98 protein-coding genes, 1 tRNA gene, 1 pseudogene and 1 riboswitch (1 of these 101 running past the window's edge) are annotated in these 114,918 nt (G+C 68.1%); of the genes and pseudogenes, 77 read left to right on the top strand and 23 right to left on the bottom strand.

The window, feature by feature from the left end:
• The 3 genes in view from tatA to tatC are tightly spaced (at most 15 nt apart) and all read left to right on the top strand, a layout consistent with a single transcriptional unit that may run on beyond the window.
• Nucleotides 1-190: the 3' portion of a Sec-independent protein translocase subunit TatA gene (gene tatA / locus VER16_RS07805; protein ID WP_324806908.1), read on the top strand. The gene continues 38 nt to the left of window position 1, outside the view; the window shows 190 of its 228 coding nt (coding positions 39-228); its start codon lies beyond the left edge, outside the window; its stop codon occupies nt 188-190.
• Nucleotides 191-205: 15 nt separating this feature from the next.
• Entirely contained in the window at nt 206-682 is a 477-nt protein-coding gene (gene tatB / locus VER16_RS07800; protein WP_324806906.1) for a Sec-independent protein translocase protein TatB, read from the top strand.
• Nucleotides 679-1,428, top strand: a complete 750-nt coding sequence (gene tatC / locus VER16_RS07795; RefSeq protein WP_108770512.1) for a twin-arginine translocase subunit TatC — start codon at nt 679-681, stop codon at nt 1,426-1,428. Before tatB ends, tatC begins: the two co-directional genes overlap by 4 nt.
• A gap of 74 nt (nt 1,429-1,502) precedes the next feature.
• Here the strand turns inward: tatC and VER16_RS07790 are convergent, their stop codons facing one another.
• The 3 genes from VER16_RS07790 to VER16_RS07780 are packed head-to-tail and all read right to left on the bottom strand — an operon-like array spanning nt 1,503 to nt 5,012.
• Nucleotides 1,503-2,414 carry a BPSS1780 family membrane protein gene (locus tag VER16_RS07790; RefSeq protein ID WP_324806903.1) on the bottom strand — a complete coding sequence of 304 codons (912 nt, stop codon included), beginning with the start codon at nt 2,412-2,414 and terminating at the stop codon, nt 1,503-1,505.
• A gap of 50 nt (nt 2,415-2,464) precedes the next feature.
• Nucleotides 2,465-3,211 (bottom strand): glutamine amidotransferase, encoded by a 747-nt coding sequence (locus VER16_RS07785; protein ID WP_324806901.1) that lies wholly within the window; start codon nt 3,209-3,211, stop codon nt 2,465-2,467.
• Nucleotides 3,183-5,012 carry a GspE/PulE family protein gene (locus tag VER16_RS07780; RefSeq protein ID WP_324806899.1) on the bottom strand — a complete coding sequence of 610 codons (1,830 nt, stop codon included), beginning with the start codon at nt 5,010-5,012 and terminating at the stop codon, nt 3,183-3,185. Before VER16_RS07780 ends, VER16_RS07785 begins: the two co-directional genes overlap by 29 nt.
• Nucleotides 5,013-5,095: 83 nt before the next feature.
• Here VER16_RS07780 and glyQ point away from each other — a divergent pair, with 83 nt between their 5' ends.
• The 4 genes from glyQ to VER16_RS07760 all read left to right on the top strand — a co-directional run bounded on the left by glyQ (nt 5,096) and on the right by VER16_RS07760 (nt 13,996).
• Entirely contained in the window at nt 5,096-6,007 is a 912-nt protein-coding gene (glyQ, locus tag VER16_RS07775) for a glycine--tRNA ligase subunit alpha (RefSeq protein WP_108754631.1), read from the top strand.
• Between the two features lie 82 nt (nt 6,008-6,089).
• Nucleotides 6,090-8,165 carry a glycine--tRNA ligase subunit beta gene (gene glyS / locus VER16_RS07770; protein WP_324806897.1) on the top strand — a complete coding sequence of 692 codons (2,076 nt, stop codon included), beginning with the start codon at nt 6,090-6,092 and terminating at the stop codon, nt 8,163-8,165.
• A 177-nt stretch (nt 8,166-8,342) separates the two neighbouring features.
• Nucleotides 8,343-10,139 (top strand): autotransporter assembly complex family protein, encoded by a 1,797-nt coding sequence (locus VER16_RS07765; protein ID WP_324806896.1) that lies wholly within the window; start codon nt 8,343-8,345, stop codon nt 10,137-10,139.
• Complete coding sequence (locus tag VER16_RS07760) at nt 10,136-13,996, top strand: translocation/assembly module TamB domain-containing protein (protein WP_324806894.1); 3,861 nt, start codon at nt 10,136-10,138, stop codon at nt 13,994-13,996. The genes VER16_RS07765 and VER16_RS07760 overlap by 4 nt, the downstream gene beginning before the upstream one ends.
• A gap of 135 nt (nt 13,997-14,131) precedes the next feature.
• Here VER16_RS07760 and VER16_RS07755 read toward each other — a convergent pair whose 3' ends face one another.
• The 3 genes from VER16_RS07755 to VER16_RS07745 are packed head-to-tail and all read right to left on the bottom strand — an operon-like array spanning nt 14,132 to nt 18,500.
• On the bottom strand, nt 14,132-15,454 hold the full coding sequence (locus VER16_RS07755) for a hypothetical protein (RefSeq protein WP_324806892.1): 1,323 nt from the start codon (nt 15,452-15,454) through the stop codon (nt 14,132-14,134).
• Nucleotides 15,451-16,815, bottom strand: coding sequence for a hypothetical protein (locus tag VER16_RS07750; protein WP_324806890.1), 1,365 nt, complete (start codon nt 16,813-16,815; stop codon nt 15,451-15,453). Before VER16_RS07750 ends, VER16_RS07755 begins: the two co-directional genes overlap by 4 nt.
• Complete coding sequence (locus tag VER16_RS07745; protein ID WP_324806888.1) at nt 16,812-18,500, bottom strand: molecular chaperone HscC; 1,689 nt, start codon at nt 18,498-18,500, stop codon at nt 16,812-16,814. Before VER16_RS07745 ends, VER16_RS07750 begins: the two co-directional genes overlap by 4 nt.
• Nucleotides 18,501-18,644: 144 nt before the next feature.
• Between VER16_RS07745 and VER16_RS07740 the strand changes: the two genes are divergently transcribed.
• Both VER16_RS07740 and VER16_RS07735 read left to right on the top strand, forming a co-directional pair.
• Nucleotides 18,645-20,792: a S46 family peptidase gene (locus VER16_RS07740; protein ID WP_324806886.1), complete on the top strand. Its 2,148-nt coding sequence runs from the start codon at nt 18,645-18,647 to the stop codon at nt 20,790-20,792.
• A 135-nt stretch (nt 20,793-20,927) separates the two neighbouring features.
• A complete protein-coding gene (locus VER16_RS07735; protein WP_324806884.1) occupies nt 20,928-24,374 on the top strand; it encodes a PAS domain-containing hybrid sensor histidine kinase/response regulator in 3,447 nt (1,148 codons plus the stop codon).
• A 47-nt stretch (nt 24,375-24,421) separates the two neighbouring features.
• Here the strand turns inward: VER16_RS07735 and mntP are convergent, their stop codons facing one another.
• The 3 genes from mntP to acs form a co-directional block, all read right to left on the bottom strand.
• Entirely contained in the window at nt 24,422-24,997 is a 576-nt protein-coding gene (gene mntP, locus VER16_RS07730) for a manganese efflux pump MntP (RefSeq protein WP_324806882.1), read from the bottom strand.
• Between the two features lie 14 nt (nt 24,998-25,011).
• Nucleotides 25,012-25,176: riboswitch (yybP-ykoY riboswitch) on the bottom strand.
• Between the two features lie 224 nt (nt 25,177-25,400).
• The gene (locus VER16_RS07725) at nt 25,401-26,066 is read right to left on the bottom strand and encodes a response regulator transcription factor (protein ID WP_006477308.1); all 666 of its coding nucleotides are present in this window, start codon (nt 26,064-26,066) and stop codon (nt 25,401-25,403) included.
• 121 nt (nt 26,067-26,187) lie between these two features.
• Nucleotides 26,188-28,131 (bottom strand): acetate--CoA ligase, encoded by a 1,944-nt coding sequence (gene acs, locus VER16_RS07720; protein ID WP_324806879.1) that lies wholly within the window; start codon nt 28,129-28,131, stop codon nt 26,188-26,190.
• A 244-nt stretch (nt 28,132-28,375) separates the two neighbouring features.
• Here acs and VER16_RS07715 point away from each other — a divergent pair, with 244 nt between their 5' ends.
• Both VER16_RS07715 and VER16_RS07710 read left to right on the top strand, forming a co-directional pair.
• On the top strand, nt 28,376-29,803 hold the full coding sequence (locus tag VER16_RS07715) for a DcaP family trimeric outer membrane transporter (protein WP_324806877.1): 1,428 nt from the start codon (nt 28,376-28,378) through the stop codon (nt 29,801-29,803).
• A 129-nt stretch (nt 29,804-29,932) separates the two neighbouring features.
• Nucleotides 29,933-31,597, top strand: a complete 1,665-nt coding sequence (locus VER16_RS07710; protein ID WP_324806875.1) for an MFS transporter — start codon at nt 29,933-29,935, stop codon at nt 31,595-31,597.
• Between the two features lie 79 nt (nt 31,598-31,676).
• On the opposite strand, the gene VER16_RS07705 is transcribed toward VER16_RS07710, so the two are convergent.
• On the bottom strand, nt 31,677-32,312 hold the full coding sequence (locus VER16_RS07705) for a hypothetical protein (protein WP_324806873.1): 636 nt from the start codon (nt 32,310-32,312) through the stop codon (nt 31,677-31,679).
• Between the two features lie 498 nt (nt 32,313-32,810).
• Between VER16_RS07705 and VER16_RS07700 the strand changes: the two genes are divergently transcribed.
• Together VER16_RS07700 and xth are read left to right on the top strand one after the other, a co-directional pair.
• Complete coding sequence (locus tag VER16_RS07700) at nt 32,811-34,220, top strand: coniferyl aldehyde dehydrogenase (RefSeq protein WP_324806871.1); 1,410 nt, start codon at nt 32,811-32,813, stop codon at nt 34,218-34,220.
• 147 nt (nt 34,221-34,367) lie between these two features.
• A complete protein-coding gene (gene xth, locus VER16_RS07695; RefSeq protein WP_324806869.1) occupies nt 34,368-35,135 on the top strand; it encodes an exodeoxyribonuclease III in 768 nt (255 codons plus the stop codon).
• 73 nt (nt 35,136-35,208) lie between these two features.
• Here the strand turns inward: xth and VER16_RS07690 are convergent, their stop codons facing one another.
• Nucleotides 35,209-35,460, bottom strand: a complete 252-nt coding sequence (locus VER16_RS07690; RefSeq protein WP_308157862.1) for a GlsB/YeaQ/YmgE family stress response membrane protein — start codon at nt 35,458-35,460, stop codon at nt 35,209-35,211.
• Nucleotides 35,461-35,550: 90 nt separating this feature from the next.
• Here VER16_RS07690 and VER16_RS07685 point away from each other — a divergent pair, with 90 nt between their 5' ends.
• The 14 genes and pseudogenes from VER16_RS07685 (at nt 35,551) to VER16_RS07620 (ending at nt 50,457) form a co-directional block, all read left to right on the top strand.
• Entirely contained in the window at nt 35,551-36,150 is a 600-nt protein-coding gene (locus tag VER16_RS07685; protein WP_324806865.1) for a 4'-phosphopantetheinyl transferase family protein, read from the top strand.
• A 53-nt stretch (nt 36,151-36,203) separates the two neighbouring features.
• Nucleotides 36,204-36,842: a 16S rRNA (guanine(527)-N(7))-methyltransferase RsmG gene (gene rsmG, locus VER16_RS07680; RefSeq protein ID WP_324806864.1), complete on the top strand. Its 639-nt coding sequence runs from the start codon at nt 36,204-36,206 to the stop codon at nt 36,840-36,842.
• A 112-nt stretch (nt 36,843-36,954) separates the two neighbouring features.
• Nucleotides 36,955-37,752: a ParA family protein gene (locus VER16_RS07675; RefSeq protein ID WP_324806862.1), complete on the top strand. Its 798-nt coding sequence runs from the start codon at nt 36,955-36,957 to the stop codon at nt 37,750-37,752.
• The gene (locus tag VER16_RS07670) at nt 37,752-38,672 is read left to right on the top strand and encodes a ParB/RepB/Spo0J family partition protein (RefSeq protein WP_324806860.1); all 921 of its coding nucleotides are present in this window, start codon (nt 37,752-37,754) and stop codon (nt 38,670-38,672) included. Before VER16_RS07675 ends, VER16_RS07670 begins: the two co-directional genes overlap by 1 nt.
• A gap of 85 nt (nt 38,673-38,757) precedes the next feature.
• On the top strand, nt 38,758-39,492 hold the full coding sequence (locus VER16_RS07665) for a suppressor of fused domain protein (RefSeq protein ID WP_324806858.1): 735 nt from the start codon (nt 38,758-38,760) through the stop codon (nt 39,490-39,492).
• A gap of 36 nt (nt 39,493-39,528) precedes the next feature.
• On the top strand, nt 39,529-40,494 hold the full coding sequence (locus VER16_RS07660) for an NAD-dependent epimerase/dehydratase family protein (RefSeq protein WP_324806857.1): 966 nt from the start codon (nt 39,529-39,531) through the stop codon (nt 40,492-40,494).
• Between the two features lie 90 nt (nt 40,495-40,584).
• The gene (locus VER16_RS07655) at nt 40,585-41,307 is read left to right on the top strand and encodes a glycosyltransferase family 2 protein (RefSeq protein ID WP_324806856.1); all 723 of its coding nucleotides are present in this window, start codon (nt 40,585-40,587) and stop codon (nt 41,305-41,307) included.
• Entirely contained in the window at nt 41,307-41,654 is a 348-nt protein-coding gene (locus VER16_RS07650; protein ID WP_324806854.1) for a lipid-A-disaccharide synthase N-terminal domain-containing protein, read from the top strand. Before VER16_RS07655 ends, VER16_RS07650 begins: the two co-directional genes overlap by 1 nt.
• A 248-nt stretch (nt 41,655-41,902) precedes the next feature.
• The gene (locus tag VER16_RS07645) at nt 41,903-43,672 is read left to right on the top strand and encodes a DUF885 domain-containing protein (RefSeq protein ID WP_324806852.1); all 1,770 of its coding nucleotides are present in this window, start codon (nt 41,903-41,905) and stop codon (nt 43,670-43,672) included.
• A 132-nt stretch (nt 43,673-43,804) separates the two neighbouring features.
• Complete coding sequence (locus VER16_RS07640; RefSeq protein ID WP_324806850.1) at nt 43,805-44,170, top strand: hypothetical protein; 366 nt, start codon at nt 43,805-43,807, stop codon at nt 44,168-44,170.
• A gap of 60 nt (nt 44,171-44,230) precedes the next feature.
• A complete protein-coding gene (locus VER16_RS07635) occupies nt 44,231-45,502 on the top strand; it encodes a TolC family protein (protein WP_324806848.1) in 1,272 nt (423 codons plus the stop codon).
• A complete protein-coding gene (locus tag VER16_RS07630; protein WP_324806846.1) occupies nt 45,499-46,467 on the top strand; it encodes an efflux RND transporter periplasmic adaptor subunit in 969 nt (322 codons plus the stop codon). Before VER16_RS07635 ends, VER16_RS07630 begins: the two co-directional genes overlap by 4 nt.
• Nucleotides 46,468-46,486: 19 nt before the next feature.
• Nucleotides 46,487-49,697 (top strand): annotated as a pseudogene (locus tag VER16_RS07625) (efflux RND transporter permease subunit); the annotation flags it as partial.
• Between the two features lie 73 nt (nt 49,698-49,770).
• A complete protein-coding gene (locus VER16_RS07620; protein WP_324806844.1) occupies nt 49,771-50,457 on the top strand; it encodes a hypothetical protein in 687 nt (228 codons plus the stop codon).
• A gap of 81 nt (nt 50,458-50,538) precedes the next feature.
• Here VER16_RS07620 and VER16_RS07615 read toward each other — a convergent pair whose 3' ends face one another.
• Nucleotides 50,539-50,928 carry a RidA family protein gene (locus VER16_RS07615; RefSeq protein ID WP_324806842.1) on the bottom strand — a complete coding sequence of 130 codons (390 nt, stop codon included), beginning with the start codon at nt 50,926-50,928 and terminating at the stop codon, nt 50,539-50,541.
• Between the two features lie 108 nt (nt 50,929-51,036).
• Here VER16_RS07615 and VER16_RS07610 point away from each other — a divergent pair, with 108 nt between their 5' ends.
• Nucleotides 51,037-51,930 carry a LysR family transcriptional regulator gene (locus VER16_RS07610; protein WP_324806840.1) on the top strand — a complete coding sequence of 298 codons (894 nt, stop codon included), beginning with the start codon at nt 51,037-51,039 and terminating at the stop codon, nt 51,928-51,930.
• 185 nt (nt 51,931-52,115) lie between these two features.
• Nucleotides 52,116-52,625: a DNA polymerase III subunit epsilon gene (gene dnaQ, locus VER16_RS07605; RefSeq protein ID WP_324806838.1), complete on the top strand. Its 510-nt coding sequence runs from the start codon at nt 52,116-52,118 to the stop codon at nt 52,623-52,625.
• Nucleotides 52,626-52,663: 38 nt separating this feature from the next.
• On the opposite strand, the gene VER16_RS07600 is transcribed toward dnaQ, so the two are convergent.
• Nucleotides 52,664-53,878, bottom strand: a complete 1,215-nt coding sequence (locus tag VER16_RS07600) for a glycosyltransferase (RefSeq protein ID WP_324806836.1) — start codon at nt 53,876-53,878, stop codon at nt 52,664-52,666.
• 115 nt (nt 53,879-53,993) lie between these two features.
• On the opposite strand from VER16_RS07600, the gene VER16_RS07595 reads away from it, so the two are divergent.
• Both VER16_RS07595 and VER16_RS07590 read left to right on the top strand, forming a co-directional pair.
• Nucleotides 53,994-54,713, top strand: coding sequence for an IclR family transcriptional regulator (locus VER16_RS07595; RefSeq protein WP_079224290.1), 720 nt, complete (start codon nt 53,994-53,996; stop codon nt 54,711-54,713).
• A gap of 107 nt (nt 54,714-54,820) precedes the next feature.
• A complete protein-coding gene (locus VER16_RS07590) occupies nt 54,821-56,110 on the top strand; it encodes an MFS transporter (protein WP_324806833.1) in 1,290 nt (429 codons plus the stop codon).
• A gap of 54 nt (nt 56,111-56,164) precedes the next feature.
• Here the strand turns inward: VER16_RS07590 and VER16_RS07585 are convergent, their stop codons facing one another.
• Both VER16_RS07585 and VER16_RS07580 read right to left on the bottom strand, forming a co-directional pair.
• A complete protein-coding gene (locus VER16_RS07585; protein WP_324806830.1) occupies nt 56,165-57,334 on the bottom strand; it encodes a mandelate racemase/muconate lactonizing enzyme family protein in 1,170 nt (389 codons plus the stop codon).
• Nucleotides 57,331-58,263, bottom strand: a complete 933-nt coding sequence (locus VER16_RS07580; protein ID WP_324806828.1) for a dihydrodipicolinate synthase family protein — start codon at nt 58,261-58,263, stop codon at nt 57,331-57,333. Before VER16_RS07580 ends, VER16_RS07585 begins: the two co-directional genes overlap by 4 nt.
• A 295-nt stretch (nt 58,264-58,558) precedes the next feature.
• Here VER16_RS07580 and VER16_RS07575 point away from each other — a divergent pair, with 295 nt between their 5' ends.
• From VER16_RS07575 to VER16_RS07525, 11 genes are all read left to right on the top strand, one after another.
• On the top strand, nt 58,559-61,231 hold the full coding sequence (locus tag VER16_RS07575; protein WP_324806826.1) for a TonB-dependent receptor: 2,673 nt from the start codon (nt 58,559-58,561) through the stop codon (nt 61,229-61,231).
• 2 nt (nt 61,232-61,233) lie between these two features.
• On the top strand, nt 61,234-61,980 hold the full coding sequence (locus VER16_RS07570) for an SDR family NAD(P)-dependent oxidoreductase (protein WP_324806824.1): 747 nt from the start codon (nt 61,234-61,236) through the stop codon (nt 61,978-61,980).
• Entirely contained in the window at nt 61,977-62,909 is a 933-nt protein-coding gene (locus VER16_RS07565) for a 2-dehydro-3-deoxygalactonokinase (protein ID WP_324806822.1), read from the top strand. Before VER16_RS07570 ends, VER16_RS07565 begins: the two co-directional genes overlap by 4 nt.
• Nucleotides 62,906-64,357 (top strand): 2-dehydro-3-deoxy-6-phosphogalactonate aldolase, encoded by a 1,452-nt coding sequence (locus VER16_RS07560; protein ID WP_324806820.1) that lies wholly within the window; start codon nt 62,906-62,908, stop codon nt 64,355-64,357. Before VER16_RS07565 ends, VER16_RS07560 begins: the two co-directional genes overlap by 4 nt.
• Nucleotides 64,358-64,571: 214 nt before the next feature.
• Nucleotides 64,572-64,808, top strand: a complete 237-nt coding sequence (rpmB, locus tag VER16_RS07555) for a 50S ribosomal protein L28 (protein ID WP_005411638.1) — start codon at nt 64,572-64,574, stop codon at nt 64,806-64,808.
• Nucleotides 64,809-64,818: 10 nt separating this feature from the next.
• Complete coding sequence (gene rpmG / locus VER16_RS07550; RefSeq protein ID WP_170272460.1) at nt 64,819-64,986, top strand: 50S ribosomal protein L33; 168 nt, start codon at nt 64,819-64,821, stop codon at nt 64,984-64,986.
• A 293-nt stretch (nt 64,987-65,279) separates the two neighbouring features.
• Complete coding sequence (cls, locus tag VER16_RS07545; RefSeq protein ID WP_324806817.1) at nt 65,280-66,698, top strand: cardiolipin synthase; 1,419 nt, start codon at nt 65,280-65,282, stop codon at nt 66,696-66,698.
• Between the two features lie 58 nt (nt 66,699-66,756).
• Nucleotides 66,757-68,178 (top strand): FAD/NAD(P)-binding protein, encoded by a 1,422-nt coding sequence (locus VER16_RS07540; RefSeq protein WP_324806815.1) that lies wholly within the window; start codon nt 66,757-66,759, stop codon nt 68,176-68,178.
• 9 nt (nt 68,179-68,187) lie between these two features.
• Nucleotides 68,188-70,380, top strand: a complete 2,193-nt coding sequence (uvrD, locus tag VER16_RS07535; RefSeq protein ID WP_108770473.1) for a DNA helicase II — start codon at nt 68,188-68,190, stop codon at nt 70,378-70,380.
• A gap of 108 nt (nt 70,381-70,488) precedes the next feature.
• The gene (locus VER16_RS07530) at nt 70,489-70,815 is read left to right on the top strand and encodes a low molecular weight protein tyrosine phosphatase family protein (RefSeq protein WP_324806813.1); all 327 of its coding nucleotides are present in this window, start codon (nt 70,489-70,491) and stop codon (nt 70,813-70,815) included.
• A gap of 107 nt (nt 70,816-70,922) precedes the next feature.
• Complete coding sequence (locus tag VER16_RS07525) at nt 70,923-71,477, top strand: hypothetical protein (RefSeq protein WP_324806812.1); 555 nt, start codon at nt 70,923-70,925, stop codon at nt 71,475-71,477.
• Nucleotides 71,478-71,600: 123 nt separating this feature from the next.
• On the opposite strand, the gene VER16_RS07520 is transcribed toward VER16_RS07525, so the two are convergent.
• On the bottom strand, nt 71,601-71,747 hold the full coding sequence (locus tag VER16_RS07520; protein WP_324806810.1) for a hypothetical protein: 147 nt from the start codon (nt 71,745-71,747) through the stop codon (nt 71,601-71,603).
• Nucleotides 71,748-71,821: 74 nt separating this feature from the next.
• Nucleotides 71,822-73,417, bottom strand: a complete 1,596-nt coding sequence (rtcR, locus tag VER16_RS07515; RefSeq protein WP_324806808.1) for an RNA repair transcriptional activator RtcR — start codon at nt 73,415-73,417, stop codon at nt 71,822-71,824.
• Nucleotides 73,418-73,604: 187 nt separating this feature from the next.
• Between rtcR and VER16_RS07510 the strand changes: the two genes are divergently transcribed.
• The 5 genes from VER16_RS07510 (at nt 73,605) to VER16_RS07490 (ending at nt 78,550) form a co-directional block, all read left to right on the top strand.
• On the top strand, nt 73,605-75,152 hold the full coding sequence (locus VER16_RS07510; protein ID WP_324806806.1) for an RNA-binding protein: 1,548 nt from the start codon (nt 73,605-73,607) through the stop codon (nt 75,150-75,152).
• Between the two features lie 291 nt (nt 75,153-75,443).
• A tRNA-OTHER gene (locus tag VER16_RS07505) sits at nt 75,444-75,584 on the top strand.
• A gap of 84 nt (nt 75,585-75,668) precedes the next feature.
• The gene (locus VER16_RS07500; protein WP_324806805.1) at nt 75,669-76,895 is read left to right on the top strand and encodes an RtcB family protein; all 1,227 of its coding nucleotides are present in this window, start codon (nt 75,669-75,671) and stop codon (nt 76,893-76,895) included.
• Between the two features lie 57 nt (nt 76,896-76,952).
• Nucleotides 76,953-77,969 carry an RNA 3'-terminal phosphate cyclase gene (gene rtcA, locus VER16_RS07495; protein ID WP_324806803.1) on the top strand — a complete coding sequence of 339 codons (1,017 nt, stop codon included), beginning with the start codon at nt 76,953-76,955 and terminating at the stop codon, nt 77,967-77,969.
• A gap of 134 nt (nt 77,970-78,103) precedes the next feature.
• Complete coding sequence (locus tag VER16_RS07490; protein WP_324806801.1) at nt 78,104-78,550, top strand: universal stress protein; 447 nt, start codon at nt 78,104-78,106, stop codon at nt 78,548-78,550.
• A 129-nt stretch (nt 78,551-78,679) separates the two neighbouring features.
• On the opposite strand, the gene VER16_RS07485 is transcribed toward VER16_RS07490, so the two are convergent.
• Nucleotides 78,680-78,964 (bottom strand): DUF2782 domain-containing protein, encoded by a 285-nt coding sequence (locus VER16_RS07485; RefSeq protein ID WP_108751337.1) that lies wholly within the window; start codon nt 78,962-78,964, stop codon nt 78,680-78,682.
• An 86-nt stretch (nt 78,965-79,050) separates the two neighbouring features.
• On the opposite strand from VER16_RS07485, the gene polA reads away from it, so the two are divergent.
• On the top strand, nt 79,051-81,825 hold the full coding sequence (polA, locus tag VER16_RS07480; RefSeq protein ID WP_324806798.1) for a DNA polymerase I: 2,775 nt from the start codon (nt 79,051-79,053) through the stop codon (nt 81,823-81,825).
• Between the two features lie 314 nt (nt 81,826-82,139).
• Nucleotides 82,140-82,625, top strand: coding sequence for a DUF421 domain-containing protein (locus tag VER16_RS07475; RefSeq protein WP_324806796.1), 486 nt, complete (start codon nt 82,140-82,142; stop codon nt 82,623-82,625).
• A gap of 79 nt (nt 82,626-82,704) precedes the next feature.
• Here the strand turns inward: VER16_RS07475 and hemF are convergent, their stop codons facing one another.
• The 4 genes from hemF to VER16_RS07455 all read right to left on the bottom strand — a co-directional run bounded on the left by hemF (nt 82,705) and on the right by VER16_RS07455 (nt 87,051).
• On the bottom strand, nt 82,705-83,601 hold the full coding sequence (gene hemF / locus VER16_RS07470; RefSeq protein WP_324806794.1) for an oxygen-dependent coproporphyrinogen oxidase: 897 nt from the start codon (nt 83,599-83,601) through the stop codon (nt 82,705-82,707).
• A 61-nt stretch (nt 83,602-83,662) separates the two neighbouring features.
• Complete coding sequence (locus VER16_RS07465; RefSeq protein ID WP_324806792.1) at nt 83,663-84,238, bottom strand: hypothetical protein; 576 nt, start codon at nt 84,236-84,238, stop codon at nt 83,663-83,665.
• Nucleotides 84,239-84,268: 30 nt separating this feature from the next.
• Nucleotides 84,269-84,688, bottom strand: a complete 420-nt coding sequence (locus tag VER16_RS07460) for an NUDIX domain-containing protein (protein ID WP_324806791.1) — start codon at nt 84,686-84,688, stop codon at nt 84,269-84,271.
• On the bottom strand, nt 84,685-87,051 hold the full coding sequence (locus tag VER16_RS07455) for a S9 family peptidase (RefSeq protein WP_324806789.1): 2,367 nt from the start codon (nt 87,049-87,051) through the stop codon (nt 84,685-84,687). The genes VER16_RS07460 and VER16_RS07455 overlap by 4 nt, the downstream gene beginning before the upstream one ends.
• Before the next feature lie 150 nt (nt 87,052-87,201).
• Here VER16_RS07455 and VER16_RS07450 point away from each other — a divergent pair, with 150 nt between their 5' ends.
• The 28 genes from VER16_RS07450 (at nt 87,202) to VER16_RS07315 (ending at nt 113,015) form a co-directional block, all read left to right on the top strand.
• Nucleotides 87,202-87,645, top strand: a complete 444-nt coding sequence (locus VER16_RS07450; RefSeq protein ID WP_324806787.1) for a hypothetical protein — start codon at nt 87,202-87,204, stop codon at nt 87,643-87,645.
• A 79-nt stretch (nt 87,646-87,724) separates the two neighbouring features.
• Complete coding sequence (locus VER16_RS07445) at nt 87,725-88,054, top strand: hypothetical protein (protein WP_116863536.1); 330 nt, start codon at nt 87,725-87,727, stop codon at nt 88,052-88,054.
• Nucleotides 88,055-88,091: 37 nt separating this feature from the next.
• Nucleotides 88,092-88,730: a sigma-70 family RNA polymerase sigma factor gene (locus tag VER16_RS07440; protein WP_324806783.1), complete on the top strand. Its 639-nt coding sequence runs from the start codon at nt 88,092-88,094 to the stop codon at nt 88,728-88,730.
• Nucleotides 88,727-88,942 carry a hypothetical protein gene (locus VER16_RS07435; protein ID WP_324806781.1) on the top strand — a complete coding sequence of 72 codons (216 nt, stop codon included), beginning with the start codon at nt 88,727-88,729 and terminating at the stop codon, nt 88,940-88,942. Before VER16_RS07440 ends, VER16_RS07435 begins: the two co-directional genes overlap by 4 nt.
• Before the next feature lie 225 nt (nt 88,943-89,167).
• Complete coding sequence (locus VER16_RS07430; protein WP_324806779.1) at nt 89,168-90,565, top strand: cytochrome ubiquinol oxidase subunit I; 1,398 nt, start codon at nt 89,168-89,170, stop codon at nt 90,563-90,565.
• 1 nt (nt 90,566) lies between these two features.
• A complete protein-coding gene (gene cydB, locus VER16_RS07425; RefSeq protein ID WP_324806777.1) occupies nt 90,567-91,580 on the top strand; it encodes a cytochrome d ubiquinol oxidase subunit II in 1,014 nt (337 codons plus the stop codon).
• 219 nt (nt 91,581-91,799) lie between these two features.
• Nucleotides 91,800-92,543 carry a beta-ketoacyl synthase chain length factor gene (locus VER16_RS07420; protein WP_324806775.1) on the top strand — a complete coding sequence of 248 codons (744 nt, stop codon included), beginning with the start codon at nt 91,800-91,802 and terminating at the stop codon, nt 92,541-92,543.
• Nucleotides 92,536-93,333, top strand: coding sequence for a lysophospholipid acyltransferase family protein (locus tag VER16_RS07415; protein ID WP_108770453.1), 798 nt, complete (start codon nt 92,536-92,538; stop codon nt 93,331-93,333). Before VER16_RS07420 ends, VER16_RS07415 begins: the two co-directional genes overlap by 8 nt.
• Nucleotides 93,320-93,577 carry a phosphopantetheine-binding protein gene (locus VER16_RS07410; protein WP_005411610.1) on the top strand — a complete coding sequence of 86 codons (258 nt, stop codon included), beginning with the start codon at nt 93,320-93,322 and terminating at the stop codon, nt 93,575-93,577. The genes VER16_RS07415 and VER16_RS07410 overlap by 14 nt, the downstream gene beginning before the upstream one ends.
• A gap of 16 nt (nt 93,578-93,593) precedes the next feature.
• Nucleotides 93,594-93,851 carry an acyl carrier protein gene (locus tag VER16_RS07405; protein ID WP_025878014.1) on the top strand — a complete coding sequence of 86 codons (258 nt, stop codon included), beginning with the start codon at nt 93,594-93,596 and terminating at the stop codon, nt 93,849-93,851.
• A gap of 22 nt (nt 93,852-93,873) precedes the next feature.
• Nucleotides 93,874-94,425, top strand: a complete 552-nt coding sequence (locus VER16_RS07400; protein WP_324806770.1) for a hypothetical protein — start codon at nt 93,874-93,876, stop codon at nt 94,423-94,425.
• The gene (locus tag VER16_RS07395) at nt 94,418-96,100 is read left to right on the top strand and encodes an AMP-binding protein (protein ID WP_324806768.1); all 1,683 of its coding nucleotides are present in this window, start codon (nt 94,418-94,420) and stop codon (nt 96,098-96,100) included. The genes VER16_RS07400 and VER16_RS07395 overlap by 8 nt, the downstream gene beginning before the upstream one ends.
• Complete coding sequence (locus VER16_RS07390; RefSeq protein ID WP_324806766.1) at nt 96,090-96,860, top strand: glycosyltransferase family 2 protein; 771 nt, start codon at nt 96,090-96,092, stop codon at nt 96,858-96,860. Before VER16_RS07395 ends, VER16_RS07390 begins: the two co-directional genes overlap by 11 nt.
• A gap of 1 nt (nt 96,861) precedes the next feature.
• The gene (locus VER16_RS07385) at nt 96,862-97,803 is read left to right on the top strand and encodes an acyltransferase (RefSeq protein WP_324806765.1); all 942 of its coding nucleotides are present in this window, start codon (nt 96,862-96,864) and stop codon (nt 97,801-97,803) included.
• Nucleotides 97,793-99,343 (top strand): aromatic amino acid ammonia-lyase, encoded by a 1,551-nt coding sequence (locus VER16_RS07380; RefSeq protein WP_324806764.1) that lies wholly within the window; start codon nt 97,793-97,795, stop codon nt 99,341-99,343. The genes VER16_RS07385 and VER16_RS07380 overlap by 11 nt, the downstream gene beginning before the upstream one ends.
• Nucleotides 99,330-99,761 carry an acyl-CoA thioesterase gene (locus VER16_RS07375; protein WP_324806762.1) on the top strand — a complete coding sequence of 144 codons (432 nt, stop codon included), beginning with the start codon at nt 99,330-99,332 and terminating at the stop codon, nt 99,759-99,761. The genes VER16_RS07380 and VER16_RS07375 overlap by 14 nt, the downstream gene beginning before the upstream one ends.
• On the top strand, nt 99,758-100,387 hold the full coding sequence (locus tag VER16_RS07370; RefSeq protein ID WP_324806760.1) for an outer membrane lipoprotein carrier protein LolA: 630 nt from the start codon (nt 99,758-99,760) through the stop codon (nt 100,385-100,387). Before VER16_RS07375 ends, VER16_RS07370 begins: the two co-directional genes overlap by 4 nt.
• Nucleotide 100,388: 1 nt before the next feature.
• Complete coding sequence (locus tag VER16_RS07365; protein ID WP_324806758.1) at nt 100,389-102,743, top strand: MMPL family transporter; 2,355 nt, start codon at nt 100,389-100,391, stop codon at nt 102,741-102,743.
• 56 nt (nt 102,744-102,799) lie between these two features.
• The gene (locus VER16_RS07360) at nt 102,800-104,068 is read left to right on the top strand and encodes an NAD(P)/FAD-dependent oxidoreductase (protein ID WP_324806757.1); all 1,269 of its coding nucleotides are present in this window, start codon (nt 102,800-102,802) and stop codon (nt 104,066-104,068) included.
• Nucleotides 104,056-104,613: a DUF3261 domain-containing protein gene (locus VER16_RS07355; protein ID WP_324806755.1), complete on the top strand. Its 558-nt coding sequence runs from the start codon at nt 104,056-104,058 to the stop codon at nt 104,611-104,613. Before VER16_RS07360 ends, VER16_RS07355 begins: the two co-directional genes overlap by 13 nt.
• Nucleotides 104,610-105,800: a beta-ketoacyl-ACP synthase gene (locus VER16_RS07350; RefSeq protein ID WP_324806753.1), complete on the top strand. Its 1,191-nt coding sequence runs from the start codon at nt 104,610-104,612 to the stop codon at nt 105,798-105,800. Before VER16_RS07355 ends, VER16_RS07350 begins: the two co-directional genes overlap by 4 nt.
• Nucleotides 105,797-106,255 (top strand): hotdog family protein, encoded by a 459-nt coding sequence (locus VER16_RS07345; RefSeq protein WP_324806751.1) that lies wholly within the window; start codon nt 105,797-105,799, stop codon nt 106,253-106,255. The genes VER16_RS07350 and VER16_RS07345 overlap by 4 nt, the downstream gene beginning before the upstream one ends.
• Complete coding sequence (locus VER16_RS07340; protein ID WP_324806749.1) at nt 106,252-106,983, top strand: 3-ketoacyl-ACP reductase FabG2; 732 nt, start codon at nt 106,252-106,254, stop codon at nt 106,981-106,983. The genes VER16_RS07345 and VER16_RS07340 overlap by 4 nt, the downstream gene beginning before the upstream one ends.
• Entirely contained in the window at nt 106,983-108,221 is a 1,239-nt protein-coding gene (locus VER16_RS07335) for a beta-ketoacyl-ACP synthase (protein WP_324806747.1), read from the top strand. Before VER16_RS07340 ends, VER16_RS07335 begins: the two co-directional genes overlap by 1 nt.
• Before the next feature lie 53 nt (nt 108,222-108,274).
• On the top strand, nt 108,275-108,715 hold the full coding sequence (locus tag VER16_RS07330; protein ID WP_324806745.1) for an excinuclease ATPase subunit: 441 nt from the start codon (nt 108,275-108,277) through the stop codon (nt 108,713-108,715).
• Between the two features lie 55 nt (nt 108,716-108,770).
• Complete coding sequence (locus tag VER16_RS07325) at nt 108,771-109,271, top strand: hypothetical protein (RefSeq protein WP_324806744.1); 501 nt, start codon at nt 108,771-108,773, stop codon at nt 109,269-109,271.
• A gap of 152 nt (nt 109,272-109,423) precedes the next feature.
• Nucleotides 109,424-109,684: a YcgL domain-containing protein gene (locus VER16_RS07320; protein ID WP_324806742.1), complete on the top strand. Its 261-nt coding sequence runs from the start codon at nt 109,424-109,426 to the stop codon at nt 109,682-109,684.
• On the top strand, nt 109,677-113,015 hold the full coding sequence (locus VER16_RS07315; protein ID WP_324806739.1) for an ankyrin repeat domain-containing protein: 3,339 nt from the start codon (nt 109,677-109,679) through the stop codon (nt 113,013-113,015). The genes VER16_RS07320 and VER16_RS07315 overlap by 8 nt, the downstream gene beginning before the upstream one ends.
• Nucleotides 113,016-113,102: 87 nt before the next feature.
• Here the strand turns inward: VER16_RS07315 and VER16_RS07310 are convergent, their stop codons facing one another.
• A complete protein-coding gene (locus tag VER16_RS07310) occupies nt 113,103-114,878 on the bottom strand; it encodes a monovalent cation:proton antiporter-2 (CPA2) family protein (protein ID WP_324806737.1) in 1,776 nt (591 codons plus the stop codon).
• Nucleotides 114,879-114,918 lie beyond the last annotated feature (40 nt).

Here is a 114,918-nt window from a genome sequence, read left to right as displayed (position 1 = left end):
GGCCGTGGTTCTGCTGGTGTTCGGCACCAAGCGGCTGACCAGTGGCGCCAAGGATCTCGGCTCGGCGGTCAAGGAGTTCAAGAAGGGCATGCGCGACGATGACACGCCGTCGGCGCAGCTGGGCGACGAGTCGCGCAGCCAGGACGCCTCGCGCACCGCGCAGGACGAGCACGACCGCAACGCGCGTTGATCCGGAGCGGTTGCGGTGTTTGATATTGGTTTCAGCGAGCTGCTGGTGATCGCGGTGGTCGCGCTGGTGGTGCTCGGTCCCGAGCGCCTGCCGAAGGCGGCCCGCTTTGCCGGCCTGTGGGTGCGACGCGCCCGCAACCAGTGGGATTCGGTGAAGCAGGAACTGGAGCGCGAACTGCAGGCCGAGGACATCAAGCGGCAGATGCAGGACGTGCGGCAGAGCATGCAGGACACCGAAAACCAGCTGCGCGCCAGTGGTGAAGCCGTGCGCCGCGAGGCGGCGCAGGCGCAGCAGCAGGGCGATGCCCTGGCGCAGGAAGTGCGCGCGCCGGCCCCGGCGCAGGTGCCGCCGCATCTGGCCGATGATGTCCCGGCGCCCGCGGCGGAGCAGGAGGTCGCTTCAACACCCCATGCCCCTGCGCAACCGGCCACCCCCGCGCCTGCCGATACCCCCGTGGCCGATGCGCCCGTGCCACCGGAGCGCCAGCCATGAGTGACCATGATTTCGGTGAAAGTTCGCTGGTCGAGCATCTGGTCGAACTGCGCGCGCGCCTGATCCGCGGGCTGCTCGGCTTCGGCGTGGTGCTGCTGGGCCTGCTGCCGTTCACCCAGAAGCTCTACAACGCGCTGGCCGAACCGCTGGTGTCGCAGCTGCCGAACGGGCAGACGATGATTGCCACCAATCCGGCCGGCGCCTTCTTCGCGCCGCTGAAGCTGACCTGCTTCGTGGCCCTGTTCGTGGCCGTGCCGTGGCTGCTGTACCAGCTGTGGGCGTTCGTCGCCCCGGGCCTGTACGCGCGCGAGAAACGCCTGGCGGTGCCGCTGCTGGTGTCGTCGGTACTGCTGTTCTACACCGGCTGCGCGTTCGCCTACTTCCTGGTGCTGCCGGCGGTGTTCCACTTCCTCACCACCTTCAGCCCGGAAGTGATCGCGATCACCCCGGACGCGAATGCCTACCTGGATTTCGTGCTGGCCATTTTCTTTGCCTTCGGCGGCAGTTTCGAACTGCCGGTGGCGATGGTGATCCTGGTGCTGCTGGGCTGGGTCACGCCGCAGCAGTTCAAGGAAGGTCGCGGTTACGCAGTGGTCGGCATCTTCGTGCTGGCGGCGGTGCTGACCCCGCCGGACGTGGTATCGCAGCTGATGCTGGCCATTCCGATGTGCCTGCTGTACGAGCTGGGCATCCACGCCGCACGCTGGCTGGTGCCGTCTGCAGCGGTGAAGAAGCCCGCTGCCTGATACGGGAACGCCGGGCATGGCCCGGCGTTCTTCATTGATCCGTTTCATCCACGCATGGCGTGGATCTACCCAGGTCAGGCGTGGAAGACGTCGTTCTGCGGCGGGGTGGACGGCACCGGCGGGGTGGCGCGGTTGCCACGGTGAACGAACATCTGCTTCCAGGCGGCGTAGACCGCGCCGACGTACAGCGGCATCACCACCGTGGTCAGCACCAGCTGGGCGATGAACGCCGCCGCCAGCGGGCCACCGATCAGCATCGCGATCTGGATGACGATGACGAACAGGATGTAACCGCAGAACGCGGCGATCAGGCCCAGCACCGCGAACACGACCATCGCCACGATGTTCTCGATGCAGCCCTGCAGGCTCAGGCGCAGCGCATGCATGCCGCTCTGCTTGTCGAACACCACCAGTGCCGGCTGGGTGAACATCGCCAGCGACAGGCCGACGGCGGTGACGAACACCAGCAGCAGCCACAGCGCAATGCGCTTGGCCGGCAGGTTGGCCACCAGGTTGGCCGCATCATCCGGACTGATCTGCTGGCCGCTGCGGCTGATCTGCTCCATCCGGGTCATGACCTCGCTGAAGGCGGCAAAGCCTTCGCGGCCGATCATCAGGTACAGCAGCACGCCCAGCAGCAATACGGCCAGCACCTGGATGGCCAGCGGCACCAGCAGGTGGCTGACGCGGTGATCGCGGATCGGCTGCAGCAGGTGCGAGGCCAGACCGGGGCGGCCTTCGTCGATCTCGCCCATGGCGTAGAGCATGCCGCCGAACATCACCGGCGAAATGGCCAGGGTCATCAACTGCACGGCCAGGCCGGCAGCACCGGGGATCAGGGTCGACAGCAGGGTGACCACCCAACTGACCACCAGCCAGGTGAGGCCGATCCGGGCCAGCTGCAGCGGTGCGCGCCGGTACAGCGAGAACGTATCCAGCAACCACTGGGCGCCCGCCGAAGCCGGCAGCTTGCGAATCTCTTTCATGGACATCCGGGAAGGGACAGAAGGGGCCGGGCGGCTGCCCGTGCCGCCGATTATCCCTGTTTTGCGACCGGCTGGGCTGAAGACTGACGGGCCTGGCGGACGAAGCGCCGCAACAGCTGGCGGGCCAGGGGCGCGGCGCTGACCGCGCGTTCGATGCTGCGTGCGCAGCCGCCGTGGCGGCCGATGCAGTCGGCACGGGCACGGATGTAGCCGCGCATGTGGTGGGTGGCGAACTCGGGATGGAACTGCACGCCCCAGGCCTGGTGGCCCCAGCGGAAGGCATGGCAGCCATCCAGCGGTGAGCGCGCCAGCACAGCGGCACCCTCAGGCGCACGCAGCACGGTCTGCAGGTGGGTGGCGTGCGCCGGGAAATGGCTGGGTAGGCCGCTGAACAACGGATCCTCGGCGGCGGCCGGGTCCAGTTCCAGCTCGATCGTGCCCGACTCGCGACCGGCCGGGTTGTAAGCCACTTCACCGCCCAGCGCATGGGCCAGCAGCTGGTGGCCGTAGCAGATGCCGAACACCGGCACGCCGTCATGCGCGGTCGCGCGCAGCCACGCCGCGCTGCGCTCGCTCCATTCGGCGTGGTCGGTGACGTAGGCGGCCGAGCCGGTCACCAGTACGCCGGCGAAGCCGCGGGCGTCAGGCAGGTGATCGCCGTGCTCGACGTCGACCACCACCGTCTCGTGTTCTTCCAGCCCGGCGGCGACGCGGATCCAGTGCGGAAAACGGCCGTAGCGCCGCAGCGAGGGCACCGGGCGGCCGGTTTCAAGGATCAGGAACGGTGCTGGATTCATCCGGGGGCGGCAGGACTGACAGGACTTCCTCGATTGTAGTCAGCCCCTGCGCCACCTTTTCAAGCCCCGCCTGGCGCAGGGTTCGCAGGCCTTCAGCCTGTGCGGCACGGCCGAAAGCGGCCAGATCCATGTCCGCGCGGATCAGCCTGCGCAGCCGCGAACCCAATGGCAGCAGCTCATACAGGCCGATGCGGCCGAGGAAACCGGTGCGCCGGCACTCCAGGCAACCGACCGGCCGACAGGGCGTGGCGGCATCTGGATATGCAGCATGGCTATCAGCCAGCACCGCCCAATCGGACGCGCCAAGGGTGTGCGGCTGCTTGCAGTGCGGGCACAGGGTACGCACCAGGCGCTGGGCCAGGATGCCGTTGATGGTGCTGGCCAGCAGGTAGTGCGGCACGCCGATGTCGAGCAGGCGGGTGATGGCCGAGGCCGCATCGTTGGTGTGCAGGGTGGACAGCACCAGGTGGCCGGTCAGTGACGCCTGCACCGCCATCTGCGCGGTCTCCAGGTCGCGGATCTCGCCGATCATGATGATGTCCGGGTCCTGCCGCAGCAGGGTGCGCACGCCGCTGGCGAAGTCCAGGTCGATGTTGGCCTGCACCTGCATCTGGTTGAACTCCGGCGAGATCATCTCGATCGGGTCTTCCACCGTGCACACGTTCACATCCGGAGTGGCCAGCCGCTTCAGGGTGGAATACAGGGTGGTGGTCTTGCCCGAACCGGTCGGGCCGGTGACCAGCACGATGCCGTGCGGGCGCTCGACCAGCGCGTTCCAGCCGGCCGCTTCCTGCGGGCTGAAGCCGAGCTGGTCGATGCTCTTGAAGGCCGCATCGGGGTCGAAGATGCGCATCACGCACTTCTCGCCGAAGGCGGTGGGCATGGTCGACAGGCGCATTTCGACCTCGCGCCCGCCTGGCGAGCGGGTCTTGATGCGGCCATCCTGCGGGCGGCGGCGCTCGGCCAGGTCCATGCGCCCCAGCACCTTGATGCGGCTGACCACGGCGGTCATCACCGCCGGTGGCACCTCGAACACCTTGTGCAGCACGCCGTCGATGCGGAAGCGCATGCGCCCCATCTCGCGGCGCGGTTCCAGATGGATGTCCGAAGCGCGCTGTTCATAGGCGTACTGCAGCAGCCAGTCGACGATGTGGACGATGTGCTGGTCGTCGGCATTGACGTCACCGGCGCGGCCCAGCTCGACCAGCTGTTCGAAGCTGGGCAGGGTGGCGTTGGCTTCACCGCGCACGTCGCCGCGGGCCCCGCGCACCGAGCGGGTGACCCCGAAGAACTCCATGGTGTAGCGGTGCAGGTCCAGCGGGTTGACCATCGCCAGCTCGATCTGGCGCCGGGTCAGGTGCTGCAGGTCGCGGCGCCATTCCTGCGCCAGCGGCTCGCTGGTGGCCACCAGCACGCGTTCGGCATCAACGGCCAACGGCAGGAAACGGTGGCGGCGGGCATAGGCGTGCGAGGCCACGGCGGTGACCGAGGCGACGTCGACGCGGGTCGGGTCGATGCGCAGGTAGCGGCAGCCGGTGCGCCGGGCCAGCCATTCGGTCAGCCGTTCCAGGCTCAGCTCGCCGCCCTCGCTGGCGGCCAGCTTGAGGTTGGACAGCAGCACCAGCGGGTGCACTTCGCTGGCGTTGCGCGCGCCCTGTGCGGAAAAGCGCACGCGGTCGCGGTCACGTTCGGCGATCAGGCCATCGGCCAGTGCGGCAGCGGCCACCTGCTCGAACTGCAGGCGCCCTGGTGGCAACGGGGCGGGTGCCCCGGGCGTGCCTGCCGGCAGCCGGTGTTCCATCTGCCTGCTCCTCCCGGGTACGGAATGCCCCGCAGGTCGGCCGTTATACTAGCGCACCCCTCTGCCGGCCAAGAATCGTCCGCATGTCCGCGACCCCGACCGTTCCGATCACCTTCCAGGGCCTGATCCAGACCCTGAACCAGTTCTGGGCCCAGCAGGGCTGCGTGCTCATCCAGCCGCTCGACCTGGAGGTGGGCGCCGGTACGTTCCACCCGGCCACCTTCCTGCGCGCGATCGGCCCGGAAGGCTGGAACGCGGCCTACGTGCAGCCGTCGCGCCGCCCGACCGACGGCCGCTACGGCGAGAACCCGAACCGCCTGCAGCGCTACTACCAGTACCAGGTGGCGATGAAGCCGGCGCCGGACAACATCCAGCAGCTGTACCTGGATTCGCTGAAGGCGCTGGGCATCGACCCGCTGGTGCACGACCTGCGTTTCGTCGAGGACAACTGGGAATCGCCGACCCTGGGCGCCTGGGGCCTGGGCTGGGAAGTCTGGCTCAACGGCATGGAGGTGACCCAGTTCACCTACTTCCAGCAGGCCGGTGGCCTGGAATGCCGCCCGGTGCTGGGCGAGATCACCTACGGTCTCGAGCGCCTGTGCATGTACCTGCAGAACTGCGACAACGTCTATGACCTGGTCTGGACCTATGGCCCGGACGGCCAGCCGGTGACCTACGGCGACGTGTACCACCAGAACGAGGTGGAGCAGAGCACCTACAACTTCGAACACGCCGACGTGGAAGAACTGTTCCACCGCTTCGACGCGTGCGAGCGCGAGGCGCAGAAGCTGGTGGAAGTGAATCTGCCGCTGCCGGCCTACGAACAGGTGATGAAGGCCAGCCATACCTTCAACCTGCTCGATGCGCGCCGCGCGATCAGCGTGACCGAACGCCAGCGCTACATCCTGCGCGTGCGCGCGCTGGCCCAGGCGGTGGCCAAGGCCTATTACGAGCAGCGCGAGAAGCTGGGCTTCCCGGGCGCGAAGAAGGCCTGACGGCCTCGCTGCTTTTCATCACCCCATTGCCCCGGGGCGCCGGCCGCGTCGCGCGCTGCGCCCCCACCACAGGATTGAAACGATGAGCCAACTGTCCCCCCTGCTGATCGAACTGGGCACCGAGGAGTTGCCGGTCAAGGCGCTGCCGGGCCTGGCCCAGGCCTTCTTCGATGGCGTTGTCGACGGCCTGCGCAAGCGCGGCGTCGAACTGGAACTGGGCGATGCGCGCCCGCTGTCGACCCCGCGCCGCCTGGCCGTGCTGCTGCCCGGCGTGGGCCTGGAACAGCCGGAACAGCGCAGTGAAGTGCTGGGCCCGTACCTGAACATCGCGCTGGATGCCGAGGGCCAGCCGACCAAGGCCCTGCAGGGCTTCGCCGCCAAGGCCGGGATCGACTGGACCGCGCTGGAGAAGACCAGCGACAACAAGGGTGAACGCTTCGTGCACCGTGCGGTGAGCCCGGGTGCGCGCACCGCCGCGCTGCTGCCCGAGATCCTGCGCGAGGCCATCGCCGCGATGCCGATTCCCAAGCCGATGCGCTGGGGCGACCACGACTGGGGCTTTGCCCGCCCGGCGCACTGGCTGGTGCTGCTGCACGGTGCCGACGTGGTCGAGGCCGAGCTGTTCGGCCTGAAGGCCGACCGCATGAGCCGTGGCCACCGCTTCCACCATGACAAGACCGTGTGGCTGAGCCAGCCGCAGGATTACGTCGAATCGCTGCGCGCGGCCAAGGTGCTGGTCGATCCGGCCGAGCGCCGCGCGCGCATCGTTGCCGAGGTCGAGGCCGCTGCTGGCCAGGCCGGTGGCAGCGCCCGCATCACCGAAGACAACCTGGAGCAGGTGGTGAACCTGGTCGAGTGGCCGTCGGCCGTGCTGTGCAGCTTCGAGCGCGCGTTCCTGGCCGTGCCGCAGGAAGCGCTGATCGAGACGATGGAGATCAACCAGAAGTTCTTCCCGGTGCTGGATGACAGCGGCAAGCTGACCGAGAAATTCATCGGCATCGCCAACATCGAATCGAAGGATGTGGCCGAAGTGGCCAAGGGCTACGAGCGCGTGATCCGCCCGCGCTTCGCCGATGCCAAGTTCTTCTTCGATGAAGACCTGAAGCAGGGCCTGGAATCGATGGGCGACGGCCTGAAGACGGTGACGTACCAGGCCAAGCTGGGCAGCGTGGCCGACAAGGTGGCACGCGTGGTGGCCCTGGCCGAGGTGATCGCGCCGCAGGTCGGTGCCGACCCGGTGCTGGCCAAGCGTGCCGCGCAGCTGGCCAAGAACGACCTGCAGTCGCGCATGGTCAATGAATTCCCGGAACTGCAGGGCATCGCCGGCCGCCACTACGCGGTGGCCGGTGGCGAATCGCCGGAGGTGGCGCTGGCCATCGACGAGGCCTACCAGCCGCGCTTCGGTGGCGATGACATCGCGCTGTCGCCGCTGGGCAAGGTGCTGGCCATTGCCGAGCGCGTGGACACCCTGGCCGGCGGTTTCGCCGCGGGCCTGAAGCCGACCGGCAACAAGGATCCGTTCGCCCTGCGCCGCAACGCGCTGGGCCTGGCCCGCACGATCATCGAGAGCGGCTTCGAGCTGGATCTGCGCGCGCTGCTGGCCAGTGCCAACGCCGGCCTGGCCGCGCGCAACGTGCAGGCCGAGGTCGGCGAGCTGTACGACTTCATCCTCGACCGCCTGAAGGGCTACTACGCCGACAAGGGCGTGCCGGCCACGCACTTCAACGCGGTGGCGGAGCTGAAGCCGGCCTCGCTCTATGACTTCGACCGCCGCCTTGACGCAATCGGCACGTTTGCCGCGCTGCCGGAAGCTGAAGCGCTGGCTGCGGCCAACAAGCGCATCCGCAACATCCTGCGCAAGGCCGAGGCCGACATCCCGGGCCAGATCGATGCGTCGCTGCTGCAGGAAGACGCCGAGCGCGCGCTGGCCGAAGCCGTTACTGCGGCCATCGACGACACCGGCGCCAGCCTGCACCAGAAGGATTACGTGGCCGTGCTGGCGCGCCTGGCCCGCCTGCGTCCGCAGGTCGATGCGTTCTTCGATGGCGTGATGGTCAATGCCGAAGACCCGGCGCTGCGTGGCAACCGCCTGGCGCTGCTGACGATGCTGGGCGAGCGCCTGGGCAAAGTCGCGGCGATCGAGCATCTGTCGAGCTGACGGGGGACGGCCCCCCATCCACGCATGGCGTGGATCTACTGGAACAGGTAGCGCCGGGCCATGCCCGGCGTTGTCGTTTTCGTGCCGATGACGCGCACAAAGCGGCGTATTTTGACTGCCACTTAACAACCGATCCCCATTCGCGCGCTGCATTTCGCATCGTCACGCGTGGTCGGTATGCTGTGCCGCATGCAGCCAAAGAAATACGCCCTCCCGCTGATGGTCCTGACCCTGGCCACCACCTCCGTGGTCCATGCGCGCGGCACCATCGACAAGGTGGACATCAAGGGACTGGACAAGGGCGACGACGCCGCGATCATCGAGAACATCCAGGAATCGCTGTCGCTGTACGACACCATCGGCAAGGAACAGGGCGAGTCGCGGCTGGAATACCTGCTGTCGCAGGCCGAGCGGCAGACCCGCGAGGCGCTGGAGCCGTTCGGTTACTACAATCCGGTGATCACCGTGGAAGCGCCCCGCCAGGACGAGCGCGTGCAGGTGCATATCCGGGTGGAGAAGGGCGAACCGGTGCGGGTGCGCCGCGAGCACATCGACATCACCGGCCCGGCAATGTACGACCAGTACCTGCAGGACGATATCGCTGCGTTCAAGCCGCGCAAGGGCCAGCGCTTCGAGCACACGCAGTACGAAGCCAGCAAGATCACCATCACCCGACGCCTGGCCGAGCGTGGTTACTTCGATGCTGACTACACCCAGCGCCAGGTGCAGATCACCCGCGCGGAAAACGCGGCCGACATCGACCTGACCTGGGACAGCGGCCGCCGCTACAACATGGGCCCGGTGACCTTCGAGCAGGATTACTTCGTCGACAAGCTGTTCGACCCGCTGGTGTACTGGGAACAGGGCAGCTATTTCCACGAAGGCAAGCTGGACCGCCTGCGCGAATCGCTGACCAAGCTCGACTACTTCAGTGTGATCGACATCCAGCCGCGGCCGGACCAGGCCGACGAGAACGGCGAAGTGCCGGTGGACGTGAAGCTGACCCGGGCCAAGCGCACCATCTACACCTCGGGCCTGAGCTACGGCAGCGAGAGCGGCGCGGGTGTGCGCGGCGGTATCGAGCGGCGCTACGTGAACAGCCGCGGCCACAAGATGAACACCCAGCTGGACTATGCGCAGAAGCGCAAGAGCCTGACCAGCACCTACCGCGTGCCGGCGTTCAAGTGGCTGGACGGCTGGTACGGCTTCACCGCCAGTGCCTACGACGAACAGACCGATTACATCGACCTGCGCAACTTCAAGCTGATCGCCAGCCGCAGCGGGCAGATCAACGAGCACTGGACCGCCATCGCCTCGATGAACGCGCTGCGCGAGCGCTGGCGCTATGCCTCGGGCACCGAGTTCACCAACGCGGTCTACAACACCTCGACCCTGGTCTACCCGCAGCTGGTGGCCGACTACGTCAACGTCGACGATCCGCTGTTCCCGCGCAGCGGCGTCAGCGGCACCGCCACCCTGCGCGGCGGCATCGAGGGCGCCGGTTCGGATACCAGCTTCGTGCAGGCCAATGCCGTGCTGCGCTGGTACATCCCGGTGGGACAGAGCGACCGCCTTATCCTGCGCGGTGAAGGTGGCACCACGTGGACCAGTGACCTGGTGGCGATGCCGCCGAGCCTGCGCTACTTCGCCGGTGGTGACCGCAGCATCCGCGGCTATGCCTTCCGTGAAGTGGGCCCGCGCACACCGGCCCCGGACAAGTACGCGCTGGGTGCGAAGAACCTGGTGGTCGGTTCGGCCGAGTACGAGCATTACTTCAATGGCGGCCCGTGGGGCGCGGCGGTGTTCGTGGACACCGGCAGCGCGTTCGACAACACCATCGACCTGCACACCGGCGTGGGCTTCGGCGTGCGCTGGAAATCGCCGGTGGGCCCGGTGCGCGTGGATATCGCGCACGGCCTGAACAACCCGGATTCGCAGTTCCAGCTGTACCTGAACATCGGAGCGGACCTGTGAGCGCGCAGACCCCGGACACCCGCACCCCGCCGCCGCCACGCGTGCGTTTCTACCGCCGCCGCCGCTTCTGGGCGTGGTCGGGCGTGGGCGTGCTGGGCCTGGTGCTGCTGGCCCTGCTGGCGGTGTACTGGCTGCTGCAGACCGTGGCCGGCCGCGATGTGCTGCTGGCGCAGGTGGTGGCGCGGCTGCCGGTGGGTGCCAGTTTCACCTGGGACAAGGTGGATGGCCCGGTCGCCGGGCCGCTGACCCTGTACAACGTCGATTTCCGCTACGACGACATCCATTTCCACGCCGAGCGCGCACACCTGGAGCCGGACCTGCGCCCGCTGCTGGGCCGCAAGCTGCTGCTGGACAGGCTGGAACTGACCAATGCCACGCTCAATCTGGCCAAGAGCGACGAGCCTTTCACGCTGCCGTCGTGGCCCGACTCGCTGCCGCAGATCGAGATGCCACTGGCCATCCAGGCCGATGCCATTGCCATCGATGGGTTCCGCATCAGCCAGGCCAATGAGCCGGTGATCGACATCGCCCGCGTGCGCGGCGGCATCGAAATCGCCAACGGCGAATTCCAGGCGCGGACGCTGGTCGTGGACAGCGACATGGGCAACTTCACCGCCCAGGGCCGCTACATCCCGGCCAAGGACTACGACACCGACGTGACCGTGACCGCCGTGCTGCCGGCACCGCGCGGGCGCACCGCTGCCAGCCTCGGCCTGGTCGCACGCGGCAACCTGGCGCACATGGAGGTGGGCGTGGCTGGCCGCGCACCGCAGCCGCTGAAGGCGATGCTGGTGTTCGACGGCCGCACCGACCCGACCTGGAATGCCACGGTCCGCAGCGATGAGCTGGACCTGGCGCTGCTGTCGCCAGCGCTGGCTGCCTCGGGCATCGCGCCGCTGGCGCTGGATTTCACCGCTGCGGGCAAGGGCGGCACCGCCAACCTGCATGGCCGGGTGAAGCAGGGCGAGCAGGAACTGGAACTGGCACCGTCGGTGGTTTCGCTGCAGGACCAGGTGCTGAAGGTCTCGCCGCTGGTGGTGAAGGGCCTGGGCGGCGAAGCACGCCTGCAGGGCACCGCTGATTTCAGCCAGGAAGACCGGCAGACCCTGAATTTCTCGGTCGTCGCGCAGAACCTGACCTGGGTGCCGGCGCCCGACCCGAACACCGCTGGCAGCGCACCGGTACCGGTGACCCTGAAGGAAGCGCGCTTCGGCCTGGCCGGCACGCTGCAGGCGTGGGCGGCAATTGGCCGTGCCGACGTGCAGCGCGAGGAACAGAAGGCACAGCTGCGCTTCGATGTACGCGGCAATGACAAGGCGGCGCAGATCCATCAGCTGCAGGCGCAGACCCCGGGTGGCCAGCTGCAGGTGGAAGGCCAGGTGGCCTGGTCGCCGCAGCTGGACTGGGATGCCAAGGCCACGCTGAAGGACTTCGACCCGGGCTATTTCGCACCGGGCTGGAACGGTCGCCTGTCCGGCAACGTCGCTTCCAAGGGCCAGCAGCTGCCGCCACCGGCCAATGCGCCGGCCGGCGCCGCCGGTACGCTGCAGGCGACGCTGGACCTGCCCTCGCTGAAGGGCACGCTGCGCCAGCGCAACGTCGATGCCCAGGGCAAGTTCGCCCTGCAGGGCGAACAGGGCCAGGGCGAGCTGAAGCTGACCGTGGGCAGCAGCCGGGTGACCGCGTCGGGCAAGGTGGGCGATCGCCTGGACATCGATGCGCGCTTCGAGCCGCTGCAGCTGAGCGATCTGCTGCCCGGCGCCGATGGCGGCCTGCGCGGCCAGGTGCAGGTGAAGGGCCCGCGCGATGCGCCGGACATCAGCGCCGACCTGGTCGGCAACAACCTCAACTGGGATGGCTACGGTGCTGAAAGCCTGAGCATCAAGGGCCATCTGCCGTGGCGTGGCGACAGCGGTACGCTGGCGGTGCAGGGCCAGCAGGTCAACGCCGGCATGCTGCTGGAGCGCCTGAACGTGGACGCGCAGGGCAGCGCTTCCAACCTGCGCCTGGCCGCACAGACCCACAACGAGATGGGCGCGATCGACCTGCAGGGCAGCGTGCGCCAGCAGGGCACGCAGTGGCGCGGTGAACTGTCCGCGCTGCGCATCGCGCCGATGAAGGGCGATGCGTGGTCGCTGCGTGCACCGGCGGCGTTCGCCATCAATGGCGGCACGTACACCTTGTCCGAGGCCTGCCTGACCACCACCGGCAACGGCGCGCTGTGTGCGCAGGCCAACTGGCCGCGCGAGGGCGTGGTGGTGCGCAGCGATGCGCTGCCGCTGTCACTGGTGCAGCCGTGGCTGCCGCCGCAGTCCGGCCGTCGCATCTACCTGCGCGGGGATGTCAGCCTGGATGCGCAGATCCGCCCGCGCGCCAATGCCTGGGAAGGCCACGTGGAAGTGCGTTCGAAGGAAGGCGGCGTGCGCCTGGGCGAGGTCCGCAACGCCGGCAGCGACAGCACCCGCGGAGAGCTGGTGCGCTACGACCAGTTCTCGCTGAAGCTGGACATGACCCCGGCCAGCATCAAGGGCTACCTGGGCATGGGCTTCCAGGGCAACGGCTTCGTCGATGCGAAGATGCAGACCGGCTGGGAAGCCAGTGCGCCGTTGAACGGCGAGCTCTATCTCAACATGTCGCGGCTGTACTGGCTGGAGCTGTTCTCGCCGGATATCGTGCGCCCCACCGGCCTGATCGAGGGCCACGTGAGCCTGCGCGGCACGCGCGGCCAGCCTTCGCTGGGCGGCGATGCAACGCTGAGCAACTTCAAGGGCGAGTTCCCGGCACTGGGCCTGACCTTCGACCAGGGCAAGGGTAGCTTCGTCGCCCAGCCCGATGGTTCGGCCAAGATCACCGCGCAGGCCAATTCGGGGCAGGGCACGCTGTATGTCGACGGTGGCCTGTCCTGGTTCGGCGATGCGCAGCCGCTGCAGCTGAAGATCCACGGCGAGAACGTGCTGGTATCCAACACCAGCGAACTGCGCATCGTCGCCAATCCCAATCTCGACTTCACCCTGGCCAAGGCGGCGATGGAGCTGCGCGGCACCGTCAACGTGCCCGAGGCCGACATCGACCTGGAACGCCTGGACCGTGGCACCTCGGTGTCCGAGGACGTGGTGGTGCTGGACCCGGCCGACCCGGAAGAGTCGCGCACTTCGCCGCTGGACATGGACCTGACCGTGAGCCTGGGCGACAAGGTGAAGATGACCGGTTTCGGCCTGAAGGGCGGGCTGACCGGCAAGATGCAGGTCTGGGCCAAGCCCGGCCGCGAGATGACCGCCAACGGCGGGCTTGAAGTGAGCGGCCGCTACAAGGCCTATGGCCAGGATCTGACCATCACCCGCGGCAACCTCAATTGGAACTACAACGCGGTCTCCGATCCGCGCATCAACATCCGCGCCGAGCGCCGCATCGGTGATGTCACCGCCGGCATCGACGTGACCGGCCGCGCGCAGCAGCCGCGCGCGGATGTGTGGTCCGATCCGGCGATGTCGCAGTCCGAAGCACTGGCCTACCTGGTGCTGGGCCGCAGCCTGACCAATGCCAGCACCGACCAGACCCAGCAGGTCACCGCGGCCTCGGCGGCGCTGTCGGCCGGCAGCGGGCTGCTGGCCTCGCAGCTGGGCGCCAAGCTGGGCCTGGACGATGCCGGCGTGAGCCAGTCGCGCGCGCTGGGCGGTTCGGTGATTGGTTTTGGCAAATACATCTCGCCCAAGCTGTATGTCGGCTATGGCGTATCGATGGTGGGCGCCGGTTCGGTGCTGACCCTGAAGTACCTGCTGCGCCGCGGCTTCGATGTGGAAGTGGAATCGAGCACGGTGGAAAACCGTGGCTCGCTGAACTGGCGTCGCGAGAAGTGACCCGGTCGGGGTCAGAGCCCTTTGCGGTGCAAAGGAATCTGACCCCCAGCGGGAAGTAGAGCCACGCCATGCGTGGCTGCGCCGGGGCCACCAGACCGGGGGTGGAGCCCTTCTGCTGAAAAGGGGGCCGGCCCCTTAGCGGTTGAACCAGCGCAGCTGCCCGCGATGGGCATGCAGGTCCTTTGCCCAGTAGACCAGGGCCACCACCAGTGCAGGCACGATCAGCACGATGGCGATCATCATGCGCGCACCCCAGGCCTTCTGCCCGGCTGGCGCACAGCGCTGCACGAAGCGCTGGCCAGCCATGCTCAGCACCCCCGCGCTGGCCATGGGCAGCACGAGCAGCGCGGTGAATGGATCCCCGGTGGTATTCAACAGCGTGAGATGGAAGGCACCCATCACCGCAGCAACCGCCAGTGGAACGGTCAGGATACGCAACCCCGGCAGGAAGGAGGGAGCGTGCTCCGGCAGTGATTGCCAGCGAATGAGCGCACGCATCGATCGCGTTGTCAGCCACAGGCCAGGGGCCAGCAGCACGGCAGTGGCGATGATCAGCGCCGCGCGCTGGCCGCCGTCCAGCGCGCCATCGGCCGAGGCCGGCAGCGGCCAGCTGGCGACCACGCCCCAGGTGCAGAGCAGGCCGAGGACCACGCTGATCACCAGCGCACGCAGGCCACCGGCCTGCCAATGGATGGCATCGCCCTCGCGGCCGAAGCGCGACCAGAACGCCACCTGGCCTGCATCCAGACCCGGTGGCAGGCGCAGGTCGTGCCAGTAGCCGAGCGCCGCCAGCAGGCTGATCGCCTGCTGCGCGCGCGACGGCTGCAGCGTGCTCAGCAGGTTGCGCCAGGCCGGGCGCGGCTCGCGCAGGCTGGGAAGTACATCGCTGCCGGGCACCAGCAGCGTCTCGCTGATGTCCGAGTACCGCCTCGCCAGTGCCGGCGCACCGGCCGGTGACAGCAGCCAGTGCTGCTCGCAGCGGCGCGCCACGGCATCCAGCCAATGCAGGTCCACCCCTTGCACGGGGTCATCCCAGCCGAAGCATTCGGCGAGTGCGTTGAAGGTGGTGCGTGGCAGGGCTGGTTCGTGCGTCACCAGCCGCTGCAGCAGGGCGTGGCCGATGTGATGCTTGCCGCGCAGTGACCACAGTTCCGGTTGCTGCTGCAGGGCCTGCTGCAGCAGGGCCGCATCGCCGCGGCCGGCCACTGCCAGCAGCTGTGCGGCGACGGCATCGTGGTCCACGTCGTCCGTCGATGCCTGCGGCGCGACACCTTCCGCTGCCGGCGCTGCATTCCCGCCCAGCTGCGCCAACGCGGCCTGGTAGGCGGCGTGCAGCTGCTGGAATGCCACCGGGTCATCTTCGGGCCGCGTGAGCCGCAGCTGCTTTGCATAGGCGCGCTTGATGGCGCGTTCGTCGGCATCGGCATCCAGCCCGAGCCGCTGCATCCAGTCACTCATCCGCGCCGACCCAGCACGTTGCGCCAGACGTCCCAGCCCCAGAACACCAAGGCGGCCACCAGCGCCAGTTCGGCATGCAGCATGCCCAACATCAGCAGCTTCACGAAGGGCAGCATGGCCAGCAGCATCCACCCGTTGAAGTGGATTTCCAGCTGGCTGCGTCGCCACCAGCGCCAGACCGCCAGGCCCAGCACCGGCCACGCCAGCAGGGTGCCCGCCGAACGCAGGTTCCACCCATGCATCATCATCGCCGCCACGGCCACCAGCAGCGGCACCGGCAGCAGCGCCACCCGCGGTGATCGGGACAGTTGCTCGTCCTGCACCTGCCAGTGCAGGAAGGTCTGCACGACGGGGGCGACCGTGCCCAGCAGCGCCAGCCCCAGCCCGGCGTACAACGCTACCCGTGCGTAGGTGGCGATCGGATGGATGCCTGCAACGCTGCTATCCGTGGCCAATCGGCCCAGCACGCCCACCGCCAGTACCAGCAGCGCGGCGATGACCGCGCACGCGACGCCGCGCAGCAGGCCCTGCAGGAGCCGTTCGCGGTTCAAGCGGTGCATTGCGCCGATCTCGCGCCAGAACGCGACCTGGCGGGCCTGCAGCGGTGCTGGAACCTGATCGGCATCATCGATGCCCAGTGCGTCCAGGGTCTGGTTGAGGTCGCGTCCGCGCTGGGGTGACACGGAGGTCAGCAGTGCCTGCCAGTGATTCCATGGACGCGACAGCCAATCCATGTGCGCGCGGGCCGTTGCCGGCGGGTCGGGCAGGTCATGGCGCTGCAGCAGGTCGGCCAGACGATGGTGGTTGCCTGGCTGCACGATCCATCGTCGGTGCATCTGCAGGCGCAGTGCATCCAGCGCATAGGGGTCCACGCTGCTGCCGATCTCGTCCCAGCCGAACACTTCGGCCAGCAGATCAAGGTTGTCAGCCTGCACCGGCTCAGCGCTGCAGAACAACGCTTCCAGCAGGGCATCGCCGATCCGCGCTTTCCACTGCAGCGCCCACAGTTCCGGTTGTTGTGCCAGCCACGCCTGCAGCGTTTCCGGCTGCTGCTGAATCGCTTCGGCCAGGATGCGGTCAGCGACGGCTTCCACGTCCATGCCAGCAGTAGATTGCACGGGTTCGACCGCCGACGCTGAGGATTGCAGCGGCGCGTCCGGTTCGCTGCCGGACCATGCTGCGTCCTGTGGATCGCGATCCCTCGCCCATGCCAGTGCGGCCTGGTAGGCCTCATGCAGCTGCTGGAACGCGACCGGGTCATCGTCGGGGCGGGTGACCCGCAGGCGCTGCGCGTAGGCGCGCTTGATCGCACGTTCGTCGGCGTCCTGGTCCAGCTCCAGCACCTCCAGGCCCCAACTCATGCGTCGCGCTCCAGCATGTCCAGTGCCTGCGACAGTTCGCGGCGCTGCTGTTCGATGTGGTGCGGGTCCTGGCCGTCCAGGGCGTGGCTGAACTGCATCAGCCAGCCCTGCAGCGTGTCGCGGTGGTGGATGAACTCCTCGTACAGGCGTTCGGCGCGGGCCACCACGGCCAGGTTCTGCTGGCTGTCGCGCGGGTGGATCTTCAGGTCCTGCAGGGCGGCCAGGCGCTGCTGGATCTCCTCGGCCGACAGCAGGCCCGGGTTCTGTTCCAGGATCAGCTCGTGGCGCAGGCCCGTGGCATCTTCGGTGACCTCCACCTGCAGCAGGCCGTTGATGTCGTAGGTGAAGCGGGTGGTGATTCCGCGCTGTTCCATCGGCGCACGATGGGTCAACGGCACGCGCAGCTCGCCCAGCTTGATGTTGCGGTCCACGGTCGGGCTTTCGCCCTGGTAGATGTCGATCACGACTTCGCGCTGGCTCTCATGGATCGGGAAGAACTGATCCTCGCGGCTGACCGGCACCACGCTGTTGCGCTGGATGATCGGGTGGAAATAGCCGCCGCGCGATTGCCCGTCGGCGGTGCGGCGCGATACCTGGGTGCCCAGCGTGTAGGGGCAGACATCGGTCAGCACCACTTCGCGCAGGGCCTCGTTGCGTCCCTTCAGCCCGGCGGCGACGGTGGCACCCAGAGCGATGGCATGGTCCGGGTGGACGTGGCGCAGTGGCAGCCGGCCGAACATGCGGGTGACCAGGCGGCTGACCATCGGCATGCGCACCGCACCGCCCACCAGCACGATGTCGTCCAGTGCGTCCGGCTGCAGCCGGGCATCGCGGATGGCCCGCTCGATCGGCCCGCGCATGCGCTGCAGCAGCGGATCGCACAGGCGGGCGAATCCGGCCTCGTCCAGTTCCCAGCGCAGCTGGCGTTCGCCCAGGGTCAGTTCCAGCGTGCTGCTGCCGCTATGGCTCAGCTCGCGCTTGAAGCGTTCCAGGTGACGCAGCAGCTGCGCCTTTTCACTGTCTGCCAGCGTGGCCAGGTCCAGGCGCTGGTCGGCCAGCAGGGCATCGAGCAGCACGCGCGAGAAATCCTCGCCGCCCAGGAAGTTGTCACCGGCGCTGGCATGCACTTCGACCACGCCGTCGAACAGTTCCAGGATCGACACATCGAAGGTACCGCCGCCCAGGTCCAGCACCAGCACCCGGCCTTCGCCCTCGCGCTGCTGCAGGCCATAGGCCAGCGCGGCGGCGGTGGGTTCGTTGATCAGGCGCTCGACACGGACACCGGCCAGTTCGCCGGCCGTGCGCGTGGCCTTGCGCTGCGCATCGGAGAAGTACGCCGGTACGCTGATCACCGCCTCTTCCACCTTCTGCCCCAGGGCGGCCTCGGCGTCGGCCAGCAGCGAACGCAGCACCAGCGCCGACAGCTCCTCGGGGCGAAAGCTGCGGTTTCCCAGGCGGGTCTGCCGGTCGGTGCCCATCCAGCGTTTGAAGTTCGCCACCGTATGCGCAGGATGGCTGACCAGGCGGTCGCGCGCCGGCTGCCCGACCAGCACCGCGCCATCGGCCAGGCTGACCACCGAAGGCGTCAGCAGCTCGCCGTGTGCGTTGGGGAACAGCCGCCCGCCGCCCGCCTCGTAGATGCCCACCAGCGAATGGGTGGTGCCCAGGTCGATACCGACGATCATGCTGCTTCCCTGACTGCATGTGATGGAACATTGATTGTAGGCCGACAAGGTGGCTGATGAACGCGCCACCCCAACCATCGGCCGTTGCCCCACCGGCCCCCAGCGGCTATGGTCCCGGGCTGTTCTGTACTGCCGGAAACGCCGATGCCTGCCCGCAAAACCCTTCCTGCCGCCCTGGCCCTGGGCCTGACCCTCGCCGCAGGCGCCCATGCCGATGAAGGCATGTGGATGCCGACCCAGCTGCCGGAGCTGGCCAAGCCGCTGAAGGCGGCCGGTTTCAAGGGCGACCCGGCCGAGCTGGCCAACGTCACCGCGCCGCCACTGAGTGCCGTGGTGCGTGCCGGCGGTGGCACCGCTTCGTTCGTTTCCGCCGACGGCCTGCTGCTGACCAACCACCATGTGGCGATGGGCGTGATCCAGTACAACAGCTCGCCCGAGCACGACCTCATCAACGGCGGCTTCATTGCCCAGGGCCGTGCCGATGAGCGCCCGGCCAATCCCGACTTCCGCGTGCTGGTCACTGTCGGCTTCGACAAGGTGACCGACCAGGTGCTGGCCCAGGCCCGCGGCAAGACCGGCCGCGCCTACTTCGACGCCGTCGATGCGGCCAGCAAGCAGATCGTGGCCGAGTGCGAGAAGGACGGCAGCGTGCGCTGCTCGGTGGCCAACATGTACTACGGCACCGATTTCTACCGCATTGCCCAGCTGGAACTGAGCGACGTGCGCCTGGTCTACGCGCCGCCGCGCGCGATCGGCAACTACGGTGATGAGATCGACAACTTCATGTGGCCGCGCCACACCGGCGATTTCACCCTGCTGCGTGCCTACGTGGGCAAGGACGGCAAGCCGGCCGCCTACAGCAAGGACAACGTGCCCTACCAGGCACCGGCGCACCTGCAGATGTCGGTGGAAGGCCCGAAGGAAGGCGACTACGCGATGCTGGCCGGTTACCCGGGCATCACCTACCGCCACCGCACCGCCGCCGAATTCGCCGGCCAGATCGACACCGTGCTGCCGCGCCGTGTCTCGGTGTTCCAGCAGATGATCGACACCATCGAGGCGGCCAGCGCCAACGATGCGCAGGCACGTACCCGCTACGCCTCGCAGCTGCAGTCGCTGAAGAACAACCGCAAGCGCGCCGCCGGTGAGCTGGAAGGCCTGCTGCGCAGCGATGCCAAGGCCCAGCGTGCGGCCGACGAAGGCGCCATGCTGGCGGCCACCGACCGCAAGTACCAGGCCGACATCAAGGCGCTGCTGGCCAACCTGTCGCAGGGTGCGGCGGTGGGCGAGCGCGACCTGCTGCTGGACCAGATGGCCCTGCAGACCCAGTTGCTGCGCTCGGCGCTGCTGCTGGAACGCCTGCGCATCGAATCGACCAAGCCGGACGCGCAGCGCGAAACCGGCTACCAGCAGCGCGACCAGGCGATGATCGAGGGCGTGCTCAAGCAGGTACAGCGCCGTTATGCGCCGGAAGTGGAGAAGGCCCTGCTGACGAGCCTGCTGACCCGCTACCAGCAGCTGCCGGACGCGCAGCGCGTGGCCGAGTTCGATACCGCCTTCGGCCGTACCCCCGCGCAGCTGGCCAAGGCCCTGGACGGCCTGTACGCCGGCACCCAGCTGGGTGACGAGGCACAGCGCCTGTCCCGCTTTGCCGCCGCCCGCGAAGGCAAGGCCCTGGCGGCCGATCCGCTGATCGCCGTGGCCGGCCCGCTGGTGGCCGCGCAGCTGCGCATCGAGAACGAGAGCAAGACCCGCGAAGGCGAGCAGCTGCGCCTGCGCCCGGCCTACATGCAGGCGCTGTTCGCCTGGCGTGCCAAGCAGGGTCGCGCGGTGTACCCCGATGCCAACCGCACCCTGCGCATCAGCTACGGCAAGGTGGAAGCGCTGCACCCGCGTGACGGCGTGACCTACGCACCGGTGACCACCGTGGCCGGCATCGTCGAGAAGAACACCAACGCCTATCCGTTCGATGCGCCCAAGCCGCTGCTGGCGGCCATCGCCAAGGGTGATTTCGGCAGCACCGCCGACCCGGCGCTGAAGACCCAGACGGTCAACTTCCTGACCAACCTGGACACCACCGGCGGCAACTCCGGCTCGCCGGTACTCAATGCCAAGGGTGAACTGATCGGCCTGAACTTCGACAGTAACTGGGAATCGGTCAGCGCCAGCTGGTGGTTCGACCCGCGCTTCAAGCGTGCCGTGCACGTGGACATGCGCTACCTGCGCTGGCTGCTGGCCAAGGTCTACCCGGCGCCGGAGCTGCTGAAGGAAATGGGCGTGCCGGCCCAGTAAGAAGCCGGCCACGACCAACGGTCGCGGCCCGCACCGCGTAGGCCCCCACCTTGGTGGGGGTGGTTGCCCCCAACGAGCCCGTACACCTGGCCACGCCTGGCCTACACTGCGGGTTCCTCTGACGGAAACGCGCGCGTGGTCTCCAGCTGGATCCTGCTGCTGGTCTCGGTTGCCTATGCCGCGCTGCTGTTCGGCGTGGCGTGGTGGGGCGACCGTCGGCCGATGTACCCCGACCGGCCCTGGCTGCGGCCGGTCGTCTACAGTCTTGCCCTGGCTGTGTACTGCTCGTCGTGGACCTTCTACGGCGCGGTCGGCACGGCAGTGCGCCATGGCATCGGCTTCCTGCCGATCTACATCGGCCCGCTGCTGATGCTGCTGTTCGGCTGGCGCATCATCGAGCGGCTGGCGCTGGTGGCGCGCAGCCAGAACGTGGTGTCCATTGCCGATTTCATCTCCTCGCGCTTCGGCCGGTCGCGGCGACTGGCCGCGCTGGTGGCGATCATCGCCCTGATCGGCATCGTTCCGTACCTGGCCCTGCAGTACAAAGCAGTGGCGATGAGCCTGCAGGTGCTGACCGGCAACACCGGCCCCACCGGCTTCTTCACCGACCCGGCGCTGTATGTGGCGCTGCTGATGGCCCTGTTCGCCACCCTGTTCGGCACCCGCCAGGTCGATGCCACCGAGCACCACCACGGCATGATGCTGGCCATCGCGTTCGAATCGGTCATCAAGCTGCTGGCGATGCTGGCGGTGGGCGTGTTCGCCTATTTGTGGTTGAGCAACCGTACCGATGCGGTGGTGCAGTCGGTGCATACCCTGTTCACCGGCCTGCCGCCGGTGGGTTTCATCTCGCAGACGCTGCTCAGTTTCCTGGCCATCATCTGCCTGCCGCGGCAGTTCCACGTGGCGGTGGTCGAGTGTGGCGACGTACGCGACGTGCGCCGCGCACGCTGGATGTTCGGCGGCTACCTCGTGCTGATCTCGGCGATGGTGCTGCCGATCGCCACCGCCGGCGTCACCCTGTTCGGCACCGGTGGCAGTGTTGCCGACGATGCGATGGTGCTGGCCCTGCCGCTGGCTGAGGGCCGCAACGCGCTGGCCCTGGTGGCCTATGTGGGTGGCTTCTCGGCGGCGACCGGCATGGTCATCGTGGCTTCCATCGCGCTGGCCACGATGGTCAGCAACGACCTGGTGATGCCGGTGCTGCTGCGCCGCAGTGGTGACCACCAGGAGGCGGCCGACATGGCTTCGCGCGTGCTGTGGATCCGCCGCATGGCGATCCTGCTGCTGGCGCTGATGGCCTACAGCTACTACCGCAGCAGCAGCAACGACAGCACCCTGGCCTCCTATGGCCTGATGGCCTTCGCGGCCGTGGCGCAGTTCGCGCCGGGCCTGATCGGCGGGCTGTACTGGCGTGGCGCCAGCCGCCGTGGCGTCGAGGCCGGCATGGTGCTGGGCTTTGCCACCTGGATGTACACCCTGCTGCTGCCCGCAATGACCATGGCTGGCTGGGTGGACGCGACCTGGGTGCAGCATGGACCGTTCGGCGTGGAGTGGCTGCGACCGCAGCAGCTGTTCGGCATGACCGGCTGGGACCCGCTCACCCACGGAACGTTCTGGTCGCTGCTGGTGAACGCGGCCACGATGATGCTGGTGTCCGCGCGCTGGCGCCCCGGCGTGGACGAGCGCCTGCGCGCCGCGCCCTTCCTCGACCCCTATGCCGAGCGGCCGTCGGTGGCCGGCGGCTGGCCGGGCCATGTGCACGTGGGCGATCTGCTGGCGCTGGCCTCGCGCGTGGTCGGCGAGCGCCATGCACGGCGTTCGTTCTACGAACAGGCGCAGTCGCTGGACCGCGAACTGCAATCGTCGGCACCGGCCGACCGCCCCTGGGTCCAGTTCACCGAGCGCCTGCTGGCGGCCTCGATCGGTGCCGCCTCTGCGCGCCTGCTGTTGACCAGCCTGCTGCGCGGCTCGGGCATGGATCTGGGCGAAGTAGTGGCGGTGCTGGATGAAGCGGGGCAGGAGCTGCGCTTCAACCGCGAGATCCTGTCCACCACGCTGGAAAACATCAGCGCAGGTGTCAGCGTGGTCGACCCCGACATGCGCCTGACCGCCTGGAACCGCCGCTACCAGGACATGTTCGGCTACCCCGACGGCATGCTGTACGTGGGCCGGCCGGTGGCCGATCTGATCCGTTACAACGCCGAACGCGGTGAACTGGGCGAGGGCGATATCGAGGTGCAGATCAACCGCCGCATCGGCTACATGCGCGCCGGTTCACCGCACGTGTTCGAGCGCACCCGCAGCGACGGCAAGGTGATCGAGATGCGCGGCCAGGCACTGCCCGGCGGCGGCTACGTGACCAGCTACAACGACATCACCGACTACAAGCACGCGGAAAAAGCGCTGCTGGAAGCCAACGAAACGCTGGAACAGCGGGTGGCCGAACGCTCGCACGAAGCCGAAGTCGCGCAGCAGTCGAAGACCCGCTTCCTGGCGGCGATCAGCCATGACGTGCTGCAGCCGCTGAATGCCGCGCGCCTGTTCGCCTCGGCATTGCGTGACAGCGACCATGTGAGCGATGAGCAGAAGCACCTGGCCGAGCGCGTGGATGCCTCGCTGCGTGCGGCCGAGGAACTGCTGGATGGCCTGCTGGACGTCTCGCGGCTGGATGCCGGCGGCCTGCACCCGGTGATCGGCGAGTTCGACGTGAGTGCGCTGATGCGCGAACTGGCCGCGCAGTACACGCCGGTAGCCGCTGGCCGTGGCCTGCGCCTGGACCTGTTTGCACGCACCACCTGGGTCCGCAGCGACCGCCGCCTGCTGCGCCGCGTACTGCAGAATTTCCTGGCCAATGCGCTGCGCTACACGCGCCAGGGCCGCATCGTGCTGGCCGTGCGCCAACGCGGCGATGAAGTGGAACTGCAGGTGTGGGACACCGGCCCGGGCATCCCCGAGCACCACATGCGGCAGATCTTCGATGAGTTCCATCGTTACCAGCAGCCGTTCGACTGGGGCGAGCAGGGGCTGGGCCTGGGCCTGTCGATCTGCCAGCGCATATCGCGCCTGCTCGACCATCGCCTCAATGCGCGCAGCCGGGTCGGCAGCGGGTCGATGTTCTCGATCATCCTGCCGCGCGTGGCGCCGCTGCCGGGCTATTCCGAACCCCTGCTGCCTGCACAGGCCGCCGCGCCCCCGGTGCGCAGCGACTCGCTGGCCGGCCTGCGCGTGCTGTGCGTGGACAACGACGAGGAGATCCTCGACGGCATGCGCGCGCTGCTGGGCCGCTGGCAGGTGCAGGTGATCACCGCATCCACCGTGGACCAGGCGCTGCAGAAGGTGGCCGAGCAGCCGCAGGTGATGCTGGTGGACTACCACCTGCACGACCGCATGGATGGCTTGGACGCGCTGGTGGCGCTGCGCGAAGCCGCCGGCTACCCGTTGCCGGGCGCGCTGCTGACTGCCGACGGCCGCGATGAACTGAAGCGCATGGCACGCGAGCGTGGCTACCGCGTGCTGACCAAGCCGATCAAGCCGGCCTCGCTGCGCGCCTTCCTCGGCGCGCTGCGCGACGCGAGGTAGTGCCGGCCGCTGGCCGGCAACCCCGCAATTCCGCAATCCTCAACACGTTACGCCACGCCGTGCAGGTGTTCGTACAGGATCGTCGAACCGATGATGACCAGGATCACGCCGCCGATGATCTCGGCGCGCTTGCCCACCATGCTGCCCAGCACACGGCCAAGCATGATGCCGGCGGTCACCATGGTCAGCGTGCACAGGCCGATGACCGCAGCCATCACGCCGATATGCACGTCCATGAAGGCCAGGCCGATGCCCACGGCCATCGCGTCGATGCTGGTGGCGAAACCAGTCAGTGCCAGCTTCCAGAAACCATGGTGCTGCGAGGGATCCTCATCCTCTTCGCCGCTGTCCGGGCGCACGCCGTTGATGATCATGTGCACACCCAGCGCAACCAGCAGGCCGAAGGCGATCCAGTGGTCGAAGGCTTCGACGTACTGCAGGGCGGCGCGGCCGAGCAACCAGCCGATGATGGGCGTGATCGCCTCGATGACGCCGAAGATGATGCCGGCGCGGAGTGCATCGCGGAATACCGGCTTGCGCATGGCCGCACCCTTGCCGATCGCGGCAGCGAAGGCATCGGTGGACATGGCAAAGCCGATCAGGAGGATCGAAACAGGAGACATTGGCGGCTGCTGAAGGTCGGGCAAGGACGGACACACGGCTCGCGCTCGCGCCCAACCTGACGTTGCGCGCGCGGGCCGCTGGTCTCGCCAACCATCATGGTTGTCCACGCCACGGCGCACTGGCCGAGTATGTTGACGTGGACGATTCCTGCGTAGGAATCCGGCTACTCCCCAAGGGGACGCGAAGCTTAGCACCGTGATCCGCGCGTGGCGCATTTCCGGGCAAACGCGCAGGCAGGGCTGGTTTGTATAGCGATGGCTATATCGCCAGCGCAGCGGCGCCTGGTAGTGCCGGCCGCTGGCCGGCAGGTGCGTGGGTGGAAGCGTGCCAAGCAAGCTTGGCACCTACCAGAGCGGTTTCAAGCGGTGTCTGGCGAATGCCGGCCAGCGGCCGACATTACCTTCAGTCTTCTTCCGGCGGCAGCACGATGGCGTCGTCGTCGATCGCCAGCTTGCCGGCCATCAGCACGGCCTGGGTGCGGTTGGTTACGCCGAGCTTGCGCAGGATGGCGGTGACGTGGGCCTTGATCGTGGCCTCGGAGACATTGAGGTCGTAGGCGATCTGCTTGTTCAAGCGGCCGGCGCCGAGCATCTGCAGCACGCGGAACTGCTGCGGGGTCAGTTCGCGCAGGCGCTGGCCGACTTCGCGTTCCTCGCTGCCGGTGGGCGGCACGTTGTGCGCCTCCGGCGGTGCCCAGGTTTCGCCATCGAGAATGGTGCCCAGCGCGTGGCCGATGGTGTCCGAGTCGGCCGACTTGGGAATGAAGCCGAGCGCGCCATGGTCGAGCGCGCGGCGCATCACGGTTGCTTCTTCGCGCGCGGATACCACCACCACCGGCAGGTGCGGGTGCAGTGAGCGCATGTGCACCAGCGCGTTGAAACCCTGCGCGCCGGGCATGTTGAGGTCCATCAGGACCAGGTCGGCGTCGTTGTGCTGGTCGGCCAGCGCGTACAGCGCTTCCACGCTGTCGGCCTCGAACAGCTGCACGCCCGGGATGACCCGCTGCACGGCCCCTCGCAGGGCTTCGCGGAACAACGGGTGGTCATCGGCAATCAGGAGGGTGGTCATGGGTCGAGCTTATCGATCAGGAAAAGGAGCGACGTGACGGCCGGCACGGGACGGGTCGGACGTCGCCGGGTCCCTCCCCCCGGCGTCGTCCCTGGCGCGTCCCGCGCCTGCCTTCATGCCATCAGCGGACCTTGCGCTCGTCCACCAGCGACGCCACGACCGACGGATCGGCCAGGGTCGAGGTGTCGCCAAGCTGGTCCGGCGCGTTCTCGGCGATCTTGCGCAGGATGCGGCGCATGATCTTGCCCGAACGCGTCTTGGGCAGGCCCGGCGCCCACTGCAGGTGGTCGGGCGTGGCGATGGGGCCGATTTCCTTGCGCACCCATGCCACCAGTTCCTTGTGCAGTTCGTCGCTGGGGGCCTCATCGGCCACCAGGGTCACGTAGGCGTAGATGCCCTGGCCCTTGACGTCGTGCGGGAAGCCGACAACGGCGGCCTCGGCCACCTTCGGGTGCGAAACCAGCGCGCTTTCCACTTCAGCGGTGCCGATGCGGTGGCCGGACACGTTGATCACATCGTCCACGCGGCCGGTGATCCAGTAGTAGCCGTCCTCATCGCGGCGGCAACCGTCGCCGGTGAAGTAGCTGCCCGGGTAGGTGCGGAAATACGTATCGATGAAGCGCTGGTGGTCGCCATACACCGTGCGCATCTGGCCAGGCCAGGAATCACGGATGATCAGGTTGCCCTCGGTCGGGCCGTCCTGCACTTCGCCATCGGCATTGACCAGCGCCGGCTGTACGCCGAAGAAGGGCAGGGTGGCCGAACCTGGCTTGAGATCCATCGCGCCTGCCAGCGGCGAGATGAGGATGCCGCCGGTCTCGGTCTGCCACCAGGTATCGACGATCGGGCAGCGGCTGTCGCCGACCACCTCGTAGTACCAGCGCCAGGCTTCCGGGTTGATCGGCTCGCCGACGCTGCCGAGCAGGCGCAGCGACGCGCGCGAGGTCTTCTTCACCGGCTCCTCGCCCTCGCGCATCAGGGCGCGGATGGCGGTGGGGGCGGTGTAGAAGATCGACACCTTGTGCTTGTCGATCACGTTCCAGAAGCGCGAGGTATCCGGGTAGTTCGGTACGCCTTCGAACATCAGCGAGGTCGCGCCGTTGGCCAGCGGGCCGTACACGATGTAGCTGTGGCCGGTGACCCAGCCGACGTCGGCGGTGCACCAGTAGATGTCGTCCTCGCGCAGGTCGAACACCGCTTCATGGGTGTAGGCCGCGTACAGCAGATAGCCGCCGGTGGTGTGCAGCACGCCCTTCGGCTTGCCGGTGGAACCGGAGGTATAGAGGATGAACAGCGGGTCTTCCGCGTTCATGCGCTCGGGTTCGCAGGTGGACGGCTGGCTGTCCACCACGTCATGGAACCAGCGGTCGCGCGGCGCCTGCATGTCGACCGCGCCGCCGGTGTGACGCACCACCAGTACGGTTTCCACCGTATTGGTGCCGGGCAGCTTCAGCGCAGCATCGACGTTGGCCTTCAGCGGAATCTTGCGACCACCGCGCAGGCCTTCGTCGGCGGTGATGATCAGCTTGCTCTGGCAGTCGCTCACGCGGTCGGCGATCGAGTTCGGGGCAAAGCCGCCGAACACCACCGAGTGGATGGCACCGATGCGCGCGCAGGCCAGCATCGCCACGGCGGCGTCGACGATCATCGGCAGGTAGATGGTGACCCGATCGCCCTTCCTGACGCCCAGGCTGCGCAGCGCGTTGCCGAGGCGGCAGGTGCGCTCGTACAGCTCGCGGTAGGTCACGTGCTGGGCCGGCGCGTCCGGGCTGTCCGGTTCGAACAGCAGGGCAGTCTTGTCGCCACGCTTCTCCAGCTGGCGGTCCAGGCAGTTCACGCTGGCGTTGAGTTCGCCGTCCTCGAACCACTTGATGCGGAAATCGGCCAGGTCGTAGCTGACGTTCTTGATCTTCGTCGGCCTGCGCATCCAGTCCAGACGCTCGGCGGCCTCGCCCCAGAACGCGTCCGGGTCGGATACCGAGGCCTGGTACTGCTGCTGGTAAGACGTCTTGTCGATGCGTGCCTTGGCGGCGAACTGCGGATCGACGGGGTAGATATCAGCCATGGCACCCTCACTTGCACGTTGACTTTGTATGTGCGGTCGCAGCATCGCAACGACCCTCCACCATCAGTTTGCCCCATCCACCCCCGGCCGCGTTACCGCCGCGCTTAGACCATGGTCGAAAGTCAGCGCCCTGAAGGCCCGGGTTCGACCAATGGCGAATACCGCTATACATGAACGCCCCGCAGTCTCGGCTCGACCGTGCCCCACGCGCGGCATCACCTTGCCACTTGGGAGAGAGGGCAACATGAGCCACCGTACGTTGAAAGCCGTGCGCAAACCTTTGGCGGCCTGCCTGCTGGTCGCCCTGGTCGCACCGGGCATGGCGTTCGCAGAGACCGCCAAAGAGAAAGCGCTGGAAGCACGCGTTGCCGAACTGGAGCGCCAGGTCCAGGCGCTGCTGTCGTCGCAGCAGCAACAACAGACCCAGATCGTCCAGACCCAGCAGGCGGTGACCGACGTCCGCGCCGTGCAGGCCGAGCAGAAGCCGGCAGCACAGGTACCGGCGGGCAAGCAGCCGATCCAGGTCACCACCATCACCCCGGGCGCCGCGCCGGGCACCACGGTCAAGATCGGCGGCTTCATCAAGGCCGATTTCCTGGCCACGCAGACCGGCGATGGCCAGCTGGCCGACGACGCCACCGGTCGCGCGCTGTACCTGCCGGGCCAGACTCCGGTCGCCGGTGCCGGCGGTTCGGGCAAGCGCTCGGACGTGGACTACAACGCCCACGCCAAGTTCTCGCGCTTCAACCTGGGCATCGACAACGTGAGTGAATCGGGCAACAAGGCCGGTGCGTTCTTCGAAATGGACTTCTTCGGCAATTCGCTGGGCAACCAGACCGCCACCAACACCTACGGCGTGACCCTGCGCCACGCCTACATGTACTGGAACAACTGGCTGGCCGGCCAGACCTGGTCCAACTTCATGGATGCCGGCGCGCTGCCTGAGGCGGTGGACTTCGTCGGCCCGACCGACGGCGTGGTGTTCGTGCGCCAGGCCCAGGTGCGCTACACCCAGGGGGGCTTCAGCGTTGCCCTGGAAAACCCGGAAACCACCACCCTCACCGGTACCCGCAACCCGATCACCGGTGTGTGGACCAACGCCAGCGCCAACTCCGACCGCGGCAGCCTGCCCGACCTGACGATGCGTTACGGCTGGAAGGGCGACTGGGGCACCTTCGGCGTCGGCGGCATTGTCCGCCAGCTGAAAGTGGACAACCAGGCCACCGGCGCCAAGGCCGACAAGGTGGCCGGCGGCCTGACCCTGGGCGGCAAATGGGTGATGGGTGGCAGCGATTCGCTGCACTACCAGCTGACCGGTGGCGAGGGCATTGCCCGTTACATCGGCCTGGGCGTCACTGCGGATACCGCCTATGACATCGCCCGCGATGAACTGAACCCGACCGGCGTGCTGGCCGGCTATGTGGGCTGGCGCCATGCCTTCTCGCCGAAGCTGCGCACCAACCTGATCTACGCCCGCAGCGACTACGACAACGATGGCAGCCTGGGGCCGCTGGTGACCAAGAGCGTGCAGAGCATCCGCGGCAACATCTTCTACACGCCGATGCCCAAGGTCGATATCGGTGCCGAGTACATGTATGGCGTGCGTGAGATCGAGGACGGCCGCAAGGGCGACATCAACCGCCTGCAGTTCACCACGAAGTACAGCTTCTAGTTGAGTGCCGACCAAGGGTCGGCACCTACCAGACCACGGAGCCGATCAACGGTCGGCACCTGCCAGAACAGGGATCCGGCCAACGGTCGGCACCTACCAACAACGATTGCTTCGGAGGGGAAGCGTCTCATGTCCAGCACACCCGGTACCGCGCACAACGCCGCGGGCAGCCTGACCCAAGGCCATAAAAAGGTCATCTTCGCATCGAGCCTCGGCACGGTGTTCGAGTGGTATGACTTCTTCCTGTACGGCTCGCTTGCCGCCATCATCGCCAAGCAGTTCTTCAGTGGTTTCAATGAAACCACCAGCATGATCTTTGCTCTGCTGGCCTTCGCCGCCGGCTTCTTCGTGCGTCCGTTCGGCGCGGCCTTCTTCGGCAGCCTCGGCGATCGCATCGGCCGCAAGTACACCTTCCTGGTCACCATCCTCATCATGGGCATCTCGACCTTCCTGGTCGGCGTGCTGCCCAACTACGCCACGATTGGTTTTGCCGCTCCGGTCATCCTGATCGTGCTGCGCCTGGCCCAGGGCCTGGCGATGGGCGGTGAGTACGGCGGTGCCGCAACCTACGTGGCCGAGCACGCCCCGGATGACAAGCGCGGCCTGTACACCAGCTTCATCCAGTGCACGGCCACGCTCGGCCTGTTCATGTCGCTGCTGATCATCCTGGCCTGCCGCTACTTCCTGGGCAACGAAGCCTTCGAAGCCTGGGGCTGGCGCATTCCGTTCCTGGTCTCGATCCTGCTGCTGGGCATTTCGGTGTGGATCCGTCTGCAGCTGAGCGAATCGCCGCTGTTCCAGCAGATGAAGGCCGAAGGCAAGGGTTCCAAGACCCCGTTCCGTGACAGCCTGAAGGGCGGCAACCTGAAGCTGATGCTGCTGGTCCTGCTGGGTGCTGCGGCCGGCCAGGCCGTGGTCTGGTACGGCGGCCAGTTCTACGCGCTGTTCTTCCTGAGCAGCATGCTGAAGGTCGACGCCACCACCTCCTACCTGCTGATCGCCGCCGCGCTGGCGCTGGGCGTGCCGTTCTTCATCTTCTTCGGCTGGCTGTCCGACCGTATCGGCCGCAAGAAGATCATCCTGGCCGGCTGCCTGCTGGCCGCCATCACCTACATCCCGATCTTCAAGGGCCTGACCCACTTCGCCAACCCGGCCATCGAAGAAGCCCGCAGCAACTCGCCGGCCTTGGTCGTGGCCGATCCGAACACCTGCTCGTTCCAGTTCGATCCGGTCGGCATGCGCAAGTTCACCAGCTCCTGCGACGTGGCCACCGCTGCGCTGACCAAGGCGGGCGTGCCGTACGACGTGCAGCCGGCTGCTGCCGGTTCGCTGGCGATGATCAACGTGGGCAGCGCCAGCGTCACCTCGTACGAGGCTGCTGGCCTGACCAAGGAAGAAGGCAAGGCCAAGGCTGATGCCTTCGGCGCCGAACTGAAGACCGCGCTGACCAGCGCAGGCTATCCGGCCAAGGCCGATGGCGCGCGCATCAACTACGCCGGCACGATCTTCATGCTGTGGCTGCTGGTGCTGTACGTGACCATGGTCTATGGCCCGATCGCCGCCTATCTGGTCGAGCTGTTCCCGACCCGCATCCGCTACACCTCGATGTCGCTGCCGTACCACATCGGCAACGGCTGGTTTGGTGGCTTCCTGCCGGCGATCTCCTTCGCGCTGGTGGCAGGTACCGGCAACCTGTACTACGGCCTGTGGTACCCCATCATCATCGCGCTGATGTCGGTGGTGATCGGCGGCCTGTTCCTGCGTGAAACGAAGAACGTGGACATCACCAAGTAAACGGTGGGTTCAATGCAATGAAGAAAGGCCGCGGTGGAAGCCGCGGCCTTTCTGTTTGTGGGGCGGCGACTCTACCCCCCTACAGCGCCTCTCTCTGCAAAGGCGTGACCTCAAACGTCCCTGCATCGATCAGCTTTCTGTAGTGGTCCCTGTTGCCTGGCCCAGGTGGATCGCAGCGAAGCAGATTGTCGAGGGAGCCATCGGGTGCATCCGAGGGGCTCAGGCGGCCTGAGGCATAGTCCTCTGCGGTAGGGCGCCCCTCAGAAAGGGTCAGGTCGGAAAGGGCCGGAGATACCCAGGCGCCAGCATCATTGAAGTGCCCTCCACAGAACTGCCCGGTCTGACGCGCGAACAGGCAGCCGCTTCGTGTGTCGATGAAACCGCAGTACTGCCTTTCATGCGGAGAACCGCGCCCATCCGGCATGCCAACCTCTCCGGATTCCACATCAGAGACGAGCACATACCGGCCGTCAGGAGACGTCGCCGGATCGAGGTCGTACTCGAACCGGGAGTAAGAGCGCTCGCTCAGTTCCATGCGGCGCACCAGCTTGCCCTGCTTCATCACTGACACGTTCCGGTAGCGACCGTTCTGCTCACCGTCGTATCGGAGTGAGATGTTGCTGCCAGCGGTTACCGATTTTCCGCCGTCAGCCTTCGCATCCTCTGTTGAAGCCAGTGTTGCGAGCACGGCCAAGATCAAGCTCAACAAGTTCATTCTCCAGGAAACCGTCATTTGCAGGCGCGAGCATGCGATGGGTATCAGGGGTTTGTGATGGCCATTTCGGGGCACTCACCTTTCTCCGCCAGCCTTCGCCTCGAGAACTCCTTGAGGCAGAACAAGCGCTGTTCACTCTCATCGCCTGCCTGCCCGATCTCTCTACGCAACTGGTCGGCTCCTGGGCAGCGCGCAGCGCGAGCGACAACGAGGTCAGCCGCATACTTTGGTAGACGAGAAGCAGCTCGAACATGAAGAAAGTACGAAATTGCAGATGTTCTTACGCTCCCAGGATGGAGCTATGTGTTTGGCCATCCTCCCGTAGGGATGGCGAGAAGTAGAGTCGACTGTCAGTCGACTGTCCTTGGTGGGACTGCTGAAATCCACGCGCTGCGGGTGATAGTCGACTGACAGTCGACTCTACCCAGTCGACCCGACCCCGTTGATTCCATACCCCTGTCATGCGGCGATGACCGCCGTAGCTCGTATAGTCGGCCCATGACCACCACCGCCCCAGCCGACCTCCCCGCCATCCTGCACACCCTGCGCAGCGCCTGGCAGGCCCAGCGCCCTTCGCTCGACCAGCGCGACACCGACCTGCGCCGCCTGCGCGAGGCGCTGCAGACGCGCATGGATGAAATGGCCCAGGCCATTGCCGAGGACTTCGGCCACCGCGCCCACGTCGAATCGAAACTGGCCGATGGCATGAGCGTACTGTCGGCCATCGACCACCTGCGTCGCCACCTGCGTCGCTGGTCGAAACCGCAGCGCGTGGGTGCGGGCTGGAAGCTGTGGCCGGCGCGCGCGCAGCTGCGGCCGACGCCGCTGGGTGTGGTCGGGGTGATCTCGCCCTGGAACTACCCGGTCACGCTGGCGCTGGTGCCGCTGGCCACGGCCATCGCCGCCGGCAACCACGTGCTGCTCAAGCCCTCTGAACACACCCCGCGCACCAGCGCGTTCCTGGCCGATCTGCTGGCCGGCGTGTTTCCACCCGAGCGCGTGGCAGTGGTGCAGGGCGGGGCGGACGTGGCGGCGGCGATGTCCTCGCTGCCGCTGGACCATCTGCTGTTCACCGGCTCGACGGCGGTGGGCCGCAAGGTGATGGCCGCCGCGGCCGAGCATCTGGTGCCGCTGACGCTGGAGCTGGGCGGCAAATCCCCGGCGATTGTCTGTCGGGATTTCCCGCTGGAGAAAGCCGCCGCACGCTTGGCCACCGGCAAGTGGTTCAACGCGGGCCAGACCTGCATCGCGCCGGACTACGTGCTGATCGACACCGCGCGCCAGCGCGAGTTCGTGCAGGCGCTGCAGCAGCAGGTGCGCGAGCGCTATGGGGATTTCAGCGACGCCGGCGATTACACCCGCATCATCAACGAGGGCCAGTACCAGCGCCTGCAGGGCTATCTGGCGCAGGCGCGCGAGCGCGGCGTGCCGGTTATCCCGCTGGCGCAGGTGGATGCCGCGCGTGCCGACCGCGAGCGCCTGCTGGTGCCCACCGTGGTGCTGGACCCGCCGGACGACCTGGACCTGATGCGCGAGGAGATCTTCGGGCCGATCCTGCCGGTGCGCGCCTACCCGGACCTGGAGGCGGCGCTGGCCGATGTGCTGTCGCGCGACCGGCCGTTGGCGCTGTATCCCTTCAGCCATGACACGGCCACGGTGGAGCGCATCCTTGGCCAGGTGGTGGCCGGTGGGGTGACGGTCAACGACACGCTGCTGCATTTCGCCGCCGATGGCCTGCCGTTTGGCGGGGTGGGGGCCAGTGGCATGGGCGCCTACCACGGCCGGGCCGGGTTCGATGCGATGAGCCGGCGCCTGCCGGTGCTGTGGCAGTCGCGGTGGGCGGCCAGTGACCGGCTGCGGCCGCCGTATTCCAGGATTGCGGGTTTGTTGCGGTTCCTGCTGCGGTGAAGCCACGCATGGCGTGGCTCTACTGGGGCATCGCCGCCGGGCATGGCCCGGCACGACCGGTAGGTGCCAACCTTGGTTGGCACACGGGAAATCGACGCGCCAACCGAGTTTGGCACCTGCCAAAGCGGCGGCGGGTAGAATGCCCACATGAAAATCGCCTCGTGGAACGTCAACTCGCTCAATGTCCGCCTGCCGCACCTGCAGCAGTGGCTCAAGGACTTCGGTCCGGACATCGTCGGTATCCAGGAAACCAAGCTGGAGGACCACAAGTTCCCCGATTCGGCGTTGGCTGAAGCTGGCTACCGCAGCGTGTTCGCCGGCCAGAAGACCTACAACGGCGTGGCCCTGCTGTCGCGTGAGCCGGCGCAGGACGTGCAGATCGGCATTCCCGGTTTCGAGGACGAACAGAAGCGCGTCATTGCCGGTACCTTCGGCGATCTGCGGGTGATCAACCTGTACGTGGTCAACGGCCAGGACATCGGCACCGACAAGTACGCCTACAAGCTGCGCTGGCTGGAAGCGGTGCATGCCTGGATCGCGCAGGAACTGCAGCGCCATCCGAAGCTGATCGTGATGGGTGACTTCAACATCGCCCCGGACGCGCGCGACGTGCATGACCCGGAGGTCTGGAACGAGAACCACATCCTGACCTCCAGCGCCGAGCGCGGCGCGCTGGAAAAGCTGCTGCAGCTGGGCCTGCACGATGGCTTCCGACTGCACAACGACGAGGCCGGCGTGTTCAGCTGGTGGGATTACCGCGCGGCCGGCTTCCGTCGCAACCTGGGCCTGCGCATCGACCTGACTCTGGTCTCGGACGCGCTGAAGGGCGGCGCCGTGGCCTCGGGCATCGACCGCGAGCCGCGGACCTGGGAACGCCCGAGCGACCATGCGCCGGCGTGGGTCGAGATCGGTTGAGCGAACGGGGCCCGACGAATGCCGGGCCCCGTGTTGATGCGTCTGCCGGCCAGCGGCCGGCACGACCGCTGTTTCATCGGATGCTCTTGCGGGTGAACAGATTGACGATGGCCAGCAGGATGACCGCGCCGATCAACGAGAACAGGAACGTGCGGATCGTGATGGCTTCATTGATGCCACCGCCGAACAGCCAGCCGGCAATCAGCGCGCCGACGATGCCCACCACGACGTTGAGGATGATGCCCTGCTGGGCGTCGCGACGCATGATGATGCTGGCCAGCCAGCCCACGATGCCGCCAACGATCAGCCAGATGATGATGCCCATGAACGTGACCTCTGGAAGGGGAAGGGACGGGTACCAGTTGACCCGCAGTGCCGTGAAACCGTCGTGCAATCCCGTGACGGGCGCGTGCGGATGAGCCTGCCAGCCACCCTCGACGGCCCCTGGCGCTTCGGCCCGGTGACGGTCTGGCGCTGCCCGCATGTGCCCGGCCAGCGCGGCGAGCCGCAGGCCCGGCAGGTGCTGGCGCAGGCGCTGGGCGGCGAACCCGGTGCCCTGCCGCTGGTGCGCGACGACAAGGGCCGGCCGGAGCTGGCCGGCGCGCTGGCCCACTACGGCACCGGCTGGAGCCACAGCGGCGAGGTGCTGCTGGTGGCGCTGGGCGAGGGCGTGCGGCTGGGTGTGGACCTGGAACTGCTGCGCCCGCGCCCGCGCCTGCTGGAAATCATCCAGCGCTTCTTCCACCCCGACGAGGTGACCTGGCTGGAAGGGTTGGCCGCCGACGAGCGCGAACACTGGTTCTTCCGGGTGTGGTGCGCCAAGGAAGCGCTGCTCAAGGCGCACGGGCAGGGCATCTCCTTCGGCCTGCACCGCCTGCAGCTGGCCCCCGGCGACGATGGCGCCCTGCACCTGCGCTGGTGCGACGCCGAACTGGGCCACGCCGAGCGCTGGCACCTGCACGAATGGCAGGCCAGCGGCCAGTTCCGCGCCGCATTGGCCTGGCGTGCCGAATGATGCCGCGCAGTGAAAGCGGCGAACCGGCGGGCAAAACCGGCGATAATGCCCGCATGAGCGAACACGATCTTCCCGCCGGCGTGGCCTCCACGCTGGAACAGGGCCTGGCCAGCATGGGCCTGGCGGCCGCATTGGCGCCGCCGCTGCTGCGCTACCTGGCGCTGCTGCACCGCTGGAACGGCACCTACAACCTCACCGCCATCCGTGATCCGCAGGAAATGGTCACCCGCCACCTGCTCGATTCGCTGGCGATGCAGCCGTTCGTGGCCGATGGCAGCCTGGCCGATCTCGGTACCGGCCCCGGCCTGCCGGGCATCCCGCTGGCCATCGCCTGCCCGGGCCTGCAGGTCACCCTGGTGGAGAGCAACGGCAAGAAGGCGCGCTTCATGCGCGAAGCCGTACGCCAGCTGGGCCTGGGCAATGCACGCGTGGCCGAATCGCGCGCCGAGGCGCTGGACGAGGCCGGCCGCTACGACCAGCTGACCGCGCGCGCGATGGATACGCTGGCCGGCATCGTCCGCGTCGGTGGCCACCTGTTGCGCCCCGGTGGCGTGCTGCTGGCCATGAAGGGCGTCTACCCGCATGACGAGATCGCGGCCCTGCCGGCAGGCTGGCAGGTGCGCGAGGTGACCCCGCTGAGCGTGCCCGGCCTGGCCGGCGAACGCCATCTGGTCACCGTTACAGGCCCCTGAACCCCGCCGCCAGCCCTTTGCGGAACAACGGGTTGGCGATCCATGATTTCCGCACGGGGCCGGTTGTACGCATAATGACCGGTCCCAGCACACGTCGACGAGGCACACCCGCATGGCCCGCATCATCGCCATCGCCAACCAGAAGGGTGGCGTCGGCAAGACCACGACCGCCGTCAACCTGGCCGCTTCCCTGGCCAACGCACCCAAGCGCGTGCTGTTGGTCGACCTGGATTCACAGGGCAACGCGACCATGGGCAGTGGCGTGGACAAGCGCGAGCTGGTCGCCTCCACCTACGATCTGCTGCTGGGCGAAGCCAATGCCGCCGATGTGCGCGTGGCCACGGCCGAGGGCTACGACCTGCTGCCGGGCAACATCGACCTGACCGCGGCCGAGATCCAGCTGATGGCACAGGAAGAGCGCGAGCAGCGCCTGAAGCGCGCGCTTGCGCCGATCCGCGACGAGTACGATTACATCCTGATCGACTGCCCGCCGGCGCTGTCGCTGCTGACGCTCAACGCGCTGGCCGCCGCCGATTCGGTGCTGGTGCCGATGCAGTGCGAGTACTACGCGCTGGAAGGCCTGAGCGCGCTGGTGGAAACCATCGAAGCGCTGCGCACCAACCTCAACCCGGTGCTGGAGATCGAGGGCGTGCTGCGCACCATGTTCGACGTGCGCAACAACCTTGCCAACGCGGTGTCGGCTGAACTGACCGAGCACTTCGGTGACCGCGTGTTCCGCACCATCGTGCCGCGCAACGTGCGCCTGGCCGAGGCGCCCAGCCACGGCCAGAGCATCGTCGGCTACGACCGCGCCTCGCGCGGTGGCGTGGCCTACCTGGGCCTGGCCGGCGAGATCATCCGCCGCAACAACGAACGCAACAAGGCCGCCAAGGCCGTGGAGACCGCCTGATGACCAGCAAGCCTGCAGCCAAGAAGCGAGGCCTCGGCCGCGGACTGGACGCCCTGCTGGGCCCCAAGGGCGCAGCCAGCCAGGTGCAGGCCACCACTGCGGTCATCGAGCCCCTGCCGGGTGAAGTGCTGCGCAAGCTGGCCGTGGGCCAGCTGCAGCCGGGCAAGTACCAGCCGCGCCGCGAGATGGACGAGGGCAAGCTCGCCGAGCTGGCCGATTCGATCAAGTCGCAGGGCGTGATCCAGCCGATCCTGGTGCGCCAGCTGCCGGCGGGCAACTACGAAATCGTCGCCGGTGAGCGCCGCTGGCGCGCATCGCAGCTGGCCGGGCTGGACGAAGTGCCGGTGGTGGTGCGCGAGCTGGAAGACCGCACCGTCATCGCGATGGCGCTGATCGAGAACATCCAGCGCGAAGACCTCAACCCGCTGGAAGAAGCCGAAGCGCTGCAGCGCCTCATCAGCGAATTCACCCTGACCCACGCCGAGGCCGCAGAGGCCGTCGGCCGCTCGCGCGCGGCGGTGTCCAACCTGCTGCGCCTGCTGGAGCTGCCGGTGGCCATCCGCCTGCTGCTGGAAACCCGCCGCCTTGAAATGGGCCACGCCCGCGCGCTGCTGACCTTGGCCCCGGAACTGGCCGGCAAGCTGGCGCAGGAAGCGGCCGATGAAGGCTGGTCGGTGCGTGAGGTCGAGCGCCGTGCGCAGGCCTTCGCTGCCGGCAAGGTGCCGAGCAACCGCCCGGTGGCTACGCCGAAGGTGCAGCAGGCCGACATCGCCTCGCTGGAAACCGAGCTGTCCGAATCGCTGGGCACCAAGGTGGCCATCAACCACGGCCGCGGCGGCAAGGGCAAGCTGATCATCCACTACACCGATCTGGACACGCTGGACGGCGTGCTGGAAAAGCTGCGCACCCGCCAGGGTTGAGCGCGGCAGCGCTGCAGCAGCGCCCGGCAGGGAAACGCACACGCCGCGGGACGGCTTCGTGCCGCGGCTTATCCAGGGAGCAGGAATGAGCATGGACATCGACGACGTCAGCCCGGGCGGCAGCCCGATCCTGGTGCACACCCGGGAAAAGGACTTCACCCCGGCCCAGGGTGAATCGCACATCGAGGCCATCAGTGCGCACATCGAGCGCCACCTGGGGCCGATCTCGGGCGTACTCCACGAAATCATCTCCGACCTCGTGCACATCGACGTGCACGTGGTGCCGGCCAGCGAGGAGTTCCCGTACCTGCGCCTGGTGACCTCGGGCATGAGCGACCTGCCGATGACCCTGCCCGAAGGTGCGCCCGGCTCGGCGTACATGGAGCTGATGGTGACCCTGCCGGCCGACTGGCCGATCAGCGATGATGCCTTCGAAGACGAGCGCAACTACTGGCCGGTGCGCCTGCTGAAGACGCTGGCACGGCTGCCGCACGAGTACGACACCTGGCTCGGCTTCGGCCACACCATTCCCAACGGCCACCCGGCCGAGCCCTACGCCCCGGGCGTGGGTTTCGATGGCGCCATCGTGCTGCCGCCGGTCACCGCCCCCGAGGGCTTCGGCTCGCTGCAGCTGGACGACGGCAGGACCATCGCGTTCATGTCCATCGTCCCGCTGTACCCGGAGGAGATGGACCTGAAGCTGAAGAAGGACGCCGAGGCCCTGCTGGATCGCTTCGATGCGAAGCACATCCAGGACGTGATCGTGCCGGGTCGGGTAAACGTCGCCAGGAAGCGCTTCGGTTTCTTCTGGGACCGGTAACATCCATCGTCTGAACTTCGTTACAGAGTTTCTGCCATGACCATCCTGCTCACCGGCGCTGCCGGCTTCATCGGTGCCTACACCGCTCGCGCGCTGCTGGAGGCCGGCCAGGCCGTGGTCGGCCTGGACAACTTCAACGATTACTACGACCCGCAGATCAAGCGCGATCGCGTGGCTGCGCTGTGCCCGGGCCTGGACCTGCGCACCCTGGACCTGACCGACCAGCAGGGCCTGGCTGCGCTGTTCGATGAAGTGCAGCCCACCGCGGTGATCCATCTGGCCGCGCAGGCCGGTGTGCGTTATTCGCTGGAAAACCCGCACGCCTACGTCGACAGCAACCTGACCGGCTTCGTCAACATGCTCGAGCTGTGCCGCCACCGTGGCGTGCAGCACCTGGTGTATGCCTCCAGCAGCTCGGTGTATGGCGATTCGGCCACGCCGCCGTTCTCCGAGGACCAGCGCGTGGACCAGCCGCGCTCGCTGTATGCGGCCACCAAGGCCGCCAACGAGCTGATGGCCTACACCTACGCGCAGTTGTACGGCCTGCATGCCACCGGCCTGCGCTTCTTCACCGTGTATGGCCCGTGGGGCCGGCCGGACATGGCGCCGCTGCTGTTCTCGCGCGCGGTGCTGGCCGGACGGCCGATCGATGTGTTCAACGAAGGGCGCATGCAGCGCGACTTCACACATGTTTCCGACATCGTCGCCGGTATTCTCGGCGCCCTCGCGCACCCCGCCGACGGTCCGGTGCCGCACCGGGTGTTCAACCTCGGCAACCACACGCCGGTCGAGCTGGAGCGCTTCATCAGCGTGATCGAGCAGGCCGCCGGCCGCCCCGCGCAGAAGGTCTACAAGCCGATGCAGCCGGGTGACATGGTGCGCACGATGGCCGATACCCGACGCGCGCATGCGGCCTTCGGCTTCGATGCGGTGACCCCGATCGAGCAGGGCCTGCCGCCGGTGGTGCAGTGGTGCCGCGAGTATTTTGGCGACCGTGCCTGAGGATTCATCCTCACGCAGCCGTGTTCATCTTCGGATAACCTCGGCTTCGGAGAATGCGCGGTCTTTGTATCCCTGCTGGCCGAGTGACCCATGAGCCACCCCGAGCTTTCCGTTGTCGTCCCGGTGTTCAACGAGCGCGACAATGTCGCCCCGCTGGTCGGTGAGATCGTGGCCGCGCTGCGCGGCCGTCTGCCGTTCGAGATCATCTATGTGGATGACAATTCCCGCGATGACAGCCTGGCTGTGCTGCAGGGCCTGAAGGCCAGCACGCCCGAACTGCGCGTGCTGCACCATGTCAGCCAGAGCGGGCAGAGCACTGCGGTGCGTACCGGCGTGCGCAACGCCCGCGCGCCGTGGATCGCCACCCTGGACGGTGACGGCCAGAATGACCCGGCCGATATTCCGAAGCTGCTGGCGGCACGGCAGTCGGCCGACGCGCAGGTGAAGCTGTTCGCCGGCTGGCGCGTCAACCGCCAGGACAGTGGCAGCAAGCGCTGGGCCAGCAAGTGGGCCAACGCCATCCGCGCGCGGATGCTGCGCGACGACACTCCCGACACCGGCTGTGGCATCAAGCTGTTCGAGCGCGAGGCCTTCCTGGATCTGCCGTACTTCGACCACATGCACCGCTACCTGCCCGCGCTGATGCAGCGCGCCGGCTGGAAGACCACCAGCGTGCCGGTCAACCACCGCCACCGCACCGCCGGTGTGTCCAAGTACAACAACCTGGGCCGCGCCCTGGTCGGCATCCGCGATCTGCGTGGCGTGGCCTGGCTGATCACCCGCAGCAAGCGCACTGCGGTGGAGGAGCGTTGATGGACCTGGAGCTGCACTGGCTCGACCAGCCGCTGACCTGGCTGTACTGGACCGGCCTGCACGTGACCGGCTGGAAGCTGATCGGCTACACCGGCGCGTTGATGTTCGGTGGCCGCTGGCTGGTGCAGTTCGTGGCTTCCAGGCGCGCCGGCAAGCCGGTCATCCCGCGCCTGTTCTGGTACATGAGCGTGGTCGGCAGCCTGATGACCCTGAGCTACTTCCTGTTTTCGGCCAAGCAGGACTCGGTGGGCGTGCTGCAGAACCTGTTCCCGGCGTTCACCGCCCTGTACAGCCTGCACCTGGACATCAAGCACCGCGGCTGGAAGCGGGACAAGGCCAGCCACTGAGGCCAGGGGTCGGATCCCTGATTTGGGTAGAGTCGACTGTCAGTCGACCTCCGCGCGCAGTGCGGGGTTCTTCGCGAGGACGAAGTGCAGCCGACCAACGGTCGGCTCTACCACGCACCTTCGGCGCTTGGGTCCCGGCCTGCTGCCGGTCCCCGGTCCTGCCTGCTGTGCAGGCAGGACCTTCGTCCCATGCCACGGGCCCTGCACGGTGCGATGATCGGGATCTGCCTTCCCGGGAACCTGTGCTCGTGAAAACCCGCCTCGCCGTAGCTCTGTTGATTGCCCTGTCCGCCCCTGCGCTCGCCCTGGCCGCGCCACCTGTTGCCCCTCCGGCCAGCATGGCCGCTGAATCGGCCGCCGATGCCGCCTTCCGTGCGCTGTACGAGAAGGAGTGGAAGTGGCGCCAGGATGGCGGTGGCGAAGCCAGTGAGGACGAGGATGCGCCGGCCAATGCCACGCGCATGCCCGATGTCGGCCCGGCCGCGCAGCAGGCCCGCCTGAAGGTCTGGGACGAAACCCTGGCCGAGCTGAAGAAGATCGACGTCAAGGCCCTGTCGGCCGACAACCAGGTCAACTACGCGATCTACCGCGACCAGGTGTTCAACCTGGCCGAGGCAGTGCGCCTGCGCACCTACGAGATGCCGTTCAATTCGGATTCCTCGTTCTGGTCCAACCTGTCCTTCATGGCCCGGCGCGAGATGAAGACCGCGCAGGACTACCGCAACTACATCGCTCGATTGAATGACGTGCCGCGCTATTTCGGCCAGCAGACCGACAACATGCGCGCCGGCCTCAAGCGCGGTTTCAGCGTGCCGCGTGCGGTGCTGGACGGCCGCGAGGTGTCCATCGCCACCGTTGCCGAGCTGAAGGATCCGACGACCTCGCCGTTGTACGCGCCGTTCAAGAAGCTGCCCGCCAGCATCCCGGCCGCCGAACAGGCTGCCCTGCGCGAACAGGCCAGCGCCGCCATCGGCGGCAAGGTGGTGCCGGCGTTCCAGCAGCTGCGCACCTTCTTCGTCAGCGAATACGTGCCGCAGGCGCGTACCACGCTGGCCGCCGAAGCCATGCCGGATGGCAAGGCGTTCTACAGGCAGCAGATCCACGAATACACCACGCTGGACCTGTCGCCCGATGAGATCCACCGCATCGGCCTGGGTGAAGTGGCGCGCATCCAGAAGGAGATGAATGCCATCATCCAGCAGGTGCAGTTCAAGGGCAGCTTTGCCGGGTTCCTGACCTTCCTGCGCACCGACCCGCAGTTCTACGCCAAGACCCCGGAAGAGCTGCTGTCGCGCGCGGCATGGATCTCCAAGCGTGCCGATGGCCAGCTCGGCCGTTTCATGACGCTGCCGCGTGCGCGCTTCACCATCGTGCCGGTGCCGCCGGACATCGCCCCGTTCTGGACCGCCGGCCGTGGCGGCATGGGCACCTACTGGGTCAACACCTACGACCTGCCGTCGCGCCCGCTGTACAACCTGCCGGCGCTGACCCTGCATGAGTCCGACCCGGGCCATGCGCTGCAGGGTGCGATCGCCTCCGAGCAGAAGGGCCTGCCCGAGTTCCGCCGCAATGCCTACATCTCCGCCTATGGCGAAGGCTGGGCGCTGTACTGCGAGAAGCTGGGCGTGGAAATGGGCATCTACGAAACCCCGTACGAGGATTTCGGCCGCCTGACCTACGAGATGTGGCGTGCCGCGCGCCTGGTCATCGACACCGGCGTGCACAGCAAGGGCTGGACCCGCGAGCAGGCCATCGCCTACCTGCGCGACCACACCGCGCTGAGCGAGCACGAAGTGACCACCGAAGTGGACCGCTACATCTCCTGGCCGGGCCAGGCGCTGAGCTACAAGCTGGGCGAGATCGCCATCGTGCGCCTGCGCGCGCAGGCCGAGAAGGAGCTGGGCGACACGTTCGACATCAAGGCCTTCCACGACACGATCCTGAAGCAGGGGTCAGTGCCGCTGCCGGTGCTGGAACAGCAGATCCAGGCGTACATCGCCGAGCGCAAGAAGGCCTGACCGGGCACGCCGCCGGGCATGGCCCGGCGCTGCCGGAGTGCACACAGGGGTAGCGCCGGGCCAAGCCCGGCGAGCGCCTGCGATTGTGTAACGGCGCCACCGGCCGCTACCCTCCAGCAGATGATCCGCTTCGTGCGCCGCCGACCGTCGTTCCTGCTCCGCCTGCTGATGCTGGTGGTGGTGGCGTGCGGCACCGTGGGCGGTGCCACCGCGTCGGCGCTGGGCGAACTGCACGAAATGGCCCACCAGGATCATCCGGCTGCGCCGCATGATGCGGGCGGGTTCGAGGCCGGGCACGATCCGGACGATACCAACGCACGCCTGCTGCATGCGCTGGTGCATTGCGGGCATTGCCATGGGCAGGGCGGCGTACTGCCGTTCGCGCTGGCCAGCTGGGAACTGCCAACGCCGCCATCGGCAGCGGCGCCAACCACGGTCGAGCCCGACGTCCGCCCCGCGCCGCTGGAATCGCTGCTGCGCCCTCCGATCCAGGCCTGATCGATCGCCCGCCCTGTGCGGGCCCTCTGATCCTGTCCTGCGTTTTCCGGAGTATTTCCCATGTGGATCCGCCTGGCCGCCTTCGCGGCCCTGGCGATCGCGCCGTGCGTGCACGCACAGGCGCCATCGCCGCTTGACCCGTTGACCCTGGACGCGGCCGTCGACCGCGTCGCCCGCACCCATCCCGACCTGCGCCTGCCCACGCTGCAGCGCCAGGCCGCACAGGCGCGCCTGGACGGCGCCGGCCTCAAACCCGCGCTGGTGTTCGGCGTGGATATCGAGAATGCGCTGGGTACCGGCGCCAACCGCGGTTTCGATGCCACCGAAACGACGGTGACATTGGCCGGCGTGCTTGAGCGTGGCGGCAAGCTTGATGCCCGCCGCGCCGTGGCCCAGGCCAACCTCGATGCACTGGCCCCCCAGCGCGAGATCACCCGCCTGGATCTGCTGGCCGAGACCGCGCGCCGTTATCTGGCCATTTCCGCGGCCAGTGCGCAGTACCGCATTGCGCTGGACGACATCGAACAGCGCCGCCGCGCGGTGGCCGCCGCGCGCCTGCGCCTGCAGGCCGGCGCTTCGCCGGCCTCGACCCTGATGACCGCGCAGGCGGCCCTGGCCCAGGCCGAGCTGGACCGCGACCGCGCCGGGCAGGCCGGGCAAGCGGCACGCATGGCGCTGGCGGCGCTGTGGAATGCGCGCCAGGTGGATTTCGAAGCGGTGACCGGCGACCCGTTGCAGCTGCCGGCCCTGCAACCGTTCCAGGCGCTGGCCACACTGCTGGCGCAGACGCCGGAACTGGCGGTGATCGCCAACGAGGCGCGCGTGCGTGAGGCGCAGCTGCAACTGGCGCGCAGCCAGCAGCGCAGCGATGTGTCGTGGCAGCTGGGGGTACGCCGCCAGCGCGAAAGCGGCGACAACGCCTTCGTGGGCGGCTTCAGCATGCCGCTGGGCAGTGCCCGCCGCGCTGAACCTGAGATCCGCGCAGCGCAGGCCGAACTGGCCATGAGCGCGGTGGAACGCGAGGCACGCGCCCTGCAGCTGTACGCCACCCTGGCCGAAGCGCATGGCCGCTACGCCACCGCGCGGCTTGAGGTGCAGCGCATGGGCAGCGACGTGCTGCCGCAGCTGCAGAAAGCCGAAAAGGCCGCCGAAACCGCCTGGCGTGCCGGTGCCATCAGCTACCTGGAATGGGCGCAGCTGCAGGCCATGCGCATCGAGGCGCGCCAGCGCCAGCTTGATGCCGCCCTGTCGGCACAGACCGCCCTGATCGAAATCCAGCGCCTGAGCGGGCAGCCGCTGCTGGCCACCCCTGCTGAAGGAACCCTGCCATGAAGGCCTCCGATATCCTGATCCGTCTGGCTGCCGTGTCCCTGTTGCTGGCCGCGCTGACCGCGTGTGGTGCCAAAGCACCGCCGGCATCGGCCGCCGCCGATGGCCACGATCATGCCGAAGGTGAAGCCCACGACGACGAAGACGCCGCCGAGCGCACCACCATCACCGCCGCGCAGGCCAGGGAAGCGGGCATCGTCAGCGCCGCCGCAGGCCCGGGCACCATTGCCGACGAGCACGACGTGCAGGGCCTGTTGGCGCCCGTGGATGGCCGCACTGCGCAGGTCACCGCCCGCTTCCCCGGCCCGGTGCGTGCGCTGCGTGCCAACGTCGGCGATCGTGTGCGTGCCGGCCAGCCGCTGGCCAGCATCGACAGCAACCTCAGCCTGACCACCTACAGCGTGGCCGCCCCGATCAGTGGCGTCGTGCTGTCGCGCCTGGTGCAGGTTGGGTCGGTGGCGGGAGAAGGCCAGGTGCTGTTCGAGATCGGCGACCTGTCGCAGCTGTGGGTGGACCTGCACATCTTCGGTGCCGATACCCAGCACATCACTGCCGGTGTACCGGTCACCGTCACCCGCATGACCGATGGGGTCAGCCAGACCACCACGCTCGAACGCGTGCTGCCCGGTACCGCCACTGCCAGCCAGAGCACGGTGGCGCGGGCCAGCGTGGACAACCTCGATGGCCTGTGGCGCCCGGGCGCGGCGGTGCGTGCGCGCATCGTGGTGGCCAGTACCCCGGCCGACATCGTGGTGCCGTTGACGGCCCTGCAGACGCTGGATGGCAAGGACGTGGTGTTCGTCCGCGACGGCGATACCTACACCGCCCGCCCGGTCACGCTGGGTGCACGCGATGCCGGCCAGGTTGCGGTGAAAGCCGGGCTGCGCGCAGGCGAACAGGTGGTGGTCGAGCAGAGCTACACGGTGAAGGCCGATATCGGCAAGGCGGGGGCCAGCCATGAACACTGAGCCCGTTCCACGTCCCGGCGTGCTGGAACGCATCATCGCCGGAGCCATCGCGCACCGCTGGCTGATGCTGGCGCTTACCCTGGTGCTGGTGCTGGTGGGCAGCTGGAGCTTTACCCGGCTGCCGATCGACGCTACGCCGGACATCACCAACGTGCAGGTGCAGGTGAACACCGCTGCGCCGGGCTACTCACCGCTGGAAAGCGAACAGCGCATCACCTATGCGGTGGAAACCGCGATGGCCGGCCTGCCGAAGCTGGACCATGTGCGTTCGCTCTCGCGCTATGGCCTGTCGCAGGTCACGGTTGTGTTCAAGGATGGCACCGACCTCTACTTCGCCCGCCAGCAGGTGGCCGAGCGCCTGCAGCAGGTGCGTTCGCAGATTCCAGCCGGGTTGGACCCGCAGCTGGGGCCGATCGCCACCGGCCTGGGCGAGATCTTCATGTACACCATCGACGCCGATCCCACGGCGCGCAAGGCTGATGGCACGCCTTACACCGCCACAGACCTGCGCACGCTGCAGGACTGGGTGATCCGCCCGCAGCTGCGCAACGTGCCGGGTGTCACCGAGGTCAACACCATCGGTGGCTTCCAGCGGCAGGTGCACATCACACCCGATCCGGCACGGCTGCGCGCGCTGGGCTTCACTCTGGAGGATGTGGCCACCGCGGTCGAGGCCAACAACCAGAATGTCGGCGCCGGTTACATCGAGCGCAATGGCCAGCAGTTCCTGGTGCGCATTCCCGGCCAGGTGGCCGATCTGCAGGAGATCGGCAACATCGTGCTGGACCGCCGCGAAGGCGTGCCGATCCACGTGCATGACGTGGCCGAGGTAGCCGATGGCCCCGAGCTGCGCAGTGGCGCGGCCACGCAGAACGGCCATGAAGTGGTGATGGGAACGGTGGTGATGCTGGTCGGGGCCAACAGCCGTGAGGTGGCGCAGGCTGCGGCGGCCCGGCTGCAGCAGGCACAGGCCAGCCTGCCCAGGGGCGTGACCGTTACGGCCAGCTACGACCGCACCGCACTGGTGGACCGCACCATCCAGACCGTCGCGCGCAACCTGCTGGAAGGCGCGCTGCTGGTGATCGTGGTGCTGTTCGTGCTGCTCGGCAATGTACGCGCGGCATTGATCACGGCAGCGGTCATTCCGCTGGCGATGCTGTTCACGCTCACCGGCATGGCGCGCGGTGGTGTGTCGGCCAACCTGATGAGCCTGGGCGCGCTCGACTTCGGCCTCATCGTCGATGGCGCGGTGATCATCATCGAGAACTGCCTGCGCCGGTTCGGCGAACGCCAGCACGCACTGGGGCGCGACATGACGGTGGCCGAACGCTTTGCCGAAACCGCCAGTGCCACCGCTGAGGTGATCCGGCCCAGCCTGTTCGGCCTGGGCATCATCACCGCGGTGTACCTGCCGATCTTCGCGCTGACCGGCGTGGAAGGAAAAATGTTCCACCCGATGGCGATCACGGTGGTGCTCGCACTGACCGGTGCGATGCTGCTGTGCCTGACCTTCGTACCCGCCGCCATCGCGATGTTTCTCGGTGGCCGCGTGCAGGAGAAGGAAAACCGCCTGATGGCCTGGCTGCGCCGGCGCTACCAGCCGCTGCTGGCGTTCACCCTGCGCCGCGGGGGCTGGGTGGCCGCCGCCGCAGTGCTGCTGGTGCTCGGCTGCGGCGTGCTGGCCACACGGCTGGGCAGTGAATTCGTGCCCAGCCTGGACGAGGGCGATGTGGCCATGCATGCCATGCGCATCCCTGGTACCAGCCTGGCGCAGTCGGTGCAGATGCAGGTGCAGATCGAACGCCGCCTGCTGCAGGTACCGGAAGTGGCCAAGGTCTTTTCCAAGATCGGCACGCCGGAAGTAGCGTCCGACCCGATGCCACCTTCGGTAGCCGATACCTTCATCATGATGAAGCCCCGCAGCCAGTGGCCGGACCCGCGCAAGCCACGGGCCACGCTGCTGGCCGAACTGGAAAAGACTGCCGGACAGCTGCCGGGCAACAACTACGAGTTCACCCAACCGATCCAGATGCGCATGAACGAGCTCATTTCCGGCGTGCGCGCGGATGTGGCGGTGATGCTCTACGGCGATGACCTGGACACGTTGCGTCAGGTCGGCCAGCGCCTGCAGAAGGTGGTATCGGCCGTACCCGGTGCGGCCGATGTGCGGTTGGAGGAGACCAGCGGCCTGCCGCTGCTGACCGTGCTGCCGGACCGGCAGAAGCTGGCCGGTTACGGGCTAAACCCCGGCCAGGTGCAGTCCACCGTGTCCGCGGCCGTCGGTGGCCAGGTGGCCGGGCAGCTGTTCGAGGGCGATCGCCGCTTCGACATCGTGGTGCGTTTGCCGGAGAAGCTGCGGCAGGATCCGGCAGCACTGGCCGACCTGCCCATTTCGCTGGAAACCGCGTTGGCCGGAGGCAATGCCGATGAACTCAGCCGTGGCCAGGGTAGCGGAAGCGGCATGGCCCGCACGGTGCCGCTGCGCGAACTGGCGCGCATCGAGAACAGCGAAGGCCCGAACCAGATCAACCGCGATAATGGCAAGCGCCGCATCGTGGTCAACGCCAATGTGCGCGACCGTGATCTGGGCAGCTTCGTGGCCGAACTGCAGCAGGCGGTACAGGGCAAGGTCGAGCTGCCGGCCGGCTACTGGGTCGATTATGGCGGCAGCTTCCAGCAGTTGATTTCGGCCAGCCAGCGCCTGGCGGTGGTGGTGCCGGTCACGCTGGTGCTGATCTTCGCGCTGCTGTTCTGGGCCTTTGGTTCCGGCCGTGATGCGGCCATCGTGTTCACCGGCGTGCCGCTGGCGCTGACCGGTGGTGTGCTGGCTCTGGCCCTGCGTGGCCTGCCGCTGTCGATCTCGGCGGGCGTGGGCTTCATCGCGTTGTCCGGCGTGGCAGTACTGAATGGACTGGTGATGATCAGCTTCGTGCGCCACCTGCGCGAACAGGGCCGACCGCTGGCCGAGGCTGTCCGCGAAGGTGCGCTGGGCCGGTTGCGGCCGGTGCTGATGACGGCGCTGGTGGCCTCGCTGGGTTTCGTACCGATGGCCTTCAATGTCGGCGCCGGTTCGGAAGTGCAGCGGCCGCTGGCCACGGTGGTGATCGGCGGCATCGTGTCTTCCACGCTGCTCACCCTGCTGGTGTTGCCCGTGCTGTACCGCTGGCTGCACCGTCGCGAGCGCTGACCGGAGGGGTCAGATCCCTTCCGCAGGGAAAGGCGCTGACCCCACCCACTCAAGCGGCTTGTTGCACCGCCGCGCACCATCGGTAAGGATCGGGTTTCGTCACCAGGGAAGGATGGATGAGCGCTCGCATTCCCGCAGCAGGCCTGCTGCTGATTCTGGCCAGCCCCGCCGTCTGCGCCGCCGACGATGTCTACGTGGAGCTGCTGTGGGCGCCGACGCCGGCCGATGCGCTGGCGCGTTCGCAGACGCAGCTGTTCATTGCCGACGGTCAACACGACCACCGCATCTGCGTCGCGGCCAACTTCAAGGACACCGAGGTGGGCGGGCTGCAGATCGATGTCCGCGATGCCAAGGGGGCGCAGGTCTCGCACACGGTCCATCCCGATTACCGCGGCCGCAAGAAGTGCTATGCCGCCGGGCTGGGCAGCACTGGTGAGGCCGGCATGTGGACCGTTGATGCGGTACTGGGCGATGGGCGCCGTGGCAGTGCGCAGATCCGCGTGGACCGCACACTGGAAGCATCACCGCTGTACCTGCGGCATGACCAACCCTATGTGGCGGGACGCCCGAACTACGATGCCTCCATTCCCCCGGCCGAGTGGGTGGGCAAGCTGGTCTGGGCCATGGAGGTGGATGCCGAGGGCAAGGTGACCCATGTCGAGGTGGAGACTGCCGAAGGCGTGGGCGAGCGCCTGCGCGACCGCGCGCTGGCGGCGGGCTGGCTGACCCGGTTCGGCCCGGACCCGGCGCGCGCGCAGACGCCGCTGCGCTGGCGTCACACGCTGGAATTTGCCCCCGACTGAGGCTGCGGGCCGTAGAGCCGAGCCCATGCTCGGCTGGTTTCCTGTCATGAGCCGAGCGTGGGCCCGGCTCTGCAGCAGACGTCATGGCAGCTTCGCGATTACCTTGATCTCGAACTGGAACCCATACAGCCAGGTCACGCCGATGCCGGTCAGGGTCGGGTGCGGTGCTTCGCCCCAGTACTCGGGCACGATCGCCCAGGCCTTCTCGAAGTTCGTTTCCGGGTCGACCATGAACACGGTCACGTCGATCACGTCAACGAAGCTGCAGCCGGCGGCGGCCAGCACCGCGTTGAGGTTGTCGAAGGCACGGCGCACCTGGGTTTCGAAATCCGGTTCGGGCGAACCGTCCTCGCGGCTGCCGACCTGGCCGGAGACGAACAGGAAACCATTGCTGCGGATGGCGGGCGAGTAGCGGTTGCGCTCGTACAGGGCCTGGCGGCCGGCGGGGAAAACGACGTCGCGGTGGGTCATGGGGAGACTCCAGGGAGAAGGTCTCCATCTTCCGCGTCGCATCTGTCTGGATAAACGGCAATGATCGGCCTAGATTGATTGTCAATTCCAAACAATCACGGGTCAGCCATGGACCGTTTCGAGGCGATGCGCGCCTTCGCCCGCGTGGTGGAAACCGGCAGCTTCACCCGCGCCGCGCACACCCTGCAGGTCAGCCGCACCACCGTGACCCAGCTGGTGCAGCAGCTGGAAGCGCACCTGCGGTTGCGCCTGCTCAACCGCACCACGCGGCGGGTCAGCGTCACCGCCGATGGCGCGGCGTACTACCCGCGCATCGCGCGCCTGCTGGCCGAGCTGGAAGAGGTGGAGGGCGGCCTAGGCGATGCGGCCAGCCAGCCGCGTGGGCGCCTGCGCATCGATGTGCCCGGCCCGTATGCGCGGCTGCGGCTGGTGCCGGCGCTGCCGGATTTCCATGCGCGCTATCCGGACATCCAGCTGGACATCGGCGTCAGCGACCGCGAGGTCGATGTCATCGCCGACAACGTGGACTGCGTGATCCGCGGCGGTGCGCCGGCCGATCCGGCGCTGGTTGCGCGTCCGCTGGCCAGCCTGTCGATCGGCTTCCACGCCAGCCCCGCCTATCTGCAGCGCTTCGGTGTGCCCGCGCACCCGCGCGCGCTGGACGGGCCGGACCATCACTTGGTCGGCTTCCTCAGCCCGCGCACCGGTCGCGCGCGCGCGTTCATCGCCCAGCGCGGTGATGAGCGCATTGAAGTGCAGGGCCGCCATGCGGTGGGCTTCGATGATGGCAATGCCTACCTGGCCGCCGGCGTGGCGGGCCTGGGCGTGGTCGCGCTGCCGAGCTACATGGCGGCGCCGCACGAGGCCAGCGGTGAACTGCGGCCAGTGCTGCAGGACTGGCAGCTGCCGCCGATGCCGATGCACGTGATGTTTCCGCCGAACCGGCATATGAGCCAGCGCCTGCGGGTGTTCATTGACTGGGTGGTGGAGGTGCTGGGCTGACACGCGTTGTTGTAGCGCCGAGCCCACGCTCGGCTGCTCTTCGCGGATTCCCACGAAAACTGCGTTGCGCGCGTCAGCCGAGCATGGGCTCGGCTCTACAGGGTGGATTGCAACTGTTCCTAGGTCGATGGCGCCACCCTTCGTGCGACCATTCCGGGCAGGTCACACAGGAAAGGAATCGCCCCATGAGTCGCATCGTTGCACTGGACACGGAAACCACCGGCCTGTCGCACAGACATGGCCATCGCATCATCGAAATCGGTGCGGTGGAAATGATCGACGGACGAATCACAGGTCGCCAGTTCCACACGTTCCTGCAGCCACAGCGTCGCGTGGATCCGTTTGCGCAACGTGTGCACGGCATCAGCGACGCGATGCTGGTCGGCAAGCCCTCATTCTCCAGCAAAGCGGCCGAACTCCTTGAATTCCTGCGTGGCAGCGAACTGGTGGCCCACAACGCCACGTTCGACGTCGGATTCCTGGACCATGAGCTTCGCTTGGCCGGTCACACGGTGGCCCTGGCCCACCATTGCCGCGTGACCTGCAGCCTGAAGATCGCCCAGCAGCGCTGGCCCGGGCAGCCCAACAAGCTGGATGACCTGCTGCGGCGCCTGGGCATTCCCAGCAATCGCGGCCTGCATGGCGCGCTGAAGGATGCGCATCTGCTGGCGCAGGTGATTCCGCATCTGCGTTGATAAGGTGTTGGGCGGGGCAGCCGAGCATGGGCTCGGCTCTAACGTGGCTGAAGCCAGCGCTCGACCATCGCCACACCGGCGGCCACGCCATCTTCGCTGGCCATCGCCGCGCCCAGTGCTGCGGCACGCGCACGCGTCGTGCTGTCCTCGGCGAATGTGATGGCCGCCGCCAGCGCACCCGCATCCAAACGCTTTGGTGACAACGGCGCCGGCGCGACACCCAGCGCCTGCAGGCGCCGCGCCCAGAAGAACTGATCGGCCGCGAACGGCATCACCAGCGAAGGAATTCCAGCGCGGCAGGCCGAATGCGTGGTGCCGCTGCCGCCATGATGGATGGCCAGCGCGCAGCGTGGGAACAGTGCTTCATGCGGCGTCGGGCCAAGCACGAACACGTCCGCTGGCAATGCACCCGCAGGCAATCCGGCCCAGCCCGGGAACAGCAGCACGCGGCGTGGCGCCAGCGCCTGCAGCAGGGATGGCAGCACGCGCTCGCGGTCGAAGCCGGTCATGCTGCCGAAGCCGAGATAGACCGGCGGCGGGCCGGCGTCGAGAAAGGCCTGCAGGTCGGCGGGTGGTGACCACGGTTGCTCCGGCATCCGCCATTGCCCGCACACCACATGGTCAGCCGGCCAGTCTGCGGGCGGTGGCAGCAGCTGCGGGGAAATGCCGTACAGCATCGGCAGGCCGGTCCACAGCGTGCGGCGCGGCGGTTGTCCCAATGTGGCGCGCGCGTCGTTGACGGGCCTGCGGAAGGTGCGCCAGACCGCCTGGTTGACCAGCCCATGGCTGGCCCGGCGCAGGATTCCCGGCAAGGGTATCGGCGGCAGGAAGGGCGAGGCGAACGCGCGCGTCGGCGTCAGCGGAATCATGCCGGCGCCGATGGCCGGCAGGCCGTGGCGCTCGGCCACGCTCAGCCCCACCAGGGCGGCCAGCCCACCGGTCAGCACGGCATCGCAGCCGGTGGCGGCCGCATCGGCCTGCGCCATCCAGGCCGGCACGTGGCGGCCCGCCATCCGCGCCAGGCCGCGCGACGCGGCGGCAAGGTGGTTGCCGCGTGCCACCAGGGCCACCACTTCGTCATGGATGTCGCCTTCCAGCGCCGCATGCGGCACGCCCAGTTCGCGCGCGCTGCCCAGCGTGCCCTGTTCGGCCAGCAGCATTACCTCGTGGCCGGCCTGGCGCAGGCCATGGCACAGCATCACCAGCGGCCGGGTGTCGCCTTCGGTGCCATAGGTCAGGGCCAGCAGTCGCATCGGGGGCTTCGCGGGTGGGGCCGCCAGTATCGCTGCAGGTCGCAGAAGGCCACGCGAATGCACCCGCGTGTTGCTATTGGTGGCATTGCACGGGTCCGGCCAGTACGCTTCCTGCATGCGAACCAAGCCCAATGCCCAGCCCAACCAGAGCCTGATCGACGGCATCGCCACCCTTCAGGCACTGGCGTCGTCGCCCGAGCCGGTGGGCTGCCGTGAACTGGCCCGCCAGCTCGACGCCAACCCGACGCGGGTCAACCGCCTGCTCAAGACCCTGGCCTATCTGGGCATTGCGCGGCAGACCGCCGACCGCAAGTACACCGCCGGCCCGGGCATGCACGTGCTGGCCGCGCAGAGCCTGTTCGCCTCCGGCCTGATCCGTCGCGCGCTGCCGGTGCTGGAAAGCCTGCGCCGCTTTGGCCACACCGTGGCACTGGGCGTGCTGTGGAACGACAGCGTCAGCTACCTGTTCCATGCGCCGCCGGGCATCGAGGCGGCACGGGGCCTGGGCCGCATCGGCCTGCTGCCGGCCACCACCAGCGGCATCGGCATCGTGCTGCTGGCGCAGCTGAGCGATGACGAAGTGCGCGAGATCTACCAGGACAAGCCGATCCCGATGTTCCCCGAGGGCATCGAGCAGCTGCTGGCGACCCTGGCAGTGACCCGTGCGCAGGGCCATGCCCGGGTGCACGTCGCCGACGAACGTGACCACCACATCGTCGCCATCGCCATGGGCGACCCGGTCCACGCCGGCATCGCCATGTCCGGCTGGATCCCCGAATCGGCCACCGCGGAACTGGTAGCGGCCCTGCGCACGGCGGCGGCGGAGATCGGCTGAGGTGCCGCGACAGGGCTGCCGCAGTGCGACTTGACCTGTTGCTACAATAGCAATACGTTGCAGCCTTCCGATGGGGAGGTGTCGTCGATGGCCAAGCGGTGGAACGCGTGAGCGGGTCGGGCAAGACCAGGTGGGTCCTGCTGGGACTGCTGTTCTTTTCCACCGTCATCAACTACCTGGACCGGCAGGCGCTGTCGATCCTGGCCACGACCATCCAGGCCGACCTGGACATGTCCGACATCGAGTACGCGCGGGTGGTGCAGGTGTTCCTGTTCGCCTATGCCGCCGCCTACGTCATGGCCGGGCGCATCACCGACTGGCTGGGCGCGCGGGTGGCGCTGCTGCTGTTCGTGGGCTGGTGGTCGCTGGCCAACATCGCTACCGGCTTCGTACGCAGTGCGGTGGAACTGGGCGCGGCGCGGTTCGCGCTGGGCCTGGGCGAGCCGGGCAACTACACGGTCGGCACCAAGGTGGTGTCCGAACAGTTCCCGCCGCGCCAGCGCGGCCTTGCTCTGGGCCTGTACACCGCCGGCGCGATGATCGGCGCCACCCTGGCACCGCCGCTGATCGGCGGCATCGCCATCGCCTACGGCTGGCGCGCGGCATTCTGGATCACCGGCCTGGCCGGGCTGGTGTGGATGATCGGCTGGTGGTGGGCCTACCCGCGCGGCGCCGGAAAGCAGTCGACCGCAGTAGCCGCCAGCGCTTCGGATGCGTCTCCATCCGACGAGGCCGTGGCCGCACCGACGCCACCGGGCATGAAAGGGGTCTGGGGCCGGTTGGCGCGCGATCGCACGGTATGGGCGCTGGTTGCCTCGCGCGCCGTGGCCGACCCGGTCTGGTACTTCTACCTGTTCTGGTTCCCCAAATACCTGGGCGATGCGCGCGGCATGAGCCTGATGGCGGTCGCGTCGCTGGCCTGGATCGTCTACGTGGCCGCCGACATCGGCAGCGTCGGCGGTGGCCTGATTTCCGGCGGCCTGGTGAAGCGTGGCATGGACCCGGTGCAGGCTCGCCTGCGCACGATGATCGGCGCGGCGTGCCTGGCACCGGTCGGCATCTTCGTGGCCCTGCATCCGCCGATCCCCGTGCTGCTGGGGCTGGCCTGCCTGGTCACGTTTGCCCACCTCACCTATCAGATCAACCTGACCACGATGACGGTGGACCTGTTCCCGTCGCGCTACATCGCTTCGGTGGCGGGGCTGGTGGGCTGCGGCAGTGCGCTGGGCGGCATGGTGTCGGCGCAGGTGGTGGGGCACCTGGTGGCCGGTGGCAACTTCGACCGTGCGTTCGTGCTGATGGCCGTGCTGCACCCGATTGCGGTGGTGCTGGCCTGGGTCGCACTGCGCCAGGCGCGCCGCTCGCCGATGACCCTGGTAGGGCAGCAGGCGGCATAACCACGTGTCTTTGTAGCGTCAAGCGTGGCTCGACGCTACAAAGGCCAAGCCGGGTCAGGCCACGGCTTCGGCGTGTTGCCAGAACGTCGCGTTGGGCGTGGCACCGAGGCCTGGGCCGCTGGGCAGCCGATAGCCGTCCTGCGTGTAGGCCATGTCGGTCTCCAGCATCTGCACCGAGCGCGAGAAGATCGAGTGCTGCCACTCGTGCCGCCACAGCCCTTCGACCACCGCCGATGCATGCAGGCTGGCCGCCATGAAGATGCCGCCGCCGATGGTGGCGTGCGGTGCGACCTGCACGCCGTGGGCGGCGGCCAGGCGGGCGATGCGCAGGAACTGGGTGATGCCGGTGTGGCCCATCTCCGGTTGCACGTAGGCCAGGCTTCCACCTTCCACGCGCGGCCTTGCCACGTAATCAGTCGGCCACTCTTCGCCCGCAGCCACCGGAATCGGGCTCTGCTGGCCCAGCGCGACCAGTCCAGGCACGTCCTCAGGCTTCAGCGGCGCCTCGATGAAGGTCAGGCCCACTGGCTGCAGCTGGTGGGCCAGCTGCAGCGCGCCCTCCAGGTCGAACTTCCAGTGCAGGTCGACCATCAGCTGGGCGTCTGCACCCAGTGCCTGGCGCAGGGCTGCCATCTCTTCGGCAATGCCGTCGTGGCTGACCACCGCGTGCACCTTGAAGGCGGTATGGCCCTGCTGCTGGAACGTGCGCGCCATGGCCACCTTTTCCTCCAGCGTGGCCGCGGGCAGGCCGGACACGTAGCCGGCGATGCGCTCGTGGCGCCGCTCTCCCAGCAGCGACCACAGCGGCTGGTCCGCGGCGCGTGCGCGCAGGTCCCACAGCGCGATGTCCAGCGCGGCGATGGCATCGGTGTGGAAGCCGCTGCCGCAGCCGCGCACGCGCATCAGGCCGTACAGGTCGTCCCAGATCGCCTCGACATCTTCCGGTTCGCGGCCCAGCAGCTCCGGTGCCAGCAGGTCGTTGATGATTTCGCAGGTCGCGCGCGGTGCGCAGATGCCGTACGTCTCACCCCAGCCAACGGCGCCGTCGGCGGTGGTCACCCGTACCAGCACCGAGCGGTCCACGGTCGGGTACAGCGTGCCGTTGCCCCGGCGCACCAGGTAGCCACGCTCGTTGACCCTTTCCCCGGCACCCAGTGGCCCCAGGTAGGGCGTGTTGCGTGGCACGGTGAGGATGAAGGTTTCGACGCGGGTGACGGCGCTCATGCAGGGGTCCGTTGTGGGCGGCCGGGCACAACGTCCAGCGGCAGCAGGTCGGCGATGCGGGACAACAGGGTATCCAGTTCGCGGCGGTCCCAGGCATCCAGCGCCGGGCCCGGGGCGCGTACATGTTCGCAGTCGATGATGCCCCGGCGCAGCAGCACGGCCTTGGTCAGCCGCCAGCGGAACACCGCCTGCATGCTCAGCAGCGGCAGCGTGCGCTCGAACAGCACGCGCGCGCGCTCGTGGTCACCGGCGGCGTGCGCGGCCAGCATCGCCACGTGCACTTCGGTGATCTCGCAGGCCGGCATGGTGCCCACCGCACCGCGTGCCAGCTCGTCCAGCACGTAGCGCGCGCCGGCACCACCGAACACCGCCTGCACCGCATCGCCAGCACGTTCGGACAGCGCGGTGATGCGATGCCCGGACGGCATCGTTTCTTCCTTGACGTAGGTGATCGCCGGCACCTGGGTGGCCAGCGCCAGCAGCGCATCCACGCCCAGGCCCACGCCCATCGGCGGCGGTGCGTTCTGCAGCATGATCGGCACGCCCGATTCGGCGCCCAGGCGCGCGAAGAACGCCGCCATGCCTTCGTTGTCACCGGCCAGCGCGTGCGGAGTCAGCACCATCGCCGCCGCCGCGCCGGCTTCGCCGCCGGCACGGGTCAGGCGCACGGCATCGTCCAGCGTCTTCGCACTGCCACCGACGATGAACGGCACGCGGCCGTTGTTCCAGCGGCCGATGCAGGCGGTCAGGTGCAGGCGTTCCTCCACGTCCAGCATGTCGTACTCGCTGGCCAGGCCGGGGAACACCACGCCGGCGGCACCAGCGGCCAGCAGGTATTCGAACACGCCCTGGGTCGCGGTCTCGTCCACGGCGCCCTGGGCATCGAAGATCGTGGGAAGAATCGGGAAGACACCTTGCAGAGCGGCCATTGCGCCGGATCCTTGTTGAAAGGGTGTGCCATGTGTAGCAACACCATGAAGGGGAGGTTCCCGCCTGGGCCGCGAAGGAACCGTCATTCTTCGCTGCATTGCAGCGTGCGCGGCCAAAACATATTGCTATATTAGCTACACCACTGCCAAGTCGCAGTGCAGCAGCAACGACCGGAAAAGCGCTGGATCCAGGTGGCAGTTCGGCAAGCGGGGTGGGGCGGGGCAGCGGACGGAGGGTCCGCGCCGGTCCCGGTCGGTGCCGCCTGGGTCCCAACCTTGGGAGAGGGCCCGATCCATGCATCGTTTTCCACGTTCGACCTTGTTCACCGCTCTGGGGACCTGCCTGCTGATGCCCGTGCTGGCATCGGCGCAGGACACGGCCCCGGCCACCACCACAGGCGACGGCCAGCAGCAGGCGCAGACCTTGGATGCCGTCAGCGTCGTTGGCATCCGCGGCAGTCTGGAAGCCTCGCGTGACCTGAAACGCGACTCGGCGCAGATCGTCGATGCGATCGTCGCCGACGACATCGGCAAGCTGCCCGATACCAACGTCGCCGAGTCGCTGGGCCGCGTGGCCGGCGTGCAGCTCGAGCGCGGCATGGGCGAGGGCAGTGACATCCTGGTGCGCGGCCTGAAGGAAAACGTCCTGCTCTACAACGGGCGGCAGATCGTCGATGCCACCGGTCGCGGCGGCAACGGCCTGGACCAGCTGGCCACCTCCACCTACGGCCTGCTCTCGCTGGTGCCGTCGGAGCTGATCTCGCGGCTGGAAGTGACCAAGCTGGCCGGTGCCGACCAGCTCAGCGGTGGCCTCGGTGGCATCGTCGACATCCATACCCGGCAGCCGCTGTCCGGCGATGCCGAGCAGAACGTAGTGAGCGTGGCCGGCACCTATGACGAGATGGCCGATTCCTCGGGCCACAATGCCTTCGGCCTGGTGTCGCGGCGCAGCGATGACCGCCGCTTTGGCGCGCTGGTCTCGGCCACCTATGGCCGCCGCAACGTGGTGCAGCAGGGCCTGGATACCTTCTCAGGCTATGCCCGCTACACCGACCCGGCGAGCCCGGGTACCACCCGCTTCGGCAGCACCGACATGCGCGCGCAGAACATCGACGACGACCGCACCAAGGTCGGCGTCAGCACCGTGCTGCAGTGGCGCCCCAGCGATGGCGTGGAGCTGACCTGGGACACGTTCTATTCGCGGCAGAAGGCCGAGCGTGACCGCTACTGGATCGCCTTCAACCCATCCGCAGGCCTGAGCAACGCGGTCTACTCCGAGCACGACATCCTGCTGGCCGGCCGCTCCACCGGCACCGTGCTGCTCAACTCCGAAGCGGCTGACATCAATTCGGACACGATCTCCAGCGCGCTGCGCGCCAGCTTCCGCGTCGGCGAACGGCTGGATGGTTCGGTGGAGCTGGACTGGGGCCGTTCCACTGCCAAGTACGACCAGCGCTACATGCGCCTGGCGCCGATGGCCGGTCTGACCTCGGTGACCGACTTCGACCTGCGCAGCGGCAATTTCGGCAGCTTCAACGTCAGCGGCGTGGACGTGACCGATCCAGCGCAGTGGCGCATGACCATCATGTTCGACAACTACTGGCGGGCCAGGACCGACTCGCGCGCGCTGCGCAGCGACTGGAGCCTGGCCTTCGATGACGGCCCGCTGCGCTCGCTGGATTTCGGCGCCCGCTTCAGCCGCCTGGAAAGCCTGCAGGATCCGCTGCGCGCGGACATCCGCCCGGCTGGTGGCATCCCGGTCACGCAGATGGCGCCGTACATCCGCGTCTACAGCAACAACGATTTCCTGCCCGGTGAATTCAGCGGACTGCCGCGCGACTACCTCGGCGCGTTCCGCAGCACCTTCGGTGGCTGTGAAAGCTTCACCACCGTGCCGCAGATCTCGCAGAACGCGCAGTGCCTTGACCCGCGCAACAACGCACTGGCCTACGCGGCAACCTTCCGCGTGGACGAGGATTTCCTCGAGGCTTACGCCAAGCTCAACTGGGATACCGACGTGGCCGGCATGGCGCTGGGCGGCAATGTCGGCGTGCGCTTCGTCGGTCGTGACATGACCTCGCGCGGCAACCTGATCAGCGGCAACGGCACGCTCACCCCATCCACCTTCGACCGTGACGACCGCGAAGTCCTGCCCTCGGCGGTGGCCAAGCTGCAGATCACCGACAGCCTGGTGCTGCGTGGTGGCGCGGCCAAGGTGGTGGCGTTCCCCAACACCGAAGACCTCAACAACGGCGTCACCCTCAACAACAACGCCGTGTTCGATGGCAACGGCGTGCAGACCTCGCCGGGCACCGGCAGCGGCGGTGCACCGGACCTGGACCCGTTCAAGGCCACCCAGTACGACCTGTCGCTGGAGTGGTACTACGGCGGCCAGGGCCTGCTCTCGGCCGGCCTGTTCTACAAGGATGTTTCGACCTTCATCGTGCAGCGGCAGAGCGCGGAAACCTACAACAACATCAACTACCTGGTGCTGCGCAAGATCAACGGCGACAAGGCCAAGGTAAAGGGGGTCGAGCTGCTGGCGCAGGTGCCGTTCAGCGGCACGCTCGATGGCTTCGGCGTGGTCGCCACCTACACGTGGATCGACTCGGAAACCCCGATCACCGACGTGAACGGCAATGCGATGACCTTCCCGGGGCTGTCGAAGAACAATGCCAACCTGATCGGCTATTACGAGAACGGCCCGTTCGGCATCCGCGTGGCCTACAACTGGCGCGATGAATACCTGGTCGGCCTGTCCAGCGCCGCCACCGGCATCTTCAACGACACCTACAAGGATCTGTCGGCGTCGATGAGCTACGATTTCAGCGACCGCCTGTCGTTGAAGGTGGAAGCCAACAATCTGCTGGACAGCGAGCAGCGCACCTTCGACGGCTATGACGAGGGCCTGCGCACCAACGTGGTGTTCGGTCGCTCGTACAAGGCCAGCCTTACCTACCGGTTCTGAGCATGGGCAACGACGCAGTGCAGGGTGAGTGGCAGGGCAGGCATGTCTGGGTAAGCGGGGCGGCCAGTGGCATCGGCGCGGCAGTACTGGCGCAGCTGCAGGCGCAGGGGGCCACGGTGCTGGCACTGGATCGCGAGCCGGTGCCGGCGGCGACCACGCAGGTACAGGCCGACCTGGCCGACGCCGGTGCGGTCGATGCCGCGCTGGCGCCGCACCTGGGCCAGCCGCTGGATGCGCTGATCCACTGCGCGGGTTGGTGTCCGCCGGCCGATACCTGGGCTGACGACGACGCGCTCTGGCAGCAGGTGCATGCGGTGAACGTGCTGGGTGCGCGCCGGCTGATGCGCCATGCGCTGGCTGGCCTGCATGCCAATGGCGGCGGCAGCATCGTGCTGCTGTCCTCCATCAACGCGCGCTACGCCACGCCTGGGCTGGCGGCCTACGCGGCCTCCAAGGCGGCGCTGGAATCGCTGGCACGTACCGCAGCACTGGAACTGGCCGAAGCGAACATCCGGGTCAATGCGATCGCGCCGGCATCGGTGGATACACCGATGCTGCAGGGCTCGTTCGCGCGCAGCGATGATCCCGCCGCGGCCCGCGCACGCAACGTGAAGCGGCACCCGCTGCAGCGCCTGGGCAGCGCCGCCGATGCGGCGGAACTCGCACTGTTCCTCGCCTCACCGCGCAGCGGCTGGATGACCGGCGCGGTGGTGCCGCTGGATGGTGGCGCCGGAGTGACGCGCCGATGAGCATGCACGACAACGACGCACCGATCATCGGCATCAACTGGGGCAGCAGCAATTTCCGCGCCTTCCTCATCGCCGCCGATGGGCGGGTGCTGGACAGCGTGGAACAGCCACGCGGCATCGCCGGGCTGGACCGCGCGCAGATGCAGGCCCTGCTGGAACAGACCGTGACCGCTTGGCCCGGCGCGGCGGCGGTATATGCCTGTGGCATGGTCGGCTCGAACATCGGCTGGAGCGATGCCGGCTACGCCGATTGCCCGGCCACGCCGCAGCGGCTGGCCGCGCAGCTGCACCACACCCGCATCGGCCAGGTGCCGGTGGCCATCGTGCCCGGGCTGGCCTGCCAGCGTGCGCAGGACGACGCGCCGGACATCATGCGTGGCGAGGAAACCGAGCTGCTCGGCCTGCTGGCCGGGGGCGCCCTGCCGCTGGATGGGCTGGTGGCACTGCCCGGCACGCACAGCAAGTGGGTGCAGCTGCAGGGCGGGGCGGTGGTGTCCTTCCTCACCGCGATGTCTGGCGAAATCTTTGATCGCCTCACCGCTGTCGGGCTGCTGGCGTCGGTGGTGGATGGCCCTGCCGTGGAAGGCGCGGCCTTCTTCGATGGCCTGCAACACGGCCATGCGGGCGGGCTGGGATTGGGCAGTCTGCTGTTCGGCGCACGCGCCCGGGTGATCCGTGGCCAGCTGCCGCGCACGGACGGTGCCTCATGGCTGCGCGGTGTGCTGATCGGCGCCGAGCTGGCCGACGTGCGCCGGCTGTGGCCCGCCGCGCTGCAGGTGCCGCTGCCGATGGTCGGTGCTGCGCCGGTGTGCGCGCTGTACGCCGCCGCCGTGCATGCCCTGGGTGGCAGTGCACGTACGCTGTTGTCCCACGATGCCGTGACCCGCGGCTTCCTCGCCCTGCACCGGGCCGCACAGGTAACGCCATGAACACCGCACACGCCGCCGCCTTCGATGCGGCCATCGAACACATACCGCTGGTGGCCATCCTGCGCGGGCTGACAGGCGCCGAGGCGTTGGCCGTCGGCCAGGCCCTGGTGGACGCCGGCGTGCGCCTGGCCGAAGTCCCGCTCAATTCGCCGGACCCGCTGGCCACCATCTCCCTGCTGGCGGCGCATTTCGGCGACCGCCTGTGGGTCGGCGCAGGCACGGTGCTGGAGGTGGCCCAGGTCGAAGCCCTGGCCGCCACCGGCTGCCGCTTCTGCGTATCGCCCAACACCAACCCGGAGGTGATTGCCGCGGCACGCGCGCACGGCATGGAGCCGATGCCCGGCTTCAGCACCGCCACCGAGGCGTTTGCCGCGCTGGCCGCAGGCGCGCGCTACCTGAAAGCATTTCCGGCGCACGATTCCGCACCGCGGCTTGCGGCACTGTCGGCGGTGCTGCCGGCGCAGGCGCGGCTGGTAGCCGTGGGCGGGTTCACCACCGATGCGCTGCCTGCGCTGTGGCAGGCTGGCGTGCGTGCGGTGGGCATCGGTACCGACCTGTATCGCCCCGGTCGCGCCGCGGACGAGGTAGGTCGACGCGCGCGGCACTGGTTGCAGGCGCTGCGGGCGGTACCCGCCAGCGGCGTGCGCCTGGCCTGCGATGCCGGAACGCTGGTGGGGGAGTCACCGGTGGTGCTGGACGATAGCCGCGTGGCCTGGGTCGAGCCGACCGCACCGGCGCTGCTGCATTGGGATGGCCAGGCGTGCGTGCGCACGCCGCTGTCCGAGCCGGTCTGGTCGCTGGCGGTGACGCCGCAGGGCCTGGTCGGCAACGGCGAAACGCACTTCGTGCGGATTGCCGATGACGGTGGCCTGCAGCCCGGGCCAACCATCGATGTGGGTGCCGGTTGCCGCCTGAATGACATGACCGTGGATGCGCGCGGCGGCCTGTGGGCCGGGTCGATGCACCGGGGCCTGCTGGGCGGCCGTGGCGCGCTGTTCCATGCAACAGCGGTGGATGCGCCGGTGCGGCGTGTGGCCGAAGGGCTGGGGGTAGCCAACGGCATGGTGTTCAGCCCGGCGGGCGATACCCTGTATGTGATCGATACCCTGGCCCGCACCCTGCTGGCCTACCCGGCCGATGTGGCCGCAGGCACCCTGGGCGAACCCAGGGTGGTCACCGATTTCCTCGGCGAAGCGGGCAAGCCCGACGGGTTGGCGCTGTCACCGCAGGGCAGCCTGTGGGTGGCGATGTGGGGCGGGGCCTGCGTGCTGGAACTGGCGGCCAACGGCGCGGTACAGCGGCGGCTGGCGGTACCGGCGCCGCACGTGGGCGCACTGTGTTTCGCCCCGGATGGGCGCCTGTTCATCACCACGGCACGGGCGCGGCTGGGCCCTGACGCATTGCAGCGGGCGCCCGGCTCGGGCGGCTTGTTCATCGCCACGCCCTGACCCGCACCTGTGGGTAACTTGCGCAAGTGCTTGAGCCCGTGCATAATACGCGGCTCGCTGTGTCCGGTTTTCTACCGGGCGGCGCCCCCGGGAGCACGTCCCCGGCCGCCCAACGCCAGCGTAACCCTTTGATTCTCTTGACGTGTGGTGGGTAACCACCGAGGCCGCCGTCTCCCGGGCTACGGGCTGACACAACTTACTATCGAGGTGCGCAATGTCCCGCGTATGCCAGGTTTCCGGCAAGCGAGTGCAGACGGGTAACAACGTCTCGCACGCCAACAACAAGACCCGTCGTCGTTTCCTGCCCAACCTGCACGAGCGCCGCTTCTGGGTTGCCAGCGAAAACCGCTGGGTGAAGCTTCGTGTTTCCGCGCATGCACTGCGCACCATCGACAAGAACGGCATCGATTCCGTTCTGGCTGAGCTGCGTGCGCGCGGCGAAAAGGTCTGAGGAGTAGACGATCATGGCAGGCAAGCGCGATAAGGTCCGTATGATTTCGACCGCCGGTACCGGTCACTTCTACACGACCGACAAGAACAAGAAGAACACCCCGGGGAAGATGGAATTCTCCAAGTACGATCCGGTCGTGCGCAAGCACGTCCCGTACAAGGAAGGCAAGATCAAGTAATCCGCGAGGATTGCTGGTCGCTTCCGAAAGAACCCGCCCGCGTGGCGGGTTTTTTTGTGCCGCCACGCCAGGCAGGTGCCAACCTTGGTTGGCACACTCACCCCGCACTGGTAGGTGCCAACCTTGGTTGGCACACTCACCCCGCACCGGTAGGTGCCAACCTTGGTTGGCACACTCACCCCGCACCGGTAGGTGCCAACCTTGGTTGGCACACGGCGTCCAGACAGTCGAGCAAGCTCGACTCTACACACCCTGCTGGGCAGAATGACCCCACACCTCCGACGGGCGACGCGATGCTGTTCGAGTGGCTGCTGGGTTCCTACCTGCTGTTGATCGACTGGCTCATCCGCCTGGTCGCGCTGTGCTGGATCCCCACCCGCACCACGCCGGGGGCGGCACGCAGCTGGCTGCTGCTGGTCGGCTTCGTGCCGCTGCTGGGCCTGCCGCTGTACCTGCTGTTCGGCCACCCGTGGCTGTCGCGCGAACGCATCCGCCGGCAAGCCGAGGCGTCGCAGGTCATCCGCGAGGAACAGGCACTGCAGCGCCGCCTGCGCTGGACCCCGACGGCCGACACCGCCAGCGCCGAGATCGTGCCGCTGGTGCAGCGCCAGGGCGATTTCATGCCGGTGCACGGCAATGCCGTTGATCTGCTCATCGACTACGACGAGTCGCTGCACACGCTCATCGCCGACATCGACCAGGCCGAGGACCGTGTCCACCTGCTGTACTACCTGATGTTCGACGACGCGGTGGGCGAAGCCATCGTCGAAGCGCTGCAACGCGCCGCTGCGCGTGGCGTGCAGTGCCGGGTGCTGCTGGATGCCGTGGGCGCCAAGCGCGGCCTGCGTGCCTACCGCAAGCGCCTGCAGGCGCGCGACATCGACGTGCGGGCGATGCTGCCCGGCGGCCTGCGCTGGCGCCGCAGCGGGCGCATGGACCTGCGCAACCACCGCAAGATCGCGGTGATCGACAACGAAGTGGCCTACGTTGGTTCGCAGAACCTGGCCGGTCCGCGCTTCGTGCCCGGCCATCCCAACCGCGAACTGGTCGCGCGCGTGCGCGGCCCGGCGGTAGCCCACCTGGAAGCGGTGTTCGCCAGCGACTGGTACATGGAAACCGGGCAGCGCCTGGACGTCATCACCGATGTGCCGGTGTGCGGTGATGACATCGCCACCCAGCTGCTGCCCAGCGGCCCGGCGTACCCCTACAGCAACGCACGCGACGCGGTGGCGGCGCTGATCCACCTGGCACGGCGACGGCTGGTGATGGTCACCCCGTACTTCGTGCCTGACGAAGCGACGCTGAGCGCGCTGCGCATCGCCGCGCTGTCCGGCGTGAAGGTGCAGCTGATCCTGTCGGCCAGCAACAACCAGCGGCTGACCGCGTGGGCGCAGGAGGCGTACTACGAGGAACTGCTGCGGTGTGGCGTGCAGATTGCGCTGTACGAGCCGCAGTTCCTGCACGCCAAGCACATGAGCGTGGACGAGGACATCGCCGTGCTCGGTTCGATCAACATGGACATCCGCTCTTTCGCGCTGAATGCCGAGATCGGCCTGATCTGCTATGACCGCGCGCTGGTGCAGCAGCTGTGCGCCATCGAGGACGACTACCTCCGCCAGTCGCGCCTGCTGGACCTGGAGCAGTGGCGCCAGCGCCCGGCGTGGAAGCGAAGCCGCGAAGGCATCGCGCGGTTGGCCGATGCCTTGATGTGAATGCATCGGCCGCCGCCGTGGAAACGGCCCGATGCGGCACGCCGGGCCGTCACCCGGCATGGCCTACAATCGACCCATGACTGATTCATCGCGTAATGGCGAACTGGACCTGGCAATCATCGGCGGCGGTGCCGCTGGTGTACTGGTGGCGATCCAGGTGTTGCGCCAGGCCCGGGCGCCGCTGGCACTGGCCATCTTCGAACCCGCTTCGCAGCTGGGCCAGGGCATTGCCTACGCCACGCCGTGGCCGGAACACCTGCTGAACGTGCCCGCGGCGAAGATGAGTGCCTTCCCCGACCAGCCCGGCGATTTCCTCGATTACCTGCAGGCCGTCAACGCTTACCCGGGCGAGGCGCGCGAGCTGCTGGGTGAGCGTTACGTGAGCCGCCACCACTTCGCCGCCTACCTGCAGCAGCGCCTGCAGGACGCGGCGGCCGCCAGCCCGGCGCAGCTGCAGGAGATCGCGCAGCCGGTGCTGGGCCTGCAGCCGGATGACCACGGTTACCACCTGCAGCTGGGCGATGGCAGCACGCTGCACGCGGCGCAGGCGGTCATCGCCACCGGCAACAGCATGCGTCCGCTGCCCGTGGCCGGCGCCGATGCGTTGCCTGCCGACGACGTGGTCGAGGCCTGGGACTATGACGGCGTGCGCACGCTGGCCGGTGCCCATGCCCTGGCCATCGTCGGTTCCGGCCTGAGCATGGCCGACACCGTGCTGGCGCTGGTCGCCGCCGGCCATACCGGTCCGCTGCACGTGATCTCGCGGCACGGCCTGTTGCCGCTGCCGCATGCGCATGGCGTGCTGCCCGAATTCGATCCGGCCGTGCTGCTGCCGATGACCCTGCGCCAGCGCGTGCGTGCCCTGCGCGGCTTCGCGCGGCAGACGCAGGCCGATGGCCAGCCGTGGCAGGGCGTGATGGATCGCATCCGCCCGCATGGCCAGGCGCTGTGGTGCAGCCTGGACGAGGCCGACCAGCGACGCTTCCTGCGCCATGTGGTGCGCTACTGGGACGTGCACCGCCACCGCATCGCCGAAGACGTCGACGCGCAGCTGCAGGCCCTGCAGGCCAGTGGCCAGCTGCAGCTGCACTGTGCCCGCCTGCAGCGTATCTGGCGCGACGGCGACGCGCTTCACCTGTCCGGTCGCGATGCCGCCGGTAGCGGGCAGCAGTGGACGATTGCGGCGGTGGTCAACGCCACCGGCGTGGAGACCCGCGCCACTGCACTGCGCAACCCTTTGCTGCAGCAGTTGCTGGCCGATGGCCTGGCCCGCCCCGGGCCGCATGGCCTGGGCCTGGACAGCAGCGTGCCGGGCGACCGCCTGTGCAGCCGCAGCGGTGCAGCGCAGGCGCGGTTGGGCGTGCTTGGCAGCCTGCGCATCGGCAGCCTGTGGGAAAGCCTGGCCGTGCCTGAACTGCGTCAGCAGGCGCAGGCGCTGGCCACGCAGGTGGTCGCAGGAGCCGCGACGGCGATGCCGTAAAATGGGGGCATGGATGTCTCCCACCTGCTCGATGGCCTGAACCCGGCCCAGCGCGAAGCCGTCTCCGCTCCCCCCGGCCACCACCTGGTGCTGGCCGGTGCCGGTTCCGGCAAGACCCGCGTACTCACCCACCGCATCGCCTGGCTGCATGAAGTCGAAGGCGTGCCGACCCACGGCATTTTCGCGGTGACCTTCACCAACAAGGCCGCCGGCGAGATGCGTCACCGCATCGACGCGCAGCTGCCCAACGGCAGCCGCGGCATGTGGATCGGTACCTTCCACGGCCTGGCCAACCGCCTGCTGCGCCTGCACTGGCAGGACGCCAAGCTGCCCGAGGGCTTCCAGGTCATGGATTCGGACGACCAGCTGCGGCTGGTCAAGCGCGTGGTGCAGGCGCTGGAAATCGACGACAGCAAGCACCCGCCCAAGCAGATCGCCTGGTGGATCAACGAACAGAAGGATGAGGGCCGTCGCCCGCAGCACATCCAGCCCGAGCCGCATGACGCGTGGCTGGAAACCATGCGCCAGGCCTACATCGAATACCAGGCGCGCTGCGACCGCGCCGGCCTGGTCGACTTCGCCGAGCTGCTGCTGCGCGCGCACGAACTGCTGCGCGACAACCCGCCGCTGCTGGCGCACTACCGCGCCCGTTTCCGCGAAATCCTGGTGGACGAATTCCAGGACACCAATGCCATCCAGTACGCCTTCGTGCGCGTGCTGGCCGGACACGAAGGCCATGTGTTCGTGGTCGGCGATGACGACCAGGCCATCTACGGCTGGCGCGGTGCCAAGGTCGAGAACGTACAGGGCTTCCTGCGCGATTTCCCTGGTGCGCAGACCATCCGCCTGGAGCAGAACTACCGTTCCACCGCCAACATCCTCGGTGCGGCCAACGCGGTCATCGCGCACAACCCCGACCGCATCGGCAAGGAACTGTGGACTGACAGCGGCGACGGCGAGCCGATCGATCTGTACGCGGCGTACAACGAGATGGACGAGGCCCGCTACATCGTCGAGCGCGCGCGCCAGTGGGTGCGCGATGGCGGCAGCTACACCGAAGTGGCCGTGCTCTACCGCAGCAACGCGCAGTCGCGCGCGCTGGAAGAAGCGCTGCTGAGCGAACAGGTGCCGTACCGCGTGTATGGCGGCATGCGCTTCTTCGAGCGTGCGGAAATCAAGGACGCGCTGGCCTACCTGCGCCTGCTGTCCAACCGCAACGATGACGCCGCTTTCGAGCGCGCGGTGAACACGCCGACTCGCGGCATCGGCGAGCGCACCCTGGATGAGGTGCGCCGCGAGGCGCGCGCACAGGGCATTTCGCTGTGGGAGGCCACCATGCTGGTCACCCAGGGCACGGCGCTGGCCGCGCGTGCACGCAATGCGCTGGCCGGCTTCCTGGTGCTGGTGAACGAGCTGCAGGCGCAGACCCTGCACATGACCTTGGCCGAGCGCGTGGACCATGTGCTGTCGCGCTCGCAGCTGCGTGAGCACTGGAGCAAGGAAAGCCGCAATTCGCTGGATTCGGAATCGCGTACCGACAACCTCGACGAACTGGTTTCGGTTGCCTCGCGCTTCCTGCGCCGCGCCGACGACATCGAGGAAGTGGGCGAGGACATGGACGAGCTGGTCGCGTTCCTGGCCTATGCCGCGCTGGAGGCCGGTGAGGGCCAGGCGCAGGCGGGCGAGGAAGGCGTGCAGCTGATGACCCTGCACTCGGCCAAGGGCTTGGAGTTCCCGCTGGTGTTCCTGGCCGGCATGGAAGACGGCCTGTTCCCGAGCGCGCGTTCGCTGGAAGAAAGCGGCCGTCTGGAAGAAGAGCGCCGGCTGGCCTACGTGGGCATCACCCGCGCGCGGCAGAAGCTGGTGCTGTGCTACGCCGAATCCCGCCGCATCCACGGCCAGGACAACTACAGCCTGCCGTCGCGCTTCCTGCGCGAGATTCCGCGTGAGCTGCTGCACGAAGTTCGCCCGAAGGTGCAGGTCTCGCGGCCGGCATCGCTGGGCAGCAGCCGGGTGATGGGCCACGCCTCGATCGAGGCACCGCCGCTGAAGCTGGGCGCGCTGGTGACCCATCCCAAGTTCGGCGAAGGCATGGTGACCGACTACGAAGGCAGCGGCGCCCACGCCCGCGTGCAGGTCGAGTTCGCCGACGCCGGCAGCAAGTGGCTGGTGATGGCGTACGCCAACCTGACGGTGATCTGATCACCGTCGAGGGGTCGCCTGGACACCTGTAGAGCCGAGCCCATGCTCGGCTGCTTGTGCCGGGAAAGTCAGCCGAGCATGGGCTCGGCTCTACAAGGACGAACTTCCATGACCCGCAACGTGCTCTTCCTGTGCAGCCAGAACCGCCTGCGCAGCCCGACGGCGGAGCAGGTCTTCGCCGATTGGCCGGGGATTGAAACCGCCTCGGCCGGGCTGCTGGCCGACGCCGAGGAAGTGCTCAGCCCGGAGCTGCTGCGGTGGGCGGACCTGGTGTTCGTGATGGAGAAGGCGCACCGCAACCGCCTGTCCAGCCGCTACAAGGCATGGCTGAACGGCAAGCGGGTGATCTGCCTGGATATCCCCGATGACTACGACTACATGGACCCGGTGCTGGTGGAGCTGCTGAAGCGCAAGGTGACGCCGTTCCTGCGTTGAGCGTGGGTGGTGTAGCGCCGAGCCCATGCTCGGCTGCTTCTGGCGGGAAAAACAGCCGAGCATGGCTCGGCTCTACAATAGATCCCACATCTTCCAGGAACGCCCCCATGACCGAACCGACCCCGCATGTCACCGTGAAGTTGAATGCGAAGCTGCAGCCCGAGCATCGCCACGAGCTGTTCGAGGATCCGCTCGATGCGCTGCTGCAGGCGGCGAACCTGGGCGAACTGACCGGGGGTGGCACCGCAATCTCCGACCTTGGCGAAGTCGAGTACGGTGATATCGAAGTGGCGCTGGTCGATGCGGACGGTGTGCCGAAGCTGATCGACCTGCTGGAGCAGCTGGGCGCGCCGAAGGGTTCGCAGGTGCAGCGTGTGGGCGAGGATGATCGCGCCTTCGGCGTCACCGAGGGGTTGGGCATCTACCTGGATGGCCTGAACCTGCCGGACGAAGTCTACGAACAGTGCGACTCCAACCACGTGTTCGAGCAGCTGTCCGACAACATCGATGGACTGGGCGAGATCTGCAGCTGGTGGCAGGGGCCGACCGAGACCGCGCTGTACATGTACGGCGAATCGTTCGAGAAGATGCGTGATGCGATCGCGGAATTCGTGGCCAGCTACCCGCTGTGCCAGAACGCGCGCATCGTGCAGATCGCCTGAGACAGTCGTGTCTTCGGCATCGTGCCAACCTGGTTGGCGCGATGCCCCCACATCTTCCGGTAGGTGCCAACCTTGGTTGGCACGATGCCGCCGGTCACAAGGAACAGTCGAGCAAGCTCGACTCTACCGGCTTGCGGCCTGCTGCGCGTTCTCGCGCAGGGCCAGGTGCTTACCCACCTGGTAGCCGCTGTAGAACAGAACGAACGCGGCGGCCACGGTCAGCAGAATGTTCCGTGGGGCGATCCATGACGTCGGCTTGCGGTCCTGCATGTGCGTGCTCCCCACGGGCGGCGGCATGCCGCGCCGCCAGCATGCGCCACCTGGGTAGCCGGGCAAGCGTGACCCTAGGCGTCGGCCGGGCGGCGCACCTGCTCCCAATCCAGCCCGAATTTCGCCAGGTACTTGCGCAGGCGGTCGGCATCGTTGGTGCTGGCGCGCTGCGTGCGCGACACCGCGAACAGCTCGCGGCCGGCCGCCGACAGCGACTTCGAGCGCGCGCAGACCTGCACGACCTCTTCCAGCTGCACGCGGTCGAAGCGGTCCAGTTCATCCACGGCCGGGCCCAGCAGCGCCTCCAGCGGCGACGGCGCCTGGCCGCCGCGCCATTGCCGGCGCAGGCGCGCAATCTCATCGTCCACGCCCTCGGTCTGGATGCGCCCGGCGTTGGCCAGCGTCGCCAGCCGCATGATCGATGCACCCAGGTCGCGGAAATTGCCGCGCCAGGTCGCCTCGGCACTGGTGGCGAAGGCCAGGTAGCGGGTGCGTGCTTCGACGTTGAAGCGCACCTGCGCGTGCTGCTGCTGCGACCAGCGCTGCAGCTCGAACTCGATGTTGGGTTCGATGTCCTCACTGCGCTGGGCCAGGCCGGGCAGGTGGTAGGTCCACAGGTTCAAGCGTGCCAGCAGGTCCTCGCGGAAGCGGCCTTCCAGCACCGACTGCTGCAGATCGCGGTTGGTACCGGCAATCAGCTGGAATTCGCTTTCCACTTCGCGGTCGCTGCCCACCGGCAGGAACCGCTTCTCTTCCAGTGCCCGCAGCAGCATGGCCTGTTCGTCCAGACCCAGCTCGCCGATCTCATCCAGGAACAGCAGGCCCTGGTGGGCCGAACGCAGCAGGCCGGCGCGGTCCGACGAGGCGCCGGTGTAGGCGCCCTTGGTGTGGCCGAACAGCGTGCTCATCGCGCCGTCGCCACGCAGGGTGGCGCAGTTCACTTCGACGAAACGACCGGGCAGCTGGTGCTTGAGCTTCTTCAGCTCGAACACGCGCTTGGCCAGCTGGCTCTTGCCAGCACCGGTGGGCCCCATCAGCAGCATCGGCGCGCGTGAGCGGGTGGCCACTGTCTCGATCTGTTCGATCATCGCGTTGAACGCCGCATTGCGGGTGGCAATGCCGCTCTTCAGCAGGTCGCGGTCCTGCAGCTGCTGCTGGGCGAAGCGCTGGGCAATGTGGTCGTAGCGCGACAGGTCCAGGTCGATGATGGCGTAGCTTCCCGCTGCGCCGTCCTGCTTGCGCGGCGGCGAGGTCTGCAGCAGGCGGCCGGGGAAGTGCCGGCTCTCGGTGAGCAGGAACCAGCAGATCTGCGCCACATGCGTGCCGGTGGTGATGTGGACGTAGTAGTCCTCCTCCTCCGGCTGGAACGGATAGCTGGCCAGGAAGTCGTGCAGGGTCGAGTAGACCCCCTCGAACGCCCAGGGATCGGCCAGGTAGGTGTCGTGCCGGCGCACGTCCATCTCCGGTGCCACCTGCTGCAGGTCCGCGCAGACCACGCGGGCCAGCTTGGCGTAGCGGCGTTCGTCCAGCAGCAGCTCGATGCGGTCGGGCAGGAAATCCTCGTGCATGCCCAGCGACACCGTGGGCCGCCACTTCTCCCACCGGCCCGGGCCCTCGCCCGAATCGAGCTGGGTGCCGAGCATGCCAAAGACCACCTGTCGTCGTGACATATCCATTCCTATAAAACACGCGCTGCAACTATATACATTCCACGGTGCCGGTGGGCGCGGTCTTGCCGTCAGGAGAAATAAAAATCAGCCAAAACAATTACTTGATCGAAGCGGCCAAAAGTTGGCACGGCCATTGCTCTATCCATCCCATGACACGAAGCGGGCGGTTCCCGCCGAGGACACCACGATGGCCAACCTGACGCTCTTCTCCACCCCGCGTGCCCCGGCGCTGCCGCCGGCCACCACCGTCAATGAAGCCGGTGGCCTGGCCTACCACCGCGCCCCGCGCGCTGCCCTGGCCCTGTACGCGGCCACCGGCTGCCTCAACAACACCTTCTACAGCGCTGCCGACGCACAGCTGCAGCAGGTGCTGGCGCTGACCGCGCAGGTCGAGCCGCGCTTCATCGCCCGCACGGCGGTCTACGCCCGCCAGGTGGCGCACATGAAGGACATGCCGGTGCTGCTGGCGGCGGTGCTCAGCGTGCGTGACCCGGAGGCCTTCGCCCAGGTGTTCCCGCGGGTGGTCGACAACGGCCGCCAGCTGCGCACCTTCGTGCAGATCATGCGCAGCGGCCAGGTCGGCCGCCGTTCGCTGGGCTCGCTGCCGAAGCGGCTGGTGCGCGAGTGGATCCAGCAGGCATCGGCGGAAACCCTGGTGCGTGCGGCCATCGGCCAGCAGCCGTCGCTGGCCGACCTGATCCGCATGGTGCACCCGAAGCCGGCCAACGCCGAGCGCAAGGCGCTGTATGCGTGGATCGTCGGTCGCCCGTACGACGAGGCGCAGCTGCCGGCGCTGGTGCAGGCCTACGAGGCGTTCAAGCGTGACCCGCGTGGACTGCCGCCGGACCTGCCGTTCCAGTACTTCAGCACGCTGCCGCTGGATGCGGCGCAGTGGTCGGCGCTGGCGCGCAGTGCGTCGTGGCAGTCGATGCGGATGAACCTCAACACGTTCGCCCGCAACGGCGTGTTTGAAGACCCGGCGATGGTGTCGGCGATCGCAGCGCGGCTGCGTGACCCGGCCCAGGTGCGCCGCGCCCGGGTGCTGCCGTACCAGCTGCTGATGGCCTGGCACGCCAGCGCCAGCCTGCCGCAGCAGATTCCCGAAGCGTTGCAGGACGCGATGGAAACGGCCACGGCGCAGGTGCCGGTGCTGCCGGGCCGGGTGGTGGTGGCGGTGGACGTGTCCGGTTCCATGCAGTGGCCGGTGACCGGCTACCGCAAGGGTGCCAGTTCGGCGGTGCGCTGCGTGGACGTGGCGGCGCTGATCGCGGCCTGCGTGCTGCGCGGCCAGCCGCTGGCCACGGTGCTGCCGTTCGACACCGAGGTGCGCCCGGTGCGGTTGAACCCGCGCGACAGCGTGATGACGTTGGCGGCGCAGCTGGCGATCAATGGCGGTGGTACCTCGGTCAGTGCGCCGCTGGAACACCTCAACCATCGTCGCGAGCAGGTCGATCTGGTGGTGCTGGTGTCGGACAACGAGAGCTGGCGTGACACCCGCAAGGGCGGTGCGACGGCCACGATGCAGGCCTGGGATGTGCTGAAGCAGCGTTGCCCGCAGGCGCGGCTGGTGTGCATCGACCTGCAGCCGGTGGCCAGCAGCCAGACCGTGCAGCGCGAGGACGTGCTGCACATCGGCGGCTTCAGCGATGCGGTGTTCGACCTGCTGGCGCAGTTTGCGCAGGCGCCTGGCGATGGAAGCGGCTGGGTCGAGCGCATCGAGGACATGCCGTTGTAATCACGATGCTGGACGGCGGCAAGGATGTCGCCAGGAACCGCCCGGCTGGCAATGGGGCCAGCCGGGCAGGACCAGGAATTCATGTTTTTCGCGGTGAATGCTGGTGGAACTACATTGGTTGTCCCTTCGGGGTCGGGTTCAATTCCCGCCTTTCCTGCCGGTTGTGGGGAAAGAGACGTTCCACTCCTTTTGTCACCGCACCTGTTTCAACGCCGGCACTGCGAATGCCGGAGGAACTACAGCCTTCTAAGCTCCGGGTCGCGGGTTCGAGCCCCGCCCGCTGTGGCAACACAGCGGTAGCTCAGTGGTAGAGCAGGATGTTCCTCCACCCCTCGTCGTGCTGCCGGCACCTTCGCTTTCGTTGCGCGGGGAATGCAGGCCGAACTACATCGGAAACCCTTCGGGGTCGGGTTCAAGTCCCGGCCGGCTGCCACGGCAACGCGGCAGGCGGAGCGTTCGGCCACCTTTGTCACCGCACCTTCTTTGTTTTTGTATTGGATGAAAGGAAACATCACCATGACCACTGTGAACCATGACGTGATCCAGCAGCCGGGTGCTGCACCCATCAAGCTGTGGACGCGCGGCGTGCCGCTGGAAGACCAGGCACGCGAGCAGCTGCAGAACATTGCCAGACTGCCGTTCATCCACAAGTGGATCGCGGTGATGCCCGACGTGCACCTGGGCAAGGGTGCGACCGTAGGGTCGGTGGTGCCGACCGTCGGCGCGATCATTCCCGCTGCGGTGGGCGTGGACATCGGCTGCGGCATGATGGCCGTGCGCACCACGCTCGATGCCAGCGACCTGCCGGACAACCTGTCGGCGGTGCGCAGCGCGATCGAGCGGGCGGTGCCGCACGGCCGCAGCGTGAACCGTGGCGGCCGCGACAAGGGCAGCTGGGACACGCCGCCGGAGCTGGCCATCGAAGGCTGGAAGCAGCTGGTCGATGACTTCGCGCTGATCTGCGAGCGCCACCCGCGCCTGAAGAACACCAACAACCTCAAGCACCTGGGAACCCTGGGCACCGGCAACCACTTCGTCGAAGTGTGCCTGGACCAGGACCAGCGCGTGTGGTTCATGCTGCACTCCGGTTCGCGTGGCGTGGGCAATGCCATCGGCACCTACTTCATCGAACTGGCCAAGCAGGAAATGCGCCGCTGGATGATCAACCTGCCCGACCAGGACCTGGCCTACCTGCCCGAGGGCAGCCAGCACTATGGTGACTACGTGTTCGCGGTGGAGTGGGCACAGCGTTTTGCCCGCATGAACCGCGAGGTGATGATGCGCAACGTGGTGGCCGCCGTGCGTACGGTCATCAGCAAGCCGTTCGAGGCCCAGGCCGAGGCGGTGAACTGCCACCACAACTACGTCAACCGCGAGGTGCACTTCGGCCAGGAAGTGATGCTGACCCGCAAGGGCGCGGTGAGTGCGCGCAAGGGCGAGCTGGGCATCATCCCCGGCAGCATGGGCGCCAAGAGCTTCATCGTGCGCGGGCTGGGCAACGAGGACAGCTTCCACAGCTGCAGCCACGGCGCCGGCCGCGTGATGAGCCGTACCCAGGCGCGCAGGCTGATTACCGTGGACGAGCACGCCAAGGCCACCGCGCACGTGGAATGCCGCAAGGATGCGGAGGTGGTGGATGAATCGCCGGCGGCCTACAAGCCGATCGAGGCGGTGATGGAGGCCCAGCGCGATCTGGTCGAGATCGTGCACACGCTGCGCCAGGTGGTGTGCGTGAAGGGATGAAGCGGGCCGCGCGCGGCGTACACTGCGCCGCGCGCGGCAGGATGGAGGAACCCATACATGGACATGATTGAACTTGATGGCGGGCATGGCGGCGGGCAGCTGCTGCGCTCAGCCCTGACCTTGAGCCTGTGCACCGGCATTGGCTTCACCCTGCAGAACATCCGTGCCATCCGCCGCAAGCCCGGGCTGATGCGCCAGCACCTGACCGCAGTGAACGCCGCGGCGCAGGTCGGCAACGCCTGCACGCACGGCGCTGCACTGGGCGCCACCGCGCTGCGCTTCGAGCCGGGCGTGGTGTGCGCAGGCGATTATCACTTCGCCACCGGCAGTGCCGGTTCGGCCACGCTGGTGCTGCAGACCGTGCTGCCGGCGTTGTGGCGTGCGCAGCAGCCGTCGCGCCTGCGGCTGGAAGGGGGTACCCACAACCCGCTGGCGCCCAGCGCCGATTTCATCGCTGACAGCTACCTGCCGTCACTGGGTCGCATGGGCGTGCAGGCCGAAATGCAGTTGCTGCAGCATGGCTTCCACCCGGCCGGCGGCGGCGTGATTGAAGTGCAGGTGCAGCCGTGCGCCGCGTTGCAGGCACCGCTGCTGGAGCAGCGGCCGGCCCTGGAGTCGATGCAGGCGCAGGTGCTGATATCCGGCTTGTCCAGCAGCATCGGCCTGCGCGAGCTGCAGGTGCTGGCCGACACCCTGGGCGTCGATCCGCACCCGCGTCACGTGCAGTCGATCCGCCCGGCCTTGGGCCCGGGCAATGTCGCCCTGGTGCGCGTGCAGCATGGCAGCCACGTGGAAGTGTTCGATGGCCACGGCGAGCGCGGGGTGAGTGCCGAACAGGTGGGCGCTCGCCTGTCCGCACGCGTGCAGCAGTACCTGCAGGGCAACGCCTACGTGGGTGAATACCTGTCCGACCAGCTGCTGCTGCCGATGGCCCTGGCCGGCGGCGGCGCCTTCACCACCCACGTCATCAGCGATCACCTGGCCAGCAACGCCCGGCTGATCGAGAAGTTCCTGCCGGTGGAATTCGACTGGCAGCCACAGGATGGCGCCTGGCGGGTGACCGTGGAGGCGTAGCTGCCCAGCGCCCCGCCGTGCGATGCCCGGCGGGCGTCAATCCCACGCCGCATTGATCCTGCTCAAGGCGCGGCGTGCACATCGGCTGTGTAATGGTGGTGTTCCCATTCGGTAGATCGCCACGGAGCCCCACCATGTACACGCGCATCCTGATCGCCACCGACGGTTCCGAGCTGGCCGACAAGGGCCTGGCCAAGGGTCTGGAGCTGGCCAAGGACCTCAATGCCGAGGTCGATATCGTGACGGTGTCCGAGCCGTGGGCCGTCGGCATGTACGACGCCATGGGCTGGAGCGTGGGCTACATGAACAGCCCCGAGTACAAGGCCGACCGCGAGGAAGGGGCACAGAAGGTGCTGCAGCCGGCGCTGGCCAAGGCTGCCGAACAGGGCGTCAAGGCCAACCCGGTGCATGTGCTGGACCGCTACGCGGCCGACGGCATCATCGAAACCGCCGCTGATCGCAACAGCGATCTGATCGTGATGACCTCGCACGGCCGCCGTGGGGTGACCCGCGTGCTGCTGGGCAGCCAGACCACCGAAGTGCTGGCGCGCAGCTCGCTGCCGGTGCTGGTCATCCGCTGAATTCACGCGTTCCCGGGGAGGGGACCGACGCCGGTGCGCAGGATGCGTACCGGCGTCATCTTTTGTGGCGTTCGGGCGTGATGGGGTCAGAGCCCTTTCCTGCGGAAAGGGATCCGACCCCGCACTGCATCACCAGCTGTACAGCTTCCAATACACCGGCGACACGCCATCCTTGTCGTTGTCCATGCGGCCGTCGCCGTTCCGGTCATACATGTAGAACGGTGCGCCCCGCGACGGGGTGACCTTGACCATGCGCAGCTGGCCGGACACGCGGTACTCCTCGATGGTATCGCCGTTGTCCATGGTCCGGCTGGACACTTCGGCCCCCTTCACGTCCACCGGGGGAGCGCCGGCACCGCCCATGCTGGCGCAGCCAGCAAGCAGGAGCACGGACGCCAGCATCAGGGTCTTCATCGGCAGGGCCTTTGCCTGGAACGGGTCTTGATTATGCCCCATCACCGTGTCGCCGCCGTGCAGGCGTGGGCGCGTAGAATCGCCGCATGAGCAGATTAGTCCTGATCGACGGGTCCAGTTACCTGTACCGCGCGTTCCACGCGCTGCCGCCCCTGTCCAATGCACAGGGTGAACCCACCGGCGCGCTGTTCGGCGTGGTCAACATGCTGCGGTCCACACTGAAGGAGCGCCCGGCCTACGTCGCCTTCGTGGTGGATGCGCCAGGCAAGACCTTCCGCGATGACCTGTACGACCAGTACAAGGCCAATCGCCCGCCCATGCCCGACGACCTGCGCAGCCAGGTGGAACCGATGTGCCGCATCGTCGAAGCGCTGGGCATCAGCATCCTGCGCATTCCCGGCGTTGAGGCCGACGATGTGATCGGCACGCTGGCCCTGCAGGGCGTGGCGCAGGACCTGAAGGTGACCATTTCCACCGGCGACAAGGATTTCGCCCAGCTGGTGCGCCCGGGCATCGAACTGGTGAACACCATGACCGGCAGCCGCATGGATTCCGATGCGGCCGTCATGGACAAGTTCGGCGTGCGTGCCGACCAGATCACCGACCTGCTGGCGCTGATGGGCGACACCGTGGACAACGTGCCGGGTGTGGAGAAGTGCGGCCCGAAGACCGCGGCCAAGTGGCTGGCCGAATACCAGACGCTGGACGGGGTGATGGCCGCTGCCCCGACCATGAAGGGCAAGATCGGCGAAAACCTGCGCGCGGCGCTGGACCGCCTGCCGCTGAACCGCGACCTGGTGACCATCCGCACCGACGTGGAGCTGGAGGCGAGCCCGTCTACGCTGGCGCTGCGCGAGCAGGACGTGCCGGTGCTGACCGAGCTCTACGCGCGCTACGGCTTCACCCAGGCGCTGAAGGAGCTGGGCGGCCCGCTGCCGGCACCGGCCGCCGCCAGTGAAGCCACCCCGAGCCTGCGCGGCACCGCCGCCGGTTTCGCCCGCGGCAGCGCCGAAGCGCCAGCGGCGGGTGAACTGGACCCGGCGCTGGCCGCACCGGGCGAGTACGAAACCGTGCTGACCGACGAACAGTTGCAGGCCTGGGTGCAGCGCCTGCAGCAGGCCGAGCTGATCAGCTTCGACACCGAAACCGATGCGCTGGACGCGATGCGTGCGCGCCTGGTCGGCATCAGCCTGGCGGTGGAGCCGGGCAAGGCCGCCTACATTCCGGTCGGCCACGACTACCCCGGGGCGCCGGCACAGCTGCCGCTGCAGCAGGTGCTGGACGCGCTGCGCCCGGCGCTGCAGGACCCGGCGAAGAAGAAACTGGGCCAGCACGGCAAGTACGACCTGCATGTGCTGCGCCGCCATGGCGTGGACGTGCAGGGCTACCACGACGACACCATGCTCGAGAGCTTCGTGCTCAATTCCACCGCGACCCGCCACGACATGGATTCGCTGGCCCTGCGTTACCTGGGCTACACCACCATCAAGTTCGAGGACGTGGCCGGCAAGGGCGCCAAGCAGATCCCGTTCTCGCAGGTGGGCATCGACGAAGCCAGCCGCTATGCGGCCGAAGACGCCGACATCACCCTGCGCCTGCACCACGCACTGCAGCCGCAGCTGCTGGCCGAACCGGCGCTGGACAGCGTGTACCGCGACATCGAGATGCCGCTGGTGCCGGTGCTCACCCGTATCGAAGCCAACGGCGTGCGCATCGACACCGATGAACTGCGGCGGCAGAGCCAGGACCTGTCCTCGCGCATGCTGGCCGCGCAGCAGAAGGCCACCGAACTGGCCGGGCGCAGCTTCAACCTGGATTCGCCCAAGCAGCTGCAGGCGGTGCTGTTCGATGAACTGAAGCTGCCGGCGGTGGTGAAGACCCCCAAGGGCCAGCCCAGCACGAATGAAGAAGCGCTGGAGGCGATCGCCGACCAGCATGAGCTGCCGCGGGTGATCCTCGATTATCGCGGGCTGGCCAAGCTGCGCAGCACCTACACCGACAAGCTGCCGGAGATGGTCAACCCGGACACCGGCCGGGTGCACACCAGTTACCACCAGTCCGGCGCGGCCACCGGCCGCCTGTCCTCGTCCGACCCGAACCTGCAGAACATCCCGATCCGTACCGAGGATGGCCGCCGCATCCGCCGCGCCTTCGTGGCGCCGGAGGGCTTCCAGCTGCTGGCGGCCGACTATTCGCAGATCGAGCTGCGGATCATGGCCCACCTGTCCGAAGACCCGGGCCTGGTGCGCGCCTTCGAACAGGGTGCCGACGTCCACCGTGCCACCGCGGCGGAAGTGTTCGGGCGCACGCTGGAGGAGGTGACCCCCAACGAGCGCCGCGCCGCCAAGGCCATCAACTTCGGCCTGATGTACGGCATGAGCGCCTTCGGCCTGGCCCGCAACCTGGGCATCGACCGTGGCCAGGCGCAGGATTATGTCGCGCTGTACTTCAGCCGTTATCCCGGCGTGCGCGACTTCATGGAGCGGATGCGCCAGCAGGCGCGCGACCAGGGCTACGTGGAAACCCTGTTCGGCCGCCGCCTGTATCTGAACGACATCCACGCGCGCAACCAGGGCCTGCGTGCCGGTGCCGAACGCGCGGCGATCAACGCACCGATGCAGGGCACCGCCGCAGACATCATCAAGCGGGCGATGGTCTCGGTGGACCAGTGGCTGCACGACAGCGGCGCCCCGGCGCGGATGATCCTGCAGGTGCACGACGAACTGGTATTCGAAAGCGAGGCCGGTTTCACCGAGGAACTGCGTAGCAATGTGGTCGAACACATGTCGCAAGCGGCACGGTTGCGTGTGCCGCTGGTCGTCGACACCGGTGTTGGCGTGAACTGGGACGAGGCGCACTGATTCACATTCAGGCTAAAAGCGGCATGAATCGTTCATTTGTGCGGTTTTTCTGACTCGAACATGAATGTTTCCAGCAGGGGCCTACAATAAATTGGGCCCCTTCACGAACCGTTAGTGTTCGGGGTGTTTCTATAACTCTCGACAGGCGCAACGCCTGTTGTGGATCTCTCCCATCCCCTGGAGCAGATCTCGGAACGGGGGCTCCTCCCCAAGCGCCCGTTCCCCGGCCCCGTTGACCTCCCCCTGGTCAGCGGGGCTTTTTATTTGTGCCTCGCTGCGCCACGCTGGGGCATCGCTCCGCAGGGGAAACCGCAATGCCCGATCTGTTCGCACTGGCGATGCCGTGGTGGGAGTTCGTCCTGCGCGCGGTGGTGGTGTATGTCGTCGTGCTGGGCATGGTCCGGCTGGGCGGCAAGCGCGCGCTGGGGCAGATCACCCCGTTCGATGTGCTGCTGATCGTGCTGCTGGGCAACGCGGTGCAGAACGCGCTGCTGGGCACCGACACCTCGCTCGGCGGTGGCCTGCTGCTGGCCGCCACGCTGATCCTGCTGAACTACGGCGTGGGCTGGCTGACCACGCGCAACCGGCGCATGGAACGGCTGATCGAAGGCGAGCCGGTGGTGATTGCCCGCGACGGACGCCTGCTGGCCGCGGTGCTGCGCCGCGAGCTGGTCAGCACGGCCGACTTCGATGCCGCGTTGCGCCAGCAGGGCTGCCTGCGCGTGGAGGATGTCGAACTGGCGCTGCTGGAAACCACCGGCCACATCACCATCATTCCGCGGCAGAAGGCGGCCGGGTGATACCGCGCGTGCCCTGGTAGAGTCGAGCTTGCTCGACTGCTGTTGGCGCAATGCGAAAGGCAGTCGAGCAGGCTCGACGCTACACCCAGTCGCGCGGCACCAGGTAATCGGCCAGGCGCGCCTCGGCGCTGCCGGCTTCGGGGCTGAACCCATATTCCCAACGCACCCGCGGCGGCAGGCTCATCAGGATGCTCTCGCTGCGGCCACCACTCTGCAGGCCGAACAGCGTGCCGCGGTCATAGACCAGGTTGAACTCCACGTAGCGGCCGCGACGGTACAGCTGGAACTCGCGCTCGCGTTCGCCGTAGGCGGTGTCCTTGCGCCGCTGCACGATCGGCAGGTACGCCTCGAGGAAGCCATCGCCCACCGCGCGCAGGTAGTCGAAGTCGCGCTCGAAATCGCCGTGCAGGTCATCGAAGAACAGCCCACCCACGCCGCGCGTTTCGTTGCGGTGGCGCAGGAAGAAGTACTCGTCGCACCAGCGCTTGTGCGCGGCGTAGCGCTCCTGGCCGAACGGCGCGCACAGGTCACGGGCCACCTGGTGCCAGTGCTGCACGTCCTCATCGCAGGGATAGAACGGGGTCAGGTCGAAGCCGCCACCGAACCAGCTGGCCACCACTTCACCATCGCGCTGGGCCTGGAAGAAGCGCACGTTGGCGTGGGTGGTGGGCACGTACGGGTTGAGCGGGTGGAACACCAGCGACACGCCGGTGGCGCGCCAGGACGCGCCGGCCAGTTCCGGCCGGTTGGCCGATGCAGACGGCGGCAGGCGGCTGCCGCATACATCGGAAAAGCCGATGCCGGCCTGTTCGAACACCGCACCAGCGCGCAGCACGCGGGTGCGCCCGCCACCGCCCTCGGCCCGCTGCCACAGGTCTTCCTGGAAGCGGGCCTGGCCGTCGGCGGCTTCGATGGCCGCGCAGATGCGGTCCTGCAGGTCGGTGAGGTAGGCGCGCACGCGCTCGAAATCGTTCATGGCGCGTACTTTACCGCAGCGCCCGTGCTGTTCCGCAGCACGCGTGCTGCCGACCTGCCGCTCACCCAAAGCGCGCGCGGATATCCGGCTGCAGCAGGCGCCAGGCCAGCCCGAGCTGCATCACGGCCATCACCACCGAAGTGCCGTACAGCGTCGCGGCGAGGATCAGGCGACGTGCCTGCAACGATTCCAGTGGCGCCACCGAGCTCTGAAACAGCGGCGTCAGCTGCGCTACCACGCCGTCCAGCCACCAGGACAGTGCGAAATTGCCGAGGGCGGTGACCAGCAGCAGCGCCACGAAGCTCCACAGGCCCCAGCGCCGCAGCCGGAACACGCCCCAGCTGGACATCGCCGACACCGCACAGCCCAGCGCGATCCACAACGAGGCCAGCACCGGGTGGTACAGCAGCCACAGCACGCCGCCATCCATGCCTGCGTGCCTGGCATCCCCGGCGAGCATCTGCCAGTGATCGGTGGCTGCCAGCGGCCATGCGCCCAGAGCCGCCAGCAGCATGCAGGCCGTACAGCCCACCGCCAGCCAGAAGCAGGACAGCGCCAGCGGCTGCACCCAGTGGCCGGCATGCCTGGATGCGGAAGAGGCCGGCGCAGGCGGCAGGGGAGGAGTGACAGCTGACATCCGGTGTCCTTGCGATGGGCGCCCGCGCGATCAGCGGGCCGTCGCCACGGCGGCGACCGCCGGCAGGATATGGTGTTCGCTCAGGGGTGCCAAGCGCAGGCCGTGCGGCGGCTGCAGTGGCACCCAGGCCAGCTCGGCGATCTCCGCGCGTGCGGTGGGCGTACCCGCCACCTGCACCCACCAGGCCTGGGCCTGCACACGGTGGCCGGGCTCGTTCACCGCCCAGTCCTCGAACCGGCCCAGGGCGACCGCGCTGGCGGCATCGAGCTGCACGCCCAGTTCCTCGCCCAGCTCGCGGGCCAGCGCCTGCAGCGGTGCCTCGCCCGATTCGGGCTTGCCGCCAGGCTGGATGAAGCGGTCGGCGCCGTGCTTGCGCACCACCAGCGCCCGGCCGCGGTCATCCAGGATGACCGCGGCCACGATCTGGATCGTGGCCGCGACGTCGCTCACTTCAGGTTCTGCTCGAACAGCTTGAGGATGCGCTTGTACTGGTCCAGCCAGGAATCGGCACGGATGTAGCCGTGGCGTTCCAGCGGGTACGGGGCGATCGACCAGTTGTCCTTGTGCAGCTCGATCAGGCGCTGGGTCAGGTGCACCGAGTCCTGGAAGAACACGTTGTCATCCATCATGCCGTGGGCGATCAGCAGGTTGTCCTGCAGGTTCTGCGCGTACTCGATGGGCGAGGACGTGCGGTACGCCTCCGGGTCGAGGTCCGGGGTGTTGAGGATGTTGCTGGTGTAGGCGTGGTTGTAGTTCTGCCAATCCAGCACCGGGCGCAGCGCGGCGCCGGCCTTGAACGTGCCCGGCGAACGGAACAGCGCCATGAAGGTCATGAAGCCGCCGTAGGAACCGCCGTAGATGCCGGCGTGGTCGCGGTCACCCTGCTGGGTGTCGACCAGCCAGTCCAGGCCGTCCTTGTAGTCTTCCAGTTCCGGGTGGCCCATGTTGCGGTAGATCGCCGTACGCCAGTCGCGGCCGTAGCCCTCGCTGCCGCGGTAATCCATGTCCAGCACGATGTAGCCCTTCTGCACCAGCAGGTTGTGGAACATCTGCTCGCGGAAGTAGGCCGGGTAGCGCTGGTGCACGTTCTGCAGGTAGCCGGCACCGTGCACGAACATCACGATCGGGTACTTCCTGCCCGGTTCCTTGTGCTCGGGCTCGTAGTACTTGGCCCAGACCACGCCGGCACCGTGCTTGGACGGCACCGCCACCAGCTTCGGCTGGATCCACTCACGCGCCTTGTACTCGGCGGTGCGGGTGTCGGTCAGCACGCGTGCCTGGCCACCGGTGCTCGGCACCACGGCCAGCTGGGTCGGCAGGTAGGCGGCCGAGTAGCGCACCAGCAGCTGCTGGCCATCGGGCGACAGCGAGAAGTCTTCCACGCCGTTGAGGCTGGTCAGCTCGCGCACCTGGCGGTTGCCGGTGTCGACCGCGCAGACTTCATAGTCGTGCGGCGCCTGCTGGTTGCACAGGAAGTAGAAGCCCTTGCCGTCGGCCGACAGCACCGGCGCGGAGGTTTCCCACTTGCCGCTGGTCAGTGCCTGCGGCTTGGCCGAACCGGCCTGGGTATACAGGTGAGAGTAGCCCGATTCCTCGGACAGCAGCCACAGGGTGCGGCCGTCGGCCATCCAGCCGAAATCATTGAAGCCCCAGTTGATCCAGGCGTTGTCGGTCAGGCGTTGTCGGTTCTGCACGCGGCCGTCGCTGCCGATGCTGATGATCCAGCGGTCCTTGTTGTCGTTGGCGCGCAGCATCACCGCGGCCTGCTGGCCGTCGGCGCTCCAGCGCATGCCGCCGCCCATGAAGTCGCTCATCACCTGCACGCTGCGGTCGCCCTTCAGCGGGTCCTTGCCGGCCTTGCGGCGCAGCTCGGCCAGCGGGTCGGTGCCGATGCCCGGCAGGCCCGACAGCGAGAGCTTTTCGGCCTTGCCGGTGCGCACGTCCACGTACCACAGGGTGTGCGGCTCGAAGCCGTTGCGGCCGACGCGGGTGCGGGTGTCTTCGGTCTCCTCGTAACCCGATTCGGTCACGTACAGCGGCATCTTGCTGGTGCGGCCGTCGTCGAAGTCCTTCGGCTTGGTCACCACGATCAGGTGGCCCAGGTCCGGCGACAGCAGGCTGTCGGCAATCTCCACGTCGGTGCCCAGGTAGATCGGGGCGGCCGCGCGGGTCGGGTCGGCCTGGCGCCAGCGCTGGTCCTGGTCCTTCAGCGCTTCACGCTGGTCACGGTCGCGGCGCAGGGTTTCCAGGGTACGCAGCTGCTGGTCGCGCAGCAGGTCGTCCTTGGGCTTGCTGGCCGGGTCCTTCTCGGCCTTCAGGCTGGCCACCTGCTGCACGCCGCTGGTGGCGGTCCAGTGGAACCAGTTCTGCCCCACGCGCCAGATCACGCCGTTGTCGGCGGCGAAGTTCACCCCGGCCGCGCGCTCGTTGCTGCGGGTCAGCTGGGTCAGCGCGCCGCTGCGCAGGTCGCGCACGAACACATCGCCGTTGCGGACGAAGGCGGTGCGGGTGCGGCTGCGGTCGTACACCGGCTCGGCCACGTCCAGGGTGCCGCGCTGGTCATCGGCCACCTGCGCGGCGGCGCCACCGGCCAGCGGCTGGCGGAAGGTGTCGCGCACCGGGCTGCCGCTGCGCTTGAGCTGGTATTCCACCTGCTGGCTGTTCCACGACCACCAGGCCTTCTCGACCGGCGGACCGATCCAGTCCGGGTCGGCCATGGCCTGTTCGATGGTGATCGGCGTCGGCGCAGCATGCGCGGCCGATGCGGCCAGCATGGCCGACAGCAGGAGGGACAGGGGCAGCACTCGGGACATGGGCAGACGGCACCAGATGAGGAAACCGGGCAAGGGTAGCAGCCGCCCGTGCCGGGGGAGGGGGCCACAGGTCATGCAGACCGCTTGGGCAAAGGCGCCGCAGGGCCTCGCGTGGCGCATGATGGGTGACTGATCCGGACGGAACCGACCATGTACAGCTACGACTACCGCATTTCCCTGGGGGTGCAGCACCCTGAGGTCTCCAGCGCCGACATCTCCGCCCGGCTGGGGCTGGAACGGGGGTGTTTCCGCGATATAGGCACCGACCTGCTTGACGGTGATGGGCACTTGATCCGGGTACATGGCTTCACCCGGGTGAGCTTTGAACTGGCTGCTGGCAAGGACGGCTGGCTGATGGACGCCTGGCCGCTGGTGGTCGAGATGCTGCAGGCACGGGTGGAGGTGATCCATGCATTGAACCAGGAAGGTGCCGACGTCCGCCTGCGCATCGCCGTCTTCGGCAAGCAGGCCTGGGCCGGGTATGAACTGGACGACACGCTGGTGCGGCTGATGGCTGATCTCCGCCTGGGCTTCCAGGTGGAAACCTATTTCCCCGATCCTCCGGCCGACCCCGGGACCGACGACGACGCCTGAAATCTGCACTGCAACCGCTGGCCGGCTTCGCGCATCCAATCTCCTGAACCCGCATCATTCACCGGACAGGAGCACGACCATGCAGGAACTCATCCCCATCACCTTCTTCATCTGCATCGCCTACGCGATCCATGCCATCGCCGATGCCCGTGCGCGCAGCAAGCTGGTCGCCCCGCATGTGCCGGAGGAAGTGATCCGCTCGCTGGCGGTACTGGAGGAAGAGCGCCGCCGCCAGGGCGCGCTGCGCTGGGGCATCAGCCTGGTCAGTCTGGCCGTGGCGCTGGGCCTGCTGGAAGCGATGGGTGCGCGTGATCTGACCTTCGGTGCCGCTGCCGCCATGGCCGGCAGTGCCGGTCTGGGCCAGCTGCTGGCGTGGTTCCTCACCCGCCCCGCCGTGCGCAAGGGCTGAGCGGCGGCATGCCTGCGGCACAGGGAGCGCGCCACGCATGAGCCTGCTGGGGGGAGCACTGGCCGCACTGCGCGGGCGTCAACGCGACGCCCCCGCCGAGCCCGCAGCGGACGACGACCGTGCCCTGGTCCGGGCCATCATCGATGGCTCGCAACCGGCCTTCGCACAGCTGGTGCAGAGCCATCAACGCACCTGCGCGCACGTGATCGGGCGCATGGTCGGCGACCGCGACCAGGTCGCCGACCTGCTGCAGGAGACCTTCCTGGCGGTGTTCCGCCAGCTGCACCGGTTCCGCTTCGAATCCTCGCTGCGCACCTGGGTTTCGCGGGTGGCCTATACGACGGCGCTGCAGCACCTGCGCCGCCGCCGGCTGGAAATGCAGTGGATGGTGGCGGTGGAGGTGCCCGAGGAACTGGGCATCGGCGACGAAGGGCCGGGCCCGGCCGAGCTGAGCGAGGCGCTGCAGGCCGGCCGCCAGCTGGGTGAGGCGCTGGATCGTCTCACCCCGCCGCAGCGCCTGATCGTGGGCCTGCACTACCTGGAGGATTTCGATCTGGCCGAGATTGAACAGGTGACCGGGTTGGCGCGCGGTACCATCAAGAGCCATCTGTACCGCGCACGGCAGATCCTGAAGCAGGAGCTGACCCGACGCGCCACCGCCGGAGAGCTGCTGTGAGCCATGCCAACGATCCTCGCGATGCCGATGCGCGCGCGCTGTCGCAGGCACTGCGCGAGCAGGAGCAGCAGGCGCCGGTGCCTGATGTGAGCGAAGCCCTGCAGCAGCGGCTGCGGGTGGAAACCCGCGACAGCGGCGTGGGCTACGTGGTGGTGCAGGTGCTGTTGCTGGGCGCGCTGCTGGCCGCCGGCGTCTGGTATTTCTGGCGGTAAAGTCCCCGCCGGGCATGGCCCGGCGCTACCAGCACGGGTAGCGGCCGACCCTGGTCGGCGATTTGCGGAGTGCCAACCAAGGTTGGCACCTACCAGAGCAGGGCGCCGGTGGCGTCTGCTCCCCTGCGACCAAGTGAAGCAGCGCGACACCACGTCGCATCCCGGCTCAACCATATCCTCCTAAAGTGGTCCGGTATCCCACCCGTACCCGGCAGGAGGCGTCCCTTGGACGCGTTGTTGTTGTCACGGATCCAGTTCGGATTCGTCATCAGTTTCCACGTGCTGTTCCCCGCCTTCACCATCGGCACGGCCAGCTGGCTGGCCTTCATCGAATGGCGCTGGCTGCGCACGAAACTGCCCGTGTGGCGCGACCTGTATTTCTTCTGGCAGAAGATCTTCGCCGTGTCTTTCGGCATGGGCGTGGTCAGCGGCATCGTCATGGCCTTCCAGTTCGGCACCAACTGGCCACGGCTGAGCGAAGTGGCCGGCACCGTCATCGGCCCGCTGCTGACCTATGAAGTGCTCACCGCGTTCTTCCTGGAAGCCAGCTTCCTCGGCGTGATGATGTTCGGCTGGGGGCGGGTGTCACCGCGCCTGCATTTCCTGTCCACCTGCATGGTGGCGCTGGGCACGCTGTTCTCCACGTTCTGGATCTTGTCGTCCAACAGCTGGCTGCATACGCCGGCCGGCTATGAAATGATCAACGGCATCGTCCACCCGGTGGACTGGTGGCAGGTGGTGTTCAACCCGTCCTTCCCCTACCGCCTGGCGCACATGGCGCTGGGTTCGTTCATCACCACCTGTTTCGTGATCGGTGGCGTCGGCGCGTGGTACCTGCGCAAGGGCACCCACGTCGAAGCAGGCCGGCGCATGCTGGTCGCGGCGGTGGTGTTTGCCGCGCTGACCGTGCCTGTGCAGATCTTCGTCGGCGACATGCATGGTTTGAACACGCTGAAGCACCAGCCGATGAAGATCGCGGCGGTGGAAGCGCACTGGCATGAAAGCAGGGCGGGCGAGGGCGTGCCGCTGGTGGTGTTCGCCCTGCCCAACGAGAAGGAACAGCGCAACGATTTCGAAGTGGCCATCCCGAAGCTGGGCAGCGTGATCCTGACCCATTCGCTGGACGGCAGCTTCGATCCGCTCACCTCGGTGCCGGCCAGCGAACGGCCACCGGTGACGCCGGTGTTCTTCGCCTTCCGCATCATGGTCGGGCTGGGCACGCTGATGCTGCTGCTGGCCTGGGTCTCGGCGGTGCAGCTGTGGCGGAAGAAGCTGCTCGATTCGCCGTGGCTGCTGCGCGGCTGGAACTGGATGCTGCCCAGCGGCTTCATCGCCCTGGTGTCCGGCTGGTTCGTCACCGAGATGGGGCGCCAGCCGTGGGTGGTCTACGGCGTGCTGCGCACCGCCGATGCGGTGGGCCCGCAGAGTGCGTGGATGACCGCGCTGTCGCTGGCGGTGTACGTGGTCGGCTACGCCTTCGTGTTCGGCTGGGGCATCTGGTACCTGGTGAAGATCCTGCGCCACGGCCCGCAGCCGTATGAAGAGGCGCCCGCGCTGGACCATGGCAGCCACACCCCGGCGCGGCCGCTGTCGGCCGCCGACGAACCGCTGGAGGAGCGCTGACATGGACCTGATGACCTGGCTGCCGGTGGCGTGGTTCGCGGTGATCGGTTTCGGCGTGCTGATGTACGTGGTGCTGGACGGCTTCGTGCTCGGCATCGGCATCCTCGCCCCGTTCGCCGAGGACGAGGAACAGCTGGACCTGATGATGAACACCGCCGCGCCCATCTGGGATGGCAACGAGACCTGGCTGGTGCTGGGCGGTGCCGGCCTGCTGGCCGCGTTCCCCAAGGCGTATGCGGTGCTGCTGTCGGCGCTGTACCTGCCGGTGCTGCTGCTGGTGGTGGCGCTGGTGTTCCGTGGCGTGGCCTTCGAATTCCGCTTCAAGGCGCACCGCTCGCGGCGGCTGTGGAGCGTGGCCTTCGGTCTGGGCTCGCTGCTGGCCACGTTCGCGCAGGGTGTGATCCTCGGCACGCTGGTGCAGGGCATCCCGCTGGTCGATGGCCGCTTCAGCGGCGGTGCGTTCAGCTGGTTCAGCCCGTTCGCGATGCTGACCGGTGCGGCGCTGGTGGCCGGTTATGCGCTGCTGGGCAGCACCTGGCTGATCCTGAAGACCGAGGGCCGCGTGCAGGCGTTGGCGCGGCAGATGACCCGGCCGCTGGTGGCGGCGGTGATCGCGGCGATGGGGCTGGTCAGCAGCTGGCTGCCGTTCCTCGATTCACGGCTGATGGCGCGCTGGTTCAGTGATGGCAACTTCTGGTGGCTGTCGCCGGTGCCGCTGCTGACCCTGGCGGTCGCCGCCGCACTGTGGCGCAGCGCCACCCATCCGCGCCGCGACCTGCCGCCGTTCCTGCTCAGCCTGGCCCTGTTCGTGCTCGGCTTCGCCGGGCTGGTGCTGGGCATGTGGCCGTATCTGCTGCCGCCGTCGATGACGCTGTGGCAGGCCGCGGCACCGGCCTCGTCGCTGGGCTTCACCCTGGTGGGCCTGGTGGTGTTGTTGCCGGTCATCCTCGGCTACACCGCCTGGTCGTACCGGGTGTTCCGCGGCAAGGTGCGCGCCGACGCCGGCTACCACTGAAGCAGGTGAACGGGGAGCGGCCGGTGACCGCTCCCCGTTTCGGTTTGTGAAACATGTATTCCCTGCGCGGGACGTGCTAGCGTTCGCACCTTTCCGGCCGCCAGGGGGGCTGCCGGCGACGTCCTGGACGGACGCACGGCTGCAGGAATGGGGGGCCGCCGCGCGTCGCCATGCTGTTGGCCCGCGCCTGTCTTCCGCCCATCCAAAACATCACCGGTAATGATCGAATTTTCCGTTGTCGACTGGGCTGCCTGGGCACCTGGACTGACAGAACGTAGCCAATGGATGGGCTGGGCCGACGCGCCGTTCCTGCCACAGGGCGAGGGCACGCCGTCGTTGGCCGAAGTGCCGCCCATGCAGCGCCGCCGCATCGAGCGCCTGGGCCGCATGGCCATCCAGGCCGCGTGCTGGTGTGAAGACGCGCAGGGCGCTGACAGCGGCGTGCCGCTGGTGTTCGCCAGCCGCCACGGCGACGTGGCCCGTTCAATGGACCTGCTGGGCTCGCTGGCCGCCTCCGAACCGCTGTCGCCCACCGGTTTCGGCCTGTCGGTGCACAACGCCATCGCCGCGCTTTATTCCATCGCCCGTGGCCACCGTGGCAACTACCTGGCGCTGGCCGCCGGCCAGGCCACGGTGGAAACCGCCTGCCTGGAAGCTGCCGGCCTGCTGGCCGATGGCGCCAAGGAAGTACGGGTGGTGGTGTATGAGTCGCCGTTGCCCGACGTTTACGCAGAATTCGCCGACGAACCCGACCCGTTCTTCGCCTGGTGCTGGCGCCTGGCGCCGTCAGGCACGGCCGGCACCGGCCTGCGCCTGGCCTGGGAACCGGCCGAAGATGCGGGCACCACCGCACCGGGCCTGCTGCCGCATGCGCTGGATCTGCACCGCTTCCTGCTGTCGGCTGCACCCACCCTGGAACACGTGACCCAGGGCCAGCGCTGGCGCTGGAGCCGCCATGGCTGAAGCCCTGCGCCGTCTCGACCACGCCTGGCGGGTATTCGGCACCGGCCTGAGCTTCGCCGCATTCGGCGTGGGCGGGCTGCTGCTGGGCGTGTTCGTGATGCCGGTGCTGTTGTTGATGCGCGACCCGGTCGCGCGCCAGCGGCGGGCGCGGCGGCTGGTGCAGGCGGCGTTTGCCAGCCACGTGTGGCTGATGTGCCGGCTGGGCCTGATGACCCTGCAGGTGGAGGGCCGCGAGCGCCTGCAGCGCGATGGCCTGCTGGTGCTGGCCAACCACCCGACCCTGATCGACGTGGTCTGCCTGATCGCGCTGCTGCCCAACGCCGACTGCGTGGTCAAGCGCGCGGTGGCCTGCAACCCGTTCATGCGTGGCCCGGTCCGCGCCGCCGGCTACATCGCCAATGACGATGGCGCCGGCCTGGTCGATGACTGCGTGGCAGCCGTGCATGCCGGCGGCACCCTGGTCATTTTCCCGGAAGGAACGCGCACCGTGCCGGGGCAGCCGCTGCGGCTGCAGCGCGGCGCCGCCAACATCGCCGTGCGTGGGCGGCTGGACATCACACCGGTGCGTATCAGCTGCACGCCGGCAACGTTGACCAAGGGCCAGAAGTGGTATCGTGTGCCCTCACGTCGTTTTCACGTTCAGCTGCAGATCGGCGAAGATATCGCCATCGCGCCCTTCCTGGACGAAGATGACGCGTCAAGGGGGGATGCCTTGGCGGCCCGTCGCGTCACCGACCACCTCACTCGTTATTTCGACCTGTCTGGAGATCCGACCCGTGCAAGCACTTGAGCACGAGATCAAGGAATTGATCATTTCCTCGCTTTCGCTGGAGGACATCACGCCGGAGGACATCGATCCGACCGCGCCGCTGTTCGTGGAAGGCCTCGGCCTCGATTCGATCGACGCCCTGGAACTGGGCCTGGCCCTGCAGAAGAAGTACGGTGTCAGCCTCTCGGCCGATTCGGAAGAAACCCGTCGCCATTTCTCCAGCGTGCGCGCGCTCGGCGAGTTCGTCGCCGCCCGCCAGTCGTAAGGCGCCAGGAACTGCCATGACCAAGAATGAACTCTTCGAGCGCATCGTCCGCATCCTGACCGACAGCTTCGAGATCGAACCTGCCCGGATCAGCCCGGAATCGCGCCTGTATGACGATCTGGACATCGACAGCATCGATGCCGTCGACCTGATCGTGCAGCTCAAGCCGCTGCTGGGCCGCAACCTGCAGCCGGAAGCCTTCAAGGCCGTGCGCACCGTGCAGGACATCGTCGATGTCGTGCACGGTCTGCTGCCGGGCCAGGCTGCCGCCTGACCGCAGGCCGGGTATCGCGACCATGGCACGGGCACGCATGGTCGTGGTGGCAGCGCTTTCGCTCGCCTATCCGGTGCTGGTGTACGTGGCCATGGGCCGCTTCGAGCCGCGCTGGCTGTCGCTGCTGCTGTTCGGCCTGGCCGTGCTGCGTGCGCTGAGCACCCGGCAGCCGTTGTGGTGGGCCGCCGCTGCTGGCGCCGGCCTGCTGGCCGGGCTGGCCACCGTGCTCAACCAGGCCCTGCCGCTGAAGCTGTACCCGGCGCTGGTGAACGTGGTGATGCTGGTGGTGTTCGCCACCAGCCTGCGCTTCGGCCCGCCGCTGGTGGAGCGCCTGGCGCGCCTGCAGGAGCCGGACCTGCCGGACTTCGCGGTAGCCTATACCCGCCGCGTCACCCAGGTGTGGTGTGGCTTTTTTGTTCTCAACGGTGGCCTGGCCCTGTTCACCGCGCTGTACGCGTCGGACCGGGTCTGGATGCTCTACAACGGAATGTTGGCGTACGTGATGATGGGAGTGTTGTTCGCAGGTGAGTGGCTGGTGCGGCGGCGGGTCAAGGCGGCCCATGCCCATGGCTGACTGGATCGCCCTGGACCGGCTGCTGGTCTACGCGCAGCCGGGTCGTGATATCGGCCTGTGCGAAGGCGTCGCCCTGGACCACAGCGCCTTCCGCCTGCGTGCGCTGGCCTGGCGTGAGGCATTCGCCGCCGCCGAAGGCCGCGACTGGGCCCTGTACTTCGACGATGCGATTGCCTTCGCCGCCGCCCTGTTCGGCGCCTGGCACGCCGGCAAGCGCGTCTTTCTGGCCGCCGACAATCTTCCGGCCACCCTGCAGGCGCTGCAGCCGCAGGTCAGTGGTTTTGCCGGCGATGTATCGGCTGACTACCGCCCGCTGGCGCCCGTCGTGGCAGGCAACGGTGTGCTCGAGGCACTCGACGAGCGCGCCTGCGAACTGTGTGTGTTCACCTCCGGCAGCACCGGCCAGCCCAGCGCGATCAACAAGCGCATGGACCAGCTGGCGCGCGAAGTGGATGCGCTGCAGGCCGCCTTCGGCGCACAGCTCGATGGCGTGCAGGTGCATGGCACGGTCTCGCACCAGCACATCTACGGCCTGCTGTTCCGCGTGCTGTGGCCGCTGGCGGCGGGCCGCCAGATCCAGCCGCGGCGCTTCTTCCATGAAGACCTGGTGGGTACGCTGGCTGCCGCTGACAGCGTGCTGGTGGCAACCCCGGCGCACCTCAAGCGCCTGCCCGAACAGCTCGACTGGGCCGGCCTGCACGGCCGCCTGCGAGCGGTGTTTTCCTCCGGCGGTCCGCTGCCGGAAGAGGCCGCCCGACAGGTGCGGCAGTGGCTGGGCGTGGCCCCCACCGAGGTGTACGGCAGCAGCGAGACCGGCGGCATCGCCTGGCGCCGCTGGCAGACCGACATGCCGCCGTGGCAGCCGCTGCCGGGTGTGCAGTGGCGCATCGAGGACGGCTGCCTGGCCGTTGCGTCGGCGCATCTGGACAGCGCCGACTGGTGGCGCACCCAGGACCGCGTGGAAGCGCTGGCCGATGGCCGCTTCCGCCTGCTCGGCCGCGCCGATCGCATCGTCAAGATCGAAGAGCGCCGGGTGTCGCTGGACGCGCTGGAACGTGCGCTGCGCGACGACCCGGAAGTGGAAGATGCGCGCGTGCTGGTGCTATCCGGCCAGCGCGAGCAGCTGGCCGCAGTGGTGGTGCCGGCCGACCCTGCGCAGGTGGCGGCCGGTGATGCCGCGCGCCGCGCCTTCGGCCAGCGCCTGGGCGCGCGCTTGGCGCAGGGCCACGATGCGGTCACCCGCCCGCGCCGCTGGCGGCTGGTCGAGGCCCTGCCGATCAATGCGCAGGGCAAGGTCACCCAGTCCGCACTGGCCGCGCTGTTCCAGCCACTGATGCCGGTGCCGCAGTGGGACCAGCGCACGGCCGCGGCCGCGATCCTGCGCATGACCCTGGATGCATCGCTGCGCGCGTTCCAGGGCCATTTCCCGCAGGCGGCGATCCTGCCCGGCGTGGCCCAGCTGGACTGGGCAGTGCGCTTTGCCCGCCAGGCGTTCGCGCTGCCGCAGGGTTTCGTGCGGATGGATGCGGTGAAGTTCCAGCGCGTGGCCCGCCCGGGCGACGAACTGACCCTGCAGCTGGACTGGGACGCCGAGCGCGGCGTGCTGACGTTCCGCTACACCTCCCTGCATGGCACGCATGCCAGTGGCAAGGTGGTGCTGACCGATGCGCAGTGACCCGGCGGCCCCCAACGGCGCCTTCGCGCCGCTGGTAGTCATTCCCGTGTACGACCACGAACATGCCATCGGCGCGGTGGTTGACGGCGTACAGGCCGCCGGCCTGCCGTGCCTGCTGGTCGACGATGGCTCGCGCGCGTCCTGCGCCGCGGTGCTGCAGTCGCTGGCACGACGCGACGGCGTCGACCTGCTGCGGCTGGACGTGAACCAGGGCAAGGGCGGGGCGATGTTGGCCGGTTTTGCCGAGGCCGCGCACCGTGGCCACAGCCATGTGCTGCAGATCGATGCCGACGGCCAGCACGACACCAGCGACCTGCCGCGCTTCATCGCCGCCGCGCAGGCACGGCCGGACGCGGTGATCTGCGGCATTCCCGCCTACGATGCCAGCGTGCCCAAGGCGCGCCTGTACGGCCGCTATGCCACCCACATCTGGGTCTGGATCAACACGCTGTCGCTGCACCTGCGCGACACCATGTGCGGTTTCCGGGTCTACCCGCTGCCGCCGGTGCTGCGCCTGATCGGCGAGGAAACCATCGGCCGGCGCATGGATTTCGATACCGAAGTGATGGTGCGCCTGTACTGGCGGCAGGTGCCGGTGGAACATCTGGCCACCCGCGTGACCTACCCGGCCGACGGTGTTTCGCACTTCGATGTGTGGCGCGACAACGTGCGCATCAGCCGCATGCACACCCGCCTGTTCTTCGGCATGCTGCCGCGCGCGCCGCGCCTGCTGTGGCGCCGCCTGCAGGGGCAGGGCTGAGATGCGCCGCGCGCACGAGGCACCGCACTGGGCCGACATCGGCGAATCTACCTCGGTGGCCGGCGTGCTGTTCCTGTGCTGGGTGCACCGCTGGTTCGGGCGCTGGCCGTTCCGCCTGTGCGTGTGGCCGGTGGTGGTCTGCCACTGGCTGGGCAACCGGGTCGGCCGCCGCGCCTCGCTGCAGTACCTGCAGCGGCTGCAGGCGCATACCGGCGCGCTCGGCCATGCGCCGGGCTGGCGCGACAGCCTGCGCCATTTCTTCAGCTTCGCCGACACGATGCTGGACAAGATCCTCGGCCTCGGCGGCCGTTACCCGCCCGAGCGCATCCACCTGCAGCGCGATCTGGTGCTGGGAAAAATCGCGCGCCGCGAAGGCGGGCTGATTCTCACCGCGCACATCGGCTGCCTGGAACTGTGCCAGGTGCTGGCCGAGCAGGTGCCCGGATTCCGCATCACCGTGCTGGTGCACACCGCGCACGCGCAGCGCTTCAATCGCCTGCTGCAGCGCCTGGACCCGCTGGCCGCGGTGGAACTGGTGCAGGTGACCGAAATGGGCCCGGCCACCGCGGTGATGCTGGCCGAGAAGGTCGCCTCCGGTGGTTTCGTGGCCATCGTCGGCGACCGCGTGCCGGTGCAGGGCGGGCGCAGTGTGATGGCCGATTTCCTCGGCCACCGCGCGCCGTTCCCGATCGGCGCCTATGTGCTGGCCTCTGCGCTGGCCTGCCCGGTCTACACGATGTCCTGCCTGCACGAAGGCGATGGCTACCGCGTGGCCTTCGAACACTTTGCCGACCGCGTGGTGCTGCCGCGCGGCTCGCGTGACGCCGCACTGGCCGAACAGGCGCAGCGCTTCGCGCGCTGGCTGGAACTCCAGGTCATCCAGTCCCCGTTGGACTGGTTCAATTTCTTCCCCTTCTGGGACCAGGCTCCTCATGACGACTGACGCCGTACCCGTGTGCCGTTTCGGCGATGCACCGCTGACCATCGAAGACGTGGTTGCCCTGGCCCAGCGCCAGTGTGATGCCGCGCTGAGCGAAGCGCCGGCCTTCCGCGCGCACATCCAGCGCGGTGCCGATTTCCTCGACCGCCTGCTGCGCGACGACGGCGTGATCTATGGCGTGACCACCGGCTACGGCGATTCGTGCACGGTGAACATCCCGCCGGCGCTGGTGGCGGAGCTGCCGCACCACCTCTACACCTACCATGGTTGCGGCCTGGGCCGTTACCTCGATCCGGCCGAGACCCGCGCCGTGCTGGCCGCGCGCCTGGCTTCGCTGGTGCGAGGCATGTCCGGTGTCAGCGTGCAGCTGCTGGAAGGCCTGGCCACCCTGCTGCAGCACGATGTGCTGCCGCTGATTCCGGCCGAAGGCTCGGTCGGTGCCAGTGGTGACCTGACCCCGCTGTCCTACGTGGCCGCTGTGTTGTGTGGCGAACGCGAGGTGCTGTTCGAAGGCCAGGTGCAGGCGGCCGGCCCGGTGCTGGCGAAGATCGGCATGGTCCCGCTGAAGCTGCGGCCGAAGGAAGGCCTGGCGATCATGAACGGCACCGCGGTGATGACCGGCCTGGCCTGCCTGGCCTGGCAGCGTGCCGATTACCTGGCCCGCATGGCCACCCGCCTGACCGCGTTCAACGTACTGTCCAGCGACGGCAACGCGCATCACTTCGACGAGACCCTGTTCGCCGCCAAGCCGCACCCCGGCCAGGGCCGCATCGCCGCGCGCCTGCGCAGCGACCTGCACAGCGAGCGCCCGCCGCGCAACGAACAGCGCCTGCAGGACCGCTACTCGCTGCGCTGCGCACCGCACGTGATCGGCGTGCTGGAAGACAGCCTGCCGTTCCTGCGCCAGCTGATCGAAACCGAACTGAACAGCGCCAACGACAATCCGCTGATCGATGCCGATGGCGAGCGCATCCTGCATGGCGGCCACTTCTACGGCGGCCACATCGCACTGGCGATGGACACGCTGAAGAACACCGTGGCCAACGTCGCCGACCTGCTCGACCGGCAGCTGGCGCTGGTGGTCGATGCCCGCTACAACCACGGCCTGCCGGCCAACCTGTCGGCGGCCACCGGCCCGCGCGCGGCCATCAACCATGGCCTGAAGGCGCTGCAGATCAGCGTGTCGGCGTGGACCGCCGAGGCACTGAAGCAGACCATGCCGGCCAGTGTGTTCTCGCGGTCGACCGAATGCCATAACCAGGACAAGGTCAGCATGGGCACCATCGCCGCGCGCGACTGCCTGCGCGTGATCGAACTGACCGAACAGGTGGTGGCCGCGATGCTGATCGCAGCCCGCCAGGGTCTGGCCCTGCGCGAACGGGTTGGCCTGAACGCGCAGCTGCATGGCAGTCTGGCCGACATGTACGCCGACCTGGGGCAGCGCATCGCCCTGGTCGAAGAAGACCGCGCGCTGGATCGCGAACTGCGGGAACTGCTGGTGGAGATCCGCGCGCAACGCTGGGAGCTGTATGTCGGTGAATGAGGCAACTGAACTGGTCGGCGAGATCTCGCTGTCCCCGGCCTTCCATGACTGCGACCCGATGAACGTGGTCTGGCATGGCAACTACTTCAAGTATTTCGAGATCGCACGCTGCGCGCTGCTCAGCCGCTACGACTACGACTACCCGCAGATGCTCGAATCGGGCTACCTGTGGCCGGTGGTCGATGCACGGGTGAAGTACGTGCGCCCGCTGCTGTTCAAGCAGGCGCTGCGCGTGGTCTCGCGCATCGTCGAATGGGAAAACCGGCTGAAGATCGAATACGAAATCCTCGATGCGGAAAGCGGCCAGGTGCTGACCCGCGCGATGACCATCCAGGTCGCGGTGGACGCGACCAGCAAGGAAATGCTGTACCAGTGCCCGCCGGTGCTGTGGCAGCGTCTTGGAGTGCCTGCCCCGTGAATCCTTTCCGCCGTATTCCGCGCGTGCTGCTGTGCGCGCTGCTGCTCACCGCTGCGCCGCTGGTGCAGGCTGCCGATGCCGCCGTCGATGCGATCACCCAGGCGGTGGCGCGGCCCGACGTGCTGCGTGGCCAGTTCACCCAGGAAAAGCAGGTCAGCGGCTTCAAGAACCCGCTGCGCTCGCAGGGCCAGTTCGTGGTCGCACGCCAGCACGGCGTCATCTGGACCACGCTCAAGCCGTTCCCGTCCGAAGTGGTGGTCACCGCCGACCGCATCCTCAGCCGCCAGCGTGATGGCAGCACCCGCGTCGAGCTGGATGCGCGCCAGCAGCCGGCGATGCGCTCGGTCAACGCGATCATGTTCGCGCTGATGAGTGGTGATGTGCAGGCGCTGTCCAGCCAGTTCAACGTGCAGGCCAGCCGCGAAGGACAGGGCTGGCGGCTGAAGCTGACCCCGAAGTCGGCGATGCTGGCCAAGGCCTTCGAATCGCTGACCCTGCATGGCGACCGCTACGTGCGCCAGGTGGAGATCGTGGAGGCCAACAAGGACCGCACGCAGATCCAGTTCAGCGCGCTGAGCGAAGCGCCGGCCGCGCTGTCTGCTGACGAGGCGCGCCGTTTTGACTGATATGTCGACTGACGCCGCAGGGAAGGGACCGGAGCGCCTGCACCGCTGGTGGCACTGGCTGGGCATTGCCTGGCTGCTGGTGCTGCTGGTGATGGGTGTGCAGCAGTGGCGCCTGTGGAGCCAGGAATCACGGATCGACACCGACATCCTGGCCCTGCTGCCGCAGGACGCACACGACCGCCTGCTGAGTGATGTCACCCGGCGCATTGCCGATGGCAGCTCGCGCCAGGTGGTGGTGCTGCTGGGCAGTGCCGATGGCGCCGCTGCCAAGCGCGCGCAGGCCGCCTTCGCCAAGGCCATGGCCAGCGATGCCGACAGCGCGCTGCTGGTGCCCAGTGGTTCCATCGAAGGCTGGTTCGATGAAGCGCGCGCGTTCTACGCACCGTATCGCGACCGCCTGCTGACTCCGGCCCAGCGCGAACAGCTGCAGCAGGCCGAACCGGGTGCGCTGGCCGAACAGGCGCTGGGCGCACTGTATGGCCCGATGGGCGCACCGCGGTTGACCGACTGGCGGCAGGATCCGCTGTCGCTGTGGCCGCAGTGGTGGCAGCAGCAGGCCCAGGGTTCGGGCCTGCGCCTGGGCGATGATGGCCTGCTCGAAGCCGAGGGCAAGCATTGGGCCGCCCTGCAGTTCGATACGCCGGGCTCGGCCTTCCAGCTCGATGGCGAGCGCCATATCGACGGCCTGCTGGAGCGCGCTGGCGAGGCAGCCAAGGCCGCCGCCCCCGGGCTGGAAATCCTGCATGCCGGCGTGCCGCTGCATGCCGAAGCGGCGGCCGTGCAGGCCAACCAGGAAATCAACACGATCGGCTGGGGCTCGCTGGCGGCGGTGCTGCTGCTGGTCTGGCTCGCGTTCCGTTCGCTGCGGCCGATTCTGCTGGTGGCCGCCTCGCTGCTGATCGGCTGCGGCGTGGCCCTGGCGGTGACGGTGCTGGTGTTCGGCAAGGTGCACGTGCTGACCCTGGTGTTCGGCGCATCGCTGGTGGGCGTGGCCGAGGATTACGGCATCCACTGGTTCGCCTCGCGCCAGGCCGAACCGGCCGACCGCCGCTGGAAGCTGCTGCGGCACCTGTTGCCGGGCCTGTGGCTGGCGCTGCTGACCAGTGCGCTGGCCTACCTGGCGCTGGGCCTGGCTCCGTTCCCGGGCCTGCGGCAGATGGCGCTGTTCTCGGTGGTCGGCCTGGCCGCCGCCTTCCTCACGGTGATCTTCTGGTTCCCGTGGCTGGACGGTGGCGAGATCCGCCAGACCCGTTTCTCGCAGTGGCTGGGCAACACCCTGGACCGCTTCCCGCGCCTGCATGGCACGCGACCGGTCACGATCTTCATCGTCGCCACGCTGGCGCTGTCGGCCATCGGCATCGCGCGCCTGCAGAGCAACGACGATCTGCGCAGCCTGCAGTCGTCGCCGCCAGCGTTGATGGCCGAGCAGATCCGCCTCAGCCAGCTGCTGGGCATGCCCAGCCCGGCCCAGTTCTATCTGGTGCAGGGCGCCGATGCGGCGCAGCTGCTGGAACGCGAAGAAGCGCTGACCGGGCGCCTGCGCGCGCTGGCCAGCGACAAGCGCATCGGCGGCTACCGCGCGATCAGCGACTGGCTGCCGTCGCCGGCGCGCCAGCAGGCTGATGCCGCGTTGACCGCGAAGGTGGAGCCGGGCGTGCTGTCGGCGGTGTCCGAAGCCGTGGGCGAGCCGTTGCCGCGGCCGGACTTCGCCGCTTCGCCGCTGACCGCCGAGGCCTTCCTGGCCTCGCCGGCCTCGCAGCCGTTCCGCCACCTGTGGGTGGGCGCGGTGGGTGGGCAGATGGTCAGCGTGGTGATGGTCGATGACCTCTCGCGTGCCGATGCGCTGGCCACCCTGCAGGGTGCGGCCGAGGGCCTGCCTGGCGTGCGCTGGGTCGACCGCACCGCCGATTTCTCCAAGCTGCTGGGCCACTACCGCAAGCTGATGGGCGGGCTGCTGCTGGTCGGCATCGCGCTGGTGTTCGGTGCGCTGTGGCTGCGCTACCGCCGCCAGGCCTGGCGCGTGTTCGCCCCGACCCTGATCGCCGGTGCGCTCACCCTGGGCCTGCTCGGCCTGTTCGGCCAGCCGCTGCAGCTGTTCAACGTGCTGGCGCTGATGCTGCTGCTGGGCATGGGCATCGACTACGGCATCTTCCTCATCGAGCACCGCGGCGATGCCAGTGCGTGGCTGGCGGTCTGCGTGGGCGCGGCCAGCACCTGGCTGTCGTTCGGCCTGCTGGGCCTGTCGCAGACGCCGGCACTGCGCGCGTTCGGTCTCACTCTGCTGTTCGGCATCGGCCTGGTCTGGCTGATCTCGCCGCTGTTCCGCCCGCCGCCGCACGACCTGCCACCGGCCTGACCGCGTGTCACCGCACCCCCTTCCTTTCCACCTGATCGAGCAACAAGGACGCACCGATGAACACTGCCGTGGATGCACCCGCCCAACCGAGCGACGTCGAACGTACGGAAATCCTGATCATCGGCGCGGGACCGGCCGGTTCGGTCGCCGCGGCCATGCTGCGCCAGCAGGGCCGCCAGGTGCTGATGCTGGAGCGCCAGCAGTTCCCGCGCTTCTCGATCGGCGAAAGCCTGCTGCCGCAGAGCATGGAATACATCGAGGCCGCCGGCCTGCTGCAGGACGTGGTGGAAGCGGGCTTCCAGTACAAGAACGGCGCGGCCTTCGTCCACGGTGAAGCGCGCACGGCCTTCGATTTCCGCCGCAAGTTCTCGCCGGGCTGGGGCACCACCTACCAGGTGCAGCGCGCCGACTTCGACAACGTGCTGGCCCGCGGCGCCGAGCGCATGGGCACCACCCTGCGCTTTGGCGATGAAGTGCTGGCGGTGGAAGCCGGCGAACAGCCGGCAGTGAACGTGCGTCGCCCCGATGGCAGCGAGTACCGCATCGAAGCCGACTTCATCCTCGATGCCTCGGGCTTCGCGCGCCTGCTGCCGCGCCTGCTGGACCTGGAATCGCCGTCCAACTTCCCGGTGCGCGGCGCGATCTTCTGCCACGTGCGCGACAACATCCCGGCCGAAGCGGACTTCGACCGCAACAAGATCCTCATCACCACCCACCCCGAGCACATCGACGTCTGGTACTGGACGATTCCGTTCTCCAACGGCTGCTGCTCGCTGGGCGTAGTGGCCGAACCGTCGTTCTTCGAACGCTACGAGGGCGACGATCTGCAGAAGCTGCAGGCCATCGTCGGCGAAGACCCGAACCTGACCAGGCTGCTGGCCAATGCCGAATGGGCGGTGCTGCCGGTGCGCCGCATCACCGGCTATTCGGCCAATGTCAGCTCGCTGTGGGGCCCGGGCTATGCGCTGCTGGGCAACGCCGGTGAATTCCTCGACCCTGTGTTTTCCTCCGGTGTGACCATCGCCTTCAAGTCGGCGCAGCTGGCCAGCGAATGCCTGAAGCGCCGCTACGCCGGAGAGAACGTCGACTGGGAAGCCGAGTTCTCCATCCCCCTGCGTGCGGGCGTGAAGACCTTCCGCCGCTTCGTCGAAAGCTGGTACCAGGGCGGCTTCCAGAAGATCATCTACCACCCTGACCAGCAGCCGCAGGTACGCGACATGATCTGCTCCATCCTGGCCGGTTACGCCTGGGACACCAACAACCCGTATGTGGCCGATCCCACCGGCCGCCGCATGCGCGTACTGGAGGAACTGTGCAGCGCCTGATCGCCCGTTTCAGCGCCGTGCTGCTGTGCCTGCTGCTGGCCGCCTGTGCCAGCCGCATGCCGCGCCCGCTGGTTGAACTGCCGCCGCTGCGGCTGTCGCCGGCCAGCCTGCCGGCGCCGCTGGCGCTGCAGCAGCAGCTGCATTTCCGCTTCGGCAGCCACGAACGCGATCTGGACGCACTGCTGGAAGCCGATGCGCAGCAGGTGCAGCTGGCCGTGCAGGCGATGGGCCAGACCGGCGTGCGCCTGCAGTGGGATGGCCGGCAGCTGACCCAGCAGCGCGCCCCCTGGCTGCCGCCGCAGGTGCGTGCCGAACGCGTGCTGGATGACCTGCAGTTCGCGCTGTGGCCCACCGAAGCGATTGCCGCCGCGCTGCCGGCGGGCTGGCAGGTGGCCGATGACGGCCACCTGCGCAGCCTCTCGCGCGATGGCCAGGTGTGGCTGCAGCTGCAGCGCCTGGACGATGGCAGCGTGCAGCTGGACAACCGCGCCGAGGGCTACGCCCTGCGCATCGAATCGATCGACATGGCCGGGCAGGATAGATGACCGCAGCGATTTACCTGAACGACCTGGGCGTGGTCTGCGCGCTCGGCGAAGGCCGTGCGGCTGTGGCTGCCGCGCTGTTTGCCGATGCACCGGGTGGGCTCAGCGACAATGACACCCTGCTGCCGGGCCAGACCCTGGCGCTGGGCGAGGTACGCACGCCGCTGCCGGCGCTGGACGACCTGCCGGTGGCCCTGCGTGGCCGCAACAACGCGCTGCTGGATGCCGCCCTGGCGCAGATCGCGCCGTCGGTGCAGGCGGCCATTGCCCGCTACGGCGCGCCGCGCGTGGCGGTGGTGCTGGGCACCAGCACCTCGGGCATCGGTGAATCCGAACAGGCCCTGCGCACCCGCGCCGAGACCGGGCAGTGGCCGCAGGGCTTCGACTACGCACAGCAGGAAATGGGCACCGCCGCGCAGTTCGTGCGTGAGCGCAGCGGCGCGCTGGGCCCGGCCTGGACCCTGTCCACGGCCTGTTCCTCCAGTGCCAAGGCGCTGATGTCGGCCGCGCGGCTGCTGCGTGCCGGCATCGTCGATGCGGTCATCGCCGGTGGCGCCGATTCGCTGTGCCGCTTCACCGTGGCTGGCTTCAGCGCGCTCGAGTCGGTATCCGCGCTGCGCTGCAATCCGTTCTCGCAGCATCGCTGCGGCATCAACATCGGTGAAGGTGCCGCGCTGTTCCTGCTGACCCGCGACACCGGCCCGGTGCAGCTGGCCGGCTGGGGCGAATCGGCCGATGCCCACCACATGTCCGCGCCCGACCCGAAGGGCCTGGGCGCGATCGACGCCCTGCAGCAGGCGCTGCAGCGTGCCGGCTGGGATGCAGGCGACGTGGATTACGTGAACCTGCACGGCACCGCCACCGGCCACAACGATGCGATGGAAAGCGTGGCCGTGGCCCAGGTGCTGGGCACTACGGTGCCGGCCAGCTCGACCAAGCCCCTCACCGGCCACACGCTGGGCGCGTCCGGTGCGATCGAGGCGGCCGTGTGCTGGATCCTGCTGGCCGAAAATCCCGGCAACCAGCTGCCGCCACACTGGTGGGATGGCAGCCCGGACCCGGCCCTGCCGGTACTGCCGCTGGTCGCCCCGGGCACGCGCCTGGGGCATGCCCCGCAGCGCGTACTGAGCAATTCGTTCGCCTTCGGCGGCAGCAACGCCGTGCTGGCACTGCAGGGGGTGGCTGCATGAGCCTGCCCCTGTTCGCGATCGAAGACGTGGTGCCGCACCGCCAGGACATGTGCCTGCTGGACCGCATCGTGCGCTGGGACCAGGACACCATCGAAGCCGAGCTGGTGGTGCCTGCTGCGGGGCTGTTCATCGAGGACGGCGGCGTGCCGGCCTGGGTCGGCATCGAGTACATGGCGCAGGCCATCGCGGCCTGGGCCGGCTGCCGCGCCCGCGTGGCCGGCAACCCGCCGCAGCTGGGCTTCCTGCTTGGCAGCCGGCGCTACACCAGCCCGCGCAGCCGCTTCCCCAGCGGCAGTGTGCTGCGCGTACACGCGCGCTGCGAGCTGTTGGGCGACAATGGGCTGGGGATGTTCGCCTGCCGGATCCTGGCAGGCGATGAAGAATGGGCAGTCGCCAACGTGTCGGTGTTCGAACCGGCCGACTCGATGGCCTATCTGGAGAGTGGACAGGCATGACAGGGAATCGAAGCGTGCTGGTAACCGGCGCCAGCCGGGGTATCGGCCGGGCCATCGCGCAGCGCATCGCGCGTGATGGCTTCGACGTGGTGGTGCATTGCCGCAGCCGCGTGGACGAAGCGCAGGCCGTGGCGGCCGAGATCCAGGCACTGGGCCAGCAGGCCCGCGTGCTGGCCTTCGACGTGGCCGACCGGGTGGCCGCGCGTGCCGCGCTGGAAGCGGACGTGGAAGCGCACGGCGCGTATTACGGCGTGGTCTGCAACGCCGGCATCGCCCGCGATGGCGCCTTCCCGGCACTGTCTGAAGACGACTGGGACCAGGTCATCCACACCAATCTGGATGGCTTCTACAACGTGCTGCACCCGCTCATCATGCCGATGGTGCGGCGGCGCAAGCCGGGCCGCATCGTCACCCTGTCCTCGGTGTCCGGCGTGGCCGGCAACCGTGGCCAGGTCAATTACAGTGCCGCCAAGGCCGGCATCATCGGTGCCACCAAGGCATTGGCGCTGGAACTTGCCAGCCGCCAGATCACCGTCAACTGCGTGGCCCCCGGCCTGATCGAGACCGACATGCTCAACGAAGAAGTGATCGACCATGCGCTGAAGCTGATCCCCGCCGGCCGCGTCGGCCGACCGGAGGAAGTGGCCGCCACGGTCGCCTTCCTGCTGTCCGAACCGGCCGGCTACATCACCCGCCAGGTGATCTCGGTGAACGGAGGCATGGTCTGATGGCCGCCGATCGTCGCGTGGTGGTCACCGGTGCCGCCGCCATCAGTCCGCTCGGCCACGACTGGCCGACCATCGAAGCGCACCTGCGCAGCTGCCGCAATGCCGTGCGCGCGATGCCCGAATGGGATGTCTATGCTGGCCTGAACACCAAGCTGGCCGCACCCGCGCAGGACTACGACCTGCCACCGAACTACAACCGCAAGACCACCCGTTCGATGGGCAAGGTCGCCATCATGTCGGTGCGCGCCACCGAAGTGGCGCTGCGCGAAGCGGGCCTGTTCGAACACCCGGTGCTGCGCAGCGGCCGCGCCGGCGTGGCCTATGGCTCGTCCTCGGGCAGCCATGAAGCCACCGGCGAATTCGGCCGCATGCTGCACGAATTCACCACCGACGGCATCAGCGCCACCACCTACCTGAAGATGATGAGCCACACCGCGCCGGTCAACATCGGCGTGTTCTTCGGTCTGTCCGGGCGCGTCTACACCACGTCCAGCGCCTGCACCTCGGGCAGCCAGGGCGTGGGCGCCGGCTATGAAGCCATCCGCAGTGGCAAGCAGACGGTGATGGTGGCCGGCGGTGCCGAACAGCTCGACGCCACCGCCGCGGCGGTGTTCGACACCCTGTTCGCCACCAGCACGCGCAACGACGCGCCGCAGACCACGCCGCGCCCGTTCGATGCCGGCCGCGATGGCCTGGTGCTGGGCGAGGGCGCCTGCACGCTGATCCTGGAAGACCTGGAGCACGCGCAGGCACGCGGCGCGACCATCCTCGCCGAGATCGTCGGCTACGGCACCAACAGCGACGGCCAGCACGTCACCCAGCCCAGCGCCGACACCATGGCCCAGGCCATGCGCCTGGCGCTGGAGGATGCCGGCCTGCAGCCCTCGCAGATCGATTACGTGAACGCCCACGGCACCGCCACCGACCACGGTGACATCGCCGAAACCCAGGCCACCGCCCAGGTCTTCGGCAACCGCATGCCGATCAGTTCGCTGAAGAGCTACGTCGGCCACATGCTCGGTGCCTGCGGCGCGTTCGAAGCCTGGATGAGCATCGAGATGATGCGCGCCGGCTGGTTCGCCCCGACCCTCAACCTGGGCGAGATCGACCCACGCTGCGGCCAGCTCGACTTCATCACCGGACAGGGCCGCGAACTGCAGGCCGAGTATGTGATGAGCAACAATTTCGCCTTCGGTGGCATCAACACCTCGCTGGTGTTCCGCCGCTGGAGCGAATGATCCACCGCCCCACACCACGTTCCACCCCGCACCCCGAACAAGGAGAAGTTTCGATGCGTCGTACCCTGATGATCGCCACGGCCACCGCCCTGCTGGCCCTCACCTCCACCGCCTCGGCCCGCGAGACCCGCGTCGAGCAGTCCCTGCGTGAGCTGGTCAGCTCGCAGGCCGCCAAGGATGCCGGCATCGACGGCAGCGTCCGTTTCTACCTGGCCGGCCAGCCGGTCAGCGTGCAGCAGCGCCTGGGCGAGGACGTGACCAACAAGAAGACCAACGCCGCCAACAAGAGCGATGAGGAAGCCTGCCGCTGGGTGGCCCTGTCGGCGCTGCGCGCGCTGCAGGATGGCGCCAAGTCGCGCGGCGCCAATGCCGTGGTCGACATCGTCAGCTACTACAAGAAGAACGAGTTCAAGAGCGCGACCAACTACGAATGCTACGCCGGTGCGATCCTGGCGGGCGTGGCGCTCAAGGGCACCTACGCCAAGGTAAAGTAAGCATCACCGCAGTCCCCGGCGGCTTGCCGGGGACGCGGTCTACAGGGGGAACACCATGAAGTCGATCCACGCCGCTGCCCTGGCAGCGGCTTTTCTGTGCGTGCCCGCGCTGCACGCGCAGGCCGCAGGCGCGCCCATCCACATCACCTCCGACGTGCCCTACCGTGAGGGCGTGGGTGGCGAGCTGATCCGCCAGGAGTGCCAGTTCGGCCAGTACCTGAGCCAGAGCATCGTGCGCCATGCCGACGGTGCCGTGGTCGTTGGGGATACCCAGGACGGCGCCGGCCGCGAACTGTACCTGGTGGTGACCAAGGCGCATGCCGCCGGCGGTGGCGCCATTTCCGGGCCGAAGTGGGGCCGCATCTACGGTGAACTGAAGGAGGACGGGAAGGTAGTCGGCAACTTCAGCCTGAAGCGTTCGACCAACCGGCCGTTCACCTTCCGCGCCTGCACCACGCTGGAGAAAATCGCCGATGCGCTGGGCGGCGATGTGGTGCGCTGGTTGCAGGAACCCACCTTCGATCCGCAGCTGACCGAAGAGGTCGCGGCCAACTGAGCCCGGTGGCGGTTGCCTGAACGCGACCGCCACATTGCTGAACCCCATGCAGGAAACGCCGTCGATCACGCCGCGATCGTTGCATGACGGCTTTCCCCGGTGTCGGCTTTCCGACACAATCATGGCTCTTCCCGGGTTATCGTCCCGCGGACATGCACGCCTACGTCTATAAAAGCCAACTCAAGCCGGATACCTACGTCTATCTCGCCCGTCGCGATGATTTCAGCACGCTGCCCGCGCCGCTGGTCACCTCGCTGGGTGCGCTGTCGTTCGTCCTGGAAGTCACTCTGGATGCGCAGCGCCGGCTGGCCCAGGCCGATCCGGACAAGGTCCGCAGCGAGCTGGCCGAACGCGGCTTCTACCTGCAGGTGCCGCCGTCGGTGACCAGCATGATGCGGCGCCACTATGACTGAGCTGTCGCGCCCGCGCGCGCTGTCGATCGCCTTCGCCCTCGGTGCCGTGCTGGCGCTCGGTTCGGTGCTGGGTGGGCTGCCGGGTGCCGTGCTTGCTGCGCTGGCGCAGCCGGCCTTCGCGCTGGGCGTGTCGTGGTGGCGGCGCAGCCGCACGCTGCAGCCACCGAAGCTGATCGCGCGCCAGGACCTGCCCGCGTTGCTGGTGCTGTGGGCCGCAGCCCCCGCAGGGCTGGCCCTGCTGCTGGCGTGGCCACTGGCGGCGCTGCGTGACAGTGGCAGCCTGGCCGCTGTGCTGGGCCTGAGTGTGCTGGTCAGTGCCGGCCTGCTGGCGGCCTGGCGCACCTGGCCGCTCTGGAATGATGTCGAACGCCTGGACGGCAGCCTCGCCCAGCACTGGCAGGCGCTGGCCGGGCGTGACCTGACGGCGTGGCGTGGCCTGCTGGTGGCGGGGGTCGTGGTCGCTCTGGCCGCGCTGATCGTGCTGCCGGCGTGGCCGGGCCTGTTGCCGGAAGGCGCCGGTTGGCCTGCCGCATTGGCCACGCTGGTGCTGTCGCCGGCCCTGCACCTGCTGCTGCAGCGGGTGGCACCGGCACCCATGGTCAGCCTGCGCAGTAGCGCCCAGGACCTGCCCAGCGGCGATGCCGAAGCCCTGTTCAACGCCGCCGCCGAAAGCACGCCGCTGGAAGCGATGGCACCGCAGGAACTGACCCCGGCGCTGTACGAAGCCGCGCGCCACGGCCGCATCGACCGCGCGCTGCAGCTGCTGCAGGCCGGTGCCGATCCGCATGCGCTGCCGGACCCGAACTGGCGTGACCAGCGCAGCCTGGCCGTGCTCGCCGCCGTGCTGCCCGACCTGCGCCTGCTGCGCGAGCTGATCGGGCGCGGCGTTGATGTGAATGCCCCGCACCGTGGCATGACCCCGCTGCTGGCCGCCACGCGCGACAGCTGGCATGGCCGCCCCGAAGCGGTGATGACCCTGTTGGCCAACGGCGCCGATTCGCGCGCGATGGACAGCGATGGCAACACCCCGCTGCACCATGCCGCGCGCAGTTCCGACCCGGGCGTGGCCGCGCTGCTGCGCGACGCCGCCGCCGAGGTGGATGCGCTCAACACCGAAGGCTGGTCGCCGCTGGCGGTGGCCTGCCAGGTCGGCAACTGGCGCCTGGCCCGCTTCCTGCTTGAACGCGGTGCGCGCAGCGAACCCAGCGAAGGCACCCCGGTGCTGCTGGCCGCCGCTGCCACCGAGGATGATGATCCGGCCGGCGTGCAGCTGCTGCTCAAGCACAAGGCGCGCGCCGATGCGCGCGACCGCCAGCGTCGCAGTGCGTTGCACGAAGCCGCCCTGGCCGGCCATGTCGAGATCATCGGCGTGCTGCTCGGGGCCGGTGCCAACCTGGAAGCGCGCGATGCGCTGGGTCGCACGCCGTGGCTGGAAGCGGCCCGTGCCGGTCGCGCCGCCGTCATCGAACACCTGCTGCCGCACAAGCCCGACCTGGTGGCGGTCGATGGTGAAGGCCGCAACGCCGTGCTGCTGGCCGCCACGGCCGAGGACGTCTCGCCGCTGCTGGTCAAGCGCCTGGTGGACCTGGGCATCGCCGCCGATACCCGCGATCCGCTCGGCCGCCGCGCGGTGGATTACGCCGCCGAAGCCGGCCGCTGGGCGATCGTGGCCCTGCTCGATCCGTCCTATCCGCTGCCGGCGGCAGTCAGCGATGGCCTGGCCGAACGCGGTGAAGCTGCCAGTGCCAGCGGCCTGCTGCCCGACCGCCCGCCGCTGACCCTGCTGCGCGAAGCGCTGGGCTTCGGCAATACCGAAGGCATGGCCGCGCTGGCCAGGCTGTGCCAGCCGGAAGAGCTGGGTGGCCTGCTGCTGGACCCGGAACTGGCGCTGGAGCCGCGCGCGGTCGACTGGCTGCTGGGCCATGGCGCGGATCCCTACGTGCGTGATGCCTGCGCCGATACGCCGATGTTTGCCCTGCTGTCGCGTGGCATCGATGCGGTCCCGGCCCTGCAGGTGATGCTGCAGCGCGGCCTGTCGCCGGCCGGCCGTGGTGGCCTGGCCCGCTTCCTCGCCGCCTGCGCGCAGCACGACCAGGCCGCACGCGGGCTGGAACAGCTCGCGCTGGAACTGCTCGAGCGCGGCGCCGATCCGTTCGCGGCCTCGCCGGCCGGCGATCCGCCGTTGTCGCTGGCGGTGCGCCTGGGCTGGCTGCGCCTGCAGCAGGCCCTGCTCAATGCCGGTGTCGATCGCGAAGCCCGCGACAGCCACGGCATGACCGCCCTGCACCTGGCCACCGCGCTGGCCCGCGAAGGCGCGCTGAAGCTGCTGGTGCAGCACGGTGCATCGCCGGAAGCGCGTGCTGCCGATGGCCAGACCCCGCTGGGCGTGGCGTTGTCGATCGGCCGCCGCGATCTGGCCGACTGGCTGGACTGGCGCGTGTGGCCGTTGCCGCGCCGCACGCTGCGCGAAAGCGATCTGCCGGCCGCCGCCATGGCCGGTGACGTCGATGCCGTGCGCCGCTTGAATGATCTCGGCTTTGCCATCGACGCCGTCGATGCGCAGGGCTGCACCGCCCTGCTGCGCGCCGCGGGCGGTGGCCACCTGGCGGTGGTCGACCTGCTGCTGGCGCGGGGTGCCGATCCGCAGCACGCTGCGGCCAGTGGCGCGACCCCGCTGTCGGCGGCGGTCAGCATGCGCCAGGTGGATATTGTCTCGGCCCTGCTCGATGCCGGCGCCCAGCTGGAACACCGCCTGCCGGGCGGGGTCACCGTGCTGATGCTGGCCTCGGCGCTGGGCCTGCCGGACATCGTCGCGCGCCTGCTCACTGCCGGTGCCGACGTGCATGCCGGTGATGCGCAGCAGTTGGGGCCGCTGCACTGCGCGGCACTGTATGGCTTCAGCGCCCGCGACCGTTCGCGCCTGCTGGCTCTGCTGGATACCCTGCTGCTGGCCGGCGCCGAGCCCGACCTGGCGGCGGCCGGTGCAGTCACCCCGCTGCTGCTGCTGCTGGGCGCACGCGCCGAGCCGGGCACCGCCTGCGACGAACAGGTGGTGATGGCCGCAGTGGAGCGCCTGCTGGATGAAGATGTGAGCCTGGACGTGCGTGACCCGCGCGGCTTCGGCCCGCTGCACCTGGCGGCCCTGCACGGGCTGCCGCTGCTGGTGCAGCGCCTGCTGCGCGCCGGTGCCGATCCGGAAGCGCGCGACAGCCTCAACCGCAGCCCGCGCGAGATCGCGGTCATGCGCGGCTTCATCGACGTGGCCGGCGAATTCGAACCGCGCGTGCCGGGCGTCTCCTCGATGGCCCGCTTCCTGCGCGACAACGGCTGAGAACCGGGTTCGGCTGACCCCAGTAGAACCACGCCATGCGTGGATGCTTTGTGGTTCGGTGCAGGATCATCCACGCATGGCGTGGATCTACTTGTCGCTTTCCGCGTCGGCCTCGAACAGATGCATCAGGTCATTGCGTGCATCGCGCGAGGTCTGGATCACCGCCGCTTCGTCGTCATACACCAGGTACTGGTCGCGCAGCAGCTGTTCGTCATGCTCGCGGAAGCGCTGCACATGGCGCTGCGCGACGTCTGCTGCCACGCCCAGCGCGGTCAGCACGCGGCCGCTCATTTCCAGGCTGGTACCGAACACTTCGCGGAACGGCTCGGCCGACATGTCCATCAACCGCCACGCATGCTGGCGGTTGCGCGCGCGCGCCAGCACCTTCGCGTCCGGGTAAAGGCGGCGCACCATGCGTACCGCGCGCAGGTTGGTTTCCGGGTCGTCCACGGTGATCACGAACACATCGATGTGCTCGCCCCCCGCCGCGCGCAGCATCTCCGGCCGGGTAGGGTCGCCGTAGTACAGCTGGTTGCCGAAGCGGCGCAGGTCGGCCACGGTATCCGGGTTGGCTTCCAGCGCCACGAACGGCACCTTCTGCGCGGTCAGCAGGCGCGCGATCACCTGGCCGAAGCGGCCCATGCCGGCAATCAGCACCTTGGGCTTGTTGTCCGGCGCCACCTTGTCGGCCGGCGCAGCATCGCGCGGCGCTGGCCGCTCACGGCCCAGCAGCTTCAGCAGCGCGATCATCAGCAGTGGCGTGATCGCCATCGACAGGCCGACGATGGCCACCAGCCGGTCATGGTTGGCATCGCCCAGCAGGCGCGCGCGCTGCGCTTCGTTGAACACCACGAAGGCAAACTCGCCGCCCAGCCACAGCACGCTGCCCAGCAGCAGCGACTGCCGCGAACCGAGCCTGGCGATGCGGCCGATGGCGTACAACACGCTGAACTTCACCAGCAGCAGGACCGCCACGCCGGTCGCGATCAGCCATGGCTCGGCCGCGATGCGGTCCAGATCGATGCCCATGCCCACGGCAATGAAGAACAGGCCCAGCAGCAGGCCCTTGAACGGCTCGATCTGCGCTTCCAGTTCATGGCGGAATTCCGAATCGGACAGCAGCACGCCCGCCAGGAACGCGCCCAGGCTGGGGCTGAGCCCGGCTTCCTGCATGAACCACGCGGTGCCCAGCACCACCAGCAGTGCGGTGGCGGTGAACACTTCGGGGCTGCGGGTGCGCGCGATCACGCCAAACAACCGGCGCAGGACCGGGCGCCCGCACAGGATCACCACCGCCAGCGCACCCAGCGCCACCGCCGCGTCTTCCCAGCGCAGGGTCTGGTTGCGCGCACCGCCCAGCAGCGGAATGGCGGCCAGCAGCGGGATCGCGATCAGGTCCTGGAACAGCAGAATGGCGAAGCCCAGCCGCCCGTGATCGCTGTTGATCGCCTTGTGCTCGGACAGCAGCTGCAGCCCCACCGCGGTGGAGGACAGCGCCAGCGCGATACCCACCACCAGTGCGCTCTTCCACTGGAAATGGTCCAGCAGCAACAGACCGCCCAGGACCAGACCGGACACGGCCACCTGCGCTGCACCGGCCCCGAACACCGATCGCCGCATCACCTTCAGGCGCGCGGGGGACAGTTCCAGCCCGATCACGAACAGCAGCATCACCACGCCGATCTCGGCCGCACCCAGGATGCGGTCGGCGTCCTGTACGAAGCCCAGCCCATCCGGGCCCAGCACCACGCCCGCCGCCAGGTACCCCAGCACGGCGCCGAAGCCGAACTTCTTGAACACCGGCACCGCGATCACCGCGGCCAGCAGCAGCACCAGCGCCAGTTCCAGACCACCGCTATGCATTGGAATACCTGATCATCGCGAAGCCCGTGGTGCGTTCGTT

The organism is Stenotrophomonas sp. (genome assembly GCF_035634915.1).
Classification (GTDB): domain Bacteria; phylum Pseudomonadota; class Gammaproteobacteria; order Xanthomonadales; family Xanthomonadaceae; genus Stenotrophomonas.
The sequence above is the reverse complement of the archived record's forward strand: the minus strand, read 5'-3'. Positions and strand labels throughout refer to the sequence as shown.

Bases quoted from the DNA above. Each gene is read 5' to 3' on its own strand.
- tatC (WP_108770512.1), top strand. From the start codon at position 679: ATGAGTGACCATGATTTCGGTGAAAGTTCGCTGGTCGAGCATCTGGTC.
- VER16_RS07790 (WP_324806903.1), bottom strand. From the start codon at position 2,414: ATGAAAGAGATTCGCAAGCTGCCGGCTTCGGCGGGCGCCCAGTGGTTG.
- VER16_RS07785 (WP_324806901.1), bottom strand. From the start codon at position 3,211: ATGAATCCAGCACCGTTCCTGATCCTTGAAACCGGCCGCCCGGTGCCC.
- VER16_RS07780 (WP_324806899.1), bottom strand. From the start codon at position 5,012: ATGGAACACCGGCTGCCGGCAGGCACGCCCGGGGCACCCGCCCCGTTG.
- glyQ (WP_108754631.1), top strand. From the start codon at position 5,096: ATGTCCGCGACCCCGACCGTTCCGATCACCTTCCAGGGCCTGATCCAG.
- glyS (WP_324806897.1), top strand. From the start codon at position 6,090: ATGAGCCAACTGTCCCCCCTGCTGATCGAACTGGGCACCGAGGAGTTG.
- VER16_RS07765 (WP_324806896.1), top strand. From the start codon at position 8,343: ATGCTGTGCCGCATGCAGCCAAAGAAATACGCCCTCCCGCTGATGGTC.
- VER16_RS07755 (WP_324806892.1), bottom strand. From the start codon at position 15,454: ATGAGTGACTGGATGCAGCGGCTCGGGCTGGATGCCGATGCCGACGAA.
- VER16_RS07750 (WP_324806890.1), bottom strand. From the start codon at position 16,815: ATGAGTTGGGGCCTGGAGGTGCTGGAGCTGGACCAGGACGCCGACGAA.
- VER16_RS07745 (WP_324806888.1), bottom strand. From the start codon at position 18,500: ATGATCGTCGGTATCGACCTGGGCACCACCCATTCGCTGGTGGGCATC.
- VER16_RS07740 (WP_324806886.1), top strand. From the start codon at position 18,645: ATGCCTGCCCGCAAAACCCTTCCTGCCGCCCTGGCCCTGGGCCTGACC.
- mntP (WP_324806882.1), bottom strand. From the start codon at position 24,997: ATGTCTCCTGTTTCGATCCTCCTGATCGGCTTTGCCATGTCCACCGAT.
- VER16_RS07725 (WP_006477308.1), bottom strand. From the start codon at position 26,066: ATGACCACCCTCCTGATTGCCGATGACCACCCGTTGTTCCGCGAAGCC.
- acs (WP_324806879.1), bottom strand. From the start codon at position 28,131: ATGGCTGATATCTACCCCGTCGATCCGCAGTTCGCCGCCAAGGCACGC.
- VER16_RS07715 (WP_324806877.1), top strand. From the start codon at position 28,376: ATGAGCCACCGTACGTTGAAAGCCGTGCGCAAACCTTTGGCGGCCTGC.
- VER16_RS07710 (WP_324806875.1), top strand. From the start codon at position 29,933: ATGTCCAGCACACCCGGTACCGCGCACAACGCCGCGGGCAGCCTGACC.
- VER16_RS07705 (WP_324806873.1), bottom strand. From the start codon at position 32,312: ATGAACTTGTTGAGCTTGATCTTGGCCGTGCTCGCAACACTGGCTTCA.
- VER16_RS07700 (WP_324806871.1), top strand. From the start codon at position 32,811: ATGACCACCACCGCCCCAGCCGACCTCCCCGCCATCCTGCACACCCTG.
- xth (WP_324806869.1), top strand. From the start codon at position 34,368: ATGAAAATCGCCTCGTGGAACGTCAACTCGCTCAATGTCCGCCTGCCG.
- VER16_RS07690 (WP_308157862.1), bottom strand. From the start codon at position 35,460: ATGGGCATCATCATCTGGCTGATCGTTGGCGGCATCGTGGGCTGGCTG.
- VER16_RS07685 (WP_324806865.1), top strand. From the start codon at position 35,551: ATGAGCCTGCCAGCCACCCTCGACGGCCCCTGGCGCTTCGGCCCGGTG.
- rsmG (WP_324806864.1), top strand. From the start codon at position 36,204: ATGAGCGAACACGATCTTCCCGCCGGCGTGGCCTCCACGCTGGAACAG.
- VER16_RS07675 (WP_324806862.1), top strand. From the start codon at position 36,955: ATGGCCCGCATCATCGCCATCGCCAACCAGAAGGGTGGCGTCGGCAAG.
- VER16_RS07670 (WP_324806860.1), top strand. From the start codon at position 37,752: ATGACCAGCAAGCCTGCAGCCAAGAAGCGAGGCCTCGGCCGCGGACTG.
- VER16_RS07665 (WP_324806858.1), top strand. From the start codon at position 38,758: ATGAGCATGGACATCGACGACGTCAGCCCGGGCGGCAGCCCGATCCTG.
- VER16_RS07660 (WP_324806857.1), top strand. From the start codon at position 39,529: ATGACCATCCTGCTCACCGGCGCTGCCGGCTTCATCGGTGCCTACACC.
- VER16_RS07655 (WP_324806856.1), top strand. From the start codon at position 40,585: ATGAGCCACCCCGAGCTTTCCGTTGTCGTCCCGGTGTTCAACGAGCGC.
- VER16_RS07650 (WP_324806854.1), top strand. From the start codon at position 41,307: ATGGACCTGGAGCTGCACTGGCTCGACCAGCCGCTGACCTGGCTGTAC.
- VER16_RS07635 (WP_324806848.1), top strand. From the start codon at position 44,231: ATGTGGATCCGCCTGGCCGCCTTCGCGGCCCTGGCGATCGCGCCGTGC.
- VER16_RS07630 (WP_324806846.1), top strand. From the start codon at position 45,499: ATGAAGGCCTCCGATATCCTGATCCGTCTGGCTGCCGTGTCCCTGTTG.
- VER16_RS07620 (WP_324806844.1), top strand. From the start codon at position 49,771: ATGAGCGCTCGCATTCCCGCAGCAGGCCTGCTGCTGATTCTGGCCAGC.
- VER16_RS07615 (WP_324806842.1), bottom strand. From the start codon at position 50,928: ATGACCCACCGCGACGTCGTTTTCCCCGCCGGCCGCCAGGCCCTGTAC.
- VER16_RS07610 (WP_324806840.1), top strand. From the start codon at position 51,037: ATGGACCGTTTCGAGGCGATGCGCGCCTTCGCCCGCGTGGTGGAAACC.
- dnaQ (WP_324806838.1), top strand. From the start codon at position 52,116: ATGAGTCGCATCGTTGCACTGGACACGGAAACCACCGGCCTGTCGCAC.
- VER16_RS07600 (WP_324806836.1), bottom strand. From the start codon at position 53,878: ATGCGACTGCTGGCCCTGACCTATGGCACCGAAGGCGACACCCGGCCG.
- VER16_RS07595 (WP_079224290.1), top strand. From the start codon at position 53,994: ATGCGAACCAAGCCCAATGCCCAGCCCAACCAGAGCCTGATCGACGGC.
- VER16_RS07585 (WP_324806830.1), bottom strand. From the start codon at position 57,334: ATGAGCGCCGTCACCCGCGTCGAAACCTTCATCCTCACCGTGCCACGC.
- VER16_RS07580 (WP_324806828.1), bottom strand. From the start codon at position 58,263: ATGGCCGCTCTGCAAGGTGTCTTCCCGATTCTTCCCACGATCTTCGAT.
- VER16_RS07575 (WP_324806826.1), top strand. From the start codon at position 58,559: ATGCATCGTTTTCCACGTTCGACCTTGTTCACCGCTCTGGGGACCTGC.
- VER16_RS07570 (WP_324806824.1), top strand. From the start codon at position 61,234: ATGGGCAACGACGCAGTGCAGGGTGAGTGGCAGGGCAGGCATGTCTGG.
- VER16_RS07565 (WP_324806822.1), top strand. From the start codon at position 61,977: ATGAGCATGCACGACAACGACGCACCGATCATCGGCATCAACTGGGGC.
- VER16_RS07560 (WP_324806820.1), top strand. From the start codon at position 62,906: ATGAACACCGCACACGCCGCCGCCTTCGATGCGGCCATCGAACACATA.
- rpmB (WP_005411638.1), top strand. From the start codon at position 64,572: ATGTCCCGCGTATGCCAGGTTTCCGGCAAGCGAGTGCAGACGGGTAAC.
- cls (WP_324806817.1), top strand. From the start codon at position 65,280: ATGCTGTTCGAGTGGCTGCTGGGTTCCTACCTGCTGTTGATCGACTGG.
- VER16_RS07540 (WP_324806815.1), top strand. From the start codon at position 66,757: ATGGCCTACAATCGACCCATGACTGATTCATCGCGTAATGGCGAACTG.
- uvrD (WP_108770473.1), top strand. From the start codon at position 68,188: ATGGATGTCTCCCACCTGCTCGATGGCCTGAACCCGGCCCAGCGCGAA.
- VER16_RS07530 (WP_324806813.1), top strand. From the start codon at position 70,489: ATGACCCGCAACGTGCTCTTCCTGTGCAGCCAGAACCGCCTGCGCAGC.
- VER16_RS07525 (WP_324806812.1), top strand. From the start codon at position 70,923: ATGACCGAACCGACCCCGCATGTCACCGTGAAGTTGAATGCGAAGCTG.
- VER16_RS07520 (WP_324806810.1), bottom strand. From the start codon at position 71,747: ATGCAGGACCGCAAGCCGACGTCATGGATCGCCCCACGGAACATTCTG.
- rtcR (WP_324806808.1), bottom strand. From the start codon at position 73,417: ATGTCACGACGACAGGTGGTCTTTGGCATGCTCGGCACCCAGCTCGAT.
- VER16_RS07510 (WP_324806806.1), top strand. From the start codon at position 73,605: ATGGCCAACCTGACGCTCTTCTCCACCCCGCGTGCCCCGGCGCTGCCG.
- VER16_RS07500 (WP_324806805.1), top strand. From the start codon at position 75,669: ATGACCACTGTGAACCATGACGTGATCCAGCAGCCGGGTGCTGCACCC.
- rtcA (WP_324806803.1), top strand. From the start codon at position 76,953: ATGGACATGATTGAACTTGATGGCGGGCATGGCGGCGGGCAGCTGCTG.
- VER16_RS07490 (WP_324806801.1), top strand. From the start codon at position 78,104: ATGTACACGCGCATCCTGATCGCCACCGACGGTTCCGAGCTGGCCGAC.
- VER16_RS07485 (WP_108751337.1), bottom strand. From the start codon at position 78,964: ATGAAGACCCTGATGCTGGCGTCCGTGCTCCTGCTTGCTGGCTGCGCC.
- polA (WP_324806798.1), top strand. From the start codon at position 79,051: ATGAGCAGATTAGTCCTGATCGACGGGTCCAGTTACCTGTACCGCGCG.
- VER16_RS07475 (WP_324806796.1), top strand. From the start codon at position 82,140: ATGCCCGATCTGTTCGCACTGGCGATGCCGTGGTGGGAGTTCGTCCTG.
- hemF (WP_324806794.1), bottom strand. From the start codon at position 83,601: ATGAACGATTTCGAGCGCGTGCGCGCCTACCTCACCGACCTGCAGGAC.
- VER16_RS07465 (WP_324806792.1), bottom strand. From the start codon at position 84,238: ATGTCAGCTGTCACTCCTCCCCTGCCGCCTGCGCCGGCCTCTTCCGCA.
- VER16_RS07455 (WP_324806789.1), bottom strand. From the start codon at position 87,051: ATGTCCCGAGTGCTGCCCCTGTCCCTCCTGCTGTCGGCCATGCTGGCC.
- VER16_RS07450 (WP_324806787.1), top strand. From the start codon at position 87,202: ATGTACAGCTACGACTACCGCATTTCCCTGGGGGTGCAGCACCCTGAG.
- VER16_RS07445 (WP_116863536.1), top strand. From the start codon at position 87,725: ATGCAGGAACTCATCCCCATCACCTTCTTCATCTGCATCGCCTACGCG.
- VER16_RS07440 (WP_324806783.1), top strand. From the start codon at position 88,092: ATGAGCCTGCTGGGGGGAGCACTGGCCGCACTGCGCGGGCGTCAACGC.
- cydB (WP_324806777.1), top strand. From the start codon at position 90,567: ATGGACCTGATGACCTGGCTGCCGGTGGCGTGGTTCGCGGTGATCGGT.
- VER16_RS07420 (WP_324806775.1), top strand. From the start codon at position 91,800: ATGATCGAATTTTCCGTTGTCGACTGGGCTGCCTGGGCACCTGGACTG.
- VER16_RS07415 (WP_108770453.1), top strand. From the start codon at position 92,536: ATGGCTGAAGCCCTGCGCCGTCTCGACCACGCCTGGCGGGTATTCGGC.
- VER16_RS07405 (WP_025878014.1), top strand. From the start codon at position 93,594: ATGACCAAGAATGAACTCTTCGAGCGCATCGTCCGCATCCTGACCGAC.
- VER16_RS07400 (WP_324806770.1), top strand. From the start codon at position 93,874: ATGGCACGGGCACGCATGGTCGTGGTGGCAGCGCTTTCGCTCGCCTAT.
- VER16_RS07395 (WP_324806768.1), top strand. From the start codon at position 94,418: ATGGCTGACTGGATCGCCCTGGACCGGCTGCTGGTCTACGCGCAGCCG.
- VER16_RS07390 (WP_324806766.1), top strand. From the start codon at position 96,090: ATGCGCAGTGACCCGGCGGCCCCCAACGGCGCCTTCGCGCCGCTGGTA.
- VER16_RS07385 (WP_324806765.1), top strand. From the start codon at position 96,862: ATGCGCCGCGCGCACGAGGCACCGCACTGGGCCGACATCGGCGAATCT.
- VER16_RS07380 (WP_324806764.1), top strand. From the start codon at position 97,793: ATGACGACTGACGCCGTACCCGTGTGCCGTTTCGGCGATGCACCGCTG.
- VER16_RS07375 (WP_324806762.1), top strand. From the start codon at position 99,330: ATGTCGGTGAATGAGGCAACTGAACTGGTCGGCGAGATCTCGCTGTCC.
- VER16_RS07365 (WP_324806758.1), top strand. From the start codon at position 100,389: ATGTCGACTGACGCCGCAGGGAAGGGACCGGAGCGCCTGCACCGCTGG.
- VER16_RS07360 (WP_324806757.1), top strand. From the start codon at position 102,800: ATGAACACTGCCGTGGATGCACCCGCCCAACCGAGCGACGTCGAACGT.
- VER16_RS07350 (WP_324806753.1), top strand. From the start codon at position 104,610: ATGACCGCAGCGATTTACCTGAACGACCTGGGCGTGGTCTGCGCGCTC.
- VER16_RS07345 (WP_324806751.1), top strand. From the start codon at position 105,797: ATGAGCCTGCCCCTGTTCGCGATCGAAGACGTGGTGCCGCACCGCCAG.
- VER16_RS07340 (WP_324806749.1), top strand. From the start codon at position 106,252: ATGACAGGGAATCGAAGCGTGCTGGTAACCGGCGCCAGCCGGGGTATC.
- VER16_RS07335 (WP_324806747.1), top strand. From the start codon at position 106,983: ATGGCCGCCGATCGTCGCGTGGTGGTCACCGGTGCCGCCGCCATCAGT.
- VER16_RS07330 (WP_324806745.1), top strand. From the start codon at position 108,275: ATGCGTCGTACCCTGATGATCGCCACGGCCACCGCCCTGCTGGCCCTC.
- VER16_RS07325 (WP_324806744.1), top strand. From the start codon at position 108,771: ATGAAGTCGATCCACGCCGCTGCCCTGGCAGCGGCTTTTCTGTGCGTG.
- VER16_RS07320 (WP_324806742.1), top strand. From the start codon at position 109,424: ATGCACGCCTACGTCTATAAAAGCCAACTCAAGCCGGATACCTACGTC.
- VER16_RS07315 (WP_324806739.1), top strand. From the start codon at position 109,677: ATGACTGAGCTGTCGCGCCCGCGCGCGCTGTCGATCGCCTTCGCCCTC.
- VER16_RS07310 (WP_324806737.1), bottom strand. From the start codon at position 114,878: ATGCATAGCGGTGGTCTGGAACTGGCGCTGGTGCTGCTGCTGGCCGCG.